Origin of the sequence: Nostoc sp. ChiVER01, from assembly GCF_034531155.1 — a bacterium.
GTDB lineage: Bacteria > Cyanobacteriota > Cyanobacteriia > Cyanobacteriales > Nostocaceae > Nostoc.
In genome coordinates, this window is sequence record NZ_JAVRBS010000001.1 from 520,633 (window position 1) to 614,129 (window position 93,497).

The window sequence follows — 93,497 nt, forward strand, 5'->3', positions numbered from 1 at the left end:
AAATTTTCTTGAATGATTTACTAACAATTCTAATAAGCTAAACTCCACACCATAGTTATCAGCACCTAACTCTAAAGCAGTGATTCTGTCTGCTACGCATTAATTTGCTGAACGTGTCTTTAAATATATCTTATTTTTGAATATATTTTTTTACAAAAATATCTAACAATCTATCCGTTGTTATTAATAAACTATATCTAAAAAAATGCTAGTTTTATCAAAAAAAAGTAGATTGTTTTCAGAGATTTTACTACTTACACTTTTAAATAGAACGGGTACTCAGCTTTTTAATGTCAGCCATTTAACTTAACTTCAGCACCAACGGTAGCCTTTGATCAGGAATTTAAACCTGCCACCAAATTTTTCAGTCCTCAGTTCAAGCAGAAGTGATTGTCGAGGCATTCTAAATGGTCGAACAAAAACAAAACCTATTCCGAAAAGAGTCATTGGAGCGTTTATCTTCACCTGAAAGACTAGATCAATTAATGCAGGTGGTCAGTCCTAAAAGCTGGCTGCCTCTAACTGCTTTGGGTTCTTTGGTAGCAGTTGCCGTAATCTGGAGTATCTATGGACGGATTCCCATTACAGTAGAAGGTCAAGGGGTATTAATTTATCCACGCAACGTTTTGCCGTTGCAATCGAAAGGTGCAGGGCAGTTACTGGCTCTAAATGTCAATGTTGGAGATGTCGTCAAAAAGGGAGATGTATTAGCAACAGTTGACCAAGTTGATTTGCGTAAGCAATTACAACTAGCGCGAGCTAAACTAGTCCAACTGGAGGATCAGGATCGCAACGCTAGTTTGTTACAAGGGCAGCGTCAGCAGCTTGATACAAAAGCAATCCAAGAGCAACGCTTAACTCTTGAGCAAAGACTCAAGATTGTGCAGGATTTGACACCCGTGTTGAGGGAGAAAGGGCTAGTGTCAATCGGGCGCGATCGCCTCAACTTACAGCGACGCTTGCAAACACTCCAAGGGCTGCTTCCTACTCATAAAAAAAGACTACAAAACCGCCAGAAGCTATTGAAAGAAGGGGCAATTCCTGATGATGTGGTCTTAGAAGCACGGCAACAATACGACGATGCCCGTGCAAGCATTGATGAAGCACAATCTCAGTTGAAGCAACTAGACCTTAAGGAAGCAGATGCACAACAGCAATATCTCTCAAATCTGAACGAAATCAAAAACATTCAAGCTCAGTTGCAAGAACAGAACAGTAAAGCAGCGACTCTCGCTCAAGAAGACCTGCAAACTGCAACTACCCGCAAAAATGAGATTCAAGAAGTCAGGCGAGAGATTGCCAAACTAGAACAACAATTAGGTAATAACAGCCAGATTATCTCTCAACACTCAGGACGTATTCTTGAAATCACTGTGACAACGGGGCAAGTCATTAATGCTGGAACCCGTTTAGGAAGCATAGATGCAGAAAATCCATCTAGCAAAATGGTTGGCATTACTTATTTTCCGGTTGGAGAAGGCAAAAAAATTCAACCAGGTATGACGCTGCAAATTACACCCCAAACCGTAAAGCGGGAACGCTTTGGCGGTATTGTCGGTAAGATTACCACTGTCTCACCATTTCCGATTACCAGAGAAGCAGCCGCTAGTGTAGTGGGTAATCCTGAAGTGCTAACCGGTTTGATGGGTGAGAAGCAAGAGGCAGTTATTCAAGTATTTGCTGACTTGCAGCCAGATTCTACCATTTTTAGCGGTTATAAGTGGTCTTCTTCCGATGGGCCGCATTTAAAAATCTCTTCTGGAACGACTACATCTGTGCGAGTCAAGGTGGAAGAGCGATCGCCAATTACGTTTGTTTTACCTATTCTGAGGTCTGTCAGTGGTATCTACTAATCCATCATTAGTGGCACCGATTAATCCTTTGCAATACCTGCAAAACCTGCTGAAAAATCCTCTCAAGCGGGTCAAGACACCCACGCTTTTGCAAATGGAGGCAGTAGAATGTGGTGCCGCAGCTTTGGGAATTATTTTGGGTTACTATGGTCGGATTGTGCCTTTGCCAGAACTGCGTCGAGAGTGTGGAGTCTCCCGCGATGGCAGTAAAGCTTCCAACGTCCTCAAAGCTGCCAGAAGCTATGGACTCCAAGCAAAAGGCTTTAAGAAGGAACTGGATCAACTTCCAGACCTTAGCCCTCCCTATATTGTGTTTTGGAACTTCAACCACTTCTTGGTAGTAGAGGGATTTAGTTCTAATTGGGTCTATCTTAATGACCCAGCCACTGGGCCGCGAAAGGTGTCTCAACAGGAATTTGACGAGGGGTATACCGGAGTAGTGTTGGTTGTAGAACCAGGGCCAGAGTTTGAAAAAGGGGGACGTAAACCTAGCCTGATTTTATCGCTGTGGTCACGACTCAAGGGTGCTATTGGTGTCTTAATTTACTGTCTAGTCGCAGGGTTTTTGTTAACACTTGTCGGGCTGGCAGTACCAGTATTTAGTCAAGTGTTTGTAGATGAAATCCTGGTGCAAGGACGGCAGCATTGGCTACGTCCGTTGTTATTGGCAATGGCGATCGCAGCAGTTCTACAAGGAGTATTAACACTACTGCGATTGCGTTATCTGCGCCGCTTGAAAGTCAAGCTGTCTGTAGGAATGTCCAGTCGTTTTCTTTGGCATATCCTGCGTTTACCAGTTGGTTTTTACGCCCAACGGTTTGCAGGTGAAATTAGTAACCGCACTAGTCTCAACGACCAAGTTGCTGATGTGCTTTCAGGGCGATTGGCGACCACAGTCATTGATGCGGTAATGGTAATTTTTTACGCTTTAGTCATGCTCCAATATGACTGGGTACTGACTTTGGTTGTAGCTAGTTTTGCTACTGTAAATGTTTTAACCTTGCAATGGATCTCTCGTCAGCGCGTCGATGCTAATCAGCGATTAATTCAAGAGTATGGTAAAGCGGCTGGCGCATCCATCGCAGCTCTCCAAAGTATAGAAACTCTCAAAGCATCAGGGTTAGAATCAGATTTCTTTTCGCGGTGGTCAGGTTACTACACCAAGGCAATCAATTCTCAGCAAGAACTAGGGGTGACAAACCAGACTTTTTCAGTATTACCTACACTTTTGTCTTCGCTCTCATCAATGGCTTTATTAGTTGTAGGTGGTTTACGAGTGATGGATGGACACCTCAGCATCGGAATGCTAATAGCCTTTCAAGGACTGATGCAGAGCTTTTTGCTCCCTGTTAACAATCTCGTCAATTTCGGCAGTACCCTCCAAGAAATGGAGGGCAATTTGATTCGCTTAGATGATGTGTTGGATAACCCAATTGAGGGAGTAGGGGAGCAGGGGAGCAGGGAGCAGGGAGCAGGGGGAGAAAAAATCTTTTTATCTGACTCATCTTTTCTGCCTAGATTACAGGGGTATGTCGAACTAGAGAATGTGACATTTGGCTATAGCCGCTTAGATCCGCCTTTGATTGAAAACTTTAGCCTCTCGGTCAAGCCTGGAGGGCGAGTAGCTTTAGTAGGCGGGAGCGGGTCTGGCAAATCTACTATTGCCAAACTAGTAAGCGGACTCTATGAACCTTGGGAGGGAGAAATTTGCTTTGATGGTCAACCTAGAAAGCAGATTCCGCAATCGATATTAACTAACTCCGTCGCTTTGGTGGAGCAGGATATTTTGATGTTTGGCGGAACTGTTAGGGATAATTTAACTTTATGGGACACCACAGTACCAGATAAAAATTTAGTGCGAGCTAGTAAGGATGCTGCCATTGATGATGTAATTTTCTCCATGTCTGGCGGATTTGATGCAGAACTAATTGAAGGAGCCGCCAATTTAAGTGGAGGTCAACGACAGCGATTAGAAATAGCTCGCGCCTTGGTGAACAATCCCTCAATCCTGATTATGGATGAAGCTACCAGCGCCCTAGATTCCGAGACGGAAAAAATTATTGACCAAAATCTGCGGCGACGTGGGTGTACCTGCCTAATTGTTGCACACCGATTAAGCACGATCCGCGACTGTGATGAAATCATCGTCCTTGAACGTGGAAAGGTAGTGCAACGAGGTACTCACGAAGAATTATGGCAAGTAGAGGGGGTGTACTCACGGTTAATCAGCAGTGAAGAGGGAGCTTAATTATGGTCATTAACCAAATCAGAGGCAAAGACTTACAGGGGCAACTATACAGCCTAAAAGGCAATGAGCCAATACTGCTAGACGACCCGCAGACCATTTGGGTGGTGCAGTCCGGCTCTGTAGCGTTGTTTGCTGTCACTATTAAAAATGGCATCACCCAAGGAAATCGCCGTTATTTGTTCACTCTTTATCCCGAAGAAGCACTTTTCGGAACGGCTTTTGACTGCATTCATGAGCACCGCCAACTTCTTGCAGTGCCGATGGGAGAAACTGAATTGCTGAAGGTAGACCGAGAATACTTTGAGGAGTTAGTTGTTGATGGGGATACTAGAATAGTTTCTTTGGTGGAGGGTTGGGTAGAGCAAATCAACACTACACTTTCCCATATCGCCACTCCAGCAATTCAAGTCCGAGCAGTGGGAGAAGCGCGATTTTCTTTAATTGATCGTCAAACTCTCCAGCCAGAACCCCAGGCGATCGCTTGGGTACAAATTCAGCAAGGAAATGTCCACTGGATGGGGCTTGAGGAACTAACTCTAGATCCGACATCGGGAATTTTCCCCCTTAGCGATGGTATCTGGTTACAAGCTGTAGGGGAAGTTCAGCTTGCCACGGCTTCCACAAGCGCCATCCGCAATGCAGATATCCTGCTTGAGGGACTTTCCCAGTTTCATACTCAACTGCTGGAATATATCAACTTCCTAGAACAGCAGGAAACCCAAGAAGAACTACAACGCCTGACTGATCGGGAACGTCTCAATCGTCAAGTGACAGCAGAAGCTCTAGGCGAACTAGCATCTTCCTTGGGAACTCAAGAAGCAACTTTTTTCCTGGAAGGCGCGCCGTTGTTAGTTGTTGCTGGTGCTGTGGGCAGGTCTTTAGGTGTAAAAATTCGCCCCCCAGCTAAGTCAGAGAACCTGAAGCGGGTGAAGGAGCCATTGGAAGCAATTGTTAGAGCTTCGCGGTTAAGGATGCGACAGATTTTATTGCGGGACAACTGGTGGCAAAAGGACTGTGGCCCTTTGGTTGCCTACACCCAAGAGGATAACCGACCAGTGGCACTCCTGCCCGTTTCTGCTACTCGCTACGAAATATTTGATCCAAGCGATGACACTCGTCTGATCGTAGATGCCTTTATTGCTTCTACACTAGCGCCCGTTGCTTATATGTTTTATCGGTCTTTGCCCGATAAAGTTCTTAACGCTAGCGATTTATTTCGGTTCGCGCTTAAGAATCGTGGCAGAGATATACTAATCGTTTTTTTAACTGGGATTGCCACGACACTGCTGGGTATGCTCACACCCCAGGCCACTGCCATTTTAATTGACAACGCCATTCCAGATAGCGATCGCGGATTATTACTCCAAGTTGGTTTGGGGTTGCTGGTTGCAGCTTTTGGGACGGCAGTATTTCGGCTGGCTCAAGGATTTGCCCTGTTGCGGGTGGAAACAATTTCCGATGCCTCTACTCAAGCTGCTGTGTGGGATCGGCTGCTAAACCTACCAGTATCCTTTTTCCGCCAGTATACTACAGGGGATCTTCAGTCTCGTGTGACATCAATTAGTACAATCCGTCGCCTACTAAGTGGCACAACCCTGACTACTCTGATCACTGGTCTGTTTTCATTATTAAACTTAGGACTTTTGTTTTACTATAGTTGGAAATTAGCTTTGGTTGCTGTGGCTGTAGCAGTAGTTGTTGTAGCTGTTACTACACTCTCTGGTATGCTCCTCGTCCGCAAAGTTCGCCCACTGCTGGAAATCAAGGGAAATATCTTTGGACAGACAGTACAACTAATCAATGGCATTTCTAAACTGCGTGTGGCTGGGGCGCAAGAGCGCGGTTTCGCCTCTTGGAGTAAAAACTACAGCCGACAAATAAAACTCGAACTCAGCACCCAAAACGTTGAAGATGGTGTTGCCCTTTTTAATACAGTCATGCCCACGGTGACTTCTGGTGTTCTGTTTTGGTTTACTATCCAACAGCTTCAGGAGGCTCAGACGACAGGTGCGATTGGACTAACAATTGGGACTTTTTTAGCTTTTAACAGTGCGTTTGGTACTTTTATTAAAGGTGCCACAGACGTAAGCAATACAGTTACTGGCGCTTTGCAAGTTGTCCCTCAGTGGAAACGCGCTCAACCAATTTTAGAAACTATACCAGAAGTGGATCTGGGCAAAGCCGATCCTGGTAAGCTCATGGGCAAAATCGCTGTAGATCATGTCACATTCCGCTACCGACAAGATGGCCCTCTGATCCTAAATGATGTGAGTTTGTATGCCGAGCCTGGGGAGTTTATCGCACTTGTAGGTGGTTCTGGGAGCGGTAAATCTACTATATTTAGATTGCTATTGGGGTTTGAAGCTCCTGAAGATGGCACTATTTATTATGATGGCCAAGATTTATCTGGGTTGGATGTTGATGCAGTGCGCCGACAGTTAGGTGTTGTCCTGCAAAATGGTCGGATGATGTCGGCTTCCATTTTCGACAACATTGCTAGCGGCGCTGGGATTACACTTGATGAAGCTTGGGAGGCAGCTCGTATGTCTGGGTTTGCTGACGATGTTGCAGCTATGCCCATGTCTATGCACACTGTGATTAGTGAAGGAGGTGGCAATCTCTCTGGAGGACAACGACAACGGTTATTGATTGCTCGCGCTCTAGCATTAAAACCCCGTATTTTGTTATTCGATGAAGCTACTAGTGCGCTCGATAACAGAACCCAGGCTATTGTCAGCGAAAGCTTGGATAAGTTACAAGTTACCAGAATTGCGATCGCTCACCGACTTAGCACTATCCGTAATGCTGATCGCATTTATGTACTTCAGGCAGGGCGGGTTGCACAACAAGGAACTTTTGAGGAACTTGCTGCTGTTGAAGGTTTATTTGCCCAATTAATGGCTCGGCAAATGGCCTAGTGGTCTGTCTCATAAGTTCTGATTGATTAGTTTGTTACCAAAACCCTATATAGACGCGAAATTTTGCGTCTCTACAACCCAGCAGAATTAATGCGATAGACCACTAGTTAGTTGAGATTTGTGAAAGCCATTACCTGACTACCTGTTAAAATATCATTGCCAAGAGTTGCACAAATACTGATAAAAACTCTTACTTGCAGCGTCAATAAGCTGTTACACAAATAAACATTACACATCCACTGACTTTTTTTCTGAAGCATTTATCAACGCAGATTCATTTAGCGATCGCAGCTCATGTCGGCAGAATACCGAAAACCCGTATTGAACTAAGTACAAAGCTTCTTGAATTCTCTTTGCTTAAATAATACTAACCTTCACCAGTTTCCGTATAATACATGGGAACTCTCTACAAGAATCGGGATCACCTTTGTTATGTTGAAAGCGATCGCACTAACGACCTCTAGGAAAAATTTAGCTCTACTATCTGCTACAGTCCTTACTACCACGTTTGGCTTAGTTTTTGGAACAATACAAACCGCCTCTGCAATAAATTGGAACTGGAATTATTCTGGTACTGGTATAGAAGCGAACGGAACTTTCATCACGAATGACACCCCTAACGAATTAGGTTATTACTTAATTTCTGGAATTACTGGTACACGTAATGGTGAAACAATTACTGGTTTACAAGCCGCAGGGACTCCAATCTCAGGAAACGAACCTTTTAATGTTGATAATTTAATTAGTCTTAATAGTCAACAGTTAACGGGTGATGGTTTTGGTTATTCTACATCAGGAGGAAACTTTGTGAGTCCTTTTTTTGCTAGTTTCTTGCCGACACCGGGTTATTTAGAGATTTTTTCTGCACCACCGTTAACACCAGGTTTTGAAAATTTGGGAACAGAAGATAGTGAATTACCCATTAGGTTTTCTGCAACTATAATCAGTGTCCCTGAACCCACATCTATCGTGAGCTTACTTGCTCTCGGCACTTTTAGCACACATTTATTATTGAAACGTAAAAAGCTATCCAAATTAACTGATAATAAGCTCGAAAAAGTTTCCTAAAACTATCAGCGAAAGCAGAAAAGATGGCAATAAGTCACATAAGCAACCTTAACGAATACTGATCAAAGCTAAATATGGGCATAAACTGGCGTACAGTCCAGAATTTTCTCAAATCATTCCTGCCAATACTATTTAGCAACTTCTGGTTTGTTTTCTAACCAGAATGTTGAAAGTGAACGCTTGATTTCTCTAGTTTTACTGATAGCGATCGCTTACATTTATGCAACGATTCAAGGTTAGCAGATTAAACGTAAACGCTATAACTTGTATAACTTCGTCGCCTGATTAAACTTGCTTATGGTTGCAGCAAGTTTACTCAAAACAGGTATGGTCTAGCCACCTTGCTCGTTGGCTTCACACCCTGTACTATGAACTCATCTAGGGTCAAATTAAACAACAAACAGTATGGATGCCACCCCCAAAGCCCAGGTCATCGCTAACGAGAAAAATCTTCTCTCAGCGATGAAAACCAATAACGTGGAACTTTTGGATCAACTGCTTCACGATCAGCTTCTCTTTAACGGGCCTAGTGGGGAAACGGCAACCAAAGCGATGGATCTGGAAAATTACCGTTCGGGAAATATCAACCTGCATACAATTGAATCAAGTGATCTAATGCTAAACATGGTCGGAGACGACATTGTTGTTGCCGTTACGGTAGAGATCAAAGGAAACTATTTAGGGCAAGAAATTGATGGCAAATTCCGTTATCTCAGGGTTTGGAAGCTATTTGAAAAAAACTGGAAAGTAATTGCAGGAAGTGTGGTTACGTTAAACATCGGCAACTGAAGACTGCCAGAGCTTTTCGATGATCTCTATTTGCACGTATTTCGTCATACCTGTACCAATCGCTTGTTCGCCTCTTTTAAGAACTAATTCTCCATTGGATCATCCCGCCCGATACCAAGCGATCGCAATTGTACTTTAATATTTTCTGGATCGGTTCCACAGTAATAATATTCTTTCTTGCGGAGGTCAGCCAAGTAGTATCCTGGCTTTCCACCATTGATCCGAAATAGTTCAATAACAACTTTCTTTTTAGTTGTGCCAAACATGAATTCAATATCGCCATCTGGCAAATTTAATGGGTTGTAAAAAGTTTTACCTCTAAGAAAATGCCAGTAAGACTTTTCAAATGTGATTTTACGCTCAATGATTCGGTATCTAATGGGATGAATTATTGTCATCTTGCGATCGCCTCTTTTAAGAACTAATTCTCCATTAGATCATCCCGCCTGATACTAAGCGATTGCAATTTAGCTTTGACATCTTCCCAGTCTCGGCCACAATAGTAATATTTTTTGTCCCGAATATCTGCCAAAGAGGGATGCTCCCGTGTCAAATAGTGTAACTACCTTTCCTCATTAGGCAAAAAAAACCACGTTGAAAAACGTGGAATTCAAGCAAGAACACTTTGTATTACCTTTAATGCGATTCTGCTTTTATTGAAGAGGTAAGAAGCAGAACGCTTTTATGTTTTATTTAGAACAAGATTTAGACTCATTAGGATTAAAAACACAAATTTAATAACCTGCAATTTTGATTTAACTTACAATAGTGGCGTACTTTCATCTAACGAACCCTACTTTTGCACTTTATTTAATACACTACCTTTAGATATTGCTTGACATTGCTCGTCAGTCAATATTTCAAATCCTTCTATTAATGCTGTTTTATAGGAAAACTGGACTGTTTGATTAGCTGCCATTTTTTTTGACAAAGTTTGGGGGTTTAAGTCCCCTGCCTCTACAGGCAGCACGTTTTGTGTCGGGTAAAATCCCCGTTACAAAACGTAATTGCGTTAGCGTGGCGGGGCGTTCGCTTTTAGCGTCTCCAAGAGTTGCCCATTGCGTTAGCGTAGCGGGGCGAAGCCCATTGCGAATTGCGTTAGCGGAGCGGGGCGAAGCCCATTGCGAATTGGTTTAATGCTTTTATTAAGCATGTCTCTTTCTCCTGATTGACTAATATTTTGTTATCAGTTATACAATTGCTCTCCTGAGTCTTTGTGTGAGTGGTTTGTTAAAGTTTGACTTAAGATTAGGGAAAAATTTTATGTAGAACCAGCTAATTATTTACAAAAGTTCATAAATGATTCTGTCCAATAATTTGGCAGATACTGTGTCTATTGAGTTTTCATTTCCATCTCATAAGTTTTTCGCAGACGACACGCGATATTTACAAAAGTTCACTAACTGCGCTATAGCCAATATTTTCTCTGTAACCCAAAATGAGGACGAATCATACCAATTCACAATTCTCAATGGGCTACGCCCCGCTACACTAACGCAATTAAAAAACTTATATGCAGCAAGGCTTTTAGGGTTTATGTCTACATCAAATTTTTCGTGAAGCAGCAGTTATAGAGGGGTTGAAAAGACATTTGAGTTGTATAAAGAAACTTTCTCTAAAGCTACGCCTAGCTTTAGTAGCGACAACCACCACCAAAATTTGCAATTCGCAATTCGCAATTTGTAATGACGGACGAAACTCGTACTGAGCAAAGCTGAAGTATTGAAAATTCATTCAAAAATTTAAGTTCCTAATTTAAATTCTAAAAAAACAATTAGTATTAATATTTGAGCCAGAGTATTTTTGCCTAGTATTTTAATTGCGAATTACGAATTGGTTTGCTCTATGGTCAAAGCTGTTGTCAACCGTCTTATACATTAGACCTTCAATAGGCAATTGATATTCTTGCAGCACATTCAATATTTTGGGTGATGTCTACATCCCGCTTTGAGAGCGATCGCTCGTTTAGGGAGTTACTTAGAACATCGACATAAAACCTCTATTGGTATTCAGGTACTGTGGCGAGGCTAGTTAAAATTGCACGACCTTTGTGAAGGCTGGCAGCTTGCAAAAGAAACTTAACGAGAAAAGTCAGAAAAATCATTCTATTCCTTTCCCCTCAAGCTCTTTACTTCTCTTGCCATCTCAAAATTAGCGAACGTACAGTTAATACTCCCATTGCAAACCATCTTTAAAGTTTTAATTTTCAATGAAGATGTATTGAAAATAACTACAATTTTGAAAAAATAAGTCAAAATGAGAAAACCAAATCTTAAAGTCAGTCTCCTTTCATACAAACATTGTAGTATTACAGCCTAGTTTCTTGTGAAATGAGTTTTTTAATATAAATTTAAAGCTAACAACGAAACTATAAATCAATAGGGTTCATTTAAGAAAAATTGTAGGTTTGGTTTGGAATGAGCCTGCATGGTCAAGTAGTACAGAGTGAATTACGTACATGCTATTAGCTTTATTATTATTTTTTTAGTGAAACTTCCAAAAATATGTGATTTAAAGATTTATCTAAGTTCCTTAAGATGTTTATTTTTATTAATAAAATTTAACTATGGACATTTGAATTTTTTAGGTATACCTTCAATATGTATATGCACTCTAGAAACGATAGTTGGGGTTTTTACTTATAAAGTCTACCGTAGTAATTATCGAAAATATCTAAGCCTTAACTTCACTGTAACTTTATTATGATTATGGGTAGTAATTGTTATGTATTATGAGTATCAAGATATATTGATAATTTCAGGTTTTTCCATCTTAATAACTTTATCTGTTTTTATAAATACGAAAAATAATAATTAATTGCTGGCAACTCAGTGTCAAGCTTCATTATCAAAAAATAACTTGAAACGAAATAACTTGATATTACCTATTTTGAAAGAATCCAAAAATCACCTACTATTTGAGTTGAATGATACTCAAACTGATTATCCTCGACAAGCGTGTATTCATCAATTATTTGAAGCACAAGTAGATAAAACACCTGATGCTGTAGCACTAATCTTTAATAATCAGCATCTCACCTACAGAGATTTGAATAGTCATGCTAATCAACTAGCACAATATCTCCAAACAGTAGGGGTGGGAACAGAAACTCTTGTAGGAATCTGCATAGAGCGATCCTTTGAAATGGTTGTAGCACTTTTAGCTATTCTCAAAGCAGGTGGAGCTTATGTACCATTAGATCCAGGATACCCGCAAGAACGTTTAGCTTTCATGCTGTCAGATACTCAGGTATCAGTACTATTAACTCAAAAAGAACTAATTACGAAATTACCTACTCATACAGCATTTTTAATTTGCCTAGATGCAGATTGGCATAAGATTGCCCAAAATAAAAATGAGAACTTAAGCACTAGCATCACTGCTGATAACTTGGCTTATGTCATGTATACCTCAGGTTCTACAGGTACACCCAAAGGTGTTAGCGTTATCCATCGTGGTGTAGTTAGGTTAGTCAAAAAAACTAATTATGTTCACCTCACAGATGAAGAAATAATTCTTCAACTCGCTCCTCTTTCCTTCGATGCTTCAACTTTTGAAATTTGGGGTTGCTTACTTAACGGTGGTCGGCTAATAATTTGCCCTCCTCATACCCCATCCTTAGAAGAATTAGGGCAGATTATTCAACAGTATCAAGTTACTACTCTTTGGCTGACAGCCGGTTTATTCCACCTTATAGTAGATGAGAAAATTGATGCTTTAAAACCCTTGCGGCAACTTTTAGCTGGTGGCGATGTTTTATCTGTTCCCCATGTGCAGAAATTTATCCAAACAGTAGAGAACTGTCAGCTGATTAATGGCTATGGTCCAACTGAGAATACAACTTTTACCTGTTGCCATCCTATAACAGCGCCACTGCAACCAGATGTTTCTATTCCTATTGGTCGTCCAATTGCGAATACTCAAGTTTATATATTAGATAACAACCTACAACCAGTATCATTTGGAAAAATTGGCGAACTTTACATTGGTGGTGATGGATTGTCTAGAGGCTATTTGAACCGTCCTGACTTGACTGCCGAAAAATTTATTTTTCACTCCTTGGATAGCAATTTAGCAACTCGCCTTTATAAAACCGGAGATTTAGCTCGTTATCTTCCCGATGGCAATATCGAGTTCTTAGGCCGGGTTGACAATCAGGTAAAAATTCGCGGTTTCCGAATTGAATTAGGGGAGATTGAACGTGAAATTGCACAACATCCTGACGTTCGTGAAATTGTTGTTTTAGCTCGTCAGGATGAAATAGGTGAAAAACAGTTGACAGCTTATATTGTTCCTTACTATAACAGTAGATACACGCATAATAAATTGCGTAGTTTCTTACAAGGGCGACTACCTAATTACATGGTGCCATCAGCGTTTGTGATGTTAGAATCACTCCCTTTGACTGCAAATGGCAAAGTTGATAGACATAAATTGCCAGCACCAAGTAGAGAACGTCCGCAACTAGAACAAGCCTACATTTCTCCCCAAACTGATTTAGAGCGTCTGCTTGCAGGTATTTTGTCTGAATTACTCAAAATTGATCGCGTTGGGATTGATGATAACTTCTTTGATTTGGGAGGAACTTCAATCTCAATTCTACAAGTTGCTGTGCGAGTGCAACAGGAACTTGGTATTGAGCTATCGGCTGTTAAGTTATTTCAGTATTCAACGATTGGTTCTTTAGCAAAGTATTTGCATTCAAGCCAGAATAGCCAACCGTCTTTTGACAAGCTGCAAAATCGTGCTCAACGCCAACAAGCCGCTAGAACTCGCCGCCGTAATCATCAACAAGGTGTTTAAGAAATGGTGAATATGCAAGCATCTGATAACCAAGATCCTATTGATGGTGTTGCCATTATTGGCATGGTAGGAAGATTTCCTGGCGCTAGGAATGTCAATGAGTTTTGGCACAATCTGTGTGAGGGATTAGAGTCAACGACTTTTTTTGAAGATGAGGAGCTAGATCCCAGTATTGACCCGAACCTTTGCAAAGATCCTAGCTACGTAAAAGCTAAAGGAATCATTCCTGGGGGAGAAACCTTTGATGCTGCCTTCTTCGGCATTAATTCACTGGAAGCTGTGGTTATGGACCCACAGGCTAGAGTTTTTCTAGAGTTGGTTTATGAAGCCCTAGAAAATTCTGGTTATGAATCAGAGTCTTTTGAGGGTTTGATTGGTTTGTACGCTGGTTGTGGTCAAAATACTTATTTTGCTAACCACATTTCTGGACGTATGGAAATTGTTGATCGCATCGGTGAGTTCCAAACGATGCTAGCAAATGAAAAAGACTTTTTAACTACTCGTGCTGCTTACAAGCTCAACCTCAAGGGTCCGGCTGTCAGTGTTAATACGGCTTGTTCTACTTCTTTAGTAGCAATTATTCAGGCTTGCCAAGCCTTAAGCAACTATCAGTGCGATATAGCCTTAGCTGGTGGTGTATCTATGACTACACCCCAAAATAGTGGCTATGTGGCGCAAGAAGGCAGTATGTTGTCTGGAGATGGGCATTGTCGTCCCTTTGACGCCAGCGCTCAGGGGACAATGTTCAACAATGGCGCAGGAGTGGTTGTCCTCAAGCGTTTAGAAGATGCACTCAATGATGGCGATCGCATCTATGCTGTAATTCGGGGATCTGGTATCAATAATGACGGCGCTGATAAGGTGAGCTTTACGGCTCCCAGCGTAGACGGACAAGCAGAGGCCGTTGCAATGGCGCAAGCTGATGCCAACTTTCACCCAGAAACCATCTCTTATATTGAAGCTCACGGTACAGCTACACCCTTAGGCGACCCAATTGAAATTGAAGCGCTGACGCAAGCATTTCGTGTGCATACAGACGCAAAACAATTTTGTGCGATCGGCTCTCTTAAAAGCAATGTCGGACATTTAGTTGCGGCGGCTGGGGTCGCAGGGTTAATTAAAACCGCTCTCGCCCTGCATTATAAAAAGATTCCACCTAGCTTAAATTTTGAGGCTCCCAACCCCAAGATTGATTTTGCCAACAGCCCTTTCTATGTCAATACCAAACTAGTTGAATGGTCAGAGGGTGAAACTCCGCGACGAGCTGGTGTGAGTTCTTTTGGTGTCGGTGGTACTAATGCTCATATTGTGCTAGAAGAAGCGCCACAAATCCAAAGTTCCGGATCTTCTCGCCCACAGCAGCTATTGTTGCTCTCGGCAAAAACTAGTAAAGCTTTAGAGACTGCAACCGCGAATTTACAGCAGCATTTACAATACAATACCGAAATTAACTTAGCCGATGTGGCTTATACCTTACAGCGAGGGCGCAAAGCCTTCAACTATCGACGCAGTATAGTTTGTCACAACATAACAGATGCGATCGCAGCCCTCCAATCTTTAGATGCAAATCAAGTAACTACCCGTCATACTGAAATCCGCAATCCAGGCGTTATCTTCATGTTCCCAGGACAAGGATCGCAATATGTGAACATGGGACTGAATCTCTACAACTGCGAACCAGCGTTTCAGGAGGTAGTAGATCGATGTGCTGAAATCCTTAAACCTTTGTTAGGCAGGGATTTACGAGAACTCATGTATCCTGCATCGAGCGCTTATGAAACTGCGGCTATCTCTCTGCGGCAAACCTGCTTTACTCAACCAGCATTATTCGTCATTGAATATGCTTTAGCGCAACTGTGGCAAAGTTGGGGGGTTAAGCCCCAAGGCATGATTGGTCACAGTATTGGTGAATTTGTCGCCGCCTGTATAGCGGGTGTATTTACTTTAGAAGATGCGCTGATGTTAGTTGCAACTCGCGGTCGCTTAATGTGGGAGTTACCGAAAGGAGCTATGCTCTCAGTACGCCTACCAGCCAAAGAGTTAGAGCCGCGATTGAGTGCAGAACTAGCGATAGCCGCAATTAATGGCCCTTCCCTGTGTGTAGCTTCTGGCCCCACAGAGGCGATCGCGGCTCTGCAAAAACAATTAGAAAGCGAAGAAGTTGTCTGTCGCCATTTACACACTTCCCACGCTTTCCACTCCCCAATGATGGATAGCATCATTGCCCCCTTTGCTGAGGTAGTTGGGAAAGTTAAATTATCGCCACCCCAAATTCCCTTTGTTTCTACAGTTACCGCCGACTGGATTACAGCCCTGCAAGCAACCAATCCGATGTATTGGGCTACACATCTACGTCAGACTGTGCGATTTGCCGAGGGTGTACAAACCCTATGGCAGCAGCCAGAACGCCTACTTTTAGAGGTGGGGCCACGAATCACAACTACGACCCTAGCCCGCCAACAAGCAAAAGATATTAAACAACAGATAGCGATCGCTTCTCTAAGTGATAACGCCGAGAACGAAGCCGAATGGACGGCATTACTCAAGGCAGTAGGACAACTGTGGCTAGCAGGAGTATCTATTGACTGGAGCAACTTTTATCAAAGGGAAACGCGACAACGAATTCCCCTGCCTACTTATCCCTTTGAACGCCAACGCTTCTGGATTGATCCTCCACCTCATCCCAATCGCGCAGTAAATCCCAAGCTTCAAAATCCCCAGTTATTAAAGACCCAAACTATGACAACATTCCCTCAGCAAAAGCTCATTCCCCTGCTCAAAGAAATTATCGAAGAAACTTCGGGATTGGAAATCGCTAGTGTTGACAACTCGACAACGTTTTTAGAAATGGGCTTAGATTCCTTATCTCTGACGCAAGTCGGGTTAGCTTTGAAGAAAAAATTTAAAGTCAAAGTAACACTTAGGCAGTTACTAGAAATTTGCCCGAATTTAGTAACGCTAGCTGATTTGATCAATCAAGCCTTGTCTCCCGAAACTTTATCTGCACTGGGATTAACAGAAACTGTTGCAAACTCTATTCCAGAAGCGCCAGCACCTGCAACCACATCACCCACTTTGGCAGTGCATGAAGTTCATACAAATGGATCTGCACCTCAGATTTCTTCCCAACCTCAACCTATTGCATCTAGTTTCCTAGAAACTATGATTAATCAGCAGCTACAAATCATGAGCCAGCAATTGGCCCTATTGGGTAACAACAGTCAATCTGTAACAATCCCAGTTGTACCTGCGGCAACATCTCAAAATAATCATGTCAAGCCACAAAACGCTGTATCTATCTCAGCTACTCAAATGAGTAAAGAATCAGCATTGGTAGATACAGAGTCAAATGGTGCGAAAAAAGCATTTGGTGCGGCTGCTCGAATTGAAAAGACCCAGACTAAAACTCTGACAGCGCAACAACGCACTCATCTAGACAAAATTATCCAAAGATATACACAACGGACTAAAAAATCTAAAGAATATACTCAAACTCATCGCCCTTATCTGGCAGACCCAAGAACTGTTTCTGGCTTTAACCCGACGATGAAAGAGATGGTTTACCCTATTGTGGCGTCTCGTTCATCGGGTTCTAAACTTTGGGACATTGATGGTAATGAATATGTTGATTTAAGCAATGGCTTTGGCTTAAATTTGTTTGGTTGGTCGCCACCTTTCATTACCGAAGCAATTGAAGCACAACTGAAACTCGGCATGGAAATTGGGCCACAAACTCCCTTAGTTGGAGAAGTGGCGAAGCTAATGTGTGAGTTGACCAACTTTGACCGAGCAGCCTTTTGCAACACAGGTTCGGAAGCGGTTCTGGGAGCGATGCGGATGGCGCGCACCATCACAGGGCGTAACTTAATCGCCATCTTTTCTGGAGCTTATCACGGTATTTTGGATGAAGTAATTGTTCGGGGAACAAAAAAACTCCGATCAATTGCTGCTGCTCCCGGTATCCCGCCGGAAATGGTAGAGAATATCTTGGTACTAGATTATGATTCACCTGAGTCTCTAGAAATCCTCAAAAATCGGGCCAATGAGTTAGCAGCAGTGATGGTTGAATCTGTGCAAAGCCGTCGCCCTGAATATCAGCCCAAGGAATTCCTCCAGCAACTGCGTGATTTTACTCAGGAAGCTGGTATTGCTCTGATTTTTGATGAAATCGTTACCGGATTCAGAATTCATCCAGGTGGCGCTCAAGCACATTTTGGTATAAAGGCAGATATAGCCACTTACGGCAAGATTGTGGGCGGTGGACTACCAATTGGAGTCATTGCTGGCAAATCACAATATATGGATGCTCTAGATGGTGGGTTTTGGCAGTTTGGCGATGACTCTGTTCCAGAGGTGGGTGTAACATACTTTGCTGGTACATTTGTCCGCCATCCTCTAGCACTTGCAGCCGCCAAAGCAGTACTTCAGCATTTACAGCAGAGTGGCCCCAGCTTGCAGCAAAATCTCAATGCCAGAACTGATAAGTTTGTAGCGGAACTTATGGGCTATTTCCAGCAAGTTCAAGCTCCATTCACAGCTTATAATTTCGGCTCCCTTTTCATGGTGAAATCTGCACCAGAGTTCCCCTACGGAGATTTACTGTTTTACTTGCTGCGGGATAAGGGAGTACATACTTGGGATCATCGTCCTTGCTTCTTAACGACAGCTCATTCCGAAGCCGATTTGGCTTTCGTAATGGCAGCTTTTAAAGAAAGTATTGCCGAAATGCAGTCTGCTGGCTTCTTAGCTGTGCCACCCATAGAAGTAACAAACCGCGAAGTTACCAATAACAGCCTACGTAATCGTCCTCCGCAACCTGATGCCAAATTAGGACGAGATCCCCAAGGGAACCCTGCCTGGTATATTCCCGATACCGAACGACCTGGCAAATATCTACAAGTTGCCAGTGTTTCCTGAAGCGGGGTTAGTAAATATTTAGTAAAAAATTGATATGTCACTAGCAGATTCATCATATAAGCAGCTAGATTTGCTTGCTCCCGCCCAAAAATTTTCTACTTTTATTATTGAGGCTGACACACCACAATTTCGTGAGCATTTCAACCTTTCATCTTTCATGTTTTCGCACAACCTTGCAGGACATCCCTTATTTGAGATTCCCCGCTTGGTCGAACTAGCAAATACTATCTTGAGTAAAGGTGAATCTACAAAGGTTACTTGTCAATTAGGTCAAATTCCAGTCAACCTAAAATGGTCACAAGTACCGCGTAAAGATCAAGTTTTAGAAGCGATCGCCCGCATTGAAGAATCAGGTTCTTGGATATTGCTTAAAAGTGTCCAGCTTGACCCTGAATATAACACCCTGCTAGACCAGATTGTAGTGGAACTGGAAGAACTGACAGGCGTACCTTTACGAAAAGAAATCACTTGGCTGGATGCTTACATCTTTATCGCCTCTCCTCATTCAATTACTCCTTATCACATTGACCATGAGTCAAACTTTTTATTTCAGATTCATGGCGATAAGGATGTGAATGTTTTCAATCCACGCGATCGCTCAGTTCTTACCGAGGAAGAAATTGAACATTATTACATTGGACAGTTGGATTCAGCGAATTATACAGATGAGAAACAAACAAAAGCTAGCGTTTATCATTTAACTCCAGGTAAAGCAGTTCACCACCCCGTCCTAGCACCTCATTGGGTGAAAAACGGTAGTAATGTTTCTGTTTCTCTTAGTATTAACTTTTGTATGCGATCATTCGATTTACAAGCTAGGGTTTATCAAATCAACCATTACCTCCGAAAGCTAGGTTTAGAACCAACCTCACCTGGTCAATCTGCAATAAAAGATTATGCCAAAATATTGGCACTGGGTATTTTATCTAAGCGTCAATCAAAAAGCAAATTTGAGTTACTACGCTCAGGGGTAGCTAAGTTGAATTATTTAGAAAAATCAGCAACCAAGTTAAATAATTTGTTTTATCGTTAGTTCCATTCAGTTAACATATCCTTCATTTTGAGCTATTTAAAAAAGCTGTAACATCAAAGGTTTTGTATGAGTTTATTACCCTTGAATTCGCAATCTATATTAACTGCTGTTGATTTCGATCCATTTTCTGGTGGAGAGTTATTATTAACTGCTCCTGCAACCGAATCTCAAAAAGAAATTTGGGCTTCTGTACAAATGGGAGACAGTGCCAATTGTGCTTATAACGAGTCCCAATCTCTGCGATTAAAAGGAAACCTTGATGTAGAAGCTTTCCAATCTGCTGTGCAACAGTTAGTCCAACGCCATGAAGCGCTACGGACAACCTTTAGCACAGATGGCAATACACTCTGCATTGTTGCCTCCTTAAGAATAGAAATCCCCATCATCGATCTTGCTGGACTAAAGCCACAGGAGCAAGAGACAAAAATAGCTAGTATATTGCAACAAGAGGTAGAACAACCATTTGATTTAGAACACGGCCCCCTATTTCGGGCAAAAATTGTCAAATTGCATCCTCAAGAGCATTTAGCAATTATGACTGCCCATCACATTATTTGTGATGGTTGGTCATGGGCAGTGTTGATGCCAGATGTGGGTAAACTCTATTCTGGCTTGCAACAGGGTATTGTTCCTGAATTGGAAGAACCAGACCACTTCAGTGAATATGCGATCTTGCAGGAAGAAGAAGCCCAAAGTCTAGAAGCGATCGCTATAGAACAATACTGGTTAGATCAATTCTCCGATTCTGTGCCTGTACTCGATTTTCCCAGCGATCGCCCTCGTCCATTATTTAGAACCTTTAACGCTGCCCGTGAAGATTGGCATTTAAATCCCGAACTAGTTGCTAACCTTAAACAACTAGGAACAAAACTTGGTTGTAGCTTTATGACTACGATCTTGTCAGGATTCGAGGTGTGGCTCCACCGCTTGACAGGGCAAGACGACCTAGTTGTAGGTATTTCCGCCGCCGGACAAGCTGCTTTAGGGCAATATAATCTCGTAGGGCACTGCGTTAATTTATTACCATTACGTAGCCGCATCAATGGAGAAAAATCCTTTAGTGACTACTTGCAAACGCGGCGGTCGGCTGTATTAGATGCCTATGATCACCAACAATTTACCTTTGGCAGTCTGATCAAAAAATTAGTGTTTCCACGGGATTCTAGCCGTATTCCCTTAGTACCAATCACCTTTAATATCGATCAGGGCTTGGACGGAGACAGCTTGCCATTTGCAGGGCTGGAGGTAGAATTTTTCTCCAATCCTCGCGCCTTTGAGAATTTTGAACTATTTATCAATGCTACGGAATTGCGTGGTCAGCTGACGCTGGAGTGCCAGTACAACACCAATTTGTTTGATGCTGATACTATCCGTCGTCGGATGGCAGAGTTTGAAACTCTTTTAGCAGGTATAGTTGCTAATCCCAATCAAATTATTGCCAAATTGCCAATCTTGCCAACAACTGAGCAACAGTTGTTAGCAGCATGGAACAATACTCAAACAGCTTATCCTGAAGATAAATCGATTCATCAGCTGTTTGAAACTCAAGTCGAGCGAACACCAGATGCGATCGCTGTTGTGTTTCAAAATCAACAACTGACTTATCTGGAACTTGACCAGCGTGCCAATCAGCTTGCTCATTATCTCCAAACTTTGGGAGTCAAGCCTGGAGTGCTAGTTGGCATCTCCTTGGAACGGTCAACAGAAATAGCGATCGCTCTGCTAGGTGTACTCAAGGCAGGTGGCGCTTATGTCCCCTTAGATCCCACGTATCCCAAAGAACGCTTGACTTTCATGCTTGATGATGCTCAAGTGTCCGTGTTACTTACCAAAGCCAACCTACTTAATTTGTTACCAGACAATCAGCTAAAGGTGGTTTGTTTGGATACAGATGAAGAAAAAATTGTCTATTATCCAACTCATAAACCCGCTTACCTAGCAAATGCTGAGAATCTAGCTTACGTCATCTACACTTCCGGTTCCACAGGAACACCCAAGGGAGTAAAAGTTTCTCACCAAAATGTTGTCAACCTCCTGGAAAGTATGCGTGAGCAACCAGGGTTGACGCAGCAAGATATTCTGCTATCTGTCACCACTCTCTCCTTTGATATTGCCGTTCTAGAAATATTCTTGCCATTAATCGTGGGGGCAACTACTCTAATAGTCAGCCGTGAGGTGGCTACGGATGGAGAGAAACTGCTCAAAACTCTCAACCATTCAAGAGCAACAGTCATGCAGGCCACTCCTGCAACCTGGCGATTACTGCTAGCGGCTGGCTGGCAAGGTTCCAAACAACTCAAGATTCTGTGCGGTGGGGAAGCGTTACTACCTATTTTAGCCAAGGAACTGGTAAATCGTGCCCACAGTGTTTGGAATATGTACGGGCCAACCGAAACAACAATCTGGTCTACCTGCTATCAGATTCAAGCAGACGGAATCCCCCTAATTGGTCAACCCATTGCCAATACTGAAATTTATCTATTAGATGCTTACCAGCAGCTCGTGCCTGTGGGAGTTCCTGGTGAACTTTATATTGGTGGTGCAGGTGTAGCGCTGGGTTATTTAAATAGACCTGAGTTGACTAAAGAAAGGTTTATTTCCAACTCATTCAGCCAAGAACCTCATGCTCGACTCTATAGAACAGGTGATTTAGTTCGTTATCGCGCCGATGGCAATCTTGAATATCTGCAACGAATTGACAATCAGTTGAAAATTCGCGGTTTTCGGATTGAATTGGGTGAAATTGAAACGGTGATGGCTCAACATCCTGCTGTGAAAGAAGCCGTCGTTGTTGTGCGAGAAGATATCCCAGATGAGAAAACTTTAGTCGGTTATTTAGTTCCAAAAATACCATCTGAAGTTGAGTCTTTAGCAGAGTCTGCTAGCAGTACTCAACATATCCAAGCCTGGAATCAAAGGTGGGATTTACTGTATGAATCAGGTTTAAAGAATGCCTCACCAGAATCTTTACAAAACCAAACATTAGGCGATGCCGCCATTATCAAGCAATTAAGTAATCAAGATAATTTTGAAGAGCAAGTCCAAGAGTGGCTAGACCAAACTGTAGAACGGATTCTCGATCTGCAACCCAGTCGAGTGATGGAAATTGGTTGTGGAACGGGTCAAATCCTACTAGAAATTGCTTCAAAATGTACATATTACTTTGGTACAGATTATGCTGCCTCAGCATTGCAAGAATTAGATAAGCAACTGCGAATATCTGAGAAAGAATTACCGGAAATTGTTCTTGACCACCGAGCAGCAGATAATTTTCAAGGAATTGAAGCAGCTTCCTTTGACACAGTAATTATTCACTCAGTTGTTCAGTATTTCCCAGATATTAACTATTTACTGCAAGTCTTAAAAAATGCCGTTGAGGTAGTGAAACCAGGCGGTTGTATTTATGTCGGTGATGTCCAAAGCTATGGATTATTAGAAGCTTACCATACTGCTGCTCAACTAAAAAATTCATCATCATCAATGTCAGTCGATAAACTGAGGAGCATTGCTGAAAATAGAGTTCGTAATGAAGATGAATTAGTTGTTGATCCAGATTTCTTTTATGCCCTGAAACAGTATATTTCGGCAATTGGGCATGTTGAGATAAAGCTGCGTCGTGGCCATATTTGGAATGAGACAACTCTGTTCCACTATGATGTATTTCTTTCCATTGAACCAGAAGCAACAACAGCTATTAAACCAACATGGCATGACTGGCTAGATGAAAACTTGACAGTAGCAGATGTGCAGCAAATTCTCGAAAAAACTCAACCAGATTATTATTGCATCAAAAAAATTCCGAATGCTCGGATTCACAAAGAAGTTCAAGCTTTGGCGTTACTGAAAGGAGACAGCCAGTTACAAACTGTCGCAGATGTAATAACAGTATTGGAGAAGCTACCAGGGGGTATTGATCCAGAAAATCTTTGGGCATTGGGTGAAAGTTTGCCATACAACGTAGACCTCAGATGGTCAAATGCTGCTAAGGAAGGTTACTTTGAGGCTGTTTTTACACGAATTTCTCCAAAACAAGCACAGACTGTTGTCATCGATTCGCAGGCAGAGAATCAAGTAAGACCTCAGTCGTGGAGTGCTTATGCCAATAGCCCCATGCAGAAGCAGGCTGCAAATAATCAGCTAATCCCACAATTACGCGAGTTCTTAAAGGAAAAGCTACCAAACTATATGGTGCCTGCTACCTTCATGACACTGGATGCGATGCCTCTTACTCCTAATGGCAAAGTGGATCGGAAGGCTCTACCAATACCCGATTTTGCTCGTCCAGAACTGGCACAGAATTATGTTGCACCTCGCACTTTGGTTGAACAGCAGATTGCTGGCATTTGGGCACAAGTTCTCAACTTAGAAAATATCGGCATTCACGACAATTTCTTTGAGCTAGGGGGACATTCAGTACTGGCGATTCAAGTTACTTCACGGTTGCGTCAAACCTTTCAAGTAGAAATACCTTTACTCAACTTATTTGAAGTACCAACTGTAGCTGATTTAGCTGAACGAGTTGAAACACTGCAATGGGCAGCGCAAAATTCCCAAGCTTCTCAGACTGAGACAATGAGCGACTATGAAGAGGGACAATTATGAAAACCATTCATGAGTTTTTATCAGAACTACGTCATCTAGATGTGAAATTATGGGTCGAAGGTAGTAACCTGCGCTATCGAGCTGCTAAGGAGAGTCTGACATCAGATTTGCTGGCGCAGATGCGAGAACGGAAAGCCGAAATCCTAGAATTTCTCCTCCAGGCTAATTCTGCTAGTAGTAACAATCTTCCCCACATATTACCTAACATCAGAGATGGTAAACTCCCTCTTTCCTTTGCTCAACAACGTTTATGGATTTTAGAGCAATTTGATCCTGGTAACTCTGTCTACAATATACCCCTAGCCTATCGCCTCACAGGCTCACTTAATGTTGCACTACTGGAGCAATGTCTAGTTGAAATTGTCCGACGTCACCAAATCCTACGAGTTACCTTTATATCCATAGATGGACAACCCAGCCAAGTAATATCTCCAGACATAACCCTGAATCTGCCGCTTGTTGATTTGAGTCAGTTACCTATAAAACAACGGGAAATTGAAGATAAAAGATTAGCTGCCCAAGAAGCTCAACAACCCTTCGATTTGGTGCAAGGGCCATTATTTCGCTTTCAACTGTTACGCCTAACTGAAAAGGAGCATGTGTTGCTCCTGATTTTGCATCATATTATTGCAGATGGCTGGTCTTCAGAGGTTTTCTTTCAGGAACTCACAGCACTTTATGAAGCTTTCGCTGCTGGCAAATCTTCCCCACTGCTGGAATTATCTGTCCAGTATACTGACTTCGTTTACTGGCAGCGTCAGTGGCTGCAAGGTGCAGTCCTAGAATCTCAGCTTGATTATTGGAAGCAGCAGTTAAGTGGCAACCTACCTATATTAGAACTGCCCGGCGATCGCCCACGCCCACCTGTCCAAACTTACTCAGGTGAAATTTGTCGCCAGATGCTACCGCAGGACTTGACTGATGCCCTCAAGGCTTTGAGTCAGCAGTCAGGGGTAACATTGTTCATGACTTTATTGGCAGCGTTTAAGGTATTGCTCCATCGCTATACAGGACAAGAGGATATTCTTGTTGGCTCCCCAATTGCCGGTCGCAACCAGGTAGAAACCGAAGGATTGATGGGTTTATTTGTCAATACCTTGGTCATGCGGACTGACCTTTCCGGCAATCCCACTTTTCGGGAAATACTCGATCAAGTGCGTCAGGTGGCTTTAGGTGCTTACGATCACCAGGATTTACCTTTTGAAAAACTGGTAGAAGAACTCAAACCGGAACGCGATCGCAGTCATTCACCACTGTTTCAAGTAATGTTCGCCATGAATCCCCCTTGGACAAAGGGGGCAGAGCGAGAAGTAGCAGATTTGAAAATTGCCTCCACCTTTGGATATACTCATAGCGGCACGGCAAAATTGGATTTAACCCTGGTGATGCGGGATACAGGCAAAGGATTGAGAGCTTCCTTTGAGTACAATACCGACCTATTCGATGAAGCAACGATCGCTCGGATGCTTGGGCATTTCCAAACAATCCTAGAAGGTATTCTTGCAAACCCAAAGCAACGTATCTCAGAGTTACCCCTATTAACGCCAGCCGAACGGCAACAGTTATTTATAGAGTGGAACAAGACTCAAACTGACTATCCCCGACACGCTTGTATTCATCAACTGATTGAAGCACAGGTCGAAAGTACACCTAATGCTGTAGCAGTAGTATTTGGAAACGAACAACTTACCTACCGTGAACTCAATAGTCGTGCCAATCAATTAGCTCATTATCTGCGATCGTTGGGAGTTCAAACTAACGAGCTAGTAGGAATTTGTCTAGACCGTTCTTTAGAAATGGTAGTGGGGGTATTAGGCATTCTCAAAGCTGGTGCGGCTTATCTACCGCTAGATCCAAACCATCCAGAAGCGCGTGTAGCATTTATGCTGGAAGACTCGCAAGCGAAGGTATTATTAACTCAACAACGGCTTGTAGAGTTTTTACCCAAAAATACCGCTAAGTTAGTAGAAATTGATGCTGATTTTCAGTTTATTATTGAGCAGAATCAAGAAAACCTGCTCTGTGGCAAAGATACAACACCTAAAAATCTTGCTTATGTAATTTACACTTCCGGCTCTACAGGAATACCTAAAGGAGTAAAAGTTCCTCACCGAAGCGTTGTTAACCTCCTAACAAGTATGCGTGAGCGACCAGGCTTAACTCAGCAAGATATTCTACTATCCGTCACCACACTCTCTTTTGATATTGCGGTTCTGGAAATATTCTTGCCGTTAATTGTGGGGGCAACTACTTTTATAGTCAGCCGTGAAGTCGCTACAGATGGAGAGAAACTGCTCACAACTCTCAACCATTCCCAAGCAACAGTTATGCAGGCTACTCCTGCAACCTGGCAACTGCTGCTAGCTGCTGGATGGCAAGGTTCCCAACATCTAAAGATTCTTTGTGGCGGAGAAGCTTTGTCAACAAGTTTAGCCAAGGAATTGGTGAATCGTACCCAGAGTGTTTGGAATATGTACGGGCCAACCGAAACAACAGTCTGGTCTACCTGCTATTCGATTCTAAAAGATGGAATTCCTCTAATTGGTCAGCCCATTGCCAATACTCAAATTTATCTGTTGGATAGCTGTTTGCAGCCTGTGCCTGTGGGAGTTCCGGGTGAAATGTATATCGGCGGTGCTGGTGTAACGCTAGGTTATCTGAATCGATCTGAACTTACTCAAGAAAGATTTATCTCCAACCCATTTAGCCAAGAGCCGAATGCTCAACTCTACAGAACAGGGGATTTAGTTCGCTATCGCGCCGATGGGAATCTTGAGTATCTGCAACGGATGGATGACCAAGTAAAAATTCGCGGTTTCCGCATCGAATTGGGCGAGGTAGAGTTAGCTATAGCCCAATATCCGGGGGTAAAGCAGGCTGTTGTCATAGCGCCAGAAGTTGTTCCTGGAGAAAAACGCTTAGTTGGTTATGTAGTTCCTAATTCACAGCAGAAAATTGCGATCGCAGAATTACGTAATTTATTGCAGATTAAGCTACCGAATTACATGGTTCCCTCAGTCTTTGTCATACTGGATACTTTGCCACTTAATACTAATGGCAAAGTTGATCGTAAAGCTTTACCTGTAGATAATTTAGCTAATGCTGAAATAGAAAAAATTTTTGCTACAGCAGAAGATCCACTACAATTTCAGTTAACTAAAATTTGGGAAAATGTTTTAAATATTTATCCTATTGGCATAAAAGATAATTTTTTTGATTTAGGAGGGCACTCACTACTCGCAATACGTCTGTTTTCTCAAATTAATAAGACATTTGGTCAAAATCTACCTACAGCTATTCTTTTTCAAGCTCCTACTATTGAACAATTAACTAATATTCTCCGCCAACAAGGATGCTCAACCCGTTGGTCTTCATTAATTCCCATTCAACTCCAGGGTTCTAAATTACCTTTTTTCTATATCCATTCACTATACGGAAATCTTTTTCACAGCCGCGAACTACTGGGTAATTTAGATTTAGATCAGCCAGTTTATGGGCTGCAAGCACAGGGTTTAGATAGAAAACAGGCTCCTTATACTCGCATAGAAGATATGGCAGCCCACTATCTCAAAGAAATACGTACTATTCAACCTCAAGGTCCTTATTTATTGGGTGGCTGGTGTATAGGAGGTACGGTAGCATTTGAAATGGCTAGGCAACTTGAGATACAAGGAGAAAAGGTAGAATTACTAGCTTTATTTGATTGCTACCCTCCCCAAGTAAAATCAGGTGGAAATATCAAACGCTCCTTCGTGGATAAATTGAAAAAGCGTTTTAATCATTTCCTCATTAATTCGCAGGATATAATTAAAAGGAATACAAGTCATATTGCTAAGTTAGAACAAAAGCAGCAGCTCATCTTTTTTGTTGATCGGGTCAATCACAGATTGCAAAATTTTATTAGGGAAATTGTTTACAAGCTTCATCTGAAGATGCGACTACCTTTACCTATTTCTGTGCTAGATTTAGCTGTTCGAGATGCTAATACTCAAGCGCAAAGAGCTTACATAGCTAAGGATTATAATGGTAAAGTGACACTTTTTTGGGCAATGGAAAGACCCGTAGAAGAGTATTATCTCATGGAGAAGTGGAAGGAACTAGCTACGGGTGGAATAGAAATCTACAAAATTCCTGGTTCCCACGATAGCATCATGTCATTGCCTCATGTCTTAGTCTTGTCTGAAAAATTAAATGATTGCCTAAATAATGCTCAGAGGTATCCGCTCATTAAGTAGCAGGGCTGTTTCATTCCCTATAAGGCGCTAATTTACAAGCGTTTCAATCAAAAAAATCAGGTGACTAAAAAATATGATTGGACAAGAAAATGGCGATGCCTTCAATTGGGAACTGCTATATGTCCTGGCTTATTTCAGCGACAGTCACCTAAAGCCAATTCCCTACTAAAACATAGGGTGCCCAATAAAATGGATGTTCTTTATCCTTCAAAAGAAACTCTTGAGCACGACGTAGGGCTTCTGCTTTACTTAAATTAGTATTTTGTGTTAGCTGTCGATAGAATTCACTCATCAAAACAGAGGTAGATTTATCGTCTACTTGCCACAGTGAAGCCAAGGTACTGCGTGCGCCAGAACGCACAGCTACACCAGCAAGCCCCAAAGCAGCACGCTTATCTCCAGTCGCTGTTTCACAAGCACTGAGGACAAGTAATTCAATTGGAGGAGGTACGCGATTGGAGCGCCCTACCACTTGTTCTCTAGTTTGCAGTATTTCACGCAACTGTTTAATTTTAATCTTGTCATTCCAAGCAAGAATATATGTATCTTCAAGTTTAGAACTAAATTTGCCGTGAGTTGCTAAGTGAACCACAGGAAAAGAAATTGTACTTACTAGCTGTTCAATGTTGATGCTAGTAAAAGCTTGGTTGATGAGTTGTTTAGAAGGAATAATAGACTCTATTTGCTGTAATTCAGTGCCGACATTTGATAGGGAACTAAAGCCTAAGCGAGATTCTGTTAATCCGGCGATTAATGCTTCCAATCGTCTTTGTTTTTGTTTGGGTGCTAGCAGTTGCAAACCGGGTGAAAGGGCAACACTATATTTTTCTATCAAATATTGTTTGCCGTCATAAAGCGCAGCCATTGGGATATTCTGCAATGAACCATCCATCACAAAGACTAGATTTTTGACATTGCTTTGCTCCAAACCTGCGATCGCAGGTTTGATAATCCAGTTATATACTTCTTGGGAAAGGTCTTCGCGATCGCGAAATGTATAACGTTGTTCTAGTTTTTGGCGCAGTGCTTCTAAAGTGTTTTCTACTTCAACTTTGGGTTTGTAAGTCGTGTAATGCCGTAATTCTTGAGAATGTGGTAATTTGACAATTATTTCGATGCGGTCTGCTAATATAATTGAATAAAAAACTGCTGTTACTGGATTAGAATTATCTACTACTTCGTCAATCTGGGTTGGCTGGATGGTAATACAAGCATCTTGGAAAAAGTTGTCTAATTCAGCCAATTGTAAAGCTTCAATTGCATCACGAGCTTGCTTTAAATTCTTCTGACTGACTTGTTTTGTTACTGCTTTGTCAGTCGAGGTTTGGTCAGATTCTAAAAGTAATCCTACCAATTGACGATACACTGGTTCTACTTCATCTCGAAAGTCAAATTGAGTATCGGTATTAAGAGCTACTAAATCACCGCGTAAAGTATGAAGAGTGTCTACTGCTGTGGTATAAGCTGCTACTGCTCTTTCTAAATTTCCTTGTGCCATAAGCAGGCGTCCAAGTTGCCATTCCCAGTGATAAGCAATATCTGGTGCATTTATCAGTTGAGCAAGATTTAAAGCTGACTCAGTGTATCGCTGTGCGTTTGGAAATTGTTTTCTCATCTCGTAAAATTGAGCCAGATAACCCAGACTATAAGACTCGGCTCGTTGGTCTTTGATTTCTTTGGCTTGTTGCACAGAGATATTTAATAGCTCGACAATTTCTTCAAAATTTTGAATTTTAGCTTGTTCTCTGGCTCCTGCTTGGAACTCTTGATTTTGGGTTGGGGAATTGAAAATTTCTTTTGTTGTCTGCTTGTGCGTCTTTTCAAAGCAAACCAAACTCTGAACAAAATTTATTCTGGCGTATACTGCGGCTCGACTGGGGGTTAAATTGGAGAGTGCAGATTTAATCGATCCAAGATATTCGCTCGTCGGTTGTTGCCCAAGAAACTGCAATACGCTCAAGCGATTGAGTTGAGCTTGTACAGCAGTAATGGAAGAACTTGACTTATTAGCGATTTCATGATAATAATAAAATGCTTTTTTGAAGTATTTGGTATCCTCTGTTTGGGCGATAGCTGTTTGTCCACACCGCGACGGGAGAAAATTATCCTCGGTAGTGCTTTCTTTGATGAGATTTCTCTTACCCTTTGCGAATGCGGCATTGCCTAAACTGAGTAAAGTTGCACTTTCTTCTTGTGGCGATCGCAACTGTTGCGCTACTATCAAACTTTGCTCCAGCATTTTTTGAGAATTTTCTATATCTCCACTGGCTAGCAGCCAATTCCCCCAACTTCGCAATCCAGCAGCTTTTAAAAGCGAGTTTGGCATAGAAAGGAGATTCTTTTCTACTTGCTCAAATATTTTCATTGTGCGGCGGTAAAGCCCCAAAGATTGGAAAGCTGTAGCCTGGTTAATTAAACTACCAATATTACCAGCTGTATCACCAATTTCAGTATAGGTTTTAGCTGCCTCTTGCCATGATTGCAAAGCATTTTCAGCTTGACCCAGTGCTAATTGTAAATTGCCTTGAGTGTTGAGAACTAGAGCGAGAATGTGTTTTGCATTACTATTAGTTAATTTTGATTGGTTTAATAAATCGAGACTAGTTGTAATTGCAACACTTGCTTGGTTCCAATGACCCAATTTTTGCTCACTCAAGGAAAGAAAATTTAACGCCAAAGCTTGGTTTAGCGCGTCATTTTGGGACTGAGAAACCTGTGCAGCCTGCTGAAAACTTTGCACTGCAAAGGCAAATTGTCCTGATTGGTATAAAGTTTTGCCATTTTCTATTAGTTGTTCTATGCTTTCGGAGACTTCGGTATGGGATATAAAAACATTGCTAATTGGCTGACTTGATCGGATGGGGGCTTTTTCAATAACTGGGACAATGGAAGCAGTCGATAGCAGATGAACACTAAAGCTGAAAGTAAATCCCAGCAAAGCTAATAAGATAATTTGCCACTTGCGAAATATACCCTTTTTTTTAGCCGTGTTCCAATTAGGTCTTGCCATTCCAAATCCACTCCAAAACAATCACCAGGGAGGCAGAGGGGAAAAGGGCTAAAAGCTTGGGGGAGCAAGCCTTTCTCTCTGCGACAAGGGTTGCAAAACAAGGATTTGAAGCCCCGTCTTTCTTTGTCCGCTTGTGCTGGGGCAAAGTACAAGCTCCGTCTCAGTCTTTCCCCTGCCCCCTGCTCCCTGCTCCTCTGCCTCTTTTGACCATTGCCCTATGTCCGTGTCCATTACTTGGCAATTGCTGACTGACATCCAGATGATGAACTCCCTACTTTGTGTGGTGTTGCTGTGGGAGCGTAAGCCGTAAGAATTACTTCTCCGTTCTGATTAATTATCCACCCTTGCGCTTCCACAATTTGATTAGGGCTTAAGGATTTATTCTCTCCCCCTTGTTCCCTTATCCCCAGAAGGGATTCCGATCGCTGATCTTTTTCTCCCTCTCTTCCCTTTGCTACAGCAGTGAGTCGCCAATCTTCCCATACCGCATCACTATTAAGTGTGTTGTTAGGAGAGGCAGGTAAACCACCACTTCCGGTATAAATGAAACTACTGTTAGCTGTTTTCACGCAGATATTATCATCTACTAAACGTGCTACATCCACCACATCTGTTGTTAAAGAAACTAATCCTTTACTAGGGTCTGTATCAGGGGTATTGATTTGTATATTTCCGCTCAAGTCAGGACTTGCTCCTTTTGCAGTAATACTACTTATTAGCGGTAATGATGTTGTCGGAGATTGAAAACCAAAGATTTGAGCAACATTAATCTTGACATTTCCACCACGAAAGTTTTCAGAATCAGCACGAATATTACTATTTTCATTTTCAACTGCAACAATAAAGGCATTTTTGCCATCGATTGTAATATTACCACCAGTAATATTGTTTCCAGAAGCTTTAGTAGTAATTTCACTATTACGACGCATTAGTAATAAATCTCTTGGATTTAGATTTATATTGCCTTGTGCTGCAATGGTGTCGGCTGAAATTTTACCTCGGTTATCAAGACTAATCAAATTAGCATTTACCGTTAAATTGCCTGCGGCCCCATTTCCCTGACTGCTGCTAGATAGTTCGGCGTCATTGGTAATAAAAAGTGAGCTAGTTGTAATATCAACATTTCCTGCATTGCCTACAGCATTTTCTTCTACCTTACTCTCAATCGTACTTGGGAATAATCCATCGCCACTTGCTCCATCAATAGATACTATATCTTGGGCAACAATATTTACTTTTCCGGCATTCCCTTGTCCTTCTGTGCCTGCGCGTAAGTTCGCACCATTCTGCAAAAAAAGTGAGCCTGTATTAATGTTAATATCATTCGCTGCACCTGTTCCTTGAGGTAACACAAGACTATAAGCACCACTTCTGTTATTGTTAGTGCCTACACCATCAAATAAAACGAAATCAGTCGCATTGATATTGACTATACCAGCATTTCCATTACCATTTGTACGAGTAGCTAAAAGGGCACCATCAGTGACTTTCAATGACCTAGTAGTGATATTTACATTGCCTCCATCACCTGGTTTAATTGTCGCAACTTCGGTGTAAATGCCTCCTGGAAAACCTTTTTGGTTAACTCCACTTAAATTAATGGAATTAGCAGCATTAATAGTTATACTGCCAGAATTTCCTTCTCCTAGAGTGCTTGTTGCTATAAAAGAACCATCACTCAAGGTCAAAGAATCTGCTTTAATATCTATATCACCCCCCCTACCATTGGCGTTTTCTTGTACTCTACTATAAGCTCCTCCTTCAGTTATAAAAGACACATTATCTCGTGCTTGAATACTAATATTACCTCCGTTTCCTAATCCATAAGTATCAGCCTGGAGCGAGGAACCACTGGCAATTGAGAGTGAACCTGTGGCAATGCTGATATTACCTGCTTTACCCTTTATTTGCTCTCCTAACAGGGTTTTTATAGAACTTCCATCTGATAAAGAGACGGTATCACGGGCATCAATAATGATATTACCTGCATCTCCTTGTTTGCTATAGCTTTCTGCTGTTAATATGGCTTGGTTGGTGAGCTGAAGCGAACCTGTAGAGATTTTTACTATACCTCCGTTGCCTGATCCTTCGCCATCTTCTCGCAAACCTACGCTGCTTGCAGCATAACTGTTACTACCATCAAATTGAACCGAATCAGCACCAATTATTACATTGCCTGCGTTGCCTTCACCGAAAGTAGCTGCTGTTAAAAATGATCCATTAGTAACTGAAACTGACCTTGCTTGGATTGAAAGGTCATTTCCATTTCCTTTGCCGCCTGGTTGAACTGTGGTAAACACTCCACTCTTATTTGCAAGGGATACATTATCACGAGCTTGTATTTGCACACTGCCCGCATTTCCTTTTGCAATAGTACTAGCACTAAGAAGTGAATTATCATTCAGCGTAAGTGAACCCGTATTGATTTTTATGATGCCGCCATTACCTTCTCCTTTTTCAACTTGACTGAAGGCAAAGGAATTATTATAAAAATCAACGGTATTACGAGCATCAATTGTTAAATTCCCAGCATCTCCCGTACCTAAAGTACTAACTTTTAATTGAGAGTTGTTACCAACTAATACAGAATCAGCTTGAATTTGCAAATTTCCACTTTTTCCTACATCTGTAGGGTTTGTAGGTTCTAAAGTAGTCGAGCCAAAGCTTCCATCAAGAAAAGAGACTTGTCCACGAGCATTTATATTAATATTACCGGCATTACCTGGACGTTGCAAGGAATGATCACCCAAGGTACGAGTGTAAATTCCAGATCCGACCTTTACGGATAGTAAGCCAGTAGTAATATTAATATCACCAGCATTGCCGATGCCATTCGTCCGAACCTGATTTCTAATTTCGCTTTGCTCTTCTATCCTAATTGCTTCGGTGGCGTCAAGAGTAATATTTCCGGCTTTGGCAGTTGCTGATCCCAAATTTGCCTCAATACCACCATTAAGTGAACTTCCTTTTAATAAATCTATGTTGCGTGCGTTGACTGCAATACTACCACCATTCTCATAAGAAACATTAGCGATCGCTCCATTATTCAAAAATACATCACTTCGTGATAATTCTGGTACTTGAGTACTAAAAATGTCGCCATCTGTAAAAAGGTTTATACTTCCTGGAGCAGCTAATCCTGTTAATTCGATCCGTCCACCATAAGCATTTAATTGTCCATTATCCATCGTTACATTACCACCGATTAGTAATATGCTTTTACCATCAGGTACTCGCAAACCATAGGTTTCAAAACCTGCTAAATGAGGGCCAGCACCTGCAATTGAGTTATTTTCAATTGCTCCTGTAGTGATTTGGTTGTATAAAAAAGCCGAAGGGTTAATTGTCAGTAACGATGAAGGCGCTTCTGGATTTGTTGCGCTGAAGTTGCCTATACTACCAAATTGTAAAGCGTTGGCTGTTGTCGCAATAAAGGAACCACCAATACTCAAGCTGCCCTTTGGCCCAAATACAATGCCATTGGGATTAAGTAAGAATAAGTTTGCTTTACCATTAGTACGAATTAAGCCATCAATATTAGAAATTGACTTACCTGTTACTCGTGTCAGAATGTTCTGAATATCTAGTGAATTATTGAAGAAAGCTGTATTTCCATCGAGAACAGAGAACTCAGAGAAACTGTGAAACAGATTACCGCCTCTTGTCGTTCCACCCTCAATAACTGTGGTATTACCCTCTAATTTGACATTAGAATTATTCGGGAGAGTGGTATCTGTTGTAATTTGGGCGATCGCACAATTAGCAGAGAATATTATTGCACCAGCGAACTGACAAGTTAGGGCTTGGGCGATAACCGAAGCATAGCGCGGGTACGCCGCAATTCCTAACCTTTTGAAGCTTCTAAAACCTATATATTTTTTCAAAATTGCATCCCTCTAAAGAAGTAGAAATTGTTGCAGATATTCAATACCATTTGCCCATTTAGAGACGACAACAAGGGGCGATCGCTTCAGTAGAAATATTTTCCAACCCTACAGACTCCAACAAATCTTTCCAATCAGTCGCCAAGGTTGCATCTTGGCGTTGGCTGGCGCGAAGTTCTCCTAGAGTAGTTAGAGCATCTTGCCAAATACCTGCTTGAGCATAAAGCGCTACTTTTTGACGTGGGGTTGCTGTATGTAAGCGACGTGTTAATTCATCTGTTGGAACAATGCGTTGTACTAACCCTTCAACGGCTGTATCTTCTGAGCGGCTTTGCGGGTTACAATCAATCAAAAAATACCAATGATAATATTGTCCAATTTCTAGGGGTTTCTCTGTTGCAGGAACATTAACTTCAATCACTCCTGGCGTATTGGATAAAGTAATAGGAATTGGTTCTTTGGTGAGAGAGTTATTTTTTTCATCCAGTAAAACAAATTTCACCGAGTTGATATTCTTGGATACATAGGGAACGTAAAACCAAAAAGTTGGATGTTCATCTGTGGTTAAGCTTAAAACATATTGTGTGGTAGTGCCTCTTGTTACTTGCTTTTGATTTGCAGTTTTTGACACCAAAGGTACTAAGGCTGTGAGAGGTTTAGTCACGGCTGGACAATCACCGCGAGTTCCTGCACCTATTCTGTCTGTCGGTGCGCCCCGATTTTCTGGTTGTTTCTCTAAAGTTGGTTGAACAAAACGTATTTTTGTAGTGTTTGACTGCTGAGATTGTGCTGATAATTGCGTAACATTAACCAGTAAAAAGGTTGTGATAAATACTAATGTTTTTGATAATGAAAGAAAGTTGATTTTAGTCATAATTAAATTTTCAATTTTTTACAATTATTTTTTTCTAAGAATTCAGAAATAAAGACTTGATAAATAAATATCCTACTTTTAATAAACTCCTTATATATTGTGATTTCTGGGTGCTGAATTTTTATCTTTTTTTTATGAATAATTTTTCGTATTTTTTACACCGATTCCAGTAATTACTAATGCCAGTGCAGAGGGAAGAAATGGCATCCAACCTCCATATAACAAGAGAACAAAACAGCAACCGTAGAGGATGAGTAATTCAGCAGTTATGAGAATAGCAAATTTCAATAGTGACCGACTGTATACAGCTAATATTCCGGCTACCAAAGACGTACCGCAAATCCCCAAAATTTCACCCCATGCAGGTAAAACCCATAATAGAGGGCGCTTGTCTAAAACAGCACTTAGAATTTGACTAACCATATTTGCCTGAAGCAGTACCCCTGGAATTTGTTGGTAGGGGGTATTTGCCATACTGTAGGGTGTAAGAAAATAGTCTTTAGCGCCTTGTGAGTCAACGCCAATCAAAACAATCTTATCTTTTACCCAGTTGGGGTTGAATTGATTATTCAAGACTTGTGCAACGCTGACTTGTTTTGCAACCTTCTGCGAAGAGCGATAATTAAGTAGTATTTGGTGTCCCTTTGCATCAAATTGTTGATAACCACCTGTAGGAACATCTATGGGTTTAAAGATTGTTTTGCCAAGCTGCAAGTAGCCTTCATCACTAATATCGAATTTGATGCCTTCTTTAGCTAAATATTGTCGTGCAAGTTGAAAGTTGAGAGAGTAGGACGACTTGCAATTTGATTCCGGTTCTGGTGTTATAGATAGTAGATTACGACGGATTACCAAATCGCTATCTAATACAACATCACTAAAGCCTATGCGGTTAGGTGGAATTTCTGGCGGTGGTGAAATCCCAATTGCTTGTTGTTTGGTACCACCAAGTTGACATATAGCAATAAAATTGTTGTTTGTTCGTAAATGATTTGCTAAATCTGGATATTGATAACCTACCGGAAAATCTCGATAAATATCTAAACCAATGGCTCTTGGCTTGTAAATTGACAATTTTTGCAATAGTTTTTGTAGCGTACTATCTGATAGTGATGATTTTTGTCTTTGTTCTTGAGCCTGAATATCTGCTTCTGTGACAGTAATCACCAAAAGACGCTTATCTACACCTTCGTCAGGTCGCATCCGCATCATTGAGTCGAAAGCCGACAGTTCCCATTGTTGCATGAAACCGAGCGATCGCACCCCCGTAATTAAGCTGGTGATCAAAACACTCACTAAAAATGTGATTTTCAGATTCCGTGCTGTCAATTTAGAGAAAGCACCTTTATTAGTTTGACCGCATAATTGTTGCCAAGTTAGAGTTTCTTCCGCTATGTTTTGACAAATCACAGGTAGCCAAGAAGCAGCAGGAAATTCTTCTTCCAAACCCTGTAATCTGGAACGTGCATAACGTACCGCTAAATAGAAAGATTTACCTTCAGAAAAAGCTCCCAAGAAATGTTTTAGAAACTCTTGTGCTATCAAGTCCGGTATTTCCTCCCGCATGACAATAATTTGGCTAATTTGCAAATCACTTAACTGTCGCGCTAATCCCAAACCATCACAAGAATTGAAAATAGCTATTTTTAAACCGCGTGAAATTGCATAAGTCAACGAATTTTTTAACTCATTTATTGTTAATGCACTATTTGGATTTATATGTATGTGACCTTTATCATTTTCGCTTTGACTATGACCTGCAAAAAACAGTATATCCCAGCCTTGTTCGTCCCAAAGCCACTTATCTAATTCCTGACGTGAAGGCTCTACTAAAAATACTGTTGATGCATTTGGTAATTGTTCTAAAATATTTCTATCTTGTTGAATATCAATACCTTGACTATTACCCAAAATTGCCAATATTCTAACTTTATTTGTTTTCTGTTTGGGTAATCGTATTACTCGCTCATATCTTGGAGTACTTACAGCAACTTCGCATAATTGGTAATGCTCAATAAAATTCCATAAATGCCAAGGTAGCCGTTGTAGAAGAGAATCGCTTGCTTCAATAATCACTTGAAATTCTTCATTTAAAGCCAATTTCTCACGTAACTTTTGATCGATTGGGCGAAATGAATCAGAGTTTAGCCAAGAATTGATTGCTTCATATAATTGTTCTTGAACTTCACTAAAATCTACTTCACTAACGTTATTTAAACCTGTGGATTCTACTTCGATTCCCGAACGACTGACGAATCGTTTATGAAGTGCTTGATATATTAATTGAAAGCGTTTATAAAGTTCAGCAATTTTTGGTGCAGGAGGTAAACTACCTGTAAATTTTATCGGACGAGAGTTGTTATTTTCCCACAATTGTGCAGTTACAGGGAAAAAGCCATCGTTTAAGTTACCTTTTTCTAAGCTGATAACAATTAACTTACTCATCTTTAATTTTAAGATAGCTATAATTCACAGTCAAAATGCATACTGATTTAATGCATATTATAAGTTTTAATCTGTTACCTCATGGCTTGAAAATACTAATTAGTTAATATCAACTTTTTTAAACACTTATAATATCTGTAGGTTAATTATTTGAAGAACAAAACCTAACGCGACTTTAAAGCTCATTTTGGGTTTCACAAGCATCAACCCAACCTGTATCAGTAAATATTTATTATAAGTAATTATCCAAGTTTGATATAGTTTCAAATAGAAAAATTTTCTGTCATTCTGAAATTATCAAGAGTCAATTGGATAGAGAATTTGGTTCCGCTTAAACCTTTAAAACGGTTAAGTTGAATGTAGCAATCTAAACTTCTCGATTCAATTTGCTGTAGAATATTTTCCGATTCTAAAAGCATAACTTTGAGATTTGCTGGCAAATATTTCTTATTGCCAGTGGGATGAACTTGTACGATAATAGCAACTTTCTTGTCTTCTTCCTGTGAGAGAGCAAGCATCAATGCTAAAGATTGCCCTCCTAATTGTACCCCCAGATCAATTAACTTGACTCCATTTACACCTGTTTTACTAGTTGCAGAAAAACTTCTGAACTCAAATGCTAAATTTCCTATTTGTAAATTTAAAACTTCGTCAATAGGTTGCCATCCTGCTGTAAACAGCTTCTGAAACCATTGATCAAGGTTCACCTGAATCAATGAAGAGTCTACAGAGACGTTATTCATTGATTCTATACTTGGTGACAAGTATTTATTAGCAGTGGATACAGGATTTTTTTCTTGGTTTAAACGTTGATTATACAGTTGTTGTCGCCACTGTTCGTTGGAAATTAATGCCGCCCACTGAGCAAATGGTATATCTAAATGTACTCTAGGAGAATAAATAGAAGCATCACTCAATGTCTGCAATAGGTTTTGAGCTTCTGTTGCTGACAAATTTACTTCAGGTAGAACTTCTTCTCGCCAACGCAATCCAAGTGTAGCAAAAAGTAAGGTAAAATTTTCATTTAACTGTTCGATAGGTAAAGAATAAGTGCGATCGCTTGAATTATATTTGCCTTGGTTTTTCAATTGACGATGTGTAGCAAATCCGCATACTCGTATCCAACAATCATCATCATCACCTTCCAAATTTACCTGCACTGATATATAATAGTCACCTGTCCAACTACTAATATCTATCCATTCTTGCGGTACGCGCAATTCTTCTATATCTATTGTTTCAGTCGGCACGAATAATATCTTGGTTTCACCCACCTTAATTGCTGTGCCATTTACTATCTCTAAGATCGTAGGTAAATTTTCTTCACTAGGAAATATCTCTGCGCGTAAACTAGATTCTTGCAAGGAAACCTGAAACCAAGTGAGTAAGCGGCTCAAGCAGATGCGATTAAGATAAGCATTATAAATTGCGATCGCATTTGAGTGATGTTGGGAAAGCTGCCATACTTTTTCTTGTTCAGCTGTCTCTACCTGCAACCAAATATGCTTAACGTCAATATTTACGAAATCTGATAAACTCAACATAATCTTCACCCTCACTAATAAAGTTAATACAACTGATTTTGGATATATATTTCCAGTAGGTAAATTTTTTCTTCTAGTTTTAATTCTCCCTTTCCTAATTTAGGTTCATTTTTTAACACTACTTTTAGTAGAGATTTGTAATAGTTAACCAACCATTTTTCTAAATATTCTTTCATCCAAATATTTATTTCCTTCATCAATTTTTCTTGTAATATATTTCTTGCTTTAGTAACCCTTGTAACTATTTCACTCAAGCCAGTACCTAACTGAGAAGCAATTTTTATCTCATCCATTTGCTCTCCATAATAAAGTTGTAAAACCTCACGTTCTTCATTTCCTAATTTCTTAATGGCTGATACCAAAGCTGCTTGAATCAAATCTGAGTGCACTGGTGTATGATAGTCGTTTTCTAACCATCGTTTTACATACTGTTTAACCCATTGTTGTGGTTGGGAAATCCTTGCTATAGCTTCTAATAATTTGATTGTAGATTTAGTTAGATAACGAGAAATTGTACTTTGATTCATTCCTAATCTATCTGCTAGTTGTTTTTGATTAAATCCAAACCCATAATAGAGAAGTAAAATCTTCTGAGCATCGAGTTTCATGGATTGAAGTTGCTCAGATAAAATTGAATTAGCTTGATTAGCCAAAAATCCTTGTTCTCTTGTATCCTCAGTGCTTGATATCTTTTCCCATTCGATTTCCGAAACTTGTAATTCTGATTTAACTTCAAATTCACCTGATTGAAAAGCATCAAGCGAAAATTTTGGTAGAATTGATATCGGATAACTTTCTAAAGCTTTAATGCAAATCTCCATCCAATCTTTAATTTGTTTTGCAGTTACCTTAGTAGAGTTAGCAAATACTTCATGGGGTGCAGTTGGTAATACTTTTTCTGCGTTATAACATTGAGCAGATTTTGAAAAATCCTCTTCGTCAGGGGCTATCCATTTTTTACCAGTAATTCTGGCTGGATTTTTAACCTTGTTAATTAAATAAACTTGCTTAAAGTATTTTCTAGCAAAAATAATTAATGAGATTTCTGGCTCGATAATACCGAATACTTTTAGTGCTTCTATGAGTTCTTTATCGCTCTTTTTATATAATAATCTCCACCGAGAAAATCTACTAACATCTGCTGAAAATTTAATATGATTTGTTAATACATTGCTTATATATGTATCTATATTCGCACTTTTATAATTATATTTAACTAAAATTTCTTTCAAATTGAGTGGATTGTAAACTAGTAATCTAGCAATACATAAATATTCTTCCCAAGAATTGGCATTACGCTCTTTAGATAAGTCTTTAGCAGCCCAATAGCATCTTTCCTCAAAGTAACTTGCTAAATGTTCATAGGCAAGTTGTATTTTATTACTTGGCTCCCAGTTTCCTATTAATTGTGATTCGTCAAATGCTACTTTTCGCCAAAAATTTGCGATATCTATTCCTTTATCTTGATGGCAAAATAAATTGGAAAACTCCTGATGCTTTTCCTCATATAATTTCAAATTTCGTTGCAAAGAAGGTTGATGTTTCCATTGCAACGATAATTGATTATTTTGGTCACTCAGCACAATATAGGTAGAAAATTTGTTAAGATTATCCCTTCGCTTCGGTAGTACAGGAATACTATTAATTTTGGTAAAATTAAGTACCATGATTTTTTCTCCCTACTTGACAACAAAATGAAATTTACAATATATGCAAGGGGAGCAACGCGATTTGGTGAAGTGTTAAAACCAAGAATGGAAATAGGCTATTTTGGAATGCCATTACCTCCGGTACGCTACGCGTAGGCGTAGCCCGCCGTTGGCATCGCAACACAAACCCTGGTTCTATTGATAAATTATCAACGTAATGATAATTTAATCCCGATTTCACTAAATCGCGTTGCTTCCAGCAATATGCAAGTATCAAATACACTGCATTCTTTTGTGTGATTTTAGCTTTACTGAACTTATTGGGAGCAGAGCAACCTAATTATGCAAGTTGTAGGTATTATATAAACTTGAGAGTAGAAATCGGTCAAGATGCTTATATTTTTACCTCGTCTACATATAATATCTATTTATCAAACAACAAAAAGGCTGATTTTAGCAAGCTAGTATTCAGGCAGGCAGGTGGAGCAGAGGCAGCAGGGGGAGAAAATTTTTGCGATACAATCTTAAATCCAGCCAGCAATTTCTATGCTCGTTAATGATTTCCCTAGTTTTTCATACTCTGTTTGAGTGGCTTTAAGAATATGCTTCATTTGGACAGGCTCTTGGGCATCGGCGGCCATAAAAGCTGAGTTGAGGGCAATGATGCGGATATTACCGCCAGGAGCGTTAAGTTGAGCCAGTCTTTCAAAGTTTAAGCCTTCGGTTGGGGTATCAGGCGGAAAAATCCGTCGCCAAATTTCAGTTCGATGGGCGGCATCTGGCAGAGAAAATTGAGTCACGAACCGAAGTCGCCGCATGAATGCAGGGTCTAAATTACTCTGTAAATTCGTCGTTAAAATAGCCATTCCTGGATAGGATTCCATTCGCTGAAGTAAATAACTGACTTCCAGATTGGCATTGCGATCTTTAGAATCTTTAACTTCACTCCGTTTACCAAAAATAGAGTCTGCCTCATCAAAAAGCAAAATTACACCCCCACTTTCAGCCGCATTAAATATTTGCTGGAGATTTTTCTCAGTTTCGCCAATATACTTACTAACAACAGCAGAAAGTTCAATTTTATAGAGATCGAGGTTCAGCTCATTGGCAAGAACACCTGCTGCCAGAGTTTTTCCGGTTCCGCTAGGCCCAGAAAATAAGGCTGTAATACCCAGTCCACGTCTACTTTTAGATGTAAATCCCCACTTTTCGTATACTTTGGCCTTCTGTCGCACATGAGCCGAAATTTCCTTTAGAATTCCCTTCTGAAGGGGCGGTAATACTAAATCTTCCCAAGACAATTTAGATTCAATTCGCTCTGCAAGCTCATCTAATCCAGGACGAGCTTGGACGCGGCAGCTTTGCCATAGAGCCTGTTTTAGGGAAGGAGTGGATGGCATTGTCAACTGCCCAACAGCCGCCGCACAGGCTCGACGAATCATAGAGGTACTAAGTTGAAACTGAGACGTGAGTTCCTGCAAGTCTTGCAGCAGTTTATCTGAGTCTGGTATATATTTCTCTTGCTCATTAAGTTGAGTTTTGAGTTCGGCCACAGAGGTTTGCCAAGTAATTAACTGTTCTTGAGGTAGGGGTTTAGGAACATCAAAGCGAATCATTTGACGCTTTACGCCTTGAAGTGGAGAAAGTGTCGTAACGATCGCAAAACATTCTAGTTCCTCAAGTAGTTGATGCACAGAAGCAAGTTGTAACTTGTCGGAACGATCAATATCCTCACAAACTAGAAGGAGCGCTCTACGCTCCAAAATACATTCTCTTTCCAGTCGACGGATGAAAGTCTTTAATTCATCGGGTTTGAGAGGGATACGATGGCAGTTCAACAGACTTACTTGTAAATTAAAATGCTGACATACAGCTTGGGCAATGTCAGTTTTATCCTCCATCTCTGAACCACATAGCTGAATGATCGGCAAAGAATTCTGAAATGAATTCAATTCCCATAGAGCCTTTATACTATCTGCCAAGCATTGATGAGAAGGAATTAGTCGTTGTGTGTACGATGGTAGTTCAGTAATTTCTGTTAGTAACGAGTCTGTTGTTTTTACACCTATAAGATAATGAAGGATTCTCTCATCTATATGAAGAGATGTGCTAGTTAGGGTACTACCTGAGCCTAAGTCGATCAGTTTCCAATAACGGAGTGTTCCATCGGGTGCTAATGCGCTCCAGTGAGGATTGGGCAAGGCATTGAGAACCAAACCGAACGTTGGATGGTATTGGGAATTACCGCCTTGGGCTTCATCACATAAATCTGGAAAACGCGAATCGATTTCAAGAGCTGCACAAAAAACTAATATATAGCGTTCAAATTCTGAAAGTTTAAATCTTTGACAGAGTTGTTCAAGTGCTGGAGGAAATGGCATTGCTGCCAATATTTTAGTTAGCTCGGATTGATCTTGTTTAAGGTTTGAGGCTTCTACGCCAGAATTATTTTTTGATTGATTGATATAGTTCTTAAGAAGATTAAACAGTTGATTAGTGGCAGTCACTAAATAATTTTGGTTAAATTGAAACCAGACTTCAGGATTGATTGAGCTATCCATACAAAATTATCCTTTGAGTCTATACATAGCTATCTGTAATAACGAAAACAGCGTTGTTGCAAACTAGATGTTTATTAGCTTATCAACCTTCAAGATGCGCGATCGCAGCTTTGGGTTTAGCTTTTCCTTCAATAACCTGTCGAATACCGGGCAAGTAACGATCCATCGCGTTCACGTTTGCAACAACCAATTGTTGAAAAAGTTCTAGAGAAAGGCGATCGCCTTCTACATCAATGCTAGTTTTAAGGCGAACTTCGCCAGAATCCAAGTTAATTTCAAAATTGCCAATCACCATTCCAAAATTAGCTCTAGTCAGAAACTCAGTCACAGCAATCCTTTGCTCTTCGGGTACAAGGTCTGGGTAAACAGAATAGAAAACGCATTGCTGCATATTTTCTCTAGGACAAGCGAAGCAACTCCATTCCCCATTCTCACCTTGAGACATGAGACGGTAGATTATTTGATCTTGATTTAATGCAGATACTCCTTCATCGAAAGGCCACTCCATTTGAGTGAAGAAGTCAACCATAACCTCAGCTAAAGAATCAACCATATCGTTATTGTCTTCTTTGGAGCTATCACCCCAAGCGGTGCTGTACCCAGATTTAAGTTCGCCTTCTACTTCTAACTCAGGCGGTAGGTCTATAGACTGTTTTACATGCAAGGCATACCAATTTTCCGAGAACAATATTGGAGATTTAATTGGATGATGACTTTGATTCAATTGCAATAAATACTCAACAGCAGTTTCTGCTGAGTTGGAATGAGCTGTCAAATGAGAGAGCAAGCGATCGCTCAAGCGGGCTTCAATTTCGATATCTTTGTCAGTTACAAAATTGTCTTCCATTGTTTGGTAACGAACGTCTGACTTCAAGTTAAAAAGTGTTTCTGTATCGATACGTTGGTAGAGTTCTGGACTTACTTTGCAAGTGATACAGCATTCTGTAAAAACATCATCGACCTCCGTTAAAGATAATTCTTCAAGCTGCACTATAAGCGGGTTGCCAGTAGGCGTTTTTAGTACAAGTTGGCGATCGAGGCGATAACTGTCTGTAATTGATTGCATATTTAACCACCGTATAATAAATCTAAATGAACTATAGGAATCGTATTTAATTTTTGAAATTATCTACATGGGCGGGGAGTGGGGAGTAGGGAATAAAAAATTAGGCTTTTGGATCTGTACTTAGCTTTTTCAGAAATCAAACATTAATCCTATATTTACTAAACATTACTAAACATTACTAAACATTGCTGATTACCTTTTTTTAAACTTACCCCACGTATTGGGATTGTCTTCGTCTTTGTTATACTCTTTCTCCCATGTCATCGGATAAAATTCAAGTTTGGCTTTCTTACCTTCTTGCCATTTCCATTGGGCAATGCGTTTAGCAGTTTCAAGTTTGACCTCAGAATCAAGAAACTTAATTCCCGTATAACTGGTTTTTTGCAGAGCAAGTTCAGCCTTAAAGGGATCTAAATTGGCTTTGCCATCTTTGACTTGTTCATCTGGCTTGGCTTCTTGTCCGCACTTAAAGTTCACCCCAAGACCAATGGCTCCTTCAAACTTAGTCTTGTCTTTGCCTAATAACGCTGGTACCTTGTAGGACGCAGCGCTAGCAGTAAAAGCCGTATACAATTGTGAAGTCAAATCTTTCATAGGATTAACTGCTGCGCCGCCAAACTGAGCTTTATTCTGATATTTTCTTTGGTAGGCTGCCCACATAGACCGCGAGGCTTCAACGGCAGAAACAGCAATGGGAAGAGCAGCAAGCCCTGGATTCTGTGCAAACGTATATGCAGGTATTCTCGCCCCTCCGTCTAAATCAATTTCCCATTTATTAACTTTAGGTTCTTCCCATTTAGATCCAGGTTTGCTACACAGATCGAGTTTTAACTTAATGCTATATGTACCTATGCCAGCAAAGGAACCGGAATTAGCAATTTGAATGCGATGGCTGCCTTGACCTTTAGTCCGTTGCCGGCCTTTTTGCTCAAATTCCTCTTTACCTACCCCTGTACCTTGCTTGTTCTTGCTTTCCTCATCATCCCTTGTGCCTCTTGTTTGATCGAGTGAGAACTGGTTAACCCTCCTGCCTTCAAAAACTTGTGCAGCAGCTTTTCCAGTCCCCACTCCTCCTACACCAAAGTCAGAGATAAATGCTGCGGTGGTGCCTGTTTCAATATGAGATTTCTTTGCCGGGTCGGTGAATTTGCCATCTTTCTTCTCTCCAAAAACATCTTGCTCAATCTGTGCGGCCATCTTTTCAGATTTTTCATATCCCGATTTACCGAAACTTTCCCCCCAAAGGGTATTGGTAATACTTCTAGGCATTAAACGAGACTCTCGAAAGCGTCGATATAGCCCATAGTTAAGTAGTTTTCCAACGCTTGCACTATCTTTAGCTATACATTCAAAATAAGGGCCAATTTCTCCGCCTAAAGCAGCAATTCCAAGCGTCCCACCACCTTGAAAAGTCCCTTCAAAGATCACCTTTAAGTCATCATCTTCTCTACGTTCAGCACTTAAGGTCACACGACCGCCAATAAATACGCCAGGGTGAACTGGAAACCGCAGTTGAGTTTCAAATTTACTCTTATCTCCAGTATCAGGAGACATAAGATCGAGAACTTTAGGGATAACACCAGTAAAGAATCCACTTGGAGTTCCTGTATAATTCTTGTATTTATCTATCAGTTTTTCGGCTTTTTTTTGTGTCTTTTCTCGCTTCCCATTCTGGAGTTCGGCATTTTCTTCAAAACCAGGTAATGGTTTATCTTTCAGTTGGTTTATCTCTGTTTTAAATTCTTCCAGATATTCAGAAATAATTTTATAGCTAGGATTAGAAATAATTGTGTAGGTATGTTTCTTCAGCCATGCATCACAAAGCGATTCAATATAGTCTGTAATTCTATTTATTTCTTCTTGATTTGAACATTTAGAAAAATCGTTGAGTAATTTATCTATAGTTGAGAAAATACTACCTCTGCCTTTACTCCTACCTTTTCCTTTGAATGTAATTTTGAATTTTCCTCGCTTATTATGAGTAGACTCTCTAAATCTTTCTATTAATTGTTGTATTTCTATTTCTGAAATTTCAATATTATCTGAAGTATCGTTCGAGCTTGCTTCAGCATTAGATATCTCGCATTCATCCTCGGTTTCGCCGTCATTCGAGGTTATGCGATCGCTAGCGATATCAGAAGTTTCGAGTGCATCATGAAAAACATCCGATTCTGAATCCGATTCGCGATCGCCAGAAGATATTACTTGATTTTCTGAACTATTTGAGTGTTCGGAAATGTTACGCTCTAAAATATTTGAGCCTTCCCTACCATTCGAGGTTATGCGATCGCTAGCGATATTAGAAGTTTCGAGTGCGTCATGAAAAACATCCGATTCTGAATCCGATTCGTGATCGCCGGGAGATATTACTTGATTTTCTGAGCTATTTGAGTGTTCGGAAACGCTCTGCTCTAAAATATTTGAATCTTCGCCGTCATTCGAGGTTATGTGATCGCTAGCGATATCAGAAGTTTCGAGTGCGTCATGAAAAACATCCGATTCTGAATCCGATTCGCGATCACCGGGAGATATTACTTGATTTTCTGAGCCATTTGAGTGTTCAGAAATGCTCCGCTCTAAAATATTTGAACCTTCGCCTGTTAAATTTTCGATACCAGCATTTAAAGCACGAGAACTTTTTTGAAGAACCTGCTTTTTTTGGGACTCATGAATATTCCTATTTCTATTACTATCTCTATGCACATTTAAAAAAGTCATAATCTTCTCATAACTTTACTATGAATAATGTTTATATTTACTTTTAAAATAGCAAGTGTTAAAATAGACATTTAGCGAATTTTATTATCTTTTAAAGACTATCTAAAACATTTCTAATCGTGACATAACTCTTTTGAATATCCTGATTTTAGAGCGACAATATTCTCAGCTTGGTTCATGTCAGCATAGCTTTCAACACCATCAATATCTGATTTAACCAGATAAGAACCTGCTGGTATGTTAGTGATTAAAATATGAATTTTATCATCATCTACATTTCTGGATGGAGCATTAAAAATATAAACTTCTTTATTATTCTCATTAGTTGAAATAAGCCTAAAAATTACTTGCTGTTGCTGACCAACTTTAGGATTAAATTGGACAGTTAAGATTGTTCCTTCAGAGTCATCTTGATTATTAAAGCCTTGTTTCTGGACAGAAACCTTGGTGGTTGGATGCAAGACAAAAGTTTTATCATTCGAGACCACCTCATGATTGTTTTGGTACTTATACATTTGTTGATGAACGATTTGAATTTGGTGAACTCCAGCGTATAGATTTTGAGGAAGTTTAAATAAAATTCGGTTATCTTCAATAATTTGCGGCTCTAATAAGGACTTGCCTTCGTTTAAACGAATCCGAGTTATATCACCATTAAGATTTTTCCCATATACGATCAGACTACTGCCTGCTACAATCTTGCTATTTGTAGGTGATGCAACAATTTTTTCAATTTGCGGCTGATTCGATGCCTCTTTATTAGAACCTGGAGCAAGTGAAGATTTCTTAGATCCAATAAACATCATCGATACTTCATACGCAATCGAAGGTCGATAAGAACCTTGTAAGAGTGACCACAATCTGGACATCTGTTCTGTATCAAACAAGTTTGGCGCGATCCTTACTTGGTCTAACTGCTCGGTCAAAGCTTCAACAGAAGTCGATTCAATCGCTTGTGCCAAAAGACCGGAACGATTGATGGTTGCGACATGATTTAGCGTTGCTCGAATCATGGCATTGGATAAAACCGGAGTTTGATGCATGAGCTGCATAACATAACCCAACAGTATTTCCGTCTGAAAGTCTTTGTTTCCGTAGGCGGTCAATACATAATGAAGATTGATGGCTAAAGGGAGAATTGCACCTTCTTCTGCACTGGCTTGATGATGGGTTGGCTGGTAGCGTAGCTCGCCGCCTTTGGCATCGCTTTTACCCATATCTGCATTACGATTTTCTGAAACCTGGTAGAGAAACAGATTTAGCTGAGGTTGACCATCGACTCCAATAGAAATCTGATCTGGGGGAAGTGTAGTTACTAAGACATTTCCCATACTCGATAGTGCTGCATTCTGAACCAAGCCGTCTTCTAATAAGTTTTTGAATACAGCAGTTATCGCTGCGATCGCTAGTCCATTACTCATAAGTTTTTACTTAATGCACTATCTTCATTCAAAGCTTTATTTATTTGTATAAACCTTTTATTTCACCCGTTTAAACCCTTCGTAGGCTACTTCTACTTCCTCAATTTCTATCTCTTGACTATTAGATTTAACATCTGAGATTTTGTAACGCGTAGGCCAAGCTGCTGTAAGTTCAAATTTTGCTTGGGGTTTCCCATCTTCATAGATTGTTAAAAGAGCATTTTTTCTTTGTTTAGCCCAGTTACCATCTTGAATCAACTCAAACCAGTTCCATAAAGCCATCGAACTTGTCATTCCTCGAAGTAATGTTAAATTTCCGCTTTTGGCATTACCTGGAAGTTTCGTTTGCACAAATTTTCCTTTGTTTGCCTTGCCCCATCGACCTGAAGTAACCTCACTAAACTCAATTACATCCTGCGAATAGTTAAATCCCTGACATTCTAAGAAAACTGCATCTACTACATCGCTTGAACCATCAAGCTTTAAATCTAAATAAAAATTAGATGCAGTAAAAAAAACGGGGCTTCTAGATAACTTTGCCATAATTTATTTTGTTGGATTAAAGTATGTTAATGGCTGGACTATACAGGATTAAAAGATAAGGTTTGCCCTCTATTAAAAGAGGGCAAGGGATTCTTATGTGATAACAATAGCTAATATTCGCTATTGCTCACGCGTAACTTCTTGAGCAACTAACTCTATCGTTTCGCAAATTAATTCTCCACCGGCAGCAGTCAATGAAGAAACGGAATACTTGCAGGGATAGCATTGCTTAATCTGCCATTCCATAACTGGTTTACCGTCTGCATACGCAGTGATTTTTGCATCTTCAAGTTGTCCTTTCCAGTCAGGACTCTTACCCGTAGGAGGATTAACTTTGTTAAACCAAGTATAGGCACTCTTGTCTTTACATCCAGCCAAAACAATCGTTGGATTCAACGGTTTGACAGGTGTTGGCCTTGGTTGCATTGTTTTTTCTCCAGCTTTTCCAGATCCAGCAACATGATCTGTAGGAGGAGCATCCATCCCCATATTGCTGAACTCTTTGACTGGTAAATCCTTGATCTTAGATCCTGCACTAAAAGTAAAGCTAGAACACTCAAGATAATCTGGGCCTGGCATAATTTTCTCCTAGTAATTTCGTTCAATGAATAGTTGACTTAAGAAGATAGTTAGTTTTGTTCTGTTTCAAGAGCATTCCACTGGCTGATGCGGAAGACTACAAATTCAGCCGGACGTACAGGGCATACACCAACATCGATATATAAACGCCCCAAGGTCATCGTTTCAGGTGTATTGTTTTCGGCATCACATTTGACGTAAAACGCTTGGCTAGGTGTAGCTCCGAACAATGCACCCTCGCGCCATATCCGCTCTAAAAAATTACTAACGGTATATTTAACCTGCGTCCATAATTCTTCGTCGTTCGGTTCAAAGACAGCCCACTGAGTTCCAGCTTCAATTGAGCGTTCAATATAGCTAATGAGCCTTCTGACGCTGATATAGCGCCATTCGGTTTTGTCCGGTTCAACCAGAGTTCTAGCACCCCAAATCCGAATTCCTCGGTTCGGAAATTTACGAATACAGTTGATACCCAGTGGGTTAAGAAGTTCTTGCTCTCTAAAGTTGACATCATAGGCTAAACCAGTAATTCCTCTGGGGACTTCATTCGCGGGAGCTTTGTAAACACCCCGCGATTCATCCGTTCGCCCCCATACGCCCATCATGTGGCCAGAAGGAGGAACAAGAATTGAACGTCCTGCATTTCGAGGATTAGGTACTTTAACCCACGGATAATAAAGAGCGCCAAACATGGAACGACGACCAAACTCATCTAACCAATCAACAACATCTTGAGGCCTAGTGCGATCTGGGGGAGGATCTAACACAACCATTCGATTCGTTGGCCCTGGCATATCGCCGCTAGTAGAACCTTCAGACATGCTGATCATGGTCTCCATCACACCATGAACTTGTTCAAGACTTAAAATTTGAGCTTCATAGGCTCGCATTAAATCAGGAAAGCATATCATTGTAATCTCGTCGATTTCAAAGATACCGAGAACGCCAGTTCGTTCGCTGCGATCGCCTTCTATTTCACTAGCAAATTTCTCAGGTGTAGAATTCGCCGCTGGAGGCAGTAGTTCGTATTCACCATTCAAGGGCCGTCGGGATAAGGGTAGTCCAGGTTGAGCAACATCTCCAATCGAAATATATTTAGAGTTTTTCAGAGCCTCAACAACATAGGTTACAGCCAGGCTTTGAGGTTTGGGATCCATACTCAAGTGATTGTATTCCTCAAGCACTTGATCGTCTCGGCAGACTTTTAGAGAGAAGAACTCACGCGGATTATGAGGTATTTCTACTTTATCCGTTCCCTGCGATTGACCTTTAATCTGGTCATTCGCTTTATCGAGATTCTTCGCAGGAGGTAATGCACGAGGCGTTCCATCCTGAATTACGATTTTAATGGGGCCGTTATCGAAGTGTTCAGGCCGGATAGATAAATTTAAACTAGGGCTATTACCGCGTCTTGGGATCTCTAAGCGAGGTGCTTGCCGTTTTGAATTTTCTTGGCCAATACTGGGTAGTTGGGTTCCAATACTTGTCACCCAACAACGTCCACCTCCATTCAGGAAATATCCTCGAACTGAGAAAGGTAAATACGCATCGAAGTCTGTGAACCCGTTAGAGTTGCGTCGGGCAAAATATTCAAGATACTGAGTCCAACTTGTGACAAGCATGGGTTTAAAGAGTTCGGCCCCGCCTCGTATATCTTCAGTAAAGCCGATAAATCCTGCGACCGAAGTACTAACGCCCTCAATCGGACGACTGCCGCGATCAACTTCTTCAACATAAACGCCGGGTGCAAAGTAGTCTAGTCTAGCCATGTTAAGTGCTCCTTGATTTGTTGGATAATCGATTGATATAGAAATTTAGTAGGCGGGCATAAGTAATATCTCTTTGGGGATACATGGTTTTTCATCCACAAAAACATTACAAGTCTTAAACTGATAGCCAAATCGTCTCAGGTGTAAAATGTAGTTTCCAGAGGTCAAATTCTCAAACATAAAATACCCCTCCTCGTTGCTAGTTACTGATTGCTCGGTTCCTTGAAGGATGATTTGAACTCGTTTTAATGGCTTTGAGTTAAGACTATTTTTGACAATGCCAGCAATGGCAACTCGTTGAGTTTTAGATGCATTCCTGCTGATAGCTGGAATTGAATTATTAACCCCAAAATGTCGTTCAGTAACCAAAGGTACAGTTGTTTTTCTCCATACATTAAATGGAACAGTTACTGTCAAATAAATAGCAGGCCGTATGGGAATAGAAAGAGAATTCCATAAACTTACTACATCAATGGGCGGGTCGCTAGTGACTGATAATGATAAGTTGCCGTGACCACGAAGGTCAGGAGTTAGAAACTCCTCCCGCAATAGTCGGCTACGCATTAACAGCAGTAGAGTTTCAGACAGAAGATGAAGCTCTCCTAATACAGTGCGATCGCGGGCTGTAATTACAATGGAGATATCGAACCAACTGGGTGCTCTACATACTTCTGCAACCTGTCGTGAATCATCAAAATAGCGTTCCACCTGCCTGCCATTATTTGGCATTTTTTTACTGATTCGAACATCATACAGATAGAGATTAAGTGATAGCTCTCTATTACTATTTTCTAAGCTTCCAGGGTGACTAAAGTTTATTTGCTCAGTGCTAGTGAGAACAGATCCGTTAGCCAACATTTCAGCAAGAGTTTGAAGAATCGAATTCAGCATAAACAGAAATCTAATTCGTTTCTATATACTCAGGTTAAGCGGTATCCTAGCCTATGCAATCAGACTTATGTACTAATTTAAATTCAGACGTTATAGCTTAATATTTTTCAAATATCACGGTAAAAGCTTATTTTGACATAGACCTTTATCTCATGATTGAATTAATTTCACATATCATTTAATTACAAATAAATCAACTCTATTTGACAGAGAATCTAAACCGAATGGCACTAAGAAAAGCTCTAAGGTATGTAGAATAAGGGTTACAGTTTTTAATGCCAGAGAGCGCAGTAATTAATGGCATAAGTACCTGCGATGCCTTCTCCTATCGGAGACGCTGCACGAACGGCAACGTCAAGGACGAACGCTGATGAAGAAATGATGCACAATTGCCTAAAAAATTTTTGGAGGTAGAAAAAGCTTACTCGTCCGTGAAATACTTTTCTGAGATGAATAAGCCAACATTATAAACACTACTGTCACACTAAGAGTACAGGAGCGTCACCCGAAGGGCGGTTGGTTTAATATTCTGGTCTGTCTGCAAAGGCAATTTTATAAAGAATTCTTAAGAAATTAACATTCTTCAGAAAAGGAAAAACCTAATGCTGAAGTAATCATGTCGAAACCTAATTATTAGTTTTTCAATTTTTTGGAGTCGAGGATAATGTTGAAGTTCACCAGTTTGATGATTGTCGGGGCAGTATTGTCGATTAGTGCGCCGGCTCTAGCTGAAAGTCGTGCGGTTAATATCAGTATTGGCAGTATTGGTGGTTCCTTAGATAATGCTGCTTTGCGAACAGTTCGCCAGGTTATCGGGTTTGCAGTCGGCACTAGCACCGTTGATAAATTCATTGTATATAGTCCCAGTACCGGATCTATTCCCATTGAGGGAGGTTTATCTGCTTGTGCTGAAGCTGGCTTCGGCATAAGCAATACAACATTTAATGCTTTTATACAGCAGTTGCGTTCAATTAATCCCAAACCAGGGACTTTCTACAATGTAGAACTTACCACAAGCTGTAAACAGAAATAAGAATGTCGTTTGCCAAAACGCGCGGTAGGATGGGCTTCCTACCTCAGCCCATCCATCGAGTTACACGTAAGCTTGATAACACTTTCTTTGTCTCAACCCTATTTAATGGTTTTATTAATGAATTCACTCATCACATCCCGCAGCGAGTTGCCCATTTAATTGAGCGAGGTGAGAATGTTCGGTATAAAACAGGATCGTCTTTTTTGCTGCTTGCAAAACGCGATCGCGTAATTCTAATGGCTCAATTACCTCCATCTTTGCGCCAAATCCCAGCACATAAGCACAAGCCGCTTCCTCTATATCAAACCTCAGCCAGACGCGAGTCCAGCCATCGGCATCGGGCGAGTCAATCTGTTCTATTCGGGCAAAGTATCCGGCATAGCGTAACCGAGGCATACCCTCTGGAGCAACACGCACCGTCACGCCATAGTAAGGCAGATTGGCTTTGAACTCAACCATCGATTGTTGCCAATAGTCAGCTAAGTTGAATTCAACCGGACGAATACAGGGGTAATCCATAAGCATAGCATCTCGCACCCGTGAAATCCGGTAGGAGCGCACCTCTGACTCTACCGAGGCAACAAAATACCAGACACTACCTTTGGCGACCAATCCCAGTGGGTTGACTAATCGTTTGACCAGTTTGCCATTACCGCGCTCATAACTGAGGTTTACTTGCCGCTCTTGCCAAATCGCTGTTTGCAGAGTCGCAAACGCCGACATTTCCTCGTCCCACCGATGCCAGCCTGTTGGATCAACATGAATGCGCTGGCTAACCATTTCTGCTTGCTGACGATTTGCGGCAGGTATTGCTGCCAGAAGTTTGAGCAGAGCCGCTTCAAATGCTTGACTCCAGCCTAAATCAGCTAGCAAGTGTGCGGGCTTTGGCAAAAACAGCGCCTGAATCTCTGCCAAGTTAAGCCCTGTCAGCTTAGTTTGATAACTGTCGAGTAAACTCCAACCACCCCCTTTACCGCGTTCTGCCATCACCGGAACTCCGGCACTGCTGAGGGCATTCATGTCACGATGAATGGTGCGCTCAGATACCTCCAATCGTTCTGCTAAATCTCGCGCTGTTAGCTGACGATGAACCTGTAACAACATCAGGATCGAGAGGAGGCGATCGGCACGCATAACTATCCCAAGACCAATTGGAACTACTTTTTACTTTACTGCCTAAATATGACAAAGGATGTCATGAAGTTCAGCTTATCCTGCATAAAGATGGTTTGGAGTCATCGATTTCTTTAAACCACCTAGCAGGATTTAAGGAGGTCAATTATGCAGCTATTGAAGAATAAAATTGCGCTTGTAGTTGGGGCAACACGCGGTGCAGGTCGTGGCATTGCTGTGGAACTTGGTGCAGCAGGAGCAACCGTTTATGTTACGGGACGCACTACTCTTACTGTGCGATCGGAATACAACCGCCCTGAAACAATTCAAGAAACGGCGGAATTAGTAAACCAGGCTGGTGGGAAAGGAATCGCTGTTCTAGTCGATCATTTAGACCCAAAACAAGTACAGGCGCTTGTTGCTCGTATTGAGCAGGAACATGGCCGTCTGGATGTTCTGGTCAACGATATTGGTGCAGAATATTTGGTGGAGTTCAACAAGCCTGTGTGGGAGCTTTCTTTGGAGCGAGGATTACGGATGCTGAGACTGGCGATCGACACCCACCTGATCACCAGCCACTTTGCATTGCCGCTATTGATCCAAAAACCCGGTGGATTGGTGGTCGAAATTACCGATGGTACTGCCGAATATAACGATAAAAATTATCGGCTGTCGCTGTTCTATGACCTTGCTAAAACCTCGGTAATTCGTATGGCGTGGGGATTGGCGCAAGAACTTAAACCACATCAATGTACTGTCGTGGCGCTGACTCCGGGCTGGTTGCGCTCGGAACTCATGCTCGATCATTTTGGAGTGACTGAAGCCAACTGGCAGGACGCAACGGCAAAAGAACCGCACTTCATAATTTCTGAAACGCCCCATTATGTTGGGCGTGCAGTTGCTTATCTAGCTGGTGATCCACAAGTGATGCAATGGAATGGACAATCGTTTTCTAGTGGGCAATTAGCACAGGTTTATGGCTTTACAGATCTTGATAGCTCTCAACCCGATGCTTGGCGCTACATTCATGAAGTGCAGGAAGCGGGTAAACCTGCTGATGCGACCGGATATAGGTAATGTTCGAGTCACAACACTTCGTATTTTTTGGCAAGCTTCATATTGCAATTAATGTTTGTTCTAATTTCGCGCACTTATACCATTTCACGAAAAATCTGATACAGATGTAAACCTTGAAAGCATTGATGTATCTAATACCAATTTGAAAAAAGAATGCGACAAATAGACCATTTGTAGAGACGCAATTCATCGCGTTTTTACCCAAGGATGTGTTGCAATCATTAATTGAATTGGTATAAGTTTTTTAATTGCGAATTGCGAATTGTGAATTGTGAATTGGTATAACGCAAATTGCCTATACGTAAGTTCCATCTCACTTGGTTTAGTTTGCAGAACTCAAAGCGATGTCTGTCTTGAAAAGTTCAGAAGGGTGGCTGACGCCGCTCCGACTTTTTGAGTTTTTGAATACCACCGCCACCTCTTGATGCAGCATTTGCTGCATCAATATGCCTAGCCTCAACTGTTCCAGTATTACCTGCGTGTGCTAAGGAAACAGCAACGTTAATCACGCCAATATGCGAAAAAGCTTGAGGAAAGTTGCCAAGATGCGCTCCTGTCTCTAAATCAATTTCTTCTGCAAATAGTCCCAACGGACTACTTCGCGCCAGCATTTGCTCAAACCAAATACAAGCCTCTGTTGTCCTTTGAGCCAAAATGAGCGCGTTAATCAGCCAGAAGGTGCAAAGGACAAAGGATGCCTCCTTACCGCTAACACCTTCTGGCGCATCTCGGTAACGATAACACAGTCCATTCTCAACTAAATGTTCGATAGTCGCATTAATAGTTGACACCATACGCGGGTCAGTTCCATCAATGAAACCAACACTAGACATGAGCAAATTCGAGGCATCAAGAGTTTCGTCCTCGTAGGATTGCTTGAAGGCACCAAGTTTTTCGCTCCACCCTTTTTCAAACACTTCATTACGGATTAGTTGGCGCTCCTGTCGCCAACGGGTAGTATCACCAGTTAGCTCAAGCGCCTCAGCCATTTCGATACCACAGTCTAACGCCACCCATAGCATCACTTTACCGAAAACAAAATGTCGCAAACCCCCACGCACTTCCCAGATGCCGCTATCTGGTTCGTGCCAGTGAGTAGCAGCCCAATCTACCAATGGGCAAATGTGTTCCCAAATTACAGTTGGATCGTACTTTCCAGCCTTCCAGGCGAAATGTAAAGCACTAACTACCTCACCATAGACATCAGATTGAACTTGCCCAGCCGCACCATTGCCGATCCGAACTGGCTGCGAGTCTCGATATCCCCGCAAGTGATCTAAGGTTTGCTCAACAACCTGTCCACTTGATGTAATCGGATAAAGGATTTTGATTCCAGTTGCTTCCATCTTCACAGTCTGGGCGATCCAATTGAAGAATTGACACTCATCATCAAAATAACCTGCTAATAGCAATGCATAAAGAGTAAATGATGAGTCCCGAATCCAGGTGAAGCGATAATCCCAGTTTCTTTCCCCACCAATTTCTTCTGGCAACGAAGTTGTCGGTGCAGCTACAATTGCTCCTGAAGGGGCATAAGTCATCAACTGTAAGGTTAGCGCACTGCGAACAACCACGTCTCGGTATGCTCCTTGATAAGTACACTTATTTGCCCAACCCCGCCATTCGGCGCAAGTTGATGCCAGGGCATCCATTGGGTGTAGATTTGGCAATTGTGCGTCCTCCTGAGTCAAAAGCGTGAACACCGCTCTTTCTCCAGCATGGAGGATTATGTGACACATAAATGTATTGCCTGTTCTGTCCAGATGCCATTCAACAGGCCCAGTAATGGTGAATGAATCAAACCTGACTTCGTTGCCAGATTTGACTAACTTGGGAATTGTCCGCCCATAGTCGGGGCGAGGAGAGCAAGTACTCATAATTTCAACTGTTCCTTCACTAACCTCGACAATTCGGATTAGCCTACCAGGTGCTATTCGGCTTTGCTGCTCCTGGTTGCTAATATCCATAAAATCCAGCAGCGAAATTCGTCCTGACTCACACGTAAAAATAGTTTCTAGTACATTGGTTTCATTTAGATACTGATGACTACTTGACCAGGCAGTGGCTGGCTGAATACTCCAGCTTCCACCACGTTCTAGATCCAAAATCCGAGCAAACAAAGACGGTGAATCAAACCGAGGTAAGCAAAGCCAGTCAATCGAACCGCAACTACTGACAAGAGCTGCTGTATGGCAATTGCCAATCACCCCATAATCTTCTATCGGCGGAAAGGATCGGGTTGGAGGCGTTGGGTCATTATTGGGAGCAGATGTAATACTCATTACCGTCTTTAGCTGCTGATAATCTTTTACGAACATCTTATTTGGAATTGGTAATTTTTTATAGAAATTACCATTGGGTTAACGCTAAAACCATTTGTCACAGTTAATTTTTTGAACGTAGACGCTTCTGCGACTTAAGGCATGGTAGTGCAAAGAACGCAAAGGACATAAAAAGAAGAAAGAAATGCTTAATTAAACTGTATTAGCTCATAAAATAGGAAGCTGTTGTGGGAGCAACGATATCCCAATAGAAATCAGCAGTCGAGGTTGAGCATCAGAATTCTTAAACAACTTAAGTTTTTTAGTTAAAATTTTATTATTTCATGTAAGTTTGACAACGTTATGACAAATTTATGACGAAAGGTTGGCTATTTTAACACATCTGAAACTAGTGATGTGACACTGACTTCTTTATATGTCTGACGATAGAAGATTTGATAACAAGAGTCAAGTTACTTTATATATATAAAGCAGACAAATTAGGAAAATTAGCATCAAATGAATATCCAATCCCAAAATTTGTTAATTCCATTAATGGCAACATCTATTGATGATTCATTAATTGATTGGCAATCAGAAAATGTTTTAAAAGTATTAATTTTTTTGTTTATATTTTTGATTGCAATTGCGATAAATATTATTAGTAGTAAAGTGGAACACGCAGTTATATTCGCTTTGGTATGCACGCTCATTTCTGGAGCTTTTCTGATAATTAAATAACAACTATAAAACCAAAAAACCGAACATAGACTTTATTCCTGTGATCACCACACAAGTAATTGTAGAAGCTTTCTTGTCAAGGGATAGATTTATCCGCTTAAACTCGAAGCAATAGCGAGAGGGTTAAATACCATTTTGTATTCACTTTGTGGCAAAGGAATACTTAATGTTTGCAAGAATAAATTAGCCTAACGTTTTAAATATTTAAAACGAGTTAATCTTAGAATTAGTTGACAATAGGAAGTTTTGAAAGAGGTTGCCAGACGATAAGATTTGCGGATTATATCTAAGGTAGAGTATGGCACACGGAGTCAAAGTGGGCATAACACGGGGAGATATAACCAGTAATAAGCCTTCTTCAAGTCATTCCACTTTGAGCAGGCTTCAAGATGTAAAAAATCTGAGATGTCTACAACTAATCCTCTGCCTTGGTGCATCATAACATTACGTCCGTGGACATCATGAGGGTGGAGGGAGCAACGTCGAGCATAGTCAAGAGCTTCATCAATGTCTCTTATTACCTGCTTGGGAATCGGTAAACCTAAGTGCATACAATCGTACAGAGTTGTTCCATAAAGCCGTTTCAAAATTAGAAAGTTATCTTTGGCGTACAAACACTCAGAAAATGCCGGATGAGAACCTAAGCGACGGTAGACTTCTACTTCTTCTTCAAAGCCTGGTCGTCCTGGGGCATAAATTTTAACTACATACTCAGGGTAATCGGGATGATAAACTACTGCGGCATAATTTCCTTTGCCAAGCAGCCGCCAGGGTTGTGGAAGATAGTTGACATTAATGGGATTACGGGGATTGATACTTTCAATTTTTAATCTAGGTAGTAGTTGCTGATAAATGCTTTTGACTAACTGTTCTGGGAGCAATTTGTCCATACCAGATAAGTTCATAATAAGAATTTATCATTTTGCACAAATGGAGAAAGCAGGATTTAGAGAAAAGGCAAGCAGATGGTGAAACAAGTTCTACCTGGCTGCGACTCAAATGAGAGCGTACCGTGATGGCGATTTTCTACAATCCGGCGAACGGTTTCCAAACCGAGTCCTGAACCACGCCCCACTGATTTAGTGGTGAAGAAGGGTTCAAAAACACGGGTTTGAATTTCAGGTGGAATTCCACTACCAGAATCGATGATGTCAATGTGAGCATAGTGATCGCAATGGTGGGTTGTAATTTCTAGCAATCCCTTACCATCCATTGCATCAATGGCGTTATCAATTAAGTTCGTCCACACCTGATTGAGTTCGCTGCCATAGGCAAGGATTTTAGGAAGATGTTGATCGTAATTGCGTTGTACTTGGATGCCGCATTTGAGTTTATGAACAAACAATCGCAATGTATCTTCTAAACCTTGATGCACATTCACTTCTTGCTGAACGCCTTGATCGAGGTAAGAGTATGACTTCATCGCTTGCACAAGTTCAGAAATTCTCTCAGCTCCTCGCAAACCATGTTTAATCATTGATATGACTTCAAACGAGAGCGATAGCCAGTGCAATCCCATCTCTCGCAATTCAGTGTCGTCGTTGCGCCAACGTTCCATGAGATGATCTAAGGTTTCGACCTCAATCCCACCTTCTGCTAAAGGTTCTGCTAATTTCCATGCCTGGTTCACGCCATAATCTTCTAACCATTCCAGTAAGACGTTTTCGCGATCGCTTAATGTTACCGGATCTAGACGATTATTTAAAATCGCATCATAACCCTGATCCCGGACTTTCAACCAGTTTTGAGTATGTGCTTCTTCAACATTACGTTGCCCATAAACTAAATTCATTCGTTGTAGCTCTAGGATAGCGGCTGGCATTTCCCCTAAAGTCCGAACCAGTGCTGAAGCTGGGTTGTTAAGTTCATGAGCTAGACCAGCGGCAAGTGTCCCTAAAGCTGCCATCTTTTCGCGCCCACGGATAAAAGACTCTAGCCCCCGCATACGACGTTGCATAATGCGAAATACCATCCGCTCAAAATCACGACATTCATGCAGCAGTTTACGGAAATCTCCTCCCTTCATTTCATAGAGGTGGCAATTTGTGAATGCCCGCATTGTCACAGGTGCAGGTTCATCTGTAAGGACTGGAATTTCACCAAAAAAGGATGGAGCTTCGTGTTGCCCGATGGGAATTTCAATTCCTTCACTGCGGCGGGTCATGTTGATTTTACCTTTGACTAAGATAAATAAGCGACATACAGGATCTCCCTCATGGGACAACACTTCTCCGGCGGAAAGTTCAACTGTTTGAGCGCGATCGCAAACCCACTCCAATTGTTCTTTAGGAAGCTGTTGAAACGGGTCTAAGTTGATTAATTCCTCAACACACAACATCAATTAGCCTCCTTTTAGTTAAACATTACTCAGGTAGCGGTGAACGAATTGAATAGCAATCGAACCTTCTCCCACACCGGATGCCACCCGCTTAATTGAGCCAAAGCGTACATCTCCGGCTGCAAATATGCCAGGAACATTGGATTCTAGTAAGAAAGGAGAGCGTTCTAAAGGCCAACCAGGAGGAGATTTGCCATTATGCATCAAGTCGGGGCCTGTGATGATAAACCCCTGAGTATCGCGCCGAATAACGCCATCGAGCCAATCAGTTTTAGGGCTAGCACCGATGAAGATAAAAAGCGATCGCGCTGACACCGTTTCAGTATGTCCAGTCTTGGCATGGGCAATTACAATTTCTTCTAAATGTTCATCTCCCTTCACTTCCACGACGCTGCAATTTGTGCAAACTTTGATATTTGCAGTAGCTGCAATTTGGTCAATCAAGTATTGCGACATACTTGATGAGAGTGATTCACCCCGTACTAACATGATCACTTTGCTGGCATACTTAGAAAAGTGCATTGCTGCCTGTCCGGCAGAATTGGCCCCACCTACCAAGTAAACCTCTTCATTGGTACAGGCGATCGCTTCAGTCATGGCAGCACCGTAATAAATTCCTGCCCCTGTAAGCTTTTCGGCTCCTGGGACATTTAGCCAACGGTAGGAAACACCCGTTGCAACTAAAAGTGCATGGCAACTAATCTCGCTACCGTCCGCTAATTGCAGAACCCGGTAAGGATCTTGCAGCTTAACTCCGGTTACTATTTGAGGAGTGAGAATTTCTACCCCAAATCGCCGCGCCTGGGTGACTCCCCGCCTGGCCAAATCGCTGCCGCTCAAGCCAACAGGAAACCCTAAATAATTCTCAATGCGTGAACTAGTGCCTGCTTGTCCACCTGGAGCCTCACGCTCAATTAAGACTGTACTCAATCCCTCGGAAGCGCCATAGACGGCGGCGGCTAGTCCGGCAGGCCCACCACCCACGATCGCTAAATCATAGAAAGGTCGCTCTGCCTGGGTTTGCAATCCAATTTTGGCAGCAATCTCTAAATTAGATGGTTGGATTAATCGAGAACCATCGGGAAACAGTACCAGGGGCAATTGCTGTCTGCCATCAGCTTGTGCGTATTCTACTAATTTTGCTGCTTCTGGCTCCAATTCAATATCTAACCAGTTATATGGAATCTGGTTACGCGCTAGGAAGTCTTTCACTTGATGAGAAAAAGGCGACCAGCGATTACCAATGACTCGAATACCTTCAAAAGGTGGGCGAAATCCAGCTAGCCAGTCATCTAATAAATCATCCAAAACCGGATATAGTCGCTCTTCTGGCGGGTTCCAGGGCTTAAGTAAGTAGTAATCAAGTTTGGCACTATTAATTGACTTAATCGCTGCATCGGTATCTGCATAAGCTGTTAGCAAAGCACGTTTTGCATCAGGAAAGACACCTTTGGCCTGTTCAAGGAACTCCACACCTCCCATTTGGGGCATTCTTTGATCGACCAAAAATAGAGCAACTGCTTCATTCCGCAATTTTAGTTGCTGCACCAAGTCCAGAGCAGCAATACCGGAATCTGCCCGGACAATGCGGAAGCGATCGCCATACTGATGCCGTAAGTCTCTTGACACCGCTTGTAACACTTCTGGATCATCATCGACGGTTAAAATTGCAGGTTTCGCCATAACTATTGTTACTTGATAATTGCAGTGTCTAGTCTGATGTTCAAAAACTTGTCGTCAAAATATCTACTGTTCAACTAGTTGTTTTAAACGAAAGTATGCTTCTTCTGGTGTCAGCGCTTCTGATTGACTTTCATTAGGTATATAAAATATCCAGGTATCGGGAAAGTAATGCACTACAAAGCTGGGAATCAAACCTAAGCTTAGTGCTTGCTTTCCGAGTTTTTCTGTTTGTTCCTCTAAACTTAGTTGGTCATGAAATAGATGTTCAGCCATATTTTTTATCTCTCTGTACTTTTTTTGACTCTGAAAGAACCTTCAATACCAGCATTACACGAATCACCTAAAGGTGATTTACCATTTACTATGTTCCAGAATAAACTTGAGAATCTTTTGGTAGTAGACCTAAATAACTTCAAATATGCGTCTCATAAAAATCATAAAGCTATTTTGGATTTTAACGCTGAATTTGATAGTCGCAGGAGACAAGGAACAGGGTGCAACGTCACTTTCGCTACAGTTTACTAGTCAAAACCTTAATTGATAATTGAGAACCTCTGTCTTCTTGTAGTAGCTTTCCCTCTTTAGTGAGCTTTAATTGCTGCCCCCGCCACTCTATAGTGTTCCCAATAAAGCCAAAACACCAAATAATAAAGCTTAACAAGTCGTACCCAGGAATGAGCCAGAGAAACTTTTTGACAATTGGATCTTTCAGACTAATAGTACCAACGACCCAAGCCATTACCAATCTTGTTATCCAACAGATACATAGTCCTACCCATCCTAGTATTGAACCATCTGTAGCAATCAGCAGCAGCAAACTAGTAACGACACCGTAGGTAAAAATTAGTCCTAGATAACCCCAAGGACGAGAAACTCGTTTACCACGCGCCCAACGGATTTGACGCTTGATAGCATCAACTAAGTTGTTGCTTGTCTGTACATGTTCAACTACATAGTCAGAAAGTACAACCTTGTAACCTGCTTGAGCAGGTAGATAGCCAAGTTGGAAATCATCTGCTAGATAATCGGCAATTCCTTCAAATCCACCGATGGCTTCTAGTACTTTTTTAGAGATGGCAATGGTGGAACCAAAGGCGTATTTTATACCATTTTCCTGGATATTGCTGACTAAAACTCCCGCATGAAACTCAGTAGTAGTACCAATAGCCTCCAATGTTGATACCCATCCTTGAGCTAAGGATCGATACATACAGGTAACGACACCGACGCTTTTATCTTGCAACGGCTGGATAACTCTTTGCAAATAGTCTGTTCCAACTCGGATGTCACTATCAGCAAGGACTAAAATTTCGTATTTAGCTTTGGCTGAGGCATTTGCCAAGTTGCTAACTTTGAGGTTTGTACCGATGACGCGATCGCTTACTATTAGGAGAATATCCAAATCTGAATAATTATGGATGATTTTCTCTACAACCTCTATGCAAGGGTCTTGAGAATTTCGCACAGCAAAGATGATTTGATACTTTGGATAGTCCTGCTGACAAAATGAAGCTAGGTTTTCATAAGCATCGCTATCAACTCCGCAAAGAGGTTTGAGGATACTAACAGGTGGATGAAACTCTGAATCTGTTGGCTGGGAATGATTAAAAAAGGTTATTGCTGCATAAATTGCATAGCAATAAAAGCAAACAGAGAATATGCACAAAATTATGAGAGAGTCAATGGTAATCAAATGAAGAATTCTTAAAAAGTTAGATACAAACATGGTTATTAGACCTATCTTTTAAATAAGTTTTGTGGGAATATAAATAAATTCAGTGCTAGTATATTAAGTTTTGTCGTATTCTATTTTTCCATAGTCAAGTTTGATAATTCGATCTGCTAAATGAAAATAGCGATCATCGTGGCTAATTACCAGTACTGTTTTCCCCCGCGATCGCAGTTCTGGTAGAAGTTGAGTATAGAATATTTCTTTGAATACTGGATCTTGATCAGCAGCCCATTCATCAAATAGATAAATTGGTCGATCTTCCAAGTATGCTGTGAGTAAAGCTAGTCGTTTCCGTTGTCCTTGAGAAAGAGCAGTGGTAGAAAGTTGACCATTTTCAACTTTTACCTTATGGTCTAGTTGCAATTTTTGTAAATATTTTTTAGCTTGAGCATCCAAGTAAGAATTTTGTAATCCGAGAAGTTCTTCAAATAAATAAAAGTCGGAAAATACAACGGAAAAATGCTGACGATACCATTCTCGATTCGTTTCGTTAATTAAGTTGTCATCAAACCAAATCTCGCCGTTGTTAGGGATATAAAGTCCGGTAATTAGTTTGACTAATGTAGATTTACCGCTACCATTACCGCCGATAATAAAAACTAATTCTTGAGGATATAGTGTCAGGTCGATGGGGCCAAAAATAAAGCTATTGTCTTCTTCAACTGTATAGTAGCTGTGAGTAACATTTTTAAATGTTAAGCTATGCCAATTAGATTTAATTGCAAGTGAAACAGTGGATATTTCAGTTCGGCTAGCTAGAGATAAACCCAATGACTCAATTTTTTTCCAGGCAATACTGGCTTGACTCAATAGGGGAAGTTTGCTGATGATGTTATCCATTGGTAACACCAAGTAAGTAAAGGTCAAAATGTAGCCAGAGAGGGTTTCGGCATTGATAGTGAGCAGATTAGGCAACACGAACATCACAAAACCGAGGGCAAAAAAGAATACGAGTTGTCCCCAACTAGAAGTTGTGGCAAATAGGGTTAGACCTTTAACATTGTGATGGCGGAACTTGTTAGCAGTTGGGTGAAGTTTTCCTTCTAAAAAATCTTCACGCCGCCTGTGGTTTAGTTTGAGTTCTTTAACTCCTTCGGTAATAGTGCGAAAATGTTTAAACAGTTGATCTTCATCTTCACGAGCTAAAGCCAGCAATTTCTCTCCTCTGTTGAGTAGCCATTGACAACTAGCGATCGCTACTATTGAAATACCACAAACTAGCACCAATACTAACCAAGAAAGCCAGGTTATATATGCTATGCACCCCAGAACGATAGCTAAATTAATAAAGATAAAAGGCATCTGATAAACAGCATTAGCAACCGCCTGAATATCTTCTGTGAGAGTTGCCAATAATCGAGGATTCCCTAACCCTTCTAGATGAGTCAACTCAGAAGTGAGAATTTGCCGACTCAAACGCATCCGTAATTGCAAAACTGCATTTTGGGAAAGGTGAATCAGCATCACTTGAGAAATAATACTAGTAATTAATACAACTATCGCCAGCCCCGCAAAACCCCAAATGATGGATGTGAGACGAGAACCACCACTGCTACTTGCAGCATGGCTAATTAAGGCAATCAAGCCAGCACTACTACCGCCACTCAAAAATCCAGTAGCGATCGCGATCGCTACCATCCCCCAAGAAGAACGCAAAAGAAAGTAAATCAAATTCATGATAGATGCCTATGCCCCATGCCCCATTTTCAAGATAGTTATTGCAAATCAATTTAGGTTGCGCTTCTAGGGTGAATTTTCCATCCTCACAGTTCAAAACTTCTGAAAGATCACGGTAAGCTAATTACAATTACACTGATAACGGATTCGCCCAGCGTCTCGTACACTGTGCGTAGAATTATATATTGAGGAAATATACTTGTGAAAAAAACTTTATTTCTCAGTCCTCCTTCCTTCGATGGATTTGATGGGGGAGCCGGTTCACGATACCAAGCCAAGCGCGAAATTACTTCCTTCTGGTATCCGACATGGCTGGCGCAACCAGCAGCACTTGTGCCTGGTAGCAAGCTAATAGATGCACCACCACACGATCAAACAGTAGAAGATGTAATCGAAATTGCTCAAGATTACGAGCTAATTATCATGCACACTAGCACGCCTTCGCTACCTAATGATGTGAAGTGCGCCGAGACAATCAAAGCTCAAAACCCTAATATCAAGATTGGCTTCATTGGAGCGCACGTAGCAGTGTTACCAGAGCAGACGCTGGCTGAAAACCCAATCATTGACTTTGTGTGTCGTCATGAATTCGACTATACCTGCAAAGAACTAGCAGAAGGGAAGTCTTGGCAAGAAATTACAGGTCTAAGTTACCGCGATCGCCAGGGTAATATACATCATAATGAAGACCGCCCCTTAATTCACGATTGGGATTCTCTGCCCAGTGTATTGCCGATTTATCATCGTGATTTGGATATTACCAAATACTTTATTGGCTACTTACTGCATCCATACATTTCCTTTTACACTGGGAGGGGCTGTCCGGCAAAATGTACCTTCTGCCTTTGGCCACAAACAATTGGTGGACACCTATACCGCACTAAAAGCCCGGAAGCCGTCGGGCGCGAAATGGAAGAAGCTAAGGCGCTCTTTGGCGACAAGGTGCGAGAATATATGTTTGATGACGACACCTTTACCATTGACAAACATCGAGCGATCGCAATTAGCGAACACATGCGCCGACTCAAACTGACTTGGAGTTGCAACGCCCGTGCCAATCTCGACTATGACACCCTGAAAAAACTACGCGATAATGGCTTACGTCTACTTTTAGTCGGATTTGAATCTGGCAATCAGCAAATTTTGGATGGAATTAAGAAAGGAATCAAACTGGAAGTAGCGCGGAAGTTTATGGAAAATTGTCATAAACTCGGCATTACCGTACACGGTACATTTATCATTGGTTTACCCGATGAAACTCAACAAACAATCGAAGAAACAGTCCGCTTTGCTTGCGATATTAGTCCTCATACAATTCAAGTTTCCATCGCCGCCCCTTATCCCGGAACAGAACTTTATCGTCAAGCACAAGAAAATAATTGGTTTAGTAACAATTCCTTAGTTGCTAGTTCTGGAATTCAAATGTCTACACTGCAATATCCAAATCTTTCTAGTGCTGAGATTGAAGACGCTGTTGAGAAGATGTATCGGAAGTTCTACTTCCGTCCCAGAGCGATTATCCCAATTGTCACTGAAATGCTCACTGATCCCCAAATGTTAGTTCGTCGCCTACGTGAAGGGCGGGAATTTTTCTCTTACTTGAAAGATCGTCGCACCCAAGCAACTGCAAAAGCAGCATCAGTCGTTGTTAGTTAATGATTGTAAATTCAAGGCTTTTAAAGCATAAGCATTACATATAGCATCAGTTACCAATTTTGAATCTTGAATTGTTAATGGTTATTTTTGTGGAGGAATTGACGACAACCCAGCCAAATAAGTAAATGAACATAAATATTTACAGTAATTGCGATCGCAATTACATCATGTAATTAATTCTGTCCGAATACTTATCAAAAAAGCCATGAAAATAGGAAGCAAAGAACACAAAGAACTTTTTTGCCGTAGCTTTATTGAAAGTCACTTAGAGTACGAGCCAGCACACCTCCCTTGGCCGACTCTAGACAGTGTAACTCTCGAAAGCTTGCGTAATATTCCTTTTTGGAGAGAAGCACTCAATACAGAACAAGAAGCAGGAGTGATGGTGAACGCTTTCGCAGCTACAATTAGCGACCCTTTATTAAAAGATGCGATCGCTCTACAAGGTATGGAAGAAGTTCGTCATGGGAGACTCATGAAATTTCTGATTGATCGGTACGATATTCAAATTTCTCCACCTCCTGCACCTGTACTTCCTAGTAATATCAAAACAGCCTTCCTTGACTTTGGTTTTGGTGAATGTCTTGACTCTTTTTTAGCCTTTGGCCTGTTTGGACTCGCTCGCCGTCATGTCAACTACATCCCAGAAGCATTATTTGATATCTTCGACAAGGTTCTAGATGAAGAAGCCCGTCATATCATGTTCTTCATTAATTGGGTTACTTACTTGCAAATTCAGGAGGGCAAAAGTAATTGGTTACGGGGAATTAATGCTCTTATCCATTACAGCAGAGCCTTAAAAGATAAGATTACAGCCTTTAGTGGTTCTAACGAGGAACAACAAGAGGGTTTTACAGCTACCGGCGCTAGCAACTTTATAGATAATTTAACCCCAGAGTTATTGTTATCTACTTGCTTGAAAGAAAACAGCCGACGACTTGGGGTATTTGACAAAGAATTACTCCAACCGCAGCTTGTACCAAACCTGGCCAAAATGGCCTTAGCTACTCTCAGACTCTTACCTCGGCGTCAATCTCGCTCATTAGCTCAATTATCAGAACCTTAAAAATAGAAACTTATGCCAGCACAGCGATTCGCCATCATTAATGGTGATGACTTTGGTTTTTCTCAAGGAGTTAATCAAGCAATTATTAAAGCACACAAACAAGGAGTGCTAACTAGCACCAGCCTGATGGTGAGCGCTGATGCTGCAAAAGAGGCTGTCGCCTTGGCAAATTCCCACCCAAACCTGGCTGTTGGGTTACATCTCGTCTTAATATGTGGACGTTCTGTGCTACCGCCAGAGCAAATTCCTCATTTAGTTGACAAAGAAGGTAACTTTTCTAACAGTCCGTTCCTGGCTGGGTTGCGGTATCAATTTATCAAGGAAACCCATCAAGAACTGCGACAAGAAATTCGCGCCCAGTTAGAAAAATTCCGTTCTACTGGTTTGCCTCTTTCTCATGTAGATGGACATTTGCATTTGCATATCCATCCAATAGTTTTGCGTATTTTAGTTGAGCTAGCACCAGAATTTGATATTAAAGTAATTCGGCTGCCAAGTGAAGAATTGGGGTTGACCCTTAGAGTTAATCGCAGTAATTTACTCACAAAGCTAGTTTGGTCAGGAGTATTTGGCAGACTACGCCGCTATGGCGAAAGAATACTAGAGTCCAAAGGGATTAAATTTACCCAAAGAGTTTACGGTTTATTGCAAACTGGTGGTATTACAGAGGAATACTTACTTGGGTTGATACCCCAAATCCAGGCAGACTTAGTAGAGATTTACTCTCATCCAGCGATGCCTACGGCGGGCTACGCTAACGCTATTCATAGCGATCCTTCAAATGAAACACTAGGAGCAGGTGAAGCAGAACTTGCTGCCTTGTTAAGCGATCGCGTACGCGAGGCACTCCTTAGTAACGGCTTTGAAATTACCAACCACCATTTCCTATCCCAGCGTAGCATCTAAATGGATTTATCCCCCGCTAAGACAACCGCTAGAATCGCCGTCAATTCAGCTTTCGAGGAACAGGGCCACGAGTGGTATCCAATCCCGACACACGAGGTAGAGCGATCGTTTTGCCTGTTTGTGCAGCTTCGTAAATCAACGCGATCAGTTTTTGGTCTTGCAAACCTTCTTCACCAGGCGTATGGGGTTGTTTATTCTGAATCACACAATCTGCCATGTGATCGATTTCTAAAGCGAACTGGTTCTTCTCACCTATCCGCACTTCGCTAATGTTTTCTGCCATGCTGTTTGTTGGTAATTTGCGTGAAACCATCATCCGCAAACCGTTGTAGGAGAACGCCGGATCGAGTTGTCCCCAAGCATCAGAGCCGAAGACGCGAAACCGACGCCCTTCGTGAAAACCGTAGCTAGTGGAGCAAATCCCTAGTATCCCACTGGGAAACCGCAGCTGGAAGGTGACACTTTCTTCTACTTCTTTGAAACGCGGATCGCCAGGAGTACTGAAGATTTGGGCGCTAATTGCGATCGGTTCCTCTCCTGTCAAATAGCGAGTTGCATTCAAGCAATAAATTCCGACATCTGGTAAAGATCCGCCTCCAGCTAAGGCGCGTTTCAATCGCCACTGGTTTAAGTCACCTCCCTGGTTTTGTCCGTTATCTGCCTGAATCACCTTCACAGTTCCTAATTCTTTACTGCGGATCATCCCAATCATGGCGCGATGGTGCGGCTCATATTGGCAACGATAAGCAATCATCAGCTTGCGGTTCGCTTGTTTGCAGGCATCAATCATCTGCTGACAATCTTCTACTGTGGTTGCCATTGGTTTTTCACACAGAATATGCTTTCCAGCTTTTGCACCACGTACTGTATATTCCCGATGCATACTGTTGGGCAGTACAATATAAATCACATCAACGTCAGGATTATTGCGAAGATTATCGTAATTCTGATAGTTGTAAACGTTCTGCGGTTTGATGCCGTACTGCTGTGCAACTTGATTGGCTTTGGCAGCATCACTACTAACTAATGCAGTTGGCTTTGCTAGTTTACATTCTGCAAACGCAGGCATAATTTCTTCCAATGCCAGTCTACCCAGTCCAACGATCGCAAATCCCAAGCGTCGCTCTGGTGGCAGTGCAGTCGGAGGCCCACCTGTATCGACCTCAGTCTTTTCTGAGATAGGCGGAAACTGAATCTGAGGCGGTAACTCACCTCCGCGTGGAGTGGCTTGCACAGTTGGCTCTTGAGCAGCAACTTCTTCGTCCATACTACCAAGTGCGGCGGCTGAAATAGCTCCTAACCCAGCAGTAGTCAGTATTTGACGACGAAAAAATTTTCCTTTAAAGAATTCAGGCATTGTGGTTTATTAATAATGAAATGATCAAATTTCGGACTTAGTACAGCAATTTTTAGCAAATTAAATTTGGTAATACCCTGCAATGCCAATGCATTGGCTGACAATGCCAATGCATCAGCTAACAAAGACGTAAAAGGACTTGCCGTAGGCTACCGCCAACTCTTAGAAATGCTACGCGTAGCTTGCTTTTTTGTAACAGTACGCGCCGTGGACGCAAAAGAAAAGAAGAAATGTTTAACTGAACTGTATTACCTACGGAGTACTAGTTGAAGTTGGAGTGCTGGTTGGAGTTGGGGTGCTAGTTGAACTTCCAGGATTAGCAATGGCACGAACCTGTTGCAGATGTTCTTGGAGGGTTGGTAGCGCTTGAGCCGCAAATGCTTTCACATCTGGATCTTGTCCTTTTTGAGCTTCATTCTGAAATGCGGAGACATCTTTTTCATGACCTTGAAGCATCTGTTTTATATATTCGCGATTAAATTTAGCACCAGAAAGTGCAAATAAGCGTCGCAGGGCTTTCTGATTTGTGCTACCGATAGTAGTTGGTAACGTGACATTTTTTTGAGCCGCTAACTGTTTGAGTTGATTATTTACCTGGGTATGATCTTGAACCATACGCTGTCCAAACTGTTTTACGGCATCAGTGGTTCCACGCTGTGATGCTAGTTGTCCTAGTTGGACTTCTGCTAAACCATCTTGAGCGGCTTCAGTCATGAACTTTCTGTCTAAAGAACTGAGGTTATTTTGCCCTGATGGAGTTGGTGATGTAGTTGGTGATGCAGTCGGGGATGTAGTCGGGGATGCAGTCTCAGTCCCTTGTACAGGCACAGCAGATGGAGCTTGCGATGTAGTTTGATCATGGGGAGTAGTTGGTGTGCAACCAGTCGCCAGAGATAAGGCGATCGCAACTAAACCACTAGAGAGGATTTTGAAGTTGGACATAATTAATTTTTTCCTTAGATCAAGCTGTATATTAGAATGCAGAAGCCTAGCGATCGATAATGCTGATGACGAGTTGAAATCACAAATTACAAACAAAGCTAAGTTAATGTGATCTAAATTCCGTCGGGATGAATTGTACAAACAGATTCAACATTTCCCGATTAAATGCAGAGATATCATCTGGTTGAAGCCTGTTAATACCTCTCTAAAACATTAAGGTTTTGAGGATAAATACATCTTCCAATCGATAGACTTAGCAGTAATCAACAATTAGATTTTTCATAATTGTCTCCTACAAGCAACAACAGGAATAAGCCGTATATTATCACGGCAATCTGACACAGAGACTCTAACTAAGGTGTGTTTTGAAACCTACTCCGCAAGATGCATTCATAATGCAAGCTCAAGCGGTAAGAAGCATAATTTGTTCACCACGCTAACACTCTTAGAAAAGATAGATTGAAACTATTGCTGCATAAGCTTTTTAGCTATTATTTTTTGATAACTTCTCAAACAAACAGTGGTGGCTTTCAGACAGTACTACTGTCTAAGGGTAGAAAGGATTGCTCCCAAATAAAACTGAAAATGCCATCAGAAGAATAAATTGCAAAGTATCAATGCATTTCCGGAAAAGAAATTGTGGCATGTGTAGTCAGAGAACAAATATAACTTGATGCAAAACTATAACTCAAGAGGGACTAATGATTGATCGCTTTGTGAACTTTATTTTTATCGATTCCTTTGCTCTAGCAATTAACCTGATGTTTGGTACATTGCTTCGCACTAAAATCTGTAACTATTCATGGGAGGGAATTGTAGATAGTGAGCTTTCAACACCAGAAAGTAGCGCTAGTTCTTTGGAATCGCCACCATCCTTAGATGAGGTAGATATAACGACTCGTATTTCATAAAGTTTACCTGTCCCAATTGTCGAGAGCGATCGCAAGCGGGGGAGTGTCGTTATGCAAACTTAAACTGATAACTGTAAAAGTTTTAGGGTGTGAAGGAAGTAGCAAAAGTGGCTGGATTGAAGAGGGTTTTAGCCTCGTTCATTTTTGTTAACAAAGATGAACGAGGTTTGGTTTTATTATTTTTTGGCATGAACATAGTCTACAAAGTAAAATTTAGGGACAAGCCAAAATTTGAGCCAAGTGTAAGCTGCCAAACTTAATAGTGCCGTAATAATTAGTGTTAAACCAAGCTTGACTCGAAGCGTATCTGGAAGGATAGCAACTCCTGAAATAGTAATAGCAGAGTATGCCAACAGCACTACTTGCAAACGCTGGATCGCTCTCAGCGCTCCTCGGCAGCTACTACAGTGCTGAGTATGTTGTTTATAGCGATCGAGTATCACAGAGCGATCGTCATTAATTTTTGAGTTTTCTAAAGTACTAATTCCGACTTCACTCCACGGTAAATGCCCGTGACAATATTTATCAAACCAATTTCTAAACTCAATTACTAAACGATCTGCACTTGCAGGTAGCTTGTAAGCAGTTTTCCAAGTTTCAACATATTGTCTCTGTTGAAGGAAATGCTCTTGCTGATGTAAAAGAATCATATCTCCATCAAGAACCGGATTACGCATCATGATGTGAACCCACCAACGAGGTATCAGATGATGAAATGTTTTAACAAAATTAATCGGAAACTGAGCTACAATTCTTGACTTACCTGGAGATACTGGAATACAGTAAGTAACAAGTCCTAACTGCTTTCCAGAGCTGCCAAAGCTAATTGCATACTCTAAGCGGCAAGGGGGTTGAAAAGTGATTATTGTTCTTCCCAAGTCTCTTTCAAGAAGTACTTCAATCATATCTATTGTTGATTTCTCAATAGTCATTGGAATGGGTACTGCTTGTTCTCGATTCCCCTGCAACCCATGATGAGCAAAAGGAACATGAGCAGGATCTGTCACGTTTTCAACAAGGGTTTGCCAATCATATTCTAAATCGCGCACAAAAGAATCCCAAACGAAACCTTTGTTAGCATCTATTTGGGGTGACAGAGGTAAAGGTGTAACAGATGCTAGTTCTGCTGACTTGGCATCAGGCCAAACCCAAAGTAAATCATTTTCCTGACGAACTGGAAATGTAACTGCACACAGATTTTTTTCATTCTTGGTAACAATTTCAGAATTCTCTATTTGAGGAATATGAGTACAGATTCCTTGAGGATCAAACTGCCAGCCATGATAACTACACATTAAATTATCTGTCTGCGTATCAACACGCCCTTCACTCAAAGGAGCAAGACGGTGTGGACATTGATCTAGAAATACTTGGTAAGTTGTAGATGACTTAGGCTTCCAGATAACTAAGCGCAGTCCTAGAATAGTTACTGAGGTGGGCTGCTTTGGATCAATATCTTGAACGGGAGAAAGAGGATACCAATGTTGAAAAAAGTTGAACTTAGATTGTATTTCTGTATTCATTTAAACAAAAAGTAATTCTACGTTTAGTTTCCTGTTGGTAAGAATGAAGAACTCGCCAAATATTCTGGACAGTGTTTTTTTAACTTTTTAGTATAATTTCTAACTTATAAAAGTAAAATTATTTTAACGTCTCACCGATGGTTTTTACGTAGGTTTCCGAAAGTTTACAATTTATTGAAATTTCCCCTCCAACTTACTTAATTATCATTGCACAGTTCGATAGCAGAGGGCGATAGTGAATGATGCCGCAGCCGCAAGCGCCGTCCCTGTCCGAATATGATTCCATATTGTCCAGTTGGTAAGGTAGCTAGACCATAAAGAGAGTTCGATAGCGCTACCCGACTCGACTTTGGCCAGCGCATCGTTGAGTGGCACATTGAAAACAATAGTCACGCCTAAAGTGCCAACGAGATAAAGCAGGCTACCGACGAGCAAATAGACAGCACCAGGTTGATGCCACCTTAACAGTGAGAAGATAAATAGAAAAACGCAAGCCGCACCCGTTCCGAATAGCGCCGTCATAAACAACGGATTGATCGCCGCGATATTGATGGATTGCATGGCAATAATGCCCTGTGTTGGCGGTATTCGGGCAAGAGCGTTCATTACAAAGGTCGAAAAAGCGAAGAAGACTCCAGCAATCAACCCACAGCCGAGTGCGGCCAAAAGTTTCAATCCGAAAAGCGAGTAGTCAAATGTCAACAAATTTCTTTGGGAGTAAAGGTCTTGAATGAAAAGGTAAGACGAAAGGGGTCATTTCCCTCTCTCTCTTCGTTGAAGGTTTTGGAAAATTAGGGCAATATCCTTTTAGTGGAGCATTCAGTGTTGAGTTGGTGTACAACAATAATTGGCTTGGTAGGAGTGATTGTCAATCCCAACAGTCAAATCTGCTAGACTGGCTGTGGAAAACTAGTTTGGATTGAATACTTAATCCAATATTAAAAAATTTTCACTTTTGACAGGCTAACTCAAAAATCTCTCCTTTGCTAGATCCCAATTAACTACTTAATTAATAAAGTAAATTATATTATATAATAGATAATAAGTAATAAATGAAAGTTGGCATCCAAAATACAATAGAAATCCTGGATAAAGTTCACCAATTAGAGTCTACACAAGGTCTTAAAAATGAAGCCTGTCGTTCAAAATTTTTAATTCATCCTTTCTTAACGCCAAAAGTTTTTTTGTTTTTGCATGGTTTTACAGCAGGCCCTTACCAGTTCGAGCCACTGGGTAAAGCTTTCTTTAACAAAGGATATAACGTTCTGATTCCTTTACAGCCTGGTCATGGACGCTCAGGCAACTGGAATCGTAAAAATCCTCCACCACTACCAACAGATATTCAGATATATCAACAATTTCTGCTCAAATGGTTGGAGATTGCAAAAACACTAGGACAACAAGTTGTAATTGGTGGATTGTCAACAGGTGGAACTTTAGCTGCTTGGTTAGCTTTAGAGCATCCTCAAGAGATTGACCGCACTTTATTGTTTACGCCTTATTTAGCTAGCCGTTACTCACTATTAGATCAACTTATCAAAATCCTGCCAATTTACTTTGAGTGGTTCAACAAAGATGCATCTGGAAATTTTGGTTATAAAGGTTTTTGTCTCAAGGCATTACGGATATTTCTTCAATTGGCAGAGGAGGTTTTAGAAAAGGCTCAAGACTGTGTTTCTGCTCCTATTTTAATGGTATGTAGTGAAGGAGATCATGCTGTTAACCGCTCCAAGCAAAAGGATTTTTTCCGAAGGGTAGTTAATCAGCAACCAAAATCCTGGTATTACTGTTTCGATGATTCGCTTCACATTGAACACCGGATGATGACAAAACTGGAAGACAATGATTATGAGGAACTAGTAATCACCCTTGCTAAGGCTTTTATTGAGAGTCATTTGACTTGGGTAGAGTTTGAGCAAATGGCAAAGCTGATAGCGCAGGGACAAGCTTATGACCAAATCATGCTCAAATTCAACCTCGATGGTCAATCTCAAGAGCTATCTGCAATGATGACTCAAGCTTTTGGCTGTGAGCATCTCAAGTGCATCAATCCATACGAATAATACATAATGTTTGATTACTAAGTACAAGATGCCCTGTCTCCTTTCCAATGTCTAAAATCTGATGAAGAGAACTACTGGAAATAGAATTATCAACCAGTGGGGGAAAATCGGTAATTCAATCTAGAGCGATCGCACTCAGATTTTTTGTCCACAGTTACACGCTATTTAAAGGTGTTAGGGCTAAAGTTTTCGTCAAATCACTAAGGAGAAAACGATCGCAGAGGTTAAACATTTCTACTTCGGTAGAAGTCTGTCGCATCAGTCGCAGAAAATCACCTTCAGTGTCAACACTTAGGGCAACGTAGTTAAGAAACATTTTAAGGTAGCCTATGCGCGATCGCTCTGGCATAGTTGTTGCTGTGGGGGTTTGCCATAAACGATCAATATAGTTGCGTACTTCTACTAAAGGAACGGGCGCGATCTTCTCAAAGCGCAAAGCCTGCCGAATTTGATTAAAAAGCCAAGGATTGCCGATCGCCCAGCGTCCCACCATCACACCCGCCGCGCCCGTTTGAGAAAGCACTTTAAGGGCAGTTGCCGCAGAGTGGATATTGCCATTGGCAAGCACTGGACAATCAACCCGTTTCACCGCTTCAGCGATCAAATCATATTTCACTGCTCCGTGGTACATATCTTTTACTGTGCGGCCATGCAAACTCAGCAAATCAATGCTGTGGCGATTGATCATATCTAGAATTTCGTAAAAGTTATCTGTATTTTCAAAGCCTAAGCGCATCTTGACTGTTAAAGGTCGATCGTTCACAGCAGAACGCAGTTCTCCCAAAATCCGATCCACTTTTTCTGGTAATAGCAGCAATCCACCCCCAACGTTTTTACGATAGATTCTAGGTGCTGGACAGCCCATATTTAAGTCAACTCCAGCAATATTATACTTGCAGAGTTCCTTCGCTGTTCTTACTAAATCTGGAATGCTTTCGCCAATCATTTGAGCAAAAACGGGGCGACCCGTGTCATTTTCGGTGATTGCTGCCAGAATGCTACGATTGAGCCTTGAGGTATCATTCACCCGGAAATACTCGGTGAAAAAGTAGTCAGGGCTACCGTAGTGGGCAATCACCTTCATAAACCAGAGGTTTGTTACATCCTGCATAGGCGCAAGAGCCGTTAAGGGTAGGTCTGGATGCAGCGATTGGGGGAGCGATACCTGGGATGACATAAAAATGAAGAGCGTTCGACAAAACTTCACTCTATCAAAAAATGCTTACCGAAGAAAGGCAGAGGGCAAAAGGCAGAAAATATAAGCCTAACAAAGTTTTTGAGCCAGGCAAAGAAGATTTAATGACCATAATGGGCTGCTGTGGGGTTAAAACCAACGGCGGCGATTTGGTATCCTAGAGGCGATCGCACTAATAATATCCACAAGAAAACGGCTAGCATTAACGCAAGTATTATGCCTGCATGTGCTAAACTTTGGGGTAAAATAAAAGGCAAGTATGCGTTCTTTGGCAATTAATGGCGAATAAGGACTAGGTGCGCCTGTTGCTTTTAAGGGGTTCTGCACCAAGTAGCTAACTAAATTCACCGCGATGTAATTTGGTAATAGAGTAGTGATGGCTTCATTTACTCCTCGAACAGCTTTTAGATAACCAGGTATCCAACCCCAAAGCACATCAAAGAGAAATCCAGCAACAAGTGCTAAGGGAATGTGTATGACAGCAGGTATTCCTTGCACATATAACCCGATTAAAGCACTACCCAACGCACCGAGGTAAATTTGTCCTTCACCATCGGTATTAAATTGACCAGCCCGCAATGCGACTAATATCCCTAAACTGGTGAATAATAGGGGTAGCAACTACCCAAATTACACCAACAACAGACTCAATACTATTAGTAAAAGGGATTGCCAATTGAAGAATTGCTACATAAAACCTTCTGAGACTGGGCTAGGTGTCGAATTGGAATTTTAATGACAAATTCTGCTCCCTGACCTGGATTAGAAATACATGTTAATGAGCCACCATGTTGTTCCTCGACGATTTGATAGCTAATTGACAGTCCTAAACCTGTACCTTTACCCGCAGGCTTAGTGGTGAAAAAAGGATCAAATAATCTTTTTTGAGCTTCTTCTGATATTCCTAAACCATTATCGATAATCCTAATCACAACATATTCTGCTTCCAAAACTTCCGTGTGAATTAAAATGGTAGGAAAAATAAAATATTTATCATTAATTATTAACTCTTCTAGAGCATCGATTGCATTACTAAGAATATTCATAAATACTTGGTTCATTTTTCCTGCACAGCACTCGACTTGTGGTAAACTCCCATATTTTTTAACAATATTAATAGATTGATTATTTACTTTTTCTTTCAGACGATATTCAAGAATATTTAAGGTGCTATCAATGCCTTCATGAATATCTACTATTTTAAGTTCTGATTCATCATGGCGAGAAAAATTACGGAAAGACTTGACAATATTACTAATTCTTTGCGCTCCCATTTCCATTGAAGAAAGTAGTTTTGGTAAATCTTCAATCAGAAAATATAAGTCAATTTCTTTGATACTCTTTTCAATATCTTTAGTAGGATGAGGATACTGAACTAAATAAAGCTGTATTAGCTTTAGTAAGTCATGAATATAGTGATTAGCATGATGGATATTGGCATAAATAAAATTGATTGGATTGTTAATTTCATGAGCAATACCTGCGACTAACTGACCTAAAGTAGCTAATTTTTCTGCCTGTACAAGCTGAACTTGAGCTTTTTGTAAAATTTGGAGAGTGTGAGCAAGTTCTTCAGTTCTTTCTACTACACGCTGCTCTAAATCCTGAGTCAGATGCTGTAAGGCAGTTTCTGCTGCAATACGCTGCTCATTTTCTTGTTTTAAATGGATATTTTGTTGCTCCATTGCTATGGTTGCATTTCGCAGCTGTACATGAACTTGAACACGAGCTAGTACTTCTGCTTGTTGAAATGGCTTGGTGATATAGTCTACAGCACCTAGTGATAACCCTCTGACTTTATCTACAGAATCACTAAGAGCTGTCATAAAAATAATGGGTATATCTTTTGTGTTGGCATTAGCCTTTAATCGACGACAGGTTTCAAATCCGTCAATTCCTGGCATCATTACATCTAACAAAATTAATGTTGGTATATTGTATTCAACTTGTTTGAGGGCGCTTTCTCCATTAGTTGCCACTGCAACTTCAAATCCAGCATCTGTTAGAGCGTCGGAAAGCACTTCTAAATTAGCAGGAATATCATCAACAATTAAAACTACAGTTGTATCGTGGAGATGCATTATTAAGTCCTACCAGACAAATCCTTAATTAAATTTAAAAAAATCCATTTATAAAATATTAAAATTAGTCTATTTTAATAAATTCATGAATGAATTCTTGAATTTTTTCAATTTGAAATTCTTGAGATAATTGATAAATCATTTTTGAGAACAAAATAAACTCTTGATTATTTTTTGTTAACAAATCTAATTCTTTTTTAATAGATTGAATTCGTCCTTGTAAAGCTAACCTATATAATTTATACAGAACATCTTCAGGAGGAGCTACTATTTTACATTCCTGAAATGACAAATTATGTTTTTCAATCTCTAAAGTACAAATATCTGCTGTTTTATTTTCATCTTGTTGATCATAAATCCATTGCAGGTTTAAATGCTGTTGGAGTTTTTCTAGCAAATCAAATGCTTGTATAGGTTTGGCAAGAAAGTCATTCCCACCAGCATCTAAACTTTTCTGTATGTCAGTATTATAAACATTGGCTGATGAAACTATAATTGTTACGTTTTTTAAAGCTGGAGAACTACGCAAATTTTGTATTAATCTTAATCCGTCTGTTACAGGCATAAGAATATCAGTAATTATTAGGTCAGGTTTAAAATTAAATACTTTTGCTAAAGCTTCTTGAGAATCACTGCATTCTACAACATAAAATCCAAGATGTTCTATTAAATTAACGACTACTGAACGACTTTCCCAACGTTCATCTATGATTAAAATTTTTCGTTTTGGTCCCTGGAAGCCAACAATAGTTCCTTGTAAAAATTTAGATTTTTCCGTCCATTCTTTGGCCTCAGGTAACTCTATATCAAACCAAAAAGTACTGCCTTTATTTAATTGCGTTTGCACTTTCAAATTGCCACCCATCATAGCAACAATTTTCTGACTAATCGTTAAGCCTAGTCCTGTTCCTTCTGATTGCTTTTTAATATCACCAACCTGCTCAAACGGTAGAAATATTTTTTCTAGTTCCTCACTCGTCATACCTACACCAGTATCTTCAACTTGAAAACGAATCCGATACAGTGGTGATTTTCCCTGATTGTTACTTCCCAAACTTTCTTGTTTAACCATAAATTTCACTGAACCTTTGTCGGTAAACTTGATAGCATTACCTAATAAATTAATTAATACCTGACGTAATCTTTTTTCATCAGCATGTATACCTAGAGGTAACTTATTATCAGCTTGATATATAAATTCAATATGTTTTTGTTCAGCCTTAATCAGAAAAATTTCAGAAACATCTTGTAGAAAAGAATAAAAACTAAAGCTCGTTGGATATAGTTCTATCTTCTGAGCTTCGATTTTAGCAATATCAAGAATATCATTGATTAAAGTTAATAGATGTGAGCCACTTTGATTAATAACACGTATCCCTTTTTGCTGTTTTTCAGTGAAATTATTGGAATTTTGGAGGATTTGAGCATAGCCCAAGATACCGTTGAGAGGAGTACGAAGTTCATGGCTTATATTAGCAAGAAATTCGTTCTTGGCTTTGCTGGCATTATCAGCCGCTTCTTTAGCTGCCTGTAGTTCAGCTGTGCGTTTTTCTACTCTAAATTCTAACTCTTCATTTGTTTTTGCTAGAGCAGTGAAAGATTCTCGCAACTCTTGGGCCATTTTGTTAAACAAATATGCAAGACGACCTAACTCATCTTGTCGTGTTACATCAAGTGCAATATTCAAATTGCCATTAGCTATACTTTCAGTTGCTGCCATTAATTTAGTTAATGGAGAGGAAATTTGGTAACCTAAAATCAAAAAAACTACGGCAATTTCAATTAATAGTGAGGTTATCCCCGAAAAGATTATTAATCTCACAGTTATAAATGCTTTCTTTTCTAAAATTGATTTAGGCAATACAGTAACTAAATACCAATCCGGCCCTTCAATCTTAGTGATTGCTAAATACTCATTATTCTTTGGGTTATCAATAACAACTTGATTACGAGTTTTTTTCTTAACTAGTTCAAAAATATTATTTAGATGCTCATTTTGAGACTTGAGTATATTGAAGTTACCATTTTGTTTTTGAATACTTTTCATTAGGTTGGGATGAGCTAGCAAACGCCCATCTCCTCGAAAAATCATGTTGTAAGTACCTTCTAGAGCATCATTAATTGTGCGGTTTTGCAAATCACCAATTAAAATATCATGTCCAATTGTAGCAATGTGTTTGCCATCCATATCAACAGGTGTAACACAAGAAGTCATCCAAGCCTTGGCTACTTTATCGTAATAAATTCCTGTCCAGACAGTTTCACGTTTTGGATTATGGACTTTATCAGTAATGTAAAAAGACTCATCATCTGTGACTCGAAAAGATTCATCATGTGGTGCATTTTGTACCCAAGGATAACTAGGCATATAGATAGCAATTCCATTTTCAGGAATTTGCATATAGGTATTGATAAAGCGATTCCGCCATGCAGGCCCATAAGCACTAAGTTCATCAAAATAAGCCATGACACGTTGCCTAATATCAGAATTAATATCGACGTTTTTACCAAGAAATACTCCTGGGTGTCGTTGAATATCAAATTTATTGGGATCATTGCGAATAGTGCCGTCTGCCATTCTCACAAATAGTTGATCGAATTCAAATTTAGGATCTCGACTACTATTTGCTTTTAGTCTTTGTAACAAAGCCTGCTTAAGTAGTCCATGATTTTCTTCAGCTATAATAAAAATTACCTTTTCGCGTTGCGCTCGAAGTTGGACATATTTCTCAACCTCAGTTAATGCCTCAGCCGTAATTTTAGAAATCATTTGGAAATAAGCAATTCCAGTAGATACAACAATCACCCCTCCAATGCTGATTGCAGTTGTGATGAGCGTTTGTTGTGTGAGCGAAGCTGTATACTTACCTTGAGCATGATTACTGGACTGAGGTACAGATATTCGCATTTTTAACCAATTCATCCAGTTTTTGCTCATTTTCACAGTTTCACATCCTTATTTTTTAAGTAGTGTGTATGTTAGCGACTTTGATGATCGCACTACGTTTAGAATTTACTGACTGACACATTCAGATTTTTTAAGTTTTCAGAAAAAACTAAATGTTTCCATTTACTACTTGATACAGGAGCTTGTAAATAACCAGTTTGGATGAAATACGAAAAGTAAGCCTGTAGTAATTCCTCGTTTGCTGGGGGACAATAAATAGAGTTGTTATTCAGTTCATTATGGGTACTTTCACATTTAAACTGAAATACTCCTAATAATTTTTGAACAAAATTAGGTGTTAAAACACTTACTAGAGGAGATAATGAATTTTCTGAATTGCATTTGATGAGTTGTGATAATCTGTCATACCAGACTTGATAGGAAACTCTTTGTAGTGAGTAACCTATATTTTCCATCCAGTTTACAAGCTGTCTCCACTCAATAGGTTCAGGATTAACTATGTATAAAACTTTACCACATATTTTGTGTTGGTGTGATAGATGTGCGATCGCCTGACTGACATAATCTACTGGTACAAGGTTTAATACTGCCTCTAGTTCAGGAACAATACCCATTTGAATGCAACTATTAATCATCCTTGCTAAGAAACTTGTTGTTGAGCAAATACCTGTTTTACTATGTCCCGTAATGTTGCTAGGTCGGTAGATGGAACAGGGCAAGCCTCTCGAATGTGCCATCATGACTAACTGTTCAGCAATATATTTGCTTTGTGCATAACCACTATGAAGATGCGTGTCACAAGCAACAGTATTCGTATCTTCTTCTCTGACTATTGCTATACCATTCTTCGTTGATGACAGAACATCGACGGTAGAAATAAAATGCAGAGGCTTAATTTTATTTTGACTGGCTAGACGCAAAACTTCCTGAGTTCCTAAAACATTCATACTTTCTAAGGCTGAATAGGGATACACCATATTCACAGATGCCCCACAGTGATAAATAATGTCTATTTTTTCTGCTAACCTAGAAAACTGTTGTGCTTCTAGCCCTAAAAGTGGCTTGCTTAAATCTCCTACAACCGGAATAATTCTATCCCTTAGGTCTTCTTGCCAGAGTTGATAAAGCTTCAATCGGCTGATAATTCTGACTCTAGCTTCTTCAAGACTGCTAGCACGAACTAGACAATAAATATCTGCTCTAGTTTGTTGCAGCAGATCGTAAAGTAAAAAAGCACCTAAAAACCCAGTAGCACCAGTTAAGAAAAAATTTAGTACAGGTTCGCTCAGAGTGTTTCGTGGCTGAATAGAAGAGTCTAGTAATATTTCTTTTTCTAAAGGGTTGGTTGGCTGAATTACGATTTCTGTTTGACTTAGAGCTGTAATGGTTTGTGCAAGACCTGCAACTGTTGGTAAATTTAGAAAGTTTTCTAAGGTGATATCTAACTGAAATGTTTGTCTTAGTTCAACAATTAGTTGAATAGTTAATAAAGAGCTTCCTCCTAATTCACAAAAAGTATCGTCAATAGAAATTAGCTCTATTCCTAGCAAATGAGTCCAAATTTCAGCTAGTTGTTTTTCTAATGAGGTACGGGGTGCAATATAATTTTCTGACTCTCTTTGAAAGTATTTAGGGACAGGTAAGGCACGGCGGTCAATCTTGCCATTGAGAGTCAAGGGTAACTCATCCAGCAGAAAAAACGCTGAAGGAATCATATAGTTAGGTAACTTCTGACGGAGAAAACTACGCAGAGCTTTGGGGCTGATATCTTGTAGTTGTCTATCTCCAACAGAATTTGGGACTACATAACTAATTAGTCGCTGGCTACCAAGTACATCTTCACGGGTAACAACGATCGCTTGATTAACTGCTGGGTGTTCATTCAAACGCGCCTCAATTTCTCCTAGTTCAATCCGAAAGCCACGAATTTTGACTTGATGATCGATGCGACCTAAAAACTTAAGATTACCATTGGGCAAATAAACAGCGAGGTCTCCTGTTTTATAAAGTCTTGACCCTGGTTCATTGCTAAAAGGATTGATGACAAATTTATCATTTGTTAACTCTGGAGAGTTAAGATAACCACGGGCTACACCTGCTCCAGTAATATAAATTTCACCTTCAGCCCCATCAGCTACAGGGTTCAGTCGGGAGTCGAGTAAATAGATTTGGGTATTTGCAATTGGACGACCAATTGATGGAATTTGGTTTCCCCCTTTCTGTATTAAGGCAACAGTAGAATAAGTGGTATCCTCTGTAGGGCCATAAAGATTGAATACTTGTTGAATATGTTCTAGCTGATAAAGTTGTTGCACAAGGGCATTTTGCAATGGTTCACCTGCTAAGTTAATGGTATTCACCGATGAAGGAATACCATTCATTCGGAGTAATGCAGAAATCACCGAAGGTACCGTATTAATCAACGTTACTTGCGATGCTGCTGGCAAATTGGGTAACTGTAGCGCATCTTGAGCCAAAATTACTTTACCACCATAACTCAGAGTCACAAATAATTCAAAAATCGATAGATCAAAACATAATGATGTTGAGCATAGTACTCCCTTTAATTGTTCAGGAGTAAAAAGTTTTCTTGCCCAGTTAATTAGGGCAACTGTATTACGATGCTCGATTGCTACGCCTTTAGGTTTACCTGTAGATCCAGATGTATAAATTATATAAGCTAGATTGTGAGGTTGGGTTTCACATATTGGGTTATCTACAGACTGTTGTGCAATTTTTTGCCAATTATCATCTATACAGACAGTTTGTGCTTGATGTTGAGGAATTGACTCTAGTAAATGTTGTTGCGTTAATAAAATAGGAATTTGAGTATCTTCAATCACGAAGGCTAAACGCTCTTTGGGATAAGTAGGGTCAAGGGGAACATACGCTCCACCAGCTTTTAAAATACCTAGTAGTGCAATAACCATGTCTAGCGATCGCTCTACACACACTCCAACTAAAACTTCTGGTTTAACTCCTAGTTTCCTCAAGTAGTGTGCGACTTGGTTCGCTTTTTGGTTAAGTTCTTGATAGCTTAACTTCTCATTTTGAAAAATAATTGCTGTCGCATGAGGAACACTAGCGACTTGAAATTGTATGAATTGATGAATCAAAGCAAAATCAATTTTTTCCATAGAACTATCTCTAAACCTTAGATTTCAATGAAGTCTTAAGATCGGCAAAACGTTAATGTGTTATTTACTCTAGAATTGGCAGACACCCAGATATATTTTTACTAAATCAAATGTTTATATATTTATAGATTAATGCTAAGGCATAATTAGAAATTGGTTTTACATAAACTACAATATTAGCTAACAAATAATCTCTAGATTGCCTATGTTCAAATATAAATAATCAACAGATAAGCTAATATTTCATTTATCATTGTATATAAAGTTATCTTTGGATGATAGGGTAATATTTCTATATTTTATTATTTATAAAAATTAGATATTTAGTTTACATCAAATATTATTCTTAAGTAATTTTCCTGATTGATTAAAATATATTTATAAAATTCAAGTAAAATTAAATATATTTTTTATAAAAAACAGTAGTAATAAACAAACAGATTATAATTTACAATGTCTTTGTGAACTTGAATGTAACTCTATAAAAGTATTGTAAAATTTTTGCAAGGCTTGAATCAAAATATAAATTATGCGATTATATCAAGCTTGTAAGGCACACTTTTGTCGATTTTAAATGATGACATTAATCAATTAGAACGGTTTATTAATTCTGGGGCTGCGGAAATTCTGCAATTTATCACCCCTATATCAGAAGACTGAAACTAGAAGATTTGACAGTTAAGGGTTGCAGCAACTGCATATATCCAGATGTTCATAAATGCGATCGCTAGGCAGTGTGTAATCCCAAGATTACCGAAAGCCCTACTGATGTAGAGCAATTCTATTTGAGTTGTGAAAAATATAGATTAGGAAACGAACCGCCAAGGACGCCTTCTCTGCGAGAGGCTTCCGCCAATGCGTAGCGTCTCGTAGAGAAGGACGCAAAGGAAAGAAAAAAGAGAGATATAATTTCACGAATGATTTAGGACTGCTATAGAGGCTATTGGAGCGATGATAAGTAGCGTGTTGTTGGGAAACCTAGCGTGAAGATTCTGAAAGTGCGATCGTCTGCTGTTTTTTACAGTCATAGATAACCCAAGATAACAGAAGCTTGTACCCTATAAATAGACTGTTGAGGCTGCTATTAAAAAAAGTACAATCACATGGTTGATTCTGATAAATTTCTGTACTATCGGAGCGTGCGCTCTATCGATATGCTCCAAGGTGTAATTATTTCTATCCTATTGCACTCAATTTTATTAATAGGGAGCAAATATTGGTACAGAGCTTTGATACGTGAGCCGAAGCAAGAAATTGCCCAAGAGACTCCAATCGAGGTAGTTGAAGTTCCTGCTAATAAAACAGATATACCTCCTAAAACCTCATTTCGGGCTACCAAAAACTCTATTGCTGGTGGTAAAGCTTTGCCAAAAAGACCTGTTTCCGCGATGAAGTCAGCGAATCCTACAGAATATAAAGGCTATAACAATCGTTCTTCTGACTTAACAGCCTCATCTCCAGCAGAGGTTTTCCAAACAAGACGGCAGCAGAAAAGAGAATTACCAAATATATCTCGTCAACAACCACAATTTAAATCTCAAAAAACAATATCAGCATCAGTAAGCGAGGCACAACTACCTAACTCTAAAAAAATTGCAGTAGCACCAATGGCTAGACCATTACCAGTTCCACTTCTTAAAACAGCGCCCAACCCAAAGCCAATACCTTCAGCACATACAACCACAGTACAAACCCCTGATTTTAAGAAAATTGCAGTAGCACCACTTTTTAAAACAGTACCTTTGACAAAACCTTTAGCGCCCAGCCCAAAGCCAATAGCTTCAGCACGTACAACCACAGTACAAACCTCTGATTATAAGAAACTTGCAGTAGCACCACTTTTTAAAACAGTACCTTTGACAAAACCTTTAGCGCCCAACCCAAAGCAAACAGCCTTAGAACGTACAACTACCGTACAAGTGCCTAATTCTAAGAAACTTGCAGTAGCACCACTTTTTAAAACAGTACCTTTGACAAAACCTTTAGCGCCCAACCCAAAGCAAACAGCCTTAGAACGTACAACTACCGTACAAGTGCCTAATTCTAAGAAAATTACAGTAGCACCAACGACTACACCATTACCAGTAACACAGGGAAAAACAGCGATTGAAAGAGCTACGACATTACCAGTACCCAGCAACCCTAAGAAGTTAGGGCAATCCACAACTAGATTAAGTGCGCGAACACCTACCCAAGCTCAGTCATCTCTAAAAACAGGTGCAGCAAGTTTGTTGGGTGGTACTGTGGGTATATCTAGTCAGAATTATCGTGGTGATGATCTGGCAGCCTTGCCTAATTCCAACCGCGATCGCCAAGCTACTTCTGGTATTGATGCCCGCAGTCAAGATGTAGACCTCACCGCTTACTTAAACCAACTAAAGCAACGCGTTCGGCAGCAATGGCTACCAGGAATGAGCCAATCTAATCGGCGAACGGTGCTTAATTTCACTATTAACCGTTCAGGTCAAGTTAGCAATCTCAATATTGCACAAACCTCTGGATTCAGTGTAACTGATGAAATAGCACTCAATGCTATACAGCGATCTGCACCTTTTGCACCTTTACCCACAGAATATCCTAAGAACCATCTTGATATCGAATTTACGTTTGATATCAATGTTTATGGCGAACTAAATTTATGGAGAGATGGCGGTTAAAACAATTCGCAATGGGCTTCGCCCCGCTACACTAACGCAATGGGCAACTCTTGGAGACGCTAAAAGCGAACGCCCCGCTACAATAACGCAATTACGTTTTGCGTTAGCGAGTCTGCGAGCATCCGGGGATTTAGACCCCGACCCAAAACGGGCTGCCCTTCTTAAGCAGGGGACTTAAATCCCCAAAGTTCGTTAATAGCAGGCAAATAGAGTGCTGGCTGGCGATATCAAAGCTTGTCGGGTTTAGTGCTGCCTAGTCTTGTTGGCATGATGCAGCCGCCCTGCCTGCAACGCTAGCTTATCCTAACCGTGTCGATGGGTACATAATTATATATATATATTTGGCAATTTTTTTTGTAACGAATTTATGCAAAGCTGTAAAAGAAAAATGCTTTGTTAAACGTTATCTATGAAGATCCATAAAGTTTCTACTACTCCTTTAAGCGACCAAAAGCCCGGTACTTCTGGGCTGCGGAAAGCAGTTAAGGCTTTTCAGCAGCCCCACTACCTAGAAAATTTTATCCAATCCATCTTCGATTCTGTAGGCGACTTGCGTGGGCAAACCCTAGTCCTGGGCGGTGATGGTCGTTATTACAATCGCCAAGCCATTCAAATCATTTTGAAAATGGCTGCGGCCAATGGCATTGGGCGAATTAAAGTTGGTCAACACGGGATTTTGTCTACTCCTGCAACTTCCGCTATTATTCGCAAGTACCAGGCTATTGGTGGCATCATCTTGTCTGCTAGCCATAATCCGGGCGGGCCAAATGGTGACTTTGGTGTGAAATATAACATTAGCAACGGTGGGCCAGCCCCGGAAAAGGTGACAGAGGCGATCTACGATCGCAGCAAAGTAATTGATAGCTACCAAATTCTAGAAGCACCAGATGTAGATTTAGAAACTTTAGGTGAGTCACATTTGGGAGAGACGGTAGTTGAGGTGATTGACTCCGTGCATGATTATCAAGAGTTAATGGAGTCCCTGTTTGATTTTGATCGCATTCGTGAACTATTAACAAAAGGAAATTTTCAGATCAGTATCGATGCTTTACATGCAGTGGCTGGCCCTTATGCCCATGCTATTTTCGAGGAACGTTTGGGCGCACCTGTGGGAACTGTACGTAATGGTACACCCTTAGAAGACTTTGGCGGCGGACATCCTGACCCAAATCTGGTTTATGCCCATGAGTTAGTGGATATTTTATACGCAGAGGATGCGCCAGATTTTGGTGCAGCTTTTGATGGAGATGGCGATCGCAATATGATCTTAGGGCGTAAGTTCTTCGTCACCCCTAGCGATAGCCTCGCAGTGTTAGCCGCAAACGCCAAACTAGTCCCTGGTTATAGTGCAGGTTTAGCTGGGGTAGCGCGATCAATGCCTACTAGCCAAGCAGTAGATCGAGTTGCTGCTCAGATTGGGATTGAATCCTATGAAACACCTACTGGCTGGAAGTTTTTCGGCAATCTTTTAGACGCCGGGAAAGCGACTCTCTGCGGTGAAGAAAGCTTTGGTACTAGCTCTAACCATATCCGCGAAAAAGATGGGCTATGGGCTGTGCTGTTTTGGCTGAATATCCTAGCAGTCCGACAACAATCTGTTGAGCAGATTGTCCGGGAACACTGGCAGACTTATGGACGCAATTATTACTCTCGCCATGACTATGAAGAGATACAGACAGGGCCTGCTAACACTTTAATAGAAAGACTGCGTTCTTTGTTGCCAACTCTCAAAGGCAAGCAATTCGGTAACTATCAAGTTGAATACAGTGATGACTTTAGTTATACCGATCCTGTTGATGGTAGCGTTAGCGATCGACAAGGTGTTCGCATTGGCTTTACCGATGGTTCTCGAATTGTGGTGCGACTTTCTGGTACGGGTACTCAAGGTGCAACCCTAAGGGTTTATATAGAAAGCTACGAGCCAGATCCCAGCAAACATGACCTTGATCCACAAGAAGCGCTTGCTTCTTTAATTACTATTGCCCAGGAGATAGCCCAGATCCGCGAACTTACAGGACGGGAAAAGCCAACTGTAATCACCTAGTGTCGCAGGGCGGAAGTCAACAGTCAACAGTCAAAAGTTTTGGCGTTGCTGATTTCATGTATAAAAATGATTCTGCATGATATCAAAATCCTTGTAGAGACGTTGCAATTGCTAGTCTCTACATCTGGATTCATATTGCAATTTAGCAACGCCTATTTTTCAATAACCTTAAATTTTTTAGCCCTCATGAACACGAGGGAGACACCATTGCTTTAAAAGCGATCGCCTTAAGTCTGCATTGCAGACTGGAAAGGCTCAAGATGGCTAATATTTTAAGACAAAACCCTTTTTTTCGAGTTCTTGCTCTCGTGCTACAATAATTATTCAATAAAAGTAAATAGTCATTAAAAAGCTGTTGGCAAAATTTTCGCTGTAGGAAATGTGTAGATGGGAGATGAGTGGAAGGAGAAAAATACCAAAATTATTACTAATTGTAGATTGATTTCCCATTAAGACTGTAGCCAGAGGGAGTAGTTTTGCAAGACTACTTAAACAATGCAATAATAAATTTCACTCTTTAACTAAGCCGATGGTGCAATGACGAGAGTTTATCAATTAAATTAATCTATTTACACATATTATTAGTTCCTCGCTAATTTCTGAATTTGAGAACTGAATTTTTACTATACTTTTCAAGTATTACTTGTTCATTTAGGTACTCCTATGAAAAAATTGATTAAAGGTTTGCGCGAGTTTAAAAGTAGTTATTTTTCTGCCAATGAAGAACTGTTTGAACAACTTTCTCATGGTCAAAAGCCCAGAGTACTATTTATTACTTGTTCCGATTCGCGTATCGATCCAAACCTAATTACACAAGCTGGCTTAGGGGAATTATTTGTTATCCGTAATGCGGGTAATATTATTCCGCCATTTGGTGCGACTAATGGCGGTGAAGGGGCAACAATTGAATATGCTATTCAAGCATTAGATATTCAACAAATTATTGTCTGTGGTCACTCACATTGTGGCGCTATGAAAGGGTTAATGAAGTTAGATAGCTTGCGGGTAGAAATGCCTCTTGTACATGACTGGCTCAAGTATACAGAGGCAACGCGACGATTGGTAAAAGACAATTATAGCCACTACGAAGGGGAAGAACTCTTAGAAATAATTATTGCTGAGAATGTGCTTACCCAAATCGAAAATTTACGGACTTATCCGGTGATTCACTCTAAGCTTTACCAAGGAAAACTCAATATTTATGCTTGGATTTATCAAATTGAGACAGGAGAAATTTTGGCATACGATTCAGAAAAGCACGCCTATGTCTTGCCTCAAAATCAGCTTTCTCCATCGGAGATAGATGAGACGTTACTTAGTCCGCCTTTAACTAGCAATGTGGAAATACATTTCACTAAAACTCAACAACGGGAATTTCAATCGTCCCCGGAACTTCCTACCGTACATGAATGGTTTCCAATGACAGTGCTTTCTCCAGAGCAAATGGAGCGAATTTATCGAGGCTCAACAAAAAAGTAAAACGGCAACAAGCAGTCAGTAATGGGCATTGCAGGAATAGTTACCCAGGCAGAAGCGCGTAGTACTGTTGCTACCTTATGCTGCGTGGATGCCAATTCTACTGCTTTGTTTATGCAAGAATTTTATAAAACCCTGAACAATAGACCTGCCTTGAAAATAGGGACTGGAGATTGGGGAATGGGGACTGGGGAAGAAATATTTTTATTCCTTCGTTGTGAACCGTGTTCATGGAGTCTCTTGCATAAATCAAAAATGAGGTTATTTAACGATACCTACGGCGGCAAGCTACGCACCGCTTGTCATAAATGCGGGTTACACAGCGCAAGCGATTTATGACAGTCAATCTTCGTCACGACTACCAGTGTGGATGAGCGTGTTCGCGTTAGCGTACCGCAAGGAAGGGGGCAAAAAAGTTCTTAAACTTTGACTTCCGCCTTGCGGTACTAGTGGTTTGTCTCATAAGTTCTGCTGGGTTAGAATTGAAACAGAGAGTTGAG

Annotated in this window: 53 protein-coding genes and 2 pseudogenes; 22 read left to right on the forward strand and 33 right to left on the reverse strand. The window is 40.7% G+C overall.

The window, feature by feature from the left end:
• The first annotated feature begins 407 nt into the window (after positions 1–407).
• From RMY00_RS02035 to RMY00_RS02055, 5 genes are all read left to right on the forward strand, one after another.
• Entirely contained in the window at positions 408–1,853 is a 1,446-nt protein-coding gene (locus tag RMY00_RS02035) for an NHLP bacteriocin system secretion protein (RefSeq protein WP_322645958.1), read from the forward strand.
• Positions 1,840–4,101, forward strand: a complete 2,262-nt coding sequence (locus RMY00_RS02040) for an NHLP family bacteriocin export ABC transporter peptidase/permease/ATPase subunit (protein WP_322645959.1) — start codon at positions 1,840–1,842, stop codon at positions 4,099–4,101. The genes RMY00_RS02035 and RMY00_RS02040 overlap by 14 nt, the downstream gene beginning before the upstream one ends.
• Positions 4,102–4,103: 2 nt before the next feature.
• A complete protein-coding gene (locus RMY00_RS02045; RefSeq protein WP_322645960.1) occupies positions 4,104–7,019 on the forward strand; it encodes an NHLP bacteriocin export ABC transporter permease/ATPase subunit in 2,916 nt (971 codons plus the stop codon).
• Between the two features lie 342 nt (positions 7,020–7,361).
• Positions 7,362–8,087: a PEP-CTERM sorting domain-containing protein gene (locus RMY00_RS02050; RefSeq protein WP_322645961.1), complete on the forward strand. Its 726-nt coding sequence runs from the start codon at positions 7,362–7,364 to the stop codon at positions 8,085–8,087.
• A 405-nt stretch (positions 8,088–8,492) separates the two neighbouring features.
• A complete protein-coding gene (locus RMY00_RS02055; RefSeq protein WP_322645962.1) occupies positions 8,493–8,876 on the forward strand; it encodes a nuclear transport factor 2 family protein in 384 nt (127 codons plus the stop codon).
• A gap of 83 nt (positions 8,877–8,959) precedes the next feature.
• Here RMY00_RS02055 and RMY00_RS02060 read toward each other — a convergent pair whose 3' ends face one another.
• Positions 8,960–9,274 carry a hypothetical protein gene (locus tag RMY00_RS02060; RefSeq protein ID WP_322645963.1) on the reverse strand — a complete coding sequence of 105 codons (315 nt, stop codon included), beginning with the start codon at positions 9,272–9,274 and terminating at the stop codon, positions 8,960–8,962.
• A gap of 395 nt (positions 9,275–9,669) precedes the next feature.
• The gene (locus tag RMY00_RS02065) at positions 9,670–9,795 is read right to left on the reverse strand and encodes a hypothetical protein (protein ID WP_322645964.1); all 126 of its coding nucleotides are present in this window, start codon (positions 9,793–9,795) and stop codon (positions 9,670–9,672) included.
• Between the two features lie 1,940 nt (positions 9,796–11,735).
• Between RMY00_RS02065 and RMY00_RS02070 the strand changes: the two genes are divergently transcribed.
• From RMY00_RS02070 to RMY00_RS02090, 5 genes are all read left to right on the forward strand, one after another.
• Positions 11,736–13,679 (forward strand): non-ribosomal peptide synthetase, encoded by a 1,944-nt coding sequence (locus RMY00_RS02070; protein WP_322645965.1) that lies wholly within the window; start codon positions 11,736–11,738, stop codon positions 13,677–13,679.
• Positions 13,680–13,682: 3 nt separating this feature from the next.
• Positions 13,683–18,596, forward strand: a complete 4,914-nt coding sequence (locus RMY00_RS02075; RefSeq protein ID WP_322645966.1) for an aminotransferase class III-fold pyridoxal phosphate-dependent enzyme — start codon at positions 13,683–13,685, stop codon at positions 18,594–18,596.
• A gap of 34 nt (positions 18,597–18,630) precedes the next feature.
• A complete protein-coding gene (locus RMY00_RS02080) occupies positions 18,631–19,629 on the forward strand; it encodes a cupin-like domain-containing protein (RefSeq protein ID WP_322645967.1) in 999 nt (332 codons plus the stop codon).
• 66 nt (positions 19,630–19,695) lie between these two features.
• Positions 19,696–24,231 carry a non-ribosomal peptide synthetase gene (locus RMY00_RS02085; protein ID WP_322645968.1) on the forward strand — a complete coding sequence of 1,512 codons (4,536 nt, stop codon included), beginning with the start codon at positions 19,696–19,698 and terminating at the stop codon, positions 24,229–24,231.
• Entirely contained in the window at positions 24,228–28,466 is a 4,239-nt protein-coding gene (locus tag RMY00_RS02090) for an amino acid adenylation domain-containing protein (protein WP_322645969.1), read from the forward strand. The genes RMY00_RS02085 and RMY00_RS02090 overlap by 4 nt, the downstream gene beginning before the upstream one ends.
• 148 nt (positions 28,467–28,614) lie before the next feature.
• On the opposite strand, the gene RMY00_RS02095 is transcribed toward RMY00_RS02090, so the two are convergent.
• The 14 genes from RMY00_RS02095 to RMY00_RS02160 all read right to left on the reverse strand — a co-directional run bounded on the left by RMY00_RS02095 (position 28,615) and on the right by RMY00_RS02160 (position 53,420).
• Entirely contained in the window at positions 28,615–31,476 is a 2,862-nt protein-coding gene (locus RMY00_RS02095; RefSeq protein WP_322645970.1) for a CHAT domain-containing protein, read from the reverse strand.
• A gap of 230 nt (positions 31,477–31,706) precedes the next feature.
• Entirely contained in the window at positions 31,707–35,360 is a 3,654-nt protein-coding gene (locus tag RMY00_RS02100) for a filamentous hemagglutinin N-terminal domain-containing protein (RefSeq protein ID WP_322645971.1), read from the reverse strand.
• Between the two features lie 58 nt (positions 35,361–35,418).
• A complete protein-coding gene (locus RMY00_RS02105) occupies positions 35,419–36,234 on the reverse strand; it encodes a DUF928 domain-containing protein (protein WP_322645972.1) in 816 nt (271 codons plus the stop codon).
• Positions 36,235–36,366: 132 nt separating this feature from the next.
• Positions 36,367–38,679, reverse strand: a complete 2,313-nt coding sequence (locus RMY00_RS02110) for a CHASE2 domain-containing protein (RefSeq protein WP_322645973.1) — start codon at positions 38,677–38,679, stop codon at positions 36,367–36,369.
• Positions 38,680–38,942: 263 nt separating this feature from the next.
• Complete coding sequence (locus RMY00_RS02115) at positions 38,943–40,223, reverse strand: DUF1822 family protein (protein ID WP_322645974.1); 1,281 nt, start codon at positions 40,221–40,223, stop codon at positions 38,943–38,945.
• 23 nt (positions 40,224–40,246) lie between these two features.
• On the reverse strand, positions 40,247–41,890 hold the full coding sequence (locus tag RMY00_RS02120) for a sigma-70 family RNA polymerase sigma factor (protein WP_322645975.1): 1,644 nt from the start codon (positions 41,888–41,890) through the stop codon (positions 40,247–40,249).
• A gap of 506 nt (positions 41,891–42,396) precedes the next feature.
• A complete protein-coding gene (locus RMY00_RS02125; protein WP_322645976.1) occupies positions 42,397–44,433 on the reverse strand; it encodes an ATP-binding protein in 2,037 nt (678 codons plus the stop codon).
• A gap of 82 nt (positions 44,434–44,515) precedes the next feature.
• Entirely contained in the window at positions 44,516–45,499 is a 984-nt protein-coding gene (locus RMY00_RS02130; protein WP_322645977.1) for a YbjN domain-containing protein, read from the reverse strand.
• 192 nt (positions 45,500–45,691) lie between these two features.
• Positions 45,692–48,217 (reverse strand): hypothetical protein, encoded by a 2,526-nt coding sequence (locus RMY00_RS02135; RefSeq protein WP_322645978.1) that lies wholly within the window; start codon positions 48,215–48,217, stop codon positions 45,692–45,694.
• 113 nt (positions 48,218–48,330) lie between these two features.
• Positions 48,331–49,638 carry a DUF4255 domain-containing protein gene (locus RMY00_RS02140; RefSeq protein ID WP_322645979.1) on the reverse strand — a complete coding sequence of 436 codons (1,308 nt, stop codon included), beginning with the start codon at positions 49,636–49,638 and terminating at the stop codon, positions 48,331–48,333.
• A gap of 57 nt (positions 49,639–49,695) precedes the next feature.
• A complete protein-coding gene (locus RMY00_RS02145; RefSeq protein ID WP_322645980.1) occupies positions 49,696–50,181 on the reverse strand; it encodes a phage tail protein in 486 nt (161 codons plus the stop codon).
• Between the two features lie 120 nt (positions 50,182–50,301).
• Positions 50,302–50,760, reverse strand: a complete 459-nt coding sequence (locus RMY00_RS02150; protein ID WP_322645981.1) for a phage tail protein — start codon at positions 50,758–50,760, stop codon at positions 50,302–50,304.
• Positions 50,761–50,810: 50 nt separating this feature from the next.
• Positions 50,811–52,529, reverse strand: coding sequence for a phage tail sheath family protein (locus RMY00_RS02155; protein WP_322645982.1), 1,719 nt, complete (start codon positions 52,527–52,529; stop codon positions 50,811–50,813).
• Between the two features lie 45 nt (positions 52,530–52,574).
• On the reverse strand, positions 52,575–53,420 hold the full coding sequence (locus RMY00_RS02160; RefSeq protein ID WP_322645983.1) for a beta-sandwich domain-containing protein: 846 nt from the start codon (positions 53,418–53,420) through the stop codon (positions 52,575–52,577).
• A gap of 664 nt (positions 53,421–54,084) precedes the next feature.
• On the opposite strand from RMY00_RS02160, the gene RMY00_RS02165 reads away from it, so the two are divergent.
• Positions 54,085–54,453, forward strand: a complete 369-nt coding sequence (locus RMY00_RS02165) for a hypothetical protein (protein ID WP_322645984.1) — start codon at positions 54,085–54,087, stop codon at positions 54,451–54,453.
• 123 nt (positions 54,454–54,576) lie between these two features.
• Here the strand turns inward: RMY00_RS02165 and RMY00_RS02170 are convergent, their stop codons facing one another.
• On the reverse strand, positions 54,577–55,587 hold the full coding sequence (locus RMY00_RS02170; RefSeq protein WP_322645985.1) for a YafY family protein: 1,011 nt from the start codon (positions 55,585–55,587) through the stop codon (positions 54,577–54,579).
• Positions 55,588–55,734: 147 nt separating this feature from the next.
• Between RMY00_RS02170 and RMY00_RS02175 the strand changes: the two genes are divergently transcribed.
• Positions 55,735–56,643, forward strand: a complete 909-nt coding sequence (locus tag RMY00_RS02175) for an SDR family oxidoreductase (protein WP_322645986.1) — start codon at positions 55,735–55,737, stop codon at positions 56,641–56,643.
• A 362-nt stretch (positions 56,644–57,005) separates the two neighbouring features.
• Here RMY00_RS02175 and RMY00_RS02180 read toward each other — a convergent pair whose 3' ends face one another.
• The 7 genes and pseudogenes from RMY00_RS02180 to RMY00_RS02210 all read right to left on the reverse strand — a co-directional run bounded on the left by RMY00_RS02180 (position 57,006) and on the right by RMY00_RS02210 (position 67,075).
• On the reverse strand, positions 57,006–58,925 hold the full coding sequence (locus tag RMY00_RS02180) for a glycoside hydrolase family 15 protein (protein ID WP_322645987.1): 1,920 nt from the start codon (positions 58,923–58,925) through the stop codon (positions 57,006–57,008).
• A gap of 908 nt (positions 58,926–59,833) precedes the next feature.
• Positions 59,834–60,535: pseudogene (locus tag RMY00_RS02185) on the reverse strand (serine/threonine protein kinase).
• A gap of 56 nt (positions 60,536–60,591) precedes the next feature.
• Positions 60,592–61,983 carry an ATP-binding protein gene (locus RMY00_RS02190; protein ID WP_322645988.1) on the reverse strand — a complete coding sequence of 464 codons (1,392 nt, stop codon included), beginning with the start codon at positions 61,981–61,983 and terminating at the stop codon, positions 60,592–60,594.
• A gap of 18 nt (positions 61,984–62,001) precedes the next feature.
• Entirely contained in the window at positions 62,002–63,666 is a 1,665-nt protein-coding gene (locus tag RMY00_RS02195) for an FAD-dependent oxidoreductase (protein ID WP_322645989.1), read from the reverse strand.
• A 63-nt stretch (positions 63,667–63,729) separates the two neighbouring features.
• Positions 63,730–63,939, reverse strand: coding sequence for a hypothetical protein (locus tag RMY00_RS02200; RefSeq protein WP_322645990.1), 210 nt, complete (start codon positions 63,937–63,939; stop codon positions 63,730–63,732).
• A 238-nt stretch (positions 63,940–64,177) separates the two neighbouring features.
• Positions 64,178–65,392 (reverse strand): bacteriohopanetetrol glucosamine biosynthesis glycosyltransferase HpnI, encoded by a 1,215-nt coding sequence (hpnI, locus tag RMY00_RS02205; RefSeq protein WP_322645991.1) that lies wholly within the window; start codon positions 65,390–65,392, stop codon positions 64,178–64,180.
• A 63-nt stretch (positions 65,393–65,455) separates the two neighbouring features.
• Positions 65,456–67,075: a cyclic peptide export ABC transporter gene (locus RMY00_RS02210; protein ID WP_322645992.1), complete on the reverse strand. Its 1,620-nt coding sequence runs from the start codon at positions 67,073–67,075 to the stop codon at positions 65,456–65,458.
• 201 nt (positions 67,076–67,276) lie between these two features.
• Here RMY00_RS02210 and hpnJ point away from each other — a divergent pair, with 201 nt between their 5' ends.
• The 3 genes from hpnJ to hpnK all read left to right on the forward strand — a co-directional run bounded on the left by hpnJ (position 67,277) and on the right by hpnK (position 70,703).
• Complete coding sequence (hpnJ, locus tag RMY00_RS02215) at positions 67,277–68,731, forward strand: hopanoid biosynthesis associated radical SAM protein HpnJ (RefSeq protein WP_322645993.1); 1,455 nt, start codon at positions 67,277–67,279, stop codon at positions 68,729–68,731.
• Between the two features lie 205 nt (positions 68,732–68,936).
• Complete coding sequence (locus RMY00_RS02220) at positions 68,937–69,797, forward strand: ferritin-like domain-containing protein (protein ID WP_322645994.1); 861 nt, start codon at positions 68,937–68,939, stop codon at positions 69,795–69,797.
• A 12-nt stretch (positions 69,798–69,809) separates the two neighbouring features.
• Positions 69,810–70,703, forward strand: a complete 894-nt coding sequence (gene hpnK, locus RMY00_RS02225) for a hopanoid biosynthesis-associated protein HpnK (RefSeq protein WP_322645995.1) — start codon at positions 69,810–69,812, stop codon at positions 70,701–70,703.
• A 40-nt stretch (positions 70,704–70,743) separates the two neighbouring features.
• Here hpnK and RMY00_RS02230 read toward each other — a convergent pair whose 3' ends face one another.
• Together RMY00_RS02230 and RMY00_RS02235 are read right to left on the reverse strand one after the other, a co-directional pair.
• The gene (locus RMY00_RS02230) at positions 70,744–72,060 is read right to left on the reverse strand and encodes a Gfo/Idh/MocA family oxidoreductase (RefSeq protein ID WP_322645996.1); all 1,317 of its coding nucleotides are present in this window, start codon (positions 72,058–72,060) and stop codon (positions 70,744–70,746) included.
• 252 nt (positions 72,061–72,312) lie between these two features.
• Entirely contained in the window at positions 72,313–73,002 is a 690-nt protein-coding gene (locus tag RMY00_RS02235) for a DUF4142 domain-containing protein (RefSeq protein ID WP_322645997.1), read from the reverse strand.
• Between the two features lie 701 nt (positions 73,003–73,703).
• On the opposite strand from RMY00_RS02235, the gene RMY00_RS02240 reads away from it, so the two are divergent.
• Positions 73,704–73,913 carry a hypothetical protein gene (locus tag RMY00_RS02240; RefSeq protein ID WP_322645998.1) on the forward strand — a complete coding sequence of 70 codons (210 nt, stop codon included), beginning with the start codon at positions 73,704–73,706 and terminating at the stop codon, positions 73,911–73,913.
• A 176-nt stretch (positions 73,914–74,089) separates the two neighbouring features.
• Here the strand turns inward: RMY00_RS02240 and RMY00_RS02245 are convergent, their stop codons facing one another.
• On the reverse strand, positions 74,090–75,424 hold the full coding sequence (locus tag RMY00_RS02245) for a Rieske 2Fe-2S domain-containing protein (RefSeq protein ID WP_322646024.1): 1,335 nt from the start codon (positions 75,422–75,424) through the stop codon (positions 74,090–74,092).
• Positions 75,425–75,640: 216 nt separating this feature from the next.
• Positions 75,641–76,138: a DUF1772 domain-containing protein gene (locus tag RMY00_RS02250; protein ID WP_322645999.1), complete on the reverse strand. Its 498-nt coding sequence runs from the start codon at positions 76,136–76,138 to the stop codon at positions 75,641–75,643.
• A 350-nt stretch (positions 76,139–76,488) separates the two neighbouring features.
• Here RMY00_RS02250 and RMY00_RS02255 point away from each other — a divergent pair, with 350 nt between their 5' ends.
• Positions 76,489–77,499 carry an alpha/beta hydrolase gene (locus tag RMY00_RS02255; protein WP_322646000.1) on the forward strand — a complete coding sequence of 337 codons (1,011 nt, stop codon included), beginning with the start codon at positions 76,489–76,491 and terminating at the stop codon, positions 77,497–77,499.
• Positions 77,500–77,653: 154 nt separating this feature from the next.
• On the opposite strand, the gene RMY00_RS02260 is transcribed toward RMY00_RS02255, so the two are convergent.
• The 5 genes and pseudogenes from RMY00_RS02260 to RMY00_RS02280 all read right to left on the reverse strand — a co-directional run bounded on the left by RMY00_RS02260 (position 77,654) and on the right by RMY00_RS02280 (position 86,820).
• Positions 77,654–78,676 (reverse strand): tRNA-dihydrouridine synthase family protein, encoded by a 1,023-nt coding sequence (locus RMY00_RS02260; protein ID WP_322646001.1) that lies wholly within the window; start codon positions 78,674–78,676, stop codon positions 77,654–77,656.
• Positions 78,677–78,804: 128 nt separating this feature from the next.
• Positions 78,805–79,315, reverse strand: a pseudogene (locus RMY00_RS02265) (ABC transporter permease); the annotation flags it as partial.
• Positions 79,316–79,350: 35 nt separating this feature from the next.
• Positions 79,351–80,775 carry a response regulator gene (locus RMY00_RS02270; protein WP_322646002.1) on the reverse strand — a complete coding sequence of 475 codons (1,425 nt, stop codon included), beginning with the start codon at positions 80,773–80,775 and terminating at the stop codon, positions 79,351–79,353.
• 64 nt (positions 80,776–80,839) lie between these two features.
• On the reverse strand, positions 80,840–83,698 hold the full coding sequence (locus RMY00_RS02275; protein ID WP_322646003.1) for a hybrid sensor histidine kinase/response regulator: 2,859 nt from the start codon (positions 83,696–83,698) through the stop codon (positions 80,840–80,842).
• Between the two features lie 83 nt (positions 83,699–83,781).
• Positions 83,782–86,820 (reverse strand): amino acid adenylation domain-containing protein, encoded by a 3,039-nt coding sequence (locus tag RMY00_RS02280; RefSeq protein WP_322646004.1) that lies wholly within the window; start codon positions 86,818–86,820, stop codon positions 83,782–83,784.
• 1,229 nt (positions 86,821–88,049) lie between these two features.
• Here RMY00_RS02280 and RMY00_RS02285 point away from each other — a divergent pair.
• The 5 genes from RMY00_RS02285 to RMY00_RS02305 all read left to right on the forward strand — a co-directional run bounded on the left by RMY00_RS02285 (position 88,050) and on the right by RMY00_RS02305 (position 93,336).
• Entirely contained in the window at positions 88,050–89,477 is a 1,428-nt protein-coding gene (locus RMY00_RS02285; RefSeq protein WP_322646005.1) for a TonB family protein, read from the forward strand.
• Positions 89,467–89,655, forward strand: a complete 189-nt coding sequence (locus RMY00_RS02290; RefSeq protein ID WP_322646006.1) for a hypothetical protein — start codon at positions 89,467–89,469, stop codon at positions 89,653–89,655. Before RMY00_RS02285 ends, RMY00_RS02290 begins: the two co-directional genes overlap by 11 nt.
• Before the next feature lie 231 nt (positions 89,656–89,886).
• Positions 89,887–91,521: an alpha-D-glucose phosphate-specific phosphoglucomutase gene (locus tag RMY00_RS02295; RefSeq protein WP_322646007.1), complete on the forward strand. Its 1,635-nt coding sequence runs from the start codon at positions 89,887–89,889 to the stop codon at positions 91,519–91,521.
• Between the two features lie 663 nt (positions 91,522–92,184).
• The gene (locus RMY00_RS02300; protein ID WP_322646008.1) at positions 92,185–93,000 is read left to right on the forward strand and encodes a carbonic anhydrase; all 816 of its coding nucleotides are present in this window, start codon (positions 92,185–92,187) and stop codon (positions 92,998–93,000) included.
• Between the two features lie 21 nt (positions 93,001–93,021).
• Complete coding sequence (locus tag RMY00_RS02305; protein WP_322646009.1) at positions 93,022–93,336, forward strand: CHAT domain-containing protein; 315 nt, start codon at positions 93,022–93,024, stop codon at positions 93,334–93,336.
• The last annotated feature ends 161 nt before the right edge of the window (positions 93,337–93,497 follow it).

Coding starts and splice junctions, on each gene's coding strand:
- RMY00_RS02295 (WP_322646007.1), top strand. CDS start 89,887: ATGAAGATCCATAAAGTTTCTACTACTCCTTTAAGCGACCAAAAGCCC.
- RMY00_RS02125 (WP_322645976.1), bottom strand. CDS start 44,433: ATGGATAGCTCAATCAATCCTGAAGTCTGGTTTCAATTTAACCAAAAT.
- RMY00_RS02230 (WP_322645996.1), bottom strand. CDS start 72,060: ATGCCTGAATTCTTTAAAGGAAAATTTTTTCGTCGTCAAATACTGACT.
- RMY00_RS02055 (WP_322645962.1), top strand. CDS start 8,493: ATGGATGCCACCCCCAAAGCCCAGGTCATCGCTAACGAGAAAAATCTT.
- RMY00_RS02105 (WP_322645972.1), bottom strand. CDS start 36,234: ATGACTAAAATCAACTTTCTTTCATTATCAAAAACATTAGTATTTATC.
- RMY00_RS02145 (WP_322645980.1), bottom strand. CDS start 50,181: ATGGCAAAGTTATCTAGAAGCCCCGTTTTTTTTACTGCATCTAATTTT.
- RMY00_RS02035 (WP_322645958.1), top strand. CDS start 408: ATGGTCGAACAAAAACAAAACCTATTCCGAAAAGAGTCATTGGAGCGT.
- RMY00_RS02140 (WP_322645979.1), bottom strand. CDS start 49,638: ATGAGTAATGGACTAGCGATCGCAGCGATAACTGCTGTATTCAAAAAC.
- RMY00_RS02300 (WP_322646008.1), top strand. CDS start 92,185: ATGAAAAAATTGATTAAAGGTTTGCGCGAGTTTAAAAGTAGTTATTTT.
- RMY00_RS02280 (WP_322646004.1), bottom strand. CDS start 86,820: ATGGAAAAAATTGATTTTGCTTTGATTCATCAATTCATACAATTTCAA.
- RMY00_RS02235 (WP_322645997.1), bottom strand. CDS start 73,002: ATGTCCAACTTCAAAATCCTCTCTAGTGGTTTAGTTGCGATCGCCTTA.
- RMY00_RS02195 (WP_322645989.1), bottom strand. CDS start 63,666: ATGGCGAAACCTGCAATTTTAACCGTCGATGATGATCCAGAAGTGTTA.
- RMY00_RS02085 (WP_322645968.1), top strand. CDS start 19,696: ATGAGTTTATTACCCTTGAATTCGCAATCTATATTAACTGCTGTTGAT.
- RMY00_RS02165 (WP_322645984.1), top strand. CDS start 54,085: ATGTTGAAGTTCACCAGTTTGATGATTGTCGGGGCAGTATTGTCGATT.
- RMY00_RS02095 (WP_322645970.1), bottom strand. CDS start 31,476: ATGGCAAGACCTAATTGGAACACGGCTAAAAAAAAGGGTATATTTCGC.
- RMY00_RS02270 (WP_322646002.1), bottom strand. CDS start 80,775: ATGCATCTCCACGATACAACTGTAGTTTTAATTGTTGATGATATTCCT.
- RMY00_RS02305 (WP_322646009.1), top strand. CDS start 93,022: ATGGGCATTGCAGGAATAGTTACCCAGGCAGAAGCGCGTAGTACTGTT.
- RMY00_RS02255 (WP_322646000.1), top strand. CDS start 76,489: ATGAAAGTTGGCATCCAAAATACAATAGAAATCCTGGATAAAGTTCAC.
- RMY00_RS02045 (WP_322645960.1), top strand. CDS start 4,104: ATGGTCATTAACCAAATCAGAGGCAAAGACTTACAGGGGCAACTATAC.
- hpnI (WP_322645991.1), bottom strand. CDS start 65,392: ATGTTTGTATCTAACTTTTTAAGAATTCTTCATTTGATTACCATTGAC.
- hpnK (WP_322645995.1), top strand. CDS start 69,810: ATGCCAGCACAGCGATTCGCCATCATTAATGGTGATGACTTTGGTTTT.
- RMY00_RS02080 (WP_322645967.1), top strand. CDS start 18,631: ATGTCACTAGCAGATTCATCATATAAGCAGCTAGATTTGCTTGCTCCC.
- RMY00_RS02260 (WP_322646001.1), bottom strand. CDS start 78,676: ATGTCATCCCAGGTATCGCTCCCCCAATCGCTGCATCCAGACCTACCC.
- RMY00_RS02155 (WP_322645982.1), bottom strand. CDS start 52,529: ATGGCTAGACTAGACTACTTTGCACCCGGCGTTTATGTTGAAGAAGTT.
- RMY00_RS02275 (WP_322646003.1), bottom strand. CDS start 83,698: ATGAATTGGTTAAAAATGCGAATATCTGTACCTCAGTCCAGTAATCAT.
- RMY00_RS02060 (WP_322645963.1), bottom strand. CDS start 9,274: ATGACAATAATTCATCCCATTAGATACCGAATCATTGAGCGTAAAATC.
- RMY00_RS02180 (WP_322645987.1), bottom strand. CDS start 58,925: ATGAGTATTACATCTGCTCCCAATAATGACCCAACGCCTCCAACCCGA.
- RMY00_RS02290 (WP_322646006.1), top strand. CDS start 89,467: ATGGCGGTTAAAACAATTCGCAATGGGCTTCGCCCCGCTACACTAACG.
- RMY00_RS02240 (WP_322645998.1), top strand. CDS start 73,704: ATGATTGATCGCTTTGTGAACTTTATTTTTATCGATTCCTTTGCTCTA.
- RMY00_RS02115 (WP_322645974.1), bottom strand. CDS start 40,223: ATGTTGAGTTTATCAGATTTCGTAAATATTGACGTTAAGCATATTTGG.
- RMY00_RS02110 (WP_322645973.1), bottom strand. CDS start 38,679: ATGAGTAAGTTAATTGTTATCAGCTTAGAAAAAGGTAACTTAAACGAT.
- RMY00_RS02090 (WP_322645969.1), top strand. CDS start 24,228: ATGAAAACCATTCATGAGTTTTTATCAGAACTACGTCATCTAGATGTG.
- RMY00_RS02150 (WP_322645981.1), bottom strand. CDS start 50,760: ATGCCAGGCCCAGATTATCTTGAGTGTTCTAGCTTTACTTTTAGTGCA.
- RMY00_RS02075 (WP_322645966.1), top strand. CDS start 13,683: ATGGTGAATATGCAAGCATCTGATAACCAAGATCCTATTGATGGTGTT.
- RMY00_RS02200 (WP_322645990.1), bottom strand. CDS start 63,939: ATGGCTGAACATCTATTTCATGACCAACTAAGTTTAGAGGAACAAACA.
- RMY00_RS02220 (WP_322645994.1), top strand. CDS start 68,937: ATGAAAATAGGAAGCAAAGAACACAAAGAACTTTTTTGCCGTAGCTTT.
- RMY00_RS02120 (WP_322645975.1), bottom strand. CDS start 41,890: ATGGTACTTAATTTTACCAAAATTAATAGTATTCCTGTACTACCGAAG.
- RMY00_RS02135 (WP_322645978.1), bottom strand. CDS start 48,217: ATGACTTTTTTAAATGTGCATAGAGATAGTAATAGAAATAGGAATATT.
- RMY00_RS02170 (WP_322645985.1), bottom strand. CDS start 55,587: ATGCGTGCCGATCGCCTCCTCTCGATCCTGATGTTGTTACAGGTTCAT.
- RMY00_RS02065 (WP_322645964.1), bottom strand. CDS start 9,795: ATGGCAGCTAATCAAACAGTCCAGTTTTCCTATAAAACAGCATTAATA.
- RMY00_RS02190 (WP_322645988.1), bottom strand. CDS start 61,983: ATGTTGTGTGTTGAGGAATTAATCAACTTAGACCCGTTTCAACAGCTT.
- RMY00_RS02130 (WP_322645977.1), bottom strand. CDS start 45,499: ATGCAATCAATTACAGACAGTTATCGCCTCGATCGCCAACTTGTACTA.
- RMY00_RS02210 (WP_322645992.1), bottom strand. CDS start 67,075: ATGAATTTGATTTACTTTCTTTTGCGTTCTTCTTGGGGGATGGTAGCG.
- RMY00_RS02175 (WP_322645986.1), top strand. CDS start 55,735: ATGCAGCTATTGAAGAATAAAATTGCGCTTGTAGTTGGGGCAACACGC.
- RMY00_RS02160 (WP_322645983.1), bottom strand. CDS start 53,420: ATGCTGAATTCGATTCTTCAAACTCTTGCTGAAATGTTGGCTAACGGA.